Below are 115343 nucleotides of genomic sequence, written 5' to 3'. Positions count from 1 at the left end.
CCGTTCCCGCGGGAGATAACCGCTACAGGCTGGATGGTGATGTAATCATCGTTGCAGGCAGGCACGAACCGGATCTTCATTCCATAGGCATCCGTCCCGAGAAACTCAAAGTTCGTCTGGGTTCCCATGACATGCAAGAGTCCAACAGCTTTCGCGGAAAAGTGGTCCGCAGAAGCTATTCCGGCATGACGGTCAAGCTGGAAATTCAAGCAGTACCGGATTTGACGTTCACATCAGTCGTTCCAGCGGATTCGGAAGCGGCGAAAGCTGTGGAAGGCACTGCTGTAACGGTATATTGGCAACCGGAAGATACTTTGCTGCTTCGCCCGGAGAACGTACAATAAATTGAAGAATGGAGAATGGACATGGAAACGGTGGATACAGTAATCCAGGTTAACGACGATGAAATGATCAGTCTATTGAAAAGTATGATACAGCATAAAAGCTACAGCGGCGAAGAAGGGAAGCTGTCGCTTTTTATGGCGGATTATTTAAGTAATATGGGCCTTGAAGTGGAAATGCAGGAGGTCGTGCCGGGGAGATACAATATCATAGGGGTATTGAAAGGCACGGGCAGCGGTGAGAGTGTAATGTATAACGGCCACATCGATACGAATCCGATCGGATTGGGATGGACGGTGGACCCGCTTGCGGGATATGTCGATGACGAATGTATTTATGGAATCGGCGTGTCCAACATGAAAGCGTCGGATAGCGCATTCGTTGCCGCCGTCAAAGCGATCGTTGATTCGGGCGTTCGCCTGAAGGGTGATGTCATTGTAGGGCTTGTAATCGGAGAATTGCAGGGCGGAATCGGTACGATCCATATGCTGGAGTCTGGCATAAATGCAGACTGGTTTATTAACGGAGAGCCCACCGATTTGTCCTTGATGACCTTGCATGCAGGCGCTTGTGAAATCGCCATTCACGTGTATGGAGTAAGCCGGCATTTGTCCAAGGCGGAGCAGGGGGTCAATGCTATTGAGCAGGCGAAAAAAGTGATGGACGGTTTGGCGAGCCTGCAGTTCAGCGGAGCGACGAAACCGCAATATGCAGGTTTGAACCGTTACAATATTGGAGTGATCAGGGGTGGTCTCGGAGACGAGTATCATGAATGGAGAATTCCGCAGCTGCCGGACAAATGCACGTTGAAGGTAGCTCTCCGTTTTGCGCCAAGCCAGACTGCGGAGAGCATTGTGGCGGATGTCCAAAGCCTGCTGGATCGTCTTCATGTGGAGGACCCTGAATTTAAAGCCGAGATCGAGCTGCTGAACGGACCTGGCTATCCGGTTATGGGCTCTTTTGAAATCGACGAAAATGAAGCTGTTGTCCAGGTAATGCGGGCAGCGCATGAACGAATCACCGGGGAAAAACCGCGTGTAGGCGACGTTGCTCCATACAAGTTTTACGGCACAGACGCAGCGCATCTCCAGAAAGCAGGCATCAAAGGAGTGATCTACGGCTGTGGAGGAAAATACAACACCATGCCGGATGAGCGGGTTGAACTCAAAGATTTAAAGACATGCGCCAGAGTGTATGCCGCCTCTATCGTTGAAATTTGCAGCTGTGAAAAGACCAGGCCATAAGGGGTGGTACATCGTGAGCGATACATTATTTGCAAGGCTGGAGGAATTATTTCCTGAAATGGTTGCTTGCCGGCGGGATTTCCACATGTATCCGGAGCTATCTTTTATGGAAGAAGAAACACCGCGGAAAATCGCTGCATTTTTAAGTGAACTGGGTTTGGAGGTTAGAACCGGGGTCGGAGGCAAGGGAGTCGTTGCAACGTTAAAGGGCGGCAGGCCGGGAAAAACGGTCGCACTGCGGGCAGATTTCGATGCCTTGCCCATTCAGGATCAGAAACAAGTGGAATATAAATCACGCATTCCCGGCGTCATGCATGCCTGTGGTCACGATATCCATACGGCCGCCCTGATGGGCGTAGCCAAAGTGCTGAGTGAAGTGAAAAATGAGATCAATGGCAACGTCGTTTTCATTTATCAATTTGCCGAGGAGCAAATTCCTGGCGGTGCCAAGCCCATGATTGAAGATGGATGCCTGATGGATGTGGATGTCATTTACGGAGCGCACGTCAGCTCCGCCATACCTGCGGGCATATTCAGCACGCTGGAAGGTTATGTTCATGCCGCCGGGGATACATTTGAGATTGAAATCATCGGCAAGGGCGGACACGGAGCATCCCCCCACCTAACGATAGATCCGCTGATGGCAGGCGGCCAACTGGTCGTTGCTCTACAGCAAATTGTAGGCCAGAGGGTAGACCCTATTCAACCCGCTGTTATTTCGGTAGGTACTTTTCATGCGGGCCAGGCCGCCAACATTATCCCGGAGATAGCGACAATTACTGGAACAGTACGGACTTACGACGAGCAAGTGCGCGATTTTATTGAAAAGTCCATTGGCAAATTAGCATCATCCATCTGTGAAGCAGCGGATGCTAAAGTCAACTATACGTATAGCAGAGGGTATCCTGCGTTATGGAATCATCCAGCAGAGACGCAGCGAATAGAAAGGCTCGCCAAACGTATTTTCGGTGAAGAGCAGGTCAGGAAGTACACACCTTCCATGGGAATGGAGGACTTTGCTTATTACGTGAAAGAGATACCCGGCAATTATTTCTTCATCGGCGGCCGAAATGAAAGTATAAATGCCGTCTATCCTCATCATCATGCCCTATTTGATGCCGATGAGCGTTCCATGCTGGATATCGGAAAAGTCTTTATTGCCGCGGTTTTCGATTATTTGAAGCAGGGGTAGTGAGATTCAAAGAATTGTTCCTCTGATATTAGAATGTTAAAGAAGACGATGTTTATTTGATTTTGAATAAACATCGTCTTTTTTAGTCTTTTCTCCTCTTTATTAGGCTCAAAACCAAAATTAGCGGTTGAAAAATTCAGTTGCTTGTGAAAATGAGGGCAAAAATGGAAAAACATCTGTAAATCCTGTATTGTTGTAAGTCCTACCAAACAACAAAAGAATATGACAGATGCTACTCCAGTATAAAAATCACCTCCATAGATTCCCATGAAGTTCATCTGGAGGCACCACCTGTGGAAGATAAACAGCCTTGCCCGATCTGTTATTCTAAGCAAAATGTGAGGCGTGACAGTCGAAACAGCACGCGTAAAGTTCGGCATCTGAGTATCTTGGCAGAAAGTGCTTTTTGCATGTTCCTTCTCTTCGGCTGGCTTGCTCCCATTGCCACATCGGGTTTGTTTGGAACTATGAATTTGTAGGTCCCAAACAACGGTACGCAGGCTTTTTCGTCAGCGGACCGTAGATCAGGCGTTGGGTTCAACGTCGGCTCATAGCGCAAGAATGCAAGAAGCACCTTCCAGCACTGTACAACGAATGCATCAGGAAGTTCTCCCGGTAGAGTGCGAGCGGCTCGTCCGTCACGCTTGGGATCAAGCCCAAGCCTCGGAAGGACTGGTGCTGGGGATTGACGACTTTGCGATTAAAAAAGGACATGCCTACAATACAGGGATTCACAATCTTCGAGGTGAAACCATGCTGGACGTGCTGGATGGACGCAAACTGGAGGATTTACGTACGTATGCGCGGCAGCATCCCGACTTCCTGAAGCTAAAACCGAAGGCGGTCGTCATGGATTTGGCACAGGCGTATCACACCTGGATTAGCGAGTGTTTTCCAGAGGCGATCCGTATTGCTGATCGGTTTCACGTTCACGGCTACGTCATTGAAAGTGTCCAAGCGGTTCGGAAGTCACTGGTAGACTGTTCGCCAGATGCACGTGTGGCCTGTCTTGGTTTTGCTCGTTGGTGTCGGCAAGGAGAAGACATCGACCATGAAGCGGTTCGAAGCACCTTGAGAACCATGAAAAATTGGGAAACGGAAATCGTGAACTACCACTGTTGTCGTTGGACCAATACCACCGTAGAGGGAAGGCATGATCGGATCAAAGCGTACCAGCGTCGACACTATTTCACACGTAATCGTAAGTGTTACAAAGCAGGTATTTTAATCGAATGTAATCGACACCGTTTGTGGGGGCAAAAATCAACCGCTAATTTCTAGGTTGAGCCATTTTTTATCATATATTTGCGATGCGAAAATGTCGCTCCTTACGCAGGAGCGTAGGTAAGAAAGCCCTTTACCATTGCTAATATGGTAACCAGTGGCTTTTTTGCTTTATTTCCGAATTTTTTGTTAAATGAAATTCATAATCCCAATGTCCCATGGATGCCACATATCGAAGCCAGTGACCGTCAGTCTAAAAAAAGAAGACCGATGACGAATGAGCAGTGAGTGCCTCACGAACTTCCAAAGAAAAAAATGATCGTAAAACGAAAGCGGCGTAAGCCAAGTCGTAGTATTGATGATAACCGTGATTAAGTCTGTAGTTTCTAGTGGGGGTTGAGAGCTTTTAATTTAGTGCTATATTTTTAAAAAAATATTCCATTTTTAGTATGATTCCAATGTGCTTAGTGCGAACCCCAAGCTCACATGAATTTCCTAGGAGATTCGCACTTGCTTATGTAGCAACGAATTTTGGCTATTTACCGGAGAATGTCGTAAGAATATAATGGACAAATAAGTGATTCGCACTTTTTCATGCGAGATTCCTTATTCTACAAGGCCTCAACTGGCCGCTGTCGCTCCTTATGTAGGAGCGTGGATTGAAATAAATGACCCGAGCCATGATTCGAACGAAGCAAAGTCGCTCCTTATGTAGGAGCGTGGATTGAAATGTATAGCGACATGGTGGAGCAGGCTAAAGAAGAGTCGCTCCTTATGTAGGAGCGTGGATTACCCAGAACCATCTGTCAGCTATAACAAATTGTTCAATGACATGATTTTGCAGCAAAAGGAAGATTTTTATTTTCATTCTCGCTCCCGCAGACCGCCTTTGGACAACGTAAACGCCATGCTTTCTTTGGCCTATACTTTGCTGGGGCATGATACTGCATCCGCACTGGAAGCGGTGGGCTTGGATGCTTATGTTGGTTTCCTTCATCGTGACAGGCCTGGACGCGAGTCCTTGGCGCTTGATCTCATGGAAGAGCTCCGAGGCGTTTTTGCGGATAAGTTTGTGTTATCGTTAATTAACAAGAAACTCGTAAATAAAGATGATTTTCTGCAAAAAGAGAATGGCGCTGTCTTTATGACGCCTGAAGCCAGAAAAACATTTCTGACTGCTTGGCAAAACAAAAAGCAGGAAAAAATCACTCACCCATACCTGGGTGAAAAAATCTCTTGGGGATTGGTTCCACATGCACAAGCTTTGTTATTGGCGCGTCATTTGCGCAATGATTTGGACGAGTACCCTCCTTTTTTATGGAAGTAGGTGCAGGATGTGTTGATATTAATTACGTATGATGTAAGTACATTGAGCAGGCCAGGGCAGGCTGCGAAGAGTATCGAAAATATGCCAAAATTATGGACAGCGGGTGCAAAACTCAGTCTTTGAGTGTATCGTTGACGCGGCTCAATTTGCCGAGTTGAAAATCAAGCTGAACAGCGTTATTGACCCGACCGAAGATAGCTTACGATTCTATCAGTTAGGTAACAATTACAAGAACAAGGTTGAACATGTAGGTGTTAAAGAGTCTATTGATATGGAAGGTCCATTAATCTTGTAGTGCGAATGTGAAGCTCACATAAAAATCCCGGATCATTCGCACCAGTTTTATTACAAATATTGTAATATAGTTTGTTTGGATACTGTTCTTTTGCTTTTATTTTGAAAGATGTAGATTGATTTTTAGCCAACAGGAGGTATTCATTCCTTTTGTTGGCTAAAAATCGCTGTCGCTCCTTACGCAGGAGCGTGGATTGAAATTATCAATCATTGCCGGCCTATCATTCTTCGCCAGCGTCGCTCCTTACGCAGGAGTGTGGATTGAAATACTGAAAGGCAAGGCTTTGGAGAAATTATATATTTGTCGCTCCTTACGCAGGAGTGTGGATTGAAATATTTTGGGGAGCTGGAACGGCTGGCTGAACAGCGAGTCGCTCCTTACGCAGGAGTGTGGATTGAAATAAGATGCGGACGATGTACAAAGCAACCGCCTTGTTGTCGCTCCTTACGCAGGAGCGTGGATTGAAATTGGACATGTTGCTCAAAGTGGTTGGCATTATCGCTGGTCGCTCCTTACGCAGGAGCGTGGATTGAAATCTCCAAGGGAGCATCCTGTTCTACTGGAATTGTTTCTTGTCGCTCCTTACGTAGAAGCATAACTTGAAAAAGGACACCGGGGAGGGTTTTGTATCACTCTTAACGAGGATCGTGAATGGGGAACTCCCCCACCCGAGTAATAGTTCAAGGAGGTAACTTATAGGAAAACCCGCCAGTCCATAATTAGGGAACAGGCGGGTTTTTAGATTTTATATGGAATCACTTGGTCTTTTTCGTGCCAGTAATCTCTCGAATAATATTTCGGGCTAAGTGAATTTTCTCCGGGTTCGATTTTCTGAGGATAGATACAATTTCTATAATTTCTTCATCAGACTCGACTATCTTTGGATCTTCATCTACATAGGTGAATAACTGAATTAGATTAACATCCAATGCTGCTGCGATTTTGGCTAAGTTCAACAAAGATACATTTTTTTCGCCACGTTCGATCTGTCCTATGTATGAAAAATGAAACCCTCCTTTTTCCCCAAGAGTCTCTTGCGATAAACCTTTTTCTTTACGTAAAACACGAATTCTGGCACCTACCAGTTTCAATATTTCCTTATCCTTCATGTATCTACACCTCACTATTAAAAAGTGTAGACAAGTTTTTATAGAGCATACACTAGTCGATTGAAATCAATGATACTAATATGTATTAATTATATGTATAATAATCATATCCTTATTCTTAGGGGGATTAGAATATGAAAAGCAATGTTTCTTTTGAAAAGCAAATTCCTTTAAGACACCAAGGGCTACAACGAATGAGAGTATTACCTTTGGATCAACAAGATAATCTTGAATTAATAAGAAAGACACAATACCTTAATGATCTGTCTAATGATCTCCACAATCTTGCATATTATCACATTAAACTATCATTGATTTTTTGTGACCATAACCAATCTCTGTCCAGCCTAATCCTCTGCGATTGGGCACTTGACTCCATGCTCAAAGCTTTATACATCAAAGAGAACAACAAACTATTCCCGGAGAAATCTTTCTCCATGGAAGAACTTATACACCTGCTGCATACTGAATCTGCTCCTGCGTTGGATGCTGTCATTTTCATCGGCACCATTCAGTATCTTGCTTCTTACTTGGAGAGAGACCAAATCTCTAAAATGAAGAAGAAAAACGTCACCCGCTTGCTGAAAAGAACTGATGAGATTCTATATCTACTTTCAACAAGAATTATGAACAATCCCTCAGAGCGCTATCAATCTATTTTCTAATAAGCTTCATGTAATGAAGAAAAACCACATTAATGAATTGCTGGTGCGAACCCCAAGCTCACATGAATTTCCCGGGAGATTCGCACTTGCTAGTGCAATAAGGATTATGGCTATTTACGGGGGAATGATGGCAAGAATACAATAAAGAAATGAAGGGTTCGCACTTTTGCTTAGGCGATCCCTTGTTCTAAAAGGTCTTAACTGGCCGCTGTCGCTCCTTATACAGGAGCGTGGATTGAAATCGTACAGTGTCGCGAGCCATACGACCTTCATGTCGCTCCTTATACAGGAGCGTGGATTGAAATAACCCGCAAATTGCATACCGTCCTGGAGCCTACGTCGCTCCTTATACAGGAGCGTGGATTGAAATAGGAAAGTTCGACTGTTTATCTTATCTTCGGGTCGCTCCTTATACAGGAGCGTGGATTGAAATGGTGATGTTGCGGCCAATGTCAAACAGGTTGATTCCGGTCGCTCCTTAATACAGGAGCCTGAATTTTTAAATGCACAAAAGTGAAAGTAAATTGTCAGATGAAGCGAAAGTCTCTGGAAGATAGCACGAAGGTCATATCAAAGTTGGACCTAATGCCGCTGTGCCCTGAATTTCTATTTTAGTAGAATTTAATTCTATAAAGTGGAAATGGGAGTGTAGGCATGGCGAAAATACAGATACCTGCGGATCTCATGATGGAAGTTGCTCGAAGGCTTAGAGTTGGGAAAGATCAGTTAGAATACATACTGGAGCAAAACTTATCTAGAACGACTGCCTTGTTGAATGAGTTTGAGGGAGACACAGCGAGAAGGTTCCGTTCTCTGCATGAAGAGAATTCGAAGCTACTTGGCTTGGTCCCGGTAAATCTCCAAAAAGCAGCAGATGAATTAGTTTCCATTGTGAACAAGTTTGTTGACGCGGACTCGGGCATAGTCCAAATTCCTGATCTCGTTGGGACGATGAGCATTCATGATTATGCTGGAGATTTTTTCAAACCGGACTTTGGAACTATCGGGCCTGAGCATACCAGTTTTGCCCAACTGAATGAGCTGCCTGATAATAAATATGCTTCTACCGAAAGGCCACCAAGGGAAGAACCGGAGAAAGGGTTCGGCGACCATGTTAGTGTTTTTTTCGAAGGGGCATGGAAACCGCTCAGCACATTGGGCGATGATATAGTTAAACTGGGCGAACAAATGGAAGAAGACCCGGTAGGGACGATCGGTGGAATGGCACGAGATGCGATTGCTGCGCCGGTTGAGGGAGCTGTGAATGGTGCTACTTTTGGATGGAACTATCTTTGGGGCACAGGTGGTGCAAGGGAACAAGTAAAGGAATATGTTGAGACGGAAAAACAAAAATTCGAGGAGCAGGGTGCGGCCTTTTATGCTGGAACAGCAGCCTCGACATTCGCTATTCAGTTTGTTGGCAGAAGAACAGGTATCAAAGGAAAGTTAGGGGACGGAGTAAAATACAGTCTTAGAGAATCTGATCAAGCCAGGGTCAAAGATACAATTTCAGAGAGAGCGAATGAGAATAGTAGATTTGCAAAGAAGCCCTTAAATCCAGATGATTATACTGGGCAACTTGATGAAAATTTTGCAAATCTAAGCACTACTAAACAAATAAATGCTGCTTTTGATAAAATTGAATCAACTTTTGGTAAAAAATATGCTGAAGCGGTTAGAAAACAGTTTGATTCCACGTCCCGAGCTTTTAATACTTCTGAAATGGGGGAATTCAGATTTGATACAAAGGGAAATCCGATAATCGATTTAAATAAAAAGTTTGGAAACTCCAGCATAATGGCAAATACAATACTACATGAGGTCAGGCATTTACGTCACTTTAATAAACTAGGATTATCCATTAGGGAATGGAATGATCTCCCAGAAGAAATTGTAGAAAGATATGCAACCGGCACAAATATATGGCAAGGAAAGAAGTTAGGACTAGTACCGGATGATTTGAAAATTTTCGAGGACTATTATAAAAGATATAGGGGGTTGAAATAAATGAAGCTCGATGTATTTCTGTTAGATGGTTACACGTATCGTGCGAGTGTGAAATCTATTCCTATTGTGGTAAGGTTATCATCTACAGATAAAATTGAAATCGCGGATAAAATTGATTTAAGAGAAATACTGCTTATACAAGATGGCAAAGATGTCTTCGGAGGATATATTAGATCCCGATTGGGGATGGAAAAAGACACAATAACCATCTCTTCTGAAAAACCCCACCATATGTTATATGATATATGTAATTATGAAGATAGCGAATTGAATCCGGGCGAGTATGGAGTGAGTGTTAAACTGCAAGCTTACCGTTACGAGAATGGGGAGCGAAAAGAAACCGTGAGTTTAGAAGGAAAGAGAAAGCTAATTCTTTTATGAGTGCATATGTACTTTTGTTCAAGGAAAAAGAAGATGAAAACGTTGTTGTTTATCATTTTGGACCCAATAAAGAAAAGACTGGGAGAATTGAATTTAATAAAAAACAAACATGTTCAGGGAATTGGAAGCAGTTCCTGATCTCTCCGAATCTAGTTCAAATCATTATTTTACTTATGCGGCCAAACGTTTATCCAGTATAATTAGAAAAGGCGAATCCTTTCCAGATGAAACTTTTTTTGCATAAATTTGAGGACACGAAAAACCACAGGATACACAAATTAATCCTGTGGTTTTTCCTATAGGCTCGACCTATGAAAGCTACGAATGCGAGTATAGGAAATCAGGGCAATCCACAAGACATGCGCAATGTCTTATGGACTGCCCCTTTTTATTTTTCGGCAACCGATGGGTATAAGGACCGATCAATGAATCCCCATTTCTTTCAACAACTTTTCCTTACAGCTTAACCCATGCCACCAGCCCGTCGGGCTGATCCGGGTTGATGCCGTGGCGTTCGGCGTTGGCGAGGGCGGCGATTTGCGGGATGAAAATGAACGGGATGCCCCGCACCGCAGGGTCCAGCGGACTGTCCGTCGTGATCGCTAGATCAACGATGTCTTGCGGCGCCGCTTCTGCCCGATCGGCAAACGCGATGACGGTAGCTCCCCGGTCTTTGATATCGCGCATAAGGTTACGCTGGTGGTCGATGCCGCTGTCCGACAAGGCCGCGATCACCAGCGTATCCGGGCCTACGGTCACCATCGGGCCGTGGCGCACGTCGAGCAGATGGTAGGCGTGAGCTTGCGTTTTGGCGATTTCAGTCAAAGCAATGGCTCCTTCGGCAGCCAGTCCCTGCAGTTCGCCGTCCGCCAGCACGACGGCGTTCGTCCAGGCAAAGTCGGAGACACGACGGATATCGTTCTCTACGCGCGTCATGTAGGCTTCACCCTGGTGAATAGCCGTTTGCATGTCGGCAATCAGGTTCTCGTCGCCGGCAAGGAAAGCGGCAAGCAGAAGATTGGCCGCATACAGATTCGTAACCGTACGGGTCTGGCAGACGCTGTCGTCGAAGGCCCATGGCAGCTCCAGGGCAAAATCGGCCCTTGCGGACAGCGGGGAATTCTCTACACAGGAAATGGACAATACGGGAATGTGTTCTTCCGATTGGATCAGGCGCAGCGCTTCAACCACTTCGCTGGTACTGCCGGACCGTGACGGCGCGATAGCCAGGGTGCCCGCCAGCATAGGGCGGTAGCGGTCGGCATGGAGCATCAAATCGCCGGCGGCCATGGAAAGCGCAGGCAGGCCGGCGCGCAAGCGGAAGGAGAAAGCAGCCGCTTCACTCAAGCAATAGCTGGACCCGGAACCGACGAAGGTCACGGAGGTGACCGCCTGTTCACGGACAAAGGCAGTAAATTCAGCGCGCTTCGCCACCATATATTCGAAGGTCTGCTGCAAGGCCTTGTATTGGCCTTTGATTTCACGATACGTCAAACTCATAAAGATGTACCTCCCGGAAATGGATTGATTATGACGCTTTGTGTCAATTTTATAATTATTTCAATCAAAAAAGCAATAGAAACGATTTATTCAATCAATATTATGGGTCTATGTCCACGAAAATAGCAATATTTTTTATAAAATGATTGATTTAATCAAAATAAACGATTATTATGATCACAAGCACAAGATTTATCCAATCATCCGTTTATCAAAAGTCAGTTGTTGCAAACATTCGCACAAGTGGATGGATCCAAAAAGTAACGTAAACGTTGGTGACGGCAGCAGATCAGACCGTATCAAGCTAACGGACCTGAGCGACCTTATTTGCCTGGAAAGACGCCGTTTTCATTTCTAACGGACGGGAGAGCCGCTAATTGCTCAAAAAAGGCCGGAGACGAGCACATCAATAGCCAATAAGGTCTGTGGTGTCCGTTAAGGCATCGAAAACTGTTGATTTCGCAGAAATAACGGTACTGTGGTCCGTTAGGATTGTCTTCACGGTACGTTCAACAGTAGTGCTCCGCTAGGATTGGCTTTACGGTATGATCAACAGCAATGTTCCGCCAGGATTGACTTTACGGTACGATCGTCAGCTGTGGTCTGCAAGGATTGGCTTTTACGGTACGATCAACAGCTCTGTCACTCTGGCTTTACAATACGACCGCAATTGCAGCTACTGCTGCAGTCGCAGAAACAGCTGCTGTTGTAGTCACGCCCGCACCACTAAACGTTATTACCGGATTGTTCCACTAATGAAAGGAAGGTGTTAAGTTCGTTCAAAACCGCCGCTATACAGCCAAGTAAAAGGCAACCATGAACCTTTTGTACCCGGCACGCGGCCATACCTTATCAAGGGGGAAAAAGATATGCCACTTATCTCATCTACTGAAATGCTGCAAACAGCCCGCAGGGAGAAATTCGCCATCCCCGCTTTTAACGTGCACACCCTGGAAATGCTGCAGGCTGTCGTTGAAGCGGCAGTTGAATCGGATTCCCCGCTCATTATTCAATCGACGGTGGGTACCGTCAAACATTTGGGTCCGGATTACATCGCCCATGCGGCCAAAACCGCGGCGGACCGGACGGATCTGCCCATAGCACTTCATCTGGACCACTGCACTGATTTTCCCACAATTATCCAATGCATACGTGCCGGGTACACCTCGGTTATGATCGACGCTTCCATGTTTCCTTTCGAGGAGAATGTGAAACAAACCTGCAAAGTGATGGAAATTGCCCGGGCTTCCGGCGTGAATGTGGAGGCCGAGCTTGGCAAGGTTGGCGGCGTCGAGGATGACATCGTCGTGGATGAGCGGGATGCTTCGCTGGCTGATCCTGATGAATGCGCTTTATTTATTGAACGTACCGGCGTATCTACGCTTGCGCCCGCCATCGGAACCGCCCACGGCATTTACAAGGGCACGCCGAACATTGATTTCGAGCGGATTGCGCGTATCGCGAATCGTGTGGAGGTTCCTTTGGTACTGCACGGCGGGTCGGGCATTCCGGCTGAGCAAATTCATCAGGCGGTCGCGCTGGGTATGGCCAAGGTGAACATCGCCACCGAGCTGCGCATCGCGTTCTCCGACGCAATCAAAGGCGTATTTGCACAGCATCCTGAAGAAAACGATCCGCGTAAATACATGGTTCCTGCGAAAGAAGCGGTCAAACAGTTGGCTATGGAGAAAATGCGGCTTTGCGGATCTGTCGGCAAAGCAGGCGTGGCCCGATGATCACCACCGTTACTCTCAACGCCGCCATCGACCGGACGTATTATGTCGACAAGTTTAGCTTGGGTCAGGTGCACCGGGTGGCCCGTCAGATCGACGAGCCGGGAGGCAAAGGCAACAATGTTGCCAAGGTGATCCGGCAGCTCGGCGGCGAGGTCACAGCCACCGGCATCATTGGCGGCAGCAATGGCACGTTTATTGAGAGCAGCCTGACGGAACGGGGCATACAGACTGCTTTTGTCCGTGGACCTGGGGAATCGCGGGTCTGCCTCAACATCCTGGATGAGTCCGACGGAAGCTCCACCGAGCTGCTTGGGCAGGGAATGTCCATTACGGATACTGAAGTTGAAGCGATGAAGGAAACGTTACGCGGGCTGGCCCTGCAGTCCAGTGTGGTCGTGCTGTCCGGAAGCTTGCCAGCGGGTACGCCGGAAGGCTTGTACGCGGAGCTGATCGGCATCGTCCGGGCCGCTGGCGCGCAGGCCTTTCTGGATACGAGCGGAGCGGCCTTCAATGCCGGGCTGAGCGCATCGCCTCACTTCGTGAAGCCGAACGAAGAAGAACTGTCCGGATGGCTGGGACGTGAACCGCAGCAGCTTAGCGAGTGGACACGGGCCGCGCAGAGTCTTGCCAACCAGGGGATCACCGAGGTATGTGTAACGCTGGGCAGCCGGGGAGCTGTGGCGTTCCTGGATGGCGCAGGTTATCTGGTGACACCGCCGGCCATTCAGCCCGTGAATACCGTGGGCTGCGGCGACGCCTTCGTGGCCGGTATGGCGTATGCGCAGGAGCGCGGCCATTCGGCCGCAGAGAGGCTGCGTACCGCCGCTGCAGCTGCTGCAGCGAATGCGATGTCCGCGAAAGCGGGCGATATCGACTACGGCCTTTTCCGGGAATACGAGCAGCAGGTGCAGGTTACAGCTCTGTGAAGAGTCCGGCAAAAGCGTGCGGCGCACGTTTTTCCAACAGGATGCTGGTTTACTTTGACTTATTGCAATCCATCCTTTCATACTCCACAATAGAGCTAACACGGGCTGTAACGGCCCAGATATATCAAAGGAGAGACATATGCAATATTCAAAGGGTGAACTTCGCAGAGCGAAAACACTGGAACTGATAAAATCGCGCGGAAAAATATCGCTGCAGGAGATTATTGAGGTCATCGGCTGCTCCGAAGCAACCGCAAGACGCGATCTGGACGTGCTGGAGAAAGCGGGCGGGATCATCCGCACGACCGGTGGAGCCATTTACGAAGGGGCGCTGATGTCCGCATCCGCAGAGCTTCCATTTGCCGCCAAACATGATTTCCAACGGCAGGATAAGGAGCGAATTGCAGAAGCTGCTGCCGCTATCGTAAAGGAAGGGGACATTATCTGCCTCACCGGGGGAACAACGACCTTTTTTATTGCGAAAGCGCTGAAAAAACGCCGGAAGATTACAATCGTCACCAACGCAGTGAATATTGCTTTTGAATTGGCCGACGCGGAAGATATTCAGGTTGTGGTGATTGGCGGCGTGATGCGGGCCAAAAGCTACGAGCTGAGCGGTCCGCTGGCGGAGAACGTGATCGATAAAATCAACATTACCAAAATGTTCCTCGGAGTGGACGGAGTATCTCTGAATCACGGATTTACGATGCATTCCGAGCTTGAAGCCCGTATTGCCCAATTAATGATGGAACGTTCCAGCGAAGTGTATGCTGTATTCGATCAAAGCAAGCTGGAGAAGAGCGCTTTGTTTACCATTACCCCTCTGGATCAGGTGACGGGGGTAATTACGAATGAGCAACCGGAGGGATGGTTTGAGCAGGCATGCCGGGAACAGCAGATTGCCGTATATACACCTATAGGCCACACTGCTTCTATTTAACGGCACTGATCCTCAAGCAGCCTCCCCTTCATATGCTGGCTAATTTGCAGGATTAGGGGGATATGCGAATGCGGTTATCCAAGTTTTTACTGATCATCACGGTAGTTTGCGTTGTATTCGCTGCAGCGGGCTGTGGGGGCCCTTCCGGCAGCGGTACAACGGCAGACTCGCAAGGCAAGGTGAAACTGGTCTTTTGGAGTCATCAAGAAGACGCAATTGTAAACGCATACAAGAAGTTGATCTCCAAATATCAGGATTCACACCCTGATGTAACCATTGAGTATCAGACCTTCCCGTATGACGTGTACAACCAGAAGCTGAAAGCTTCATTCTCCGCGAAGCAACCGCCCGATGTCGCTGAATTTTTCGGCACCTGGGTTCCGGAATATACCAAAAACAATGCGCTCGTTGAAATCCCTGACAGCGAAAATGTAATAAAAGCGTACTATGACGCGCCGCTTGGCGGGTATATGCGGGATAACAAGCTGTACGGGCTGCCGATGGAGTACAACATTGAAAACGGCGGGATGCTGATTCATCCGCAAATGCTGAGAGACAAAGGCCTCAATCAGCCGCCGTCCACCTGGGCCGAGCTTGTGGATTATGCCAAAAAGCTGACTGTCCGCGAAGGAAATGTCATTAAAGTCAAAGGCTTCGATTTTGTATCTTCTGACAATATCACTTTTACGTTTTTATCGCTAATTCTGCAGCAAGGTGCAAGCTTCTGGGGGGATGACGGCCATGTTAATTTCAGTACCCCGGAGGCGCATAAGGCGATGTCGGCCTTGGTCTCGCTCGTGGCTGATGACAAAGTCACGGATTTGACCGCATTTGGCGGGGAGCTTGATACCTCCGATTATTTCTACCGTGGAAACTCGGCCATGACCTATCGCGGCCCTTGGACGATTTCTTCGGGAATCAACAACTATAAGGTTAGCGATTTTGAATACGTGCCTGTGCCGTCCTTTACGGAAAGCGAGCCTGTCTTTGCCGCCGAATCCGGCTGGGGCCTGGCGGTAGCGAAGCAAAGCAAGCAGCAGGAGGCTGCGCTTGATTTCATCCGCTTCGTCTCGGAGAAGGACAACCTTGAGGCATGGAATACGGACACCTTTACCGTTCCGGCCAAAAAAGAAATCGCCGAAGACCCGGCATTTCAAAGCAGCAATCCTTATATGAAAACCTCCCTGAAAATATTGCAGTTAGGCCAATGGATCGGCCCTGTGGCGGACCGTGACTACTTCTTCAAGCAGGTCAATGATAATTTTCAGTTGATGGCCAGCGGACAGCTGAGTGTGGATGACGGATTGGCAAACATCGAAAAGGCTATCAACAGTAGCCAGGATCAACATAAGTGATAGGGGTGCTTGGGTATGAGTGTTGCTGTACCGACCAACAAGGCGGAGGAGCTTAAAGCAGCGGGGAAGGCGGCGGGGTACAGATCCAAGCGGTGGTTCATCATCATATCGCTGGTGCCGATTCTGCTCCTGTTCGGGGTGTTCGCTTTCCTCCCTATCGCGTGGAGCCTGGGCTTGTCTGTGTTTAAGTATGACCCGCTCGGTTCGAATGCAGTGTTCGTGGGAGCGCAGAACTATATCCGCATGCTTCAGGATGCGGTTTTTCTCAAGTCGCTATGGGTCACATTCAAATTCGTAATCATTACCGTGATGGTCAATATCGTTATTACGCTGTTGATCGCTTCGGCCATCCAGCGGGTTAAAATCCCGTGGCTGAAAAATTTGTTCCGGACCCTGTTCTTTCTCCCAACGATCGCGCCGCTGGCGGGAACGGCCATCGTGTGGAGCACGATGTTCAATTACAATAACGGTTTGTTCAACATACTGCTGGCCAAGCTGCATATGGCTCCGATCCAGTGGCTGAGCGATCCGCATTATGCGCTTTATTCCGTCATTGTGATGACCCTGTGGGCCGATATTGGCTATAACATCGTTCTGTTCATCGCCGGACTTGATTCCATTCCCGACATGTATTATGAAGCGGCGATTCTGGAAGGCGCGAGCCCGTGGCACATCTTTTTCCACATCACATTGCCGCTGCTGCGCAGAACGCTGCTGTTCGTCTCCGTGACTACGGTCGTTTCTTATTTCCAGGCCTTCCCTCAATTCCAGATCATGACGAAGGGCGAGCCCTTCAACGAGACGCGGGTGCTGGCACTGCACATTTATGACCAGGCCTTCTCCAACTCGAACATGGGATATGCCTCGGCTATGGCGACCGTGTTCCTCGTGATCATTCTGCTCGTGACTTTGCTGCAGCTGAGATGGGGACGTACGCAGTGGGAACATTGAGAGGGGGAGTAGAAGCTCATGCCGCATAAACGCAGTGTTTGGGACGGAGTAATTATCGCTGTGCTGGCGGTAGCATCTTGTATTATGCTGCTGCCTTACGCCTGGATGGTGTTGTCTTCGCTGAAGAGCAATATGGAGATCGTGTCGGGCTCCGGCGGGCTGCTTCCCAGCCAGCCCAGCCTGGAGGGATACCAGACGGTTTTTCGCGATGCGCCATTTGTCACGTGGCTGTTGAACAGCCTGGTGACCTCCGTAATTATCACGGCTATCACCTTGCTAACCAGTTCTCTGGCCGGCTATATTTTTGCCAAACATCAATTTAAGGGAAAAAAACTGTTGTTCGTTCTGATCCTGGCGACCATGATGATTCCGTTCCAGGTCATTATGATTCCGACCTATCTGATCACAGCCGAGCTCGGATTGGTTAACAGTCTAATGGCGATTATTTTGCCTAATCTGGTCAGCTCCTACGGCGTGTTCCTGGCCAAGCAATTCATCGAGGAGATTCCGCAGGATTTGCTTGAAGCGGCAAGAATGGACGGCGCGGGGGAGTTCAGGCTGATGATCCGTATCATTTCACCGCTCATTATGCCGATGCTGTCGGCCCTGGGCATATTCACGTTCATGAACTCGTGGAACAACTACCTGTGGCCGCTGATCGTGCTGAATGATGAGAGCAAAATGACCGTTCCGCTCGCGCTTGTCTATTTTAACGGAACTCACCAGGTCAATTACAATGTCGTCATGTCTGCAGCGGTTTTGATTACAATACCGGTTATTATTGTGTTCCTGATCTTCCAGAAGCAATTCATTAAAGGCCTGACCATGACAGGCATGAAATAAGGGACGAGGAGAAGAGAGCTATGACTAAAATTTCAATTATAGGTGCAGGCAGTGCATTTACCCGTGAGATCGCCATGGATATTCTTTTGATCGATGGATTGGAGGGCGGTACTATCGCCCTGGTCGATATCGACGAGCGGCGGCTTGAGCTGGCGCGCAGACTGGTGCTCAAGATCGTGGAGATGACGGGGAAAAAGTGGGAAGTTATCGCCTCCACGGACCGCAGGGAAGTCATTGGCGGTTCCCAGTTCGTGATCAACCAGATTGAGGTTGGCGGGCTGGAGACAGTACGATACGAATATGAAATTCCGCTGAAATACGGAGTCAAGCAATGCATCGGCGATACGTTGGGACCGGGTGGCCTGTTCAAGACGCTGCGTACCCTTCCGAGCTGGATCGAGATCGTTCGGGATATTGAAGAGCTGTGTCCGGACAGCATGATTCTGAACTATACGAACCCGATGTCCGCAGTAACGCTGCTGACTTCCCGCATCACGGATATTCCGGTAGTGGGCCTTTGCCACTCCATTCAGAACACATCCGCTCAATTGGCAGAATATGCTGGCATCCCTTATGAAGAGATGCACTGGAGAGCTGGCGGCATCAACCACATGTCCTGGTTCGTGGAGCTGACCCATGCCGGGCAGGATCTGTATCCTGTTCTGCTGGAAAAAATAAAGAACCCCGAGCTGCTGCGTCAGGACCCGGTCCGCTTTGACGCCATGAAGTATTTGGGAGCCTTCGTCTCAGAATCAAGCGGCCATTTCTCGGAGTATATTCCGTATTACCGCAAACGCCAATCGCTCATCGATTTGCATTGCAGCACCGGTTATAACGGGGCCACGGGCTTCTATGCCGACAATTGGCCGATTTGGCGCAAGGAGAACGACGAGCAGATCGTTCAGCAGCTCGAAGGTACACTGCCGCTCGAAATGCAATCCAGTAACGAATATGCGGCTGTGATTATTGAAGCTGTATTGAAAAACGAGCCGAAGCTCATTTACGGCAACGTTCCCAACCGGGGACTGATCGAAAATCTGCCGGCGGACGGTGTGGTTGAGGTGGCCTCCTTGGTTGACCGGAAGGGCGTTCAGCCTACCCGCTTCGGGAAGCTGCCGGAGCACCTGGCTGCATTGTGCCGCTCTAACATGGCCTTTTTCGACCTGGCTGTGGAAGCCGTGCTGAATAAAGACAAGGAAATGGCCCGCCATGCGCTGATGGTGGACCCGCTGACCGCAGCCGTATGCTCCCTGGATGAAATCGGCAGCATGTTCGAGGAACTGTATGAGGCGGAACAAGGTTTTGTTCCGGTATTGAAATGATGCGATCCCAAGGGGACCGGGAGACAAGGCCTGTTGTTGTTGTCGCTGGCGAGCTAAACGTGGACATCATTGTGTCCGGGAATGATGTGATACCGGAATGGAACCGGGAAAAGATGGTCGACGGCTTCGAGGTCGTGCTCGGTTCCTCCTCCGCAATCACAGCCTGCGCGCTGGCCAGCCTTGGGGCGGATGTGCGGTTTGTCAGCGTGGTGGGGGACGATGATTTCGGCACCTTCTGTACGGGTGAGCTGCAGCGCATGGGCGTCAACACGGAGCATGTCACCCGGTTGCCGGGAATTAAGACGGGCGTGACCCTGTCCTTTTCCACGCCGGCTGACCGCGGATTGTTAACCTACGCCGGCAGCATCCCGCTGCTGACCCCGGATTATATCCCGGAGACGCTGTTGGAGCAGGCCGAACATTTGCACTTCGGTTCCTATTATTTGCAGGACGGCATGAGGCCTCACTGGAAGGAGCTTTTTAAAAGACTGCGTGCGGACGGGATCAGCACGTCCTTTGATACGGGCTGGGATGTAGCCAATCAGTGGGATCGCGAGGGAATCAGCACACTGCTGGCCGAAACGGATCTGTTTATTCCGAGCGAGGATGAACTGCTGCATATTTTTCCGGCCGACCGGGTCGCGAGTGTACTTGAATCCGTGCTCCCTCCCGTGGCGGGCATGGCTGCGGTCAAACAAGGCTCCAGAGGCGCTTCGCTGCGTGAGCCTGACGGAAGCGTAATATCCGCCGTGCCTTATACGGTGACCCCGGTGGATACGACGGGGGCAGGCGATTGCTTCAACGCGGGAATCATTTACGGTTATCTGATCGGCCGCCGTGGAGAGGATCTGCTTCGATTCGCCAATGCATGCGGGGCGTTGTCGACCCTTGGAATCGGAGGAACAGGCAGCCTGCCGACGGTGGAGTCCGTCCTCCGTTTGCAAGCTGGACATACTCAGTGAATACGGGTTATCATTTATGAATCCAATTTTAAACAATGGGAGTTGAGGAATCATGATGAAATTCGGGAAAATTTTGCTGGCTGGTTTGAGCATGGTTTTTGGAATTGGCCTTGTGTCTGTAAATGAGCGGCCCCCTGCCGCCTCCGCGGCCGGTGCCGAATACTATGTGGCGACGAGCGGCAGCGACTCCAATGCGGGAACGAGCGACGCGCCGTGGAAGACGCTGCAGCATGCGGCCGACGTGGCTCCCGCGGGCAGCACGGTCTATGTACGGGGCGGCGTATACAATGAGAAGCTGAAGATCACCCGTTCCGGCTCCGCTTCCGAGGGCCCTATTGTGTTTGCCAACTATGATAATGAGGCGCCAATCATTGACGGCAAAGGACTTGCGGTGAGCGGGTCCGAAGGTTTGGTTGAACTGGCTGACGTTAGTTATGTTACTGTGCAGGGATTTGAAATCCGCAATTTCACCACGGCTTCCAAAAATGCAGTACCTGTAGGTATTTATGTCCATGGTGCGGGCGGCTTCATTAATCTGTCCGATAACAAAATCCATGACATCAAAAATACAGCAACTCCGAGCGGCAGCGATCGTCTGGGCCGGGACGCCCACGGCATCGCTGTATACGGAACGAAAGCTCCCGATTCGATTCATGACCTCACGATTGACGGCAATGAGCTGTCCAATCTCGTACTGGGTTCCAGCGAATCGCTCGTTTTGAACGGCAACGTGGACGGCTTTGCGGTGACCAGTAACCTCGTTCACGATAACGACAACATTGGGATCGATCTGATCGGCTTTGAGGGAACCGCTCCGAATACCGCTTACGATCAGGCGCGGAACGGCTTGGTGAAGGGCAACCGGGTGTACAACAATTCTGTTAAAAATAACCCATCTTACGGGAAAGACGACAACTCGGCCGGCGGCATTTATGTGGATGGGGGCAAGGACAGCATTATTGAACAGAACTACAGCTATAATAACGACATCGGCATCGAGATTGCCTCCGAGCATGCCGGCAAATCCACCAGCAATATTACGGTGCGCAGCAACGTGATCTATAACAACCGTTTGACCGGTATCGCCATGGGAGGTTATGACACCAAGCGCGGCTCGACGGTAAACTGCAAGATCGTGAACAATACGGTGTATAATAACGATACTCTGAACGATTATAACGGCCAGCTTCTTGTGCAGTACGATACGCAAAATAACGTGATCAAGAACAATATTTTCGTGGCCAACTCCACGGATGTGCTGTTCTACAATGAATACACCAAAAACTCCGGCAACGTTGTGGATTATAATCTATATTTTGCTCCTGGCGGCAGTTCGGATGCTACCTGGACCTGGAAAAATAAAGAATATACTGGATTCTCCTCGTATCAAAAGGGAACAGGCAACGATGCGCATTCTCTGTTTACCGATCCTAAATTCGTGAATGCTGCGGGCGGCGACTTCCATCTGCAGTCTTCGTCTCCGGCGATTGATGCCGGGCAAACGGATACCGCCATTATCGGAACAGAGGATATTGACGGAGAGCCCCGCGTGAAGGGAAGCGCCGTGAATATTGGTGCGGATGAGTAAGCCTTATATTTCAATGAAAACAGTGCGTATCGATTATCGGTGCGCACTGTTTATGTTTTTTTGATGTTGTCCACTTATATAGTAATTCAAAAGCTCTTTCACATATACTCCTAGATGATTTTTTTTGTGCAGTTTTTGCGTGATAAAATCAGAAAATATGACTTTTATACGGTTCTTAATGCTATAATGATGGATGTACAACACACCTTGAGCGGGTCGGTTCCCTCCAGAAAGGAGGTGAGCCATATGAACTTCTCTTTTTCGGATATCCTTCTGTTCGCAAACTTTGTGATTGCGTTACTGAACTATCTGGAAACAAAGAAGAAGTGACCCACTCATAGGTGCCCACCTGTGAGGTCACTTCTTCCACGATAAGATTTTACTTGGAGGGGTGAACCCACTCAAGCTGTTGTACTGGGGACGGTTAGGTGGACCGTCCTTATTCCTATTCTTACTGTATCATACCCTTTTTCATACCTCAAGCTTGAATCACTATACGATTAACATTCCTGATACTTGCTGTAGCTGCCTCATTTGCCTCTTCATCCGATTATTTTCACAAAAGTTGCGTAAAACCCTTCCGATTTAATTCAAAGCCTTGCATAAAAATTCGAGTAACAGTGGGAAGATGGTACCTTGGATTTATGTAATAAAAGACATTGTCGGCCGATAATTGAATGGTAATCAAATTGTTAACTACTTCTAAGTCACAAGAATCATACCATTTTAAAAGAAAAGGAGAAATGTATGAAACAGAGAGGCACGAAGTATTTCCTGAACTGTATTCTGATCATGTCACTGGTGCTGGGCTTTTTTCCATGGCTAGCGGCTCCGCAGGTGCATGCTGAAGAGGCGGCGGCAGCCGAGGAGGATGTTCTGTTATCCCAGAACCGGCCAGCGTATGCTTCTTCCACGTTGGGCAACAGCACGCCAGACCTCGTAGTGGACGGGAATTCGGGGACACGCTGGGAAAGCGTGTGGCAGAAGGACCCGCAGTGGGTTTATGTGGATCTTGGCGCGGAGGCCAAGTTGTCCAGGGTGGAGATCGAATGGGAGAATGCCTATTCGAAGGAATTTGAGATTCAGGTTTCTGATGATGGTGAGAACTGGAATCCCGTATTCACTGAGACTGATGGCCAAGGCGGCTTATTCTCGAAACCGGTTTCTGGAGAGGGACGGTATGTCAGAGTATTCAGCACTAAGCGTGCGCAAGAGGCATACGGCCTTTCGATCTGGGAATTCAGAGTATATGGAACGGGTGGCATCAAACCAAAACCGGTAGCTCCGAATCTTGCGCTGAACAAGCCGGTTACGGTGTCTTCGCTTGAGAAAGAAGAAGAGGGCAAAGAAAATCTGCCAGAGAAGGATTATCTGGCAGCTAACGCAACAGACGGTGATGCGGGTACTCGCTGGTCTTCCGCACATAAAAACAATGAATGGATCTATGTCGATTTGGGTGAAACAAGCGAAATCGGCAGCATCGTTTTGAACTGGGAAGCCGCTTACGGCAAAGCCTATGATATCCAGGTCTCGGACGATGCCCGCAGCTGGACGACCCTATACCGGGAGCTGTGGAGCTCAGGCGGCAAAGAGAGCATACCGCTCTATGCCAAAGGGCGCTATGTAAAAATGCTCGGGATCGCCCGTGGAAGCGAGCATGGATACTCGCTGTTCGAATTCGAGGTTCACGCGTACCGTGAAGGAGATGAGAAGCCAGTCTATACCATCCCGGACATCCCGTCGCCGGAGTCCGTGGCTGTCGGAGCGGGCAGCTATGAAATCAATGATATTACACAGCTTGAACCGAAAAATCCGAAATACCGGACAGAGGATATGAAATCGCCCATTCCGTCCAATGACTGGTGGCAGTCGCTGCTGATCTCCAAGCTGGGGGACAGCAACGGACTGATTACTCTGCCATTCAAGAACAAATATACGAAGCTGGGGCTGGCCCTTCTGAATCCGGGTGAAGGCTATGCCTCGGCCGGCGGCGGTTCGATTGATGCGGACGGAGAACCCGATCTGTATATGCTGCCGAACACGATCAATCCGTCGGAGATGGAGACGAAAGTTTCCGGATACGGTGATTTCTCGGCGAACGTGATCCTGAGCGATGATGATACCGCCAAAATGAGCACCACCTTCGTCAAAGGTTCACCGTACATTTACAACACATTTGAAAATCCGGACGCCATTATTTTGCAGTCACCGGTCATTACCGGACTGTTTGACGATAACGGCAAGCCCGTGCTGGAGAATGACGGCGATACGCTGACCGCTGATCATATCGGCATCAAGGTAACCAATAAGGACCGGGCGCCGGTACCGCAAACCTTTGACCGTTATTACGGTGTTTTTGCGCCGCCGGGTACGGTTTTCACAAGACTGGGCAGCAACATCAAAATGAAATTGGGATCAGGCGGAGACTATTTATCCATTGCTGCCTTGCCGTCCGCTGCAGAGCTTCCGTATTTTTATCGGCATGCTTATGCGTTTGTGAAAGATACACAGGTGAATTACAGTTTCGATCAGGAGTCATCCACGGTCAGCACCCAGTTCAATTCAATAACGGAGCAGAAGAGAACAGGCTTCTCCTCCGATACGCTAATGGCGCTGCTACCGCACCAATGGAAAATCACTTCCTCTTCCCTGACGGAGCTGACTTATCCGTCCATTCGTGGAACGCTTAAGGTGCATGAGGGCAATACGTTCACGACAAGCGACCGCTTTTACGGAATTGTTCCGCAGTTCGTGGAGCCGGATGATCCGACGTATTCCAGAGCGGAGCTGAGCTCTTATCTGGATTTGCTGGATGCCGACCTAACGGGGAACAACATGATTGAAGATCCGTATTGGCAGGGGAAAAAGCTGCATCCGCTTGCGCTTGCAGTCATCATAAGCGATCAGATTGGGGACGAAGAAAGAAAAGAGCGCTATCTCGGAATTTTGCGGAATATTTTGACCGATTGGTATACGTATTCAGAGGATGAACCGCAGCATTCCTACTATTTCCACTATTCGCCGGAATGGGGAGCCATCTTCCCGTATCACAGCGGTTTTGGGGTTAACACGGGGCTGACGGATCATCATTTTACTTACGGATATTATGTCTTCGCTTCGGCGGTTCTGGCTTCCTATGACCAAAGCTTCCTGAACGATTACGGAGATATGGTGGAGGTGCTCATCCGGGACTATGCCAATCCGTCCAAAACGGATGACCAGTTCCCTTGGATGCGCAATTTTGATCCATATGAAGGCCATTCCTGGGCTGGCGGCTATGCCGACAATCCGAGCGGCAACAATCAGGAAGCGGCGGGAGAAGCGCTGTTTGGCTGGGTCGGTCAATACATGTGGGGCATGGTGACTGGCAACACTGCTTACCGCGATGCGGGCATATGGGGCTTTACGACAGAAGAAAAAGCAATTGAGCAATACTGGTTCAACTATGATCACGACAACTGGACCGAAGGCTATAAGCATGCTATAGCAGGCCAGGTTTATGGCAGTGCTTATCTGTTCGGAACCTTTTTCTCGGGTGATCCGCAGCACGTCTACGGCATCCACTGGCTGCCGCCTGCGGAATGGATGACGTATTACGGACGTGATCCGGAAAAGGCGAAAGTTTTGTACGAGGGTATGGTTCAGGATAACAACGGGCCGGAAAATACGTGGCAGCATCTGATCTGGCCGTTTGAATCGATCAGTGACGCGCAGTCCGTTCTTGCCAAGTGGGATACGACCAATATGCAGCAGAACGAGGTCTTTAACGCGTACTGGTTCGTGCACAGCATGGCGACGCTCGGCACACGCACGATGGATATTTGGGCCAATGACCCGGGGGTAACGGTATATAATTCGGTATATGAAAATGGTAAAAGCTACACCGCTCAAATCTGGAATCCGTCGGACAACGAGAAAACGTTCGTGTTCTATAATGCGCAAGGGGAAACAGGCTCTGCGACGGTCTATCCGGGTGCACTGGTCACTGTAGACCCGACCGAAGTGACAACAGTTGAACCGGATACAAATTCCGGAATCGTATATTTGGACCGCTCGAATTGGACAGTGACAGCCTTTTCCGGCACCTCTCCAGAGGCTGCGAAGCTAATGTTCGATAACGACCTCAGCACCCGCTGGACGTCGGAACAGGCGCAGAACGGCACGGAGTGGATTGAGCTTGACCTGGGTGAGCAGCAGTCCTTCGATACCCTGTTCATGAACGCCGGTACAAGCGGTGGCGATTATGCCCGTGCTTACGAAATTTACGTTTCCGACAACGGACAGGATTGGGGGGAACCTGTTGCAAGCGGAACAGGCAAATCAGCGAGCATTGCCATAACCTTTCCGCTGCAAAACGTAAGATACGTCAAAATCGCCCAAACCGGAACAGCCGACAGCTGGTGGTCCATTTCCGAGTTGAAGGCGGCCAAAGTGGGCAAAAACGGGGATAACACCGGTGGAGATATAACGAACCCGGCTATTGGAGAGCTGACTGACCGCTCGCTCTGGACGGTGACAGCTTCTACCTACGGCTATCAGGATATTCCTGAGAATATGCTGGATGGCGATATGGCCACCCGCTGGACCTCCGGACAGGATCAAACCAACGGGCAGTGGATTCAGCTGGATCTGGGCAAAACAGAAACCTTTGATACGATAAGCCTGAATACAGGCCATTATCCACAGGATTATCCCGACAGCTACAGAGTATATGTATCAGACGACGGCAAGATATGGAATGAACCTGTGGCCAGCGGTCAGGGAGCACAGGGCGATCTTACGATTACATTTCCTGTTCAACATGCCCGTTATCTGAAAATCGTGCAGACAGGCCACTATTCCAGCTGGTGGTCCATCGCGGAGCTTGCCATTTTCAATTACGGAACGGGAAAACAAACAGAATTGTCGCGGAGCGGCTGGAGTATGGCCGCTTCCTCCACGGCGGCCGACAGCAGTGAGGCGGGGATGCTGGACGAAAATGCTTCAACCCGCTGGTCCACAGGCAAGCCGCAGGAGGATGGACAGTGGATTGAGCTTGATCTGGGCAAGGTTCAATCCTTTAACCAGATTGTGATGGACAGCGGAGGCAGCCCTGAGGACTATGCCCGCGGATACCAGCTGCTGGTCTCTAGAGATGGTGAGACATGGGGAAGTCCGGTCGTGGAAGGGAAGGGCACTGCATCCAAAATGACCTTAACCTTCCCGGCGCAGACGGCCCGTTATATCAAGGTTATTCAGACTGGCAAGGACTCCCGCTGGTGGTCGATCAGCGAATTCCGCGTCCTGGCTCATGATGCGGGAAATCAGGATAAATCCCCTGATGGCGTGCTGGATCGTGAGCAATGGACAGTGACGGCTTCGGTGTATGGTACCGGGTCCGAAGCTGCCAATATGCTGGACAGTGATCTGAGCACTCGCTGGACTTCCGGTGAGGATCAGACCGAAGGGCAATGGATCCAGCTTGATCTGGGGGCTGTCCGCAGTTTCAGGCAGATCAGCATGGATTCTGGCAGCAGCAGGGATGATTACGCGCGGGGATACAAGATTCTGGTTTCTACCGATGCTGCTGAGTGGCAATTGGTTGCCGAGGGCGAAGGAACCTCACGCTATGTAACTCCAAAATTCGAGACTCAAAAAGCACGATTTATTAAAATCGTCCAAACCGGGGCAGTGGATAAATGGTGGTCGATTGCGGAATTAAATGTATATAACTGAATTAATTTTATAGAGAAATATAATGAGAGATCCCGTCAGGTGATATAGAATGTCGCTGGGCAACAAAGGGGAAATGATACAGCAGGTTGTTAAACTAGAGTATTAGAAACCACTGGGAAGGAGGGGCATTTGGCTGCTCCTCTTTTTCTTATAGAGGAGAAATTGAGGATGTAAAATTGTTTTGGCTTCTGTCTAAAATCATTTTTGGAATTAAGATTTGGCAGAAGCCAATGCGATTTGCAAATAAATATACATATTCTCGTAGTTCTCCAAGCTCGTAGGTTTTGAACAGACGACAGACCTGCGATCAGCTTAACGTAACAGCGAAGGGGCTGCAGTACAATTGCGAGTGACCCGGCAAAAGCTCCTCGCGAATAAACTGGCTGCTTCCCACAAAACGTCTTTTGGCTTGTGCATGGAATTTCCGGTTATATTCGTTGATAAGCTCGTCCAAAACCATTGATTGCCTGAGAACAGAGGCATGGGATAATCCGTATTTCTGCTCCAGCTCGTAAAGCTGCTGTCTGGATTCTTCGATTCTCTGACTCAAGCTCACCTGTTCCGGCACACCTATCCCTCCTTTCGCTCACATAATCCTTAGTTTAGGTGCTTATGCCTTTATTTAGGAGAAAAAGATTTAAGAATGAGATATTCAAGATCATAGAAAAGACCAGCCGCTTGAGCTGATCTCTGCCATACTACTTCAAATATTTAATAGGCAGGCTGCCCGGATATGCATCTGGAAAGAGCAAAGGCCAGAATATCCTGATTATAGAGCTTATATTTTTTGTTTTGGTCAAGCAGCCAGTTCGCAAAGCCGGCGGCGGTCCGATAATTTTCAAAAACTCCCGGATTTACCCTGAACTCTGCCAGTCTCATAAAAATTGCGTATTCCTCTTCAGATAACTGCAAGCCCATTTGCGCAAACTGTCTTTTTCTGATTTTGCGGGCGGAGTAGTCCTGGATTTGCCGGTGCTTGGTGGATACTTGTCCCCCATGAATACGATAATAATACAAATTAAGAGGAAGATTGGCAAATTGCGCATTCGGGGCAAGCCGGTTCCATAATTCATAATCCTCTGCATGGAGGTAGTTGGCATCATAGCTGAAACCAAGCCGGTCTATTGAACTGCGTCGCACCATAATGGTAGGATGTGCAATGCAGCAGTGAAACAATAACCAGACTTTGATCTCTTCATGGTGTGGCGGATGTATTTTGACAGGGCCGGGATACTGTGTAATAAACCCTGTTCCGCAAAGATCAATGTTCGGATTTTCATCCATAAACAAGGCTTGCACTTCCAGCCGGTTAAGCGCCGTGATGTCATCGCTGTCCATGCGGGCAATGTACTCACCCTGGGCAATAGCTAACCCCTCATTCAGAGAGGCGACAACACCCTTTTGTTCTGTATGAAAAATCTTCTTAACCCGAATATCCTTAATCTCCTGAATAATGCCTGCAGATCCATCAGTGGAACCATCGTCAATGATAATAAATTCTAGGTCGTCATAAGTTTGCCACAATATGCTGTTGATTGCACCCATTAAATAAGGAGCTGTATTATAGACCGGCATAAGTACAGATATTTTTGGCACTTTACATTCCTCCCCAATAACTTTTCTTTATAAGCCCGAATTTCGAAAGCCCTAAGCCCGTAAGTTCAAGACATTAAATGCTGAAAGTCATGGGATGTAAATAGTTTCGATATGTTGCAGAAATGCGGTGCTACTTGTGGAAGAAAGCGAGACGCTGTAAATGCATGCGGCATTGTCCTTCAAGATGCAAAATGATGGCTTTTGCAACCGGACTTGTGCGAATTGGGGATATGGGCAGCTCTTGCAGGGAAACGGGACTGTAGCACGTCGTTACGAATTTGCGGGATTTGAAGGTACGTGCGCAACCGAACCTTTGCTGGCGCTAGTATAGAGCAGGATGCGATACAATGTTAAAATGGGGTTATCATTATTCGGAGAGCTGTTTATTCAGCGGTACTTTCGAAATTCAAAATATGATATGTTCAAGTTTACTAGGGGGCGCGGGCTTTTAACAAAACAGGCTATTAAACCTGGTATACGGCATTTGGGGTATAAAAAAGTCCTATTAAATAAGCGGAATTTAGTAGGGAAAGGAGCATAGCTATGGAAAAAATACAGATGAGTGAGGAGCTGTTCCACCTGCTTGACGGCAGCAGGCTGGTGAGCAGGCAAGGGGATGCAATGATGCTGCTCACCGTTACGGAGGATCATTGGCCGCATGCCGCGATGATCAGCGCGGGTGAAATCCTGGCATTGGACAGGCAGCAGTTGCGGCTGGCGCTCTGGCCCGGCACCACGACGACAGGCAATATGATCAGGACAGGCAAAGCTACTCTGGTGGCGTTTATTGGTGGCAAGGCGCATTATGTACGGTTGCTGCTTGATCAGCTGCCCGAATTGCCGGATGCGGAATATCCGCGTGCCCGGTTTACGGCGACAGTTGCCGCTTCCAGAACGGATACAGCGAAGTATGCGGATATTTTGACAGGCGTTACCATCCGTTTGAAGAATCCGGCAGAGGTTCTGAAGCGATGGGAGAAAACGCATGAAGAGCTTAGGCGGTAAACAAAGAGCCGGCCCTGCACGATGGATGCATAAGGGCCGGCTTTTTCGTTGACTTGGCTGCGGGAAAACCACGGGCTCCTGATGTTAAATCACACTGCGCACCAATCCGCCATCCGCCCGCAGCGCCGCACCGTTGATAGCCGAGGACAGCGGGCTGCTGACAAAGGCCACCAGGTCGGCGATTTCCTCCGGACGGATCAGACGTTGAATAATGGAAGTGGGCCGATTCTCTTTCATGAATTTTTGCTCTGCTTCTTCAAGTGACAGGTTTTGATCAGGATACAAGCTGTTCAGCATCGTTTCTACGCCTTCAGTCAGGGTCGATCCCGGCATGATGGTGTTAACTGTCACCCGCGTGCCTTTGGTCAGCTCGGCCAGACTGCGGGACAGCGACAGCTCCATCGTCTTGGTTGCACTGTAATGCGGCATTTCCAGAGAAGGCATTACCGCCGCTTCACTGGCAATAAAGATGATCCTCCCTTCATTGTTCCGGATCATGTCATTCAGGTAATGGCGGGTAAGGCGGATGCCGCTCATCACGTTAACCTCGAAGAACTTGAACCATTCCTCATCTGGAATGTCAAAATAATCCGCAGGCTGGAAAATCCCGAGGTTGTTGACGAGAATGTCAAGCTCGGGATGAGCCTCTATCAGCTTCCGGCATCCTTCGGACGTTCCCAGATCTGCCGCGGCAGGCTCAAGCTGGGCATTCGGGTGCTTTTGCCTGATTTCCGCAATCGTCTGCTCGACCTTGTTCAGGTTGCGTCCGTTGATCAGCACGATGGCTCCTTCCGCCGCGAGTGATGCGGCGATGGCTTTGCCAATGCCGGATGTCGAACCGGTTACGAGTGCTTTTTTACCTTTTAACTGAAGATCCATTTCGATTACCTCCTGTTTACGCTGTTCATTTGAGTTAATAAACGTCTTGCTAGTTGTGCCAAACACAGCGGATATAATCCTATTTCTATTTTGCCGCAATCAGCGGAAAAGTGAAGTACGCACCTTCATGTAACATAGGCACTTGCAGGTGCCCTTTTTAATATGCTCAAACAAGCTTTTTAAGCTGCGAAAATTTTTCCTCAAATCAGGTGAAATTGGCTGAGTTTGCAATGTGAAACTTTTGCCATTCATGCTAAGATCGAGTTTGACTATGACTTGTCACGGATAAAGCCGGGAGGATGGGCTGACCACGTGAACATAAGAGGAGGACTAATCATGATTAGAAAATTTGGCAAACAGGCTCTTATGCTCGGTATCTTGGGGGTGGCACTGATTGGAGGCTCGACGGTGAGCCCAGGTCAGGCGGAAGCGTCCACCAATCCGTTTCTTGGCGAGATTCAGCTGTACCCGTATAACTTTGCTCCGATCGGTTGGATGAAGGCCGAGGGCCAGCTTTTGTTGATCTCCGAAAATTCGACTTTGTTTAGCCTGATTGGTACGAATTTCGGCGGCGATGGCCGTACGACATTTGCGCTGCCGGATCTGCGCGGGGCTTCGCCTGTGCCGGGGGTTTCTTACTTTATTTCAATGACCGGCACATACCCTTCGCGTCCCTGATTAATTCGATGTTAAAGATCATGAAAAATATGGGGTGAGGGTGTGTCGAAAGCAAATCGCAATGCACATAAGAAAAAGAAGCCCATCCGGCTGCTGATCCCGCTGCTGCCCGTGATCGGCGGGGCATTTCTGTTTTTGGGGACAGAGGCGGAGGCTGCAGCGCAAAATATAACCCTTGGCAAACCGGTAACCTCCAGCGGGTTTGTTGATCCATATGAACCTTCAAGGGCTGTTGACGGCTCCCAGCAGCCGACCAGCCGCTGGTATCAGGCCGGCACCGGCGAGAAGTGGATTCAGGTGGATTTAGGGGATTATTACAGGTTAAGCCAGTGGACAGTGACGGGCATGGGGGTGTACCCTGAGTGGTCAAACGGATTGGACCCGTACAATTTCCATCTGGAGACAAGCCCCGACGGAACAAAATGGCAGACGGTGGATACAGTGCAAGGAAACACGAACTCGACGGTTGACCGCTCGCTTCCGTCGGTCGAGGCCCGTTATGTAAGGCTGGTCATCGACCAAGGGAATGCGAGCAACAATCAATGGGCATCAGTGCTGGAGTTTGCGGCTTACGGCGAGACGATGACGGTGCCGGCGACACCCGTCAACTTTACAGGAAGCTATCGGGAGAGCGCTGTGCAGCTAGGCTGGGATGCTTCAGCGATGGCATCCTCTTATGAGCTGAGCAGAAACGGCACGGTAATCTATACCGGACCGCTTACCTCTTACAAAGATGCGGATGTTATGCCGGCAGGAGAAATTACATATAGCTTGCAGGCAGTGAATGCAAAAGGGAGAAGCACCGCGGCGGAAATCACGGTAAACATTCCTTCAGAAGCGGAAAGAGCGGCCGAAGCAGCAGCAGCGCTAGCGATTGGCTATGCATCAGGCGACAATGCTGCAGCAGTCACGCAGGATGTTACCCTGCCGCTTGCGGGGCTGGGCGGTGCAGCCGTCAGTTGGAGCTCCAATACGCCAGATACAGTCAGCAATGACGGCAAAGTAGCTCGTCCGCCTTATGATCAGGGAGATCGTTCGGTAGAACTGACGGCGAAGGTTGCGTTTGGAGCGGCGGAGGTGACGAGGACTTTTGACCTGACCGTATTGAAAGAGACGGCTGAAACAGCCCTGGCAAGGGCAGAGCGGGAGCTGACGCTGGGCGATTTGACGGCTGTTGCTGGAAGTCTTACTCTGCCAGCAGCTGCTTATGGCGGCACGCAGGTTGAGTGGTCTTCAAGCGAACCGGATATTATTGCGCCAGACGGAACGGTTCGCAGACCGGCTTATATGAAAGGGGACGCGGATGTAACCCTGACCGCCGTGCTCCGCCTGGACGGACTGGAACGGACCAAGACGTTCACCGCGCATGTCCTGAGTCTGCCGATCAGCGATGAAGAAGCGGTCCGGGTTGTGCACCAGTCGCTGACCCTGCCTGTGACGACGGTGACTTATGATCTTGAGCTGCCGGACAGCGGGGCTGACGGGGTCAGCATTACCTGGAGCTCGTCACGGCCTGACCTGCTGGATTCGAGCGGACGGGTCACCTTGCCCGGTTATCTGGAAGGGGATCAGATCGTAGCTTTGGAGGCGACCGTTTCCAGGGGGCAGTATTCACTTACAAAACAGTTCTCGCTGCTGCTGCCCGCTCAGCCGCTTCGTCCGGAGGAAGCGGTGCGGCTGGCGGCAGATATGATTGCTCTGGATTATACACAGGGGATTAAGGATTCCATTGCCCTGCCGCGCTCGGGCGCATTTGGTACCGGGATTGCTTGGGAGTCCGACCGGCCGGAAGTTCTGGATACCGATGGCCGGGTGAACAGGCCTGTATATTCGGATGGAGATGCCGCTGTTCAATTGACGGCAACCGTGTTCAAGGATGCGGCTTCCGTACAGCGGACATTCAAGCTGACTGTTCTGAAAGCTTTGCCTAATATGCCTTATGTTCGCCTGAACGGAACGAATCCCGTGCTGGTGGAGAGCGGGGACAGCTTCACGGACCCGGGAGCAAGCGTAGTGGAGAGCGTCTACGGAACGGTGCTGGCGGCAGGCATTCAGGGAACGGGGACGGTGGATACGGATACACCGGGGATTTATGCGTTGAGCTATAACTACAGCAGCGGTGAAGGATGGACGGCGGAGCCCGCCCGGCGCGAGGTGCAGGTTCGTCCCCGCCCGGTATCGGCTGCAAACGGCGGAGGCGCGGAAGGGTCCGTGACCATATCTGGTGCCGCCCCTGGTGCGCGGCTGGAGCTCTATAACAGCGGGCAGGAGTTGGTGGCCGAAGCGACTGCTTCGGCAGGCGGGGAGTATATCTTTACTCCGCTTGCTGAAGGAGCCGGGTATTATGCGGTACAGGTGGTAAACGGTATGACCAGCTCTCCGTCAGCTCTCGTATTCGTGAAAAGCTTAACCGTAGCGGACGTAGCTGCCTCCATCATATCCGTTCAGGATCCGGCCAGGGGAGAAAATGTGCTGCGGCTGCCTGCAGTGCCTTCCGGGTTCCGGATTGCTGTCAGCAGCAGCCATCCGTCGATCGTGCGGACAGATGGGGTGATTCTTCCGCCTGCATTCGATACACAGGTTTCGCTGGTACTTGAGGTGGCAAAGGATTCCGACGGATCTAGGGCCTTAACCCGTCCGATGGTCATCACGGTTCCTGGCACGCAGACGCCAGGGGGCGGAGGCTCATCCGATCACGACAAACGTCGAAGCAGCAGTACATCGCTGCAGCGGTCCATCCTGCTAGAACAAGGCCGTACGGTCATGGTATATACACTTACGGCTGCGTTTCTGGACGAACAGATCAGGCGGGCAAAGTCTTCTGGTTCGGATGTTGTCCTGATAGAGCTTGCCGATGAGAAGCAAATCAGCCGAGTCATAAGTTCTCCGGATTTATTGAGCAGACTCGGCAGCAATATGGGGGTGTTCATCCAATCCCAATATGCGGAAGTAAAGCTGCCGCCGAAGGAGCTCGTTAAGCTGGCGGCTTCGGGGCAGGAGCTGCGGGTGTCGCTTGATGGAAGCATCGGCTCCGAAGACGGCTCCTTCAGTTCGGGGGCCAGCGAAGGGCAGTTTCGGCTTGCCGGTCCTGCAGTACGGATAGAGAATACTGTGGCCGGGACATCGCAAGTTCAGCTGCCCGTGGAAGGAATGAAGGCAGCCTTGTCAGCCGCTGCAAAGGCTGGGAATCTATATGTGCTGGCCTATTACGCAGACGGATCGAAAGAGACCCTGCCGGCCGAAGTGCTGTATGATACATCCGGTCAAATCATCGGGGCTGCCTTTGTCATGAAATCGTCGGGGACTTTTGCTGCTGCTGTAACGGAGGACGCTTCTGTACCGCCCGATAATGGCTTGACGCCGCCCGTCTCCAGAGTCGGAGCCGATCCGGAGGGGATGATGGCAGCAGCTTGGACAGATGCGCAGGGACACTGGGCAGCCGATGCGCTGCAATCGCTGGCTGAACGAGGATGGATGCAGGGATATGAGGACGGCACGGTTCGGCCGGATCGTCCCGTGACACGCGCTGAGTTCGTTTCTATGCTGATCAAGGTGCTAGGTACAACTGAAGCGGGCACAAGCCCCGCGTTCTCCGATCTGGAAGGGCACTGGGCCGCATCGGCTATCCAGAGCGCATATGCCCAGGGATGGATCAGGGGAGTGTCATCCGGCGCTTTCGGACCGGATGACAGCCTGACCCGCGAGCAGGCCATGGTTATTCTGGCTAATGCAGCGGGAACTGGCGCGGCGTCTGCGGACAAAAGCCTTGCGGATTCATTTACGGACGGCAATCAGGTGTCCGGATGGGCTGTATCTGCATTGCAGCAAGCTGTGGCTGCAGGTTGGGTTCACGGATATCCGGATGGGACACTAAAGCCTGCCGCAACGATCAGCAGGGGCGAGACTGCGAAGCTGCTGATCCGGGCATTGGAATTGAAATGATGGATCGCAAGCACAAAAAAGCACGGTTTCACCGGATTTCCGGCAAACCGTGCTTTCCTTTTTCTAGACGGCAGCTTTCCTAGAGTAAATTACAGAGATTTCAGCGTCTTGTCCAGCTCGGCACCGTATTCGGTGGAAGCCGGATCAGTCGTTTCTTCAGCGTTATAGTAGTACAGAATCAGGGCATTTTTGTGTTCAAACGCCAGGTATTTTAAAGGCAGGCTCTCGGTCTGCTCTTTGAAATTGGCCAGCCCTGCCTGACGTGCTTCTTCGGAGTCGAAGGTGTAAATAGTAACGACTTCTTCTTCGCCGGACTTTGTTTTCACGGTGTTACGGTCAGGCTGTGTGTCGTTCAGCACCCAATCGTTTTCGGCCTTGCTGGATGTAAGGGTAATGCCTTCCTTTTGCATTGCGGTTTTAATGCTGTCCGCCGTCAGTTCTTCCGCTCCCGCAGATTCTGTTCCCGGATCAGTTTCACCGTTCTGACCGTTTTCTGCATTAGGTTCCGTGCCCGGCTGAGTTTGCGTGTTCTCGGTATTTTGTCCGCTGTTAGTCTCACCTGCCGGCGTCGCGCCATCATTGTTCGAGCAGGCGGCGAGGGTGAGCAGGGAAACGGCAAGCATAAGACTCGCTAAAAATTTCATAGTTGACCTCCTGTGTCTTTCACGTCCATACAGCCTTCATAAGGACGCAGATTTATAGATACCATGTGTTTTATTTAACCATATGTAAAGTAAGTTAAACAATATTAAAGGGAAAAATACCACAAGATGGAACTGGGGAATGGCTGCATTTACCTCCCCTCGACCCGATGGTATGATTGAGAGAACAAGCTTGTCATGTCATGCCAAAACGGAAATGAGTAAATGGAGGAATAGAGATGAGCAGCAAATTGGAGCAGGCGACTGTAGGTTTTATCGGAACAGGAGTAATGGGAAAGAGCATGGCCCGGCACATTATGAAAGCGGGGCATAAGGTCCATGTGTACACGCGGACGGCATCCAAAGCCGATGAGCTGGTGCAGGAGGGAGCAGTGTGGCAGGATACTCCTGTCAAGCTGGCGGCTGAATGTGATGTGATTATTACGATGGTCGGATATCCCCATGATGTGGAGCAGATCTATCTGGGAGAGGACGGTCTGATTGCGCACGCGCACAGCGGTGCTTATCTGATCGATATGACCACCTCCAGTCCGCTACTGGCAAAGCGGATTTATGAAACCGCAGCAGCGAAAGGACAACATGCGCTGGATGCTCCGGTATCCGGCGGGGATATAGGGGCAAGGGAAGCGAGACTGTCCATTATGGTCGGCGGCAATCAGGAGGATTACGAAGCGGTGCTGCCCATCCTCAAGCTGATGGGAACCAACATTGTGCTGCAGGGTACGGCCGGCGCAGGGCAGCATACGAAAATGTGCAACCAGATCGCCATTGCCACGAATATGATCGGTGTATGCGAGGCGCTTGCCTACGCCAAGTATGCGGGGCTGAATCCGGAACAGGTGTTGAAAAGCATCGAGAGCGGTGCGGCGGGAAGCTGGTCGCTGAGTAATCTGGGACCACGAATGATTGCCGGCAACTTCGAGCCTGGCTTTTATGTGAAGCATTTTATCAAGGATATGGGAATTGCGCTGGAATCGGCAAAGGAAATGGGTATGGATACCCCCGGGCTGGCATTGGCGGTGTCCTTGTACCGGCAGCTGTCTGAGCTCGGCTATGACGAAAAAGGAACACAGGTGCTGTACAAGCATTGGGTGAACGACTGACAAGATAGGAGCGTCTTACAACATGCGAAAGAGTGCCCCTGGTCCAATGACCTTCTGGGCACCCTCGTTTCGTTCCAGTCTTATTGAGCCTTGCGCACTTCTTCCGGAACTGTCACTTCCACTTTATTAAAGTTGCTCATTTTGCCCTGCATATCCATCTTGATTTGCATTTTCTGCCCTTCCATGTCCATTCCCATATCCATGGTTACGTTAAAGTCCACAGGGAAGTTGGTTTTTTTATCAATGTTGTAGGACATATTCATGTTGTTGATGTCCATCTGATCCAGCATGGCTGCCGTGGAAGCGTCGCCGCCGCTGGATTGCTCCATGTAGCTTTTCGCCAGGTCCTTCACCTTGTCGCCGGATACCTCCGCTGCCAGCTTATAGTGTTCTCCTTCATCTGTTACCTTAACATCGTCGATAATCGTTTCCAGCTGCTTGAGCTGCTCTTCCGGGCTGCCTTGGGCTTTCATCTGTTCCAGTATTGGCGCGGCCGTTTCATCAGGAATCTTTACCCACGAGCCGTCCACATTGGTGTATACCCCGTCGGAGGTTATGTATTGTTTGATGTCCTGCGGCTCGGAGTCAGGCATAGCCATCGTCATTTCCTGATACATGGCGAATGGCTCATTGACCATATCCACCTTCATGTCCATATTGACTTTCTGGGTTTGCTCCGTCCCGTTGGCGTTTATGGTGATATCCTGTTTAATGGTGCTGTCCATCGTCAAGCTTTTCATCTCCTGGCCGGCGGCCGTTACCTTTTCAATCAGCTCTTTTGCTGTAGGAATGGATTCAGCCGGGGCGGTTTGTTCCGTTGCCGGCTTAGTTGCAGTGTTTCCCGCAGGACTTTGTGCTTCCTCTTTTCCGCAAGCGGTAATACTGGCAATCAATACGGTTCCTAATAACACAGATGTCCATTTCTTCAAAGCAAGTTCCCCCTAATTGTAATCTATATGTAATGATATCCAATTGCTGGTGTGAAAACAGCGGACTAAATACCTTACTTGAACCTTTCATAGAAAAGGTAGATAATTACCAGATTTTAAGCAGCTTCTAGGTGGAAGGTCACAAATGTTCCGTCTGGAAAGTAATATTATGGAAAACTATTATTTAAATATCAAGAGATTAAAAATTTAAGTTTTCGCATTTGTATGAAATTGTAAATCTATCAGCGTATTAGAGTTCTTCTTTACAATAAAAGTAAGGTTTTTCATTCTTTTTACATAGGATTAACCCCTCTCTGATGCTTTGGAAGTATGATAGTTCATGTTTCGAAGCAATATCATTATCAATCCACTAAAAAGGGGTCTTTCGTAAGTGAAAAACAAATTCATGCTTCTTATCCTGTTTACTTTGGTCATCGGGCTGTTGGCCGGCTGCGGTTCCGGCGGTGCGTCCACTGGCACCAACGCCTCGGAAAACCAGGCTGCGAACGAATCGTCCGACGGCGCTGCTTCCGGAAACAAGGAAATTCAAGAGCTGAAAGTGAGCTTTGTGCCATCCAAGGATCCGGAACAAATCATCACAACAACGGAGCCGCTCAAGGAATTGTTGAAAAAGCAGCTGGAAACCGAAGGCTACACGGTAGGCAACGTTGACATTAATGTGGGGACGACTTATGAAGCGGTAGGAGAAGCGCTGGCAGCCGGTACTACAGACATCGGTTTTATCCCAGGCGGTACATACGCTTTGTATGATGATGGCGCAGATGTAATTTTGACGTCAACCCGTGCGGGGCTGTCCAATGATTCGGATGCTGCAAAAGACTGGAACGATAATAAACCTACCAAGCCAACTGATGAGCAGGTTACCTATTACCGCAGTCTGTTTATAACAGGTCCTTCTGAAAAAGGAAAGGCTTTGGCGGAAAAAGTGAATAAAGGTGAAGAACTGACCTGGGATGATCTGAACAGCGCGAACTGGGCTGTGATGTCTTCTTCCTCCTCGGCCGGTTATATTTATCCAACATTGTGGCTGCAGGATCATTACCAAAAGAGCATTACGGATCTTGCTCATGTAGTCCAATCTGACTCTTACGGCAGCTCCTTTGCACGGCTGGCAGCTGGGCAGGCGGACATTGTCGTGGCTTATGCCGATGCAAGAAGAGATTATGAGGGCCAATGGACGACCGACTTTGGCCGCAAGGGCATCATCTGGGATGAAACCAATGTGATTGGCGTAACACAGCCGATTTACAATGATACGATCAGCGTGAGCAAAAGCAGTACGGTGATGGACAATGATCTTAAAGCAGCGCTGCAGCGTGCCTTCATCGCCATTGCCCAGACGCCTGAAGGAAAAGAGGTCATCGCGGTTTATACTCATGAAGGCTACAAGGAAGCCCAGGCATCCGACTATGATGGAGAAAGAAAAGCACAGGAGCTGCTGAGAAGCATGAAGAAGTAACAGTCGGAGCTTTGCTGATAAAATCAAAGATATTTTGCCTTCGGTAAAAATCACTTTTCATTGAACATCGCGTTTACAAGCAAACGCTAAATAAAACCTAATGAGAACATCGGCGTTGGTTGATGTTCTCATTTTTTGATTGGAGTATTAGCATGATCGAATTTATGAATGTAGAAAAAACCTATTCCAACGGGACGACCGCACTGCGCAACATTAATCTGAAAATCGGGCAGGGTGAATTTGTGGCTGTGATCGGTTTATCCGGGGCAGGCAAGTCAACGCTCATCCGCTGCATCAACCGGATGCATGAGATCACCGGCGGCACATTGCTGGTGGACGATGTCGATGTAGCCAAGCTGAAGAGTGGGCAAATTCGCCGTTTCCGCCGCAGAATCGGCATGATTTTTCAATCCTTTAACCTGGTGACGAGAACTACCGTGATCAACAATGTGCTGGTTTCCTTTGTTCCCGAGCTTCCGTTGTGGCGCAAATGGACAGGTATTTTTACGAAGGAGCAGAAGATCAAAGCGCTGGAGGCTCTGGATAAAGTGGGGATTCTGGATAAAGCTTTTGTTCGTGTGGACCAGCTGTCCGGCGGCCAGCAGCAGCGGGTTGCCCTTGCGCGGACCCTTGCTCAGAATCCGGATATCATTCTTGCGGACGAGCCGATTGCATCACTCGATCCGGTGACTTCCCGAGTGGTGATGGACGATTTCAAAAACATTAACAAAGCCATGAACATTTCCGTCATTATGAATATTCACCATGTGGATATGGCTCTTGAGTATGCCGACCGGATCATTGGAATCAGGAGAGGTGAAGTCGTTTTTGACGGGGAGACACCCAAGGTGACGCCGGAAATTCTTGACCATATCTATGGCGGCAAATGGGCGGAGGAGAAGGCATCTTTGCAGGAGAATGTTGCGGAGCAGCTTCCGGCAGGAGGGAACTCGCTGTATGTTTGACAGAATCTTTTCCCCCCGGCAAATAAACCTGCCCAACGGAAAGGTCGTTTTGCAAAAGAGGTCGCGGACGCCGTTTGTTCTGCTGATACTGGTGATCTGTACAATTGCATCCATCCCATTCACCGACTTTAAAATGGATATCCTTGCTAAGCGCATCGGCCAGTTCTTCGTAATTATCGGCGACATGATTCCGCCAAATTGGGGCAGCTTCCCGGGAATTTTGGGACCGCTGCTTGATACGCTCAAGATGTCCCTGCTCGGCTCCATGATCGGAGCTTTATTGGCTCTTCCCGCTGCCGTGCTGTCTTCTTCGAATATTGTTCATAACAAGGTGATTGTGGTCATCAGCAAAACGGTGTTAAGCCTCCTGAGAACGCTGCCCACTCTCGTGACGGCGCTGATCGCAACTTTTATTTTCGGGCTCGGTCCCATGGCAGGGACGGTTGCGATTATGCTGTTTACCCTGTCCTATGTCGGAAAGCTGCTCTATGAGCAAATTGAAAATGTCGATATGGGCGCCTTTGAAGCGATGGAATCCCTCGGAATGACGAGAATTCAGGCCTTTCGTTATGCGACCCTCCCCCAGGTGCTTCCGGGCTACCTGTCGACCTCTCTGTTTTGCTTTGAGGGAAATGTTCGTTATGCAGCTATTCTGGGTTACGTCGGGGCCGGGGGAATTGGCCTGCTCATCAATGAAAACCTGGGCTGGCGGGATTATTCAGGCGTAGGCATGATTATTCTGGCGTTAATCGTAACCGTATACTTGATTGAGACAGTCAGCGAGCATTTCCGGAAAAAGCTAATATAAGAGGTAGTTCAAAAAGTCATCTTTTGATCACGAAGGAAGTCAGGAAGCGGACTCGACATCGAATCTTGAATTCAGCCGGGCCTTCCGGTGCTCACGTACCCTAAGTACGCTCCGCTCCTCAGTCCCTGCTTCATCCAACCTTCTCGGTGCTGAAAACCTGACTTTTTGAACATACATTATGAGGGAGAAGTTTGAGTTATGTCGACATTAGAAAAACAGCTGCTTGCTGCACCGCGCAAGGCCCGTTATTTCCTGACCGTCGCGGCGGTCGTGCTGGTGCTCTTTATCTGGTCGCTGACGTCTGTAAGCTTTCAGGATATGGATCAAAGCGGGGCCCGGATTGCGCTTAATATTTTTAAAGGTCTGCTGCAGCCGGACCTCGGCCTGCTGTTCAATTTCACCGCGCAGGGTGTTTTATATTTACTCGTTCAAACCATTGCCATTGCTTTTCTTGGTACGCTTGTAGGCTCAGTGCTGGCGGTTCCGCTTGCTTTTTTGGCAGCCTCCAATATCGTTCCAAGGCCCGTTTCCTGGCTGACAAGGCTTGTGCTCATTACGATCCGGACCATTCCGGCACTCGTCTATGGATTGATGTTTATCCGGGTCACGGGGCCGGGGCCTTTCGCGGGGGTTCTTACGCTTGGGCTTGTCTCCATCGGGATGCTGGCCAAGCTGTTCGTGGATGCCATTGAGGAACTGGATACCCGTGTGCTGGAATCGATGACCTCTGTCGGCTGTACGACATTTGAAAAGATCCGGTTTGGCATTGTGCCGCAGCTGTTATCCATGTTTTTATCGGTCATGATCTACCGGTTTGATATGAATATGCGTGAAGCGTCCATTCTGGGGCTTGTTGGGGCCGGGGGGGTCGGTGCACCGCTTATTTTTGCCATGAGAAGCTATAAGTGGAGCGAGGTCGGTTCCCTTTTGATCGGGCTTATTGTGCTTATTTTAATCATTGAATGGGTATCCAACCGGCTTCGGTCGAAATTAGTCCAGGGATAACATGTTGTGGCGGGGGCGAACTCTTTGGCTGTTGTGAGACGCTCCGGGAACGAAGCATTCCTACAATCGCTGTTGTCCCCAAATTTCCAATTAGTACTTTAGCGGAAGAAATTCGGGGACAAAGGCGAGCGCTCCGCTTTTCCGGAATTGCTTCGTTCTCTCCGCTGCTGCGTGCGTCTCCCTGCCAAAAACAACATAAAAGCAAAATTTTCTCCGGGATTCGTGCCATTATTCTTAAAAAAAGCGGGGAAGATACCCCACCCAAAATGTCACCATGTTGGACAGACCTGATATTTGTTGCTACCTCGCTTCATGTCTGCCTCTAATTTCCACCGATGACCTTCCAGTTGTGATTCACACTCGCCGTAATGATTCGCTTCGTGCGGATATAGTCGGCAAGCAGCTCCGCCATGTCCGTCTGCAACTCCCGTACGACGGGTTTGCCCTGGAACATGTCAAACCCGCCCCCGCCGCCGGCGCGGTAGTTGTTCATCACGACATCGTATTCCGCATCCGAAAACAGCGGCGAGCCATCCACTTCCAGCCGAACGACCCGCTCGCCAGATGGGCGGGAAACATCCAGGACATACTCTACGCCCTCCCACATGTCGTAGTTGTAGGGCTGGGGCTTGGGGAGCAGAAATGCGGGACTCACGCCGATCCGGTCGTCCTCCTCCAGCATAAAGTACTCGGCGGATTTTTCCAGCGCCTCGCGGATGTCCCGGCCTGCCACCCGCAGGACGCGCAGAGTGTTGGGAAATTTGTAATTGGCGAGGATATCCCGCATGGAGATGCGTTCCCCGAAGCCGGGGCTGCTTTCGTCAAACAGGGCGGTACAGGAGATTGGTGCTCCGCTCACTTCCATCTGCATATTGTTGATCCATTCGATGAACGGGTGTTCTTCAAGCCGCGCCTGCCGGACATCCGTGATGCGCATATTTCCTTCCGTTTCGCCAATAGGCTCATCCAGCCAGCGCTGCAGGCCTGCTTCAACCGGAGCTGTCAGCTCCAGAATTCGGTCCAGCGGCTCAGCCTCTCCGGCAGGAAGCAGCTCTGAGTGTTTGGATACCACTCTCCAGCCGTGTTTTGCACCGGACATAGGGCTTGCTGTCTGTGCTTCCTCGTCCAGCTCCAGTTCAAGGATAACTCTGCCGAGAAATTGACCCTGCGTCCCGGGCTGGATGACACATACGCCATTTAACATGGCGTTCTCGATTTGCCGGTGCTGATGACCTGTCAGCAGCACATCAATCCCTTCAACCTCCTGGCAAAGGGCATAGCCCTGGTTCTCTCCAGTCAGCGTTTCGGTGGATTCGCCTGTCTGCAAATCCCGCTCAAAGCCGCCATGATAAGCGACAACTACAACGTCGGCCCCTTCTTTGTTCCGCAGATAGGGAACCCAGCGCTTTGCACATTCCACGGGGTCCACAAAGTGAAGCCCTTCAATATGCTCGGGCAGCTCCCATACTGGAATATGCGCGGTTGTCAGACCCAGCACGGCAATCCGGATACCGTCCGGCATGTCATGAATAAGGTAAGGCGTGCCAAAAGCGGCTTCGTCGCTTGCAGCTGACAAAATATTGGCTGACAGCCAGGGAAAGGCCGATTGGCGCATTGCTTCGCGCAAATAGGCAAACCCGAAATTAAACTCATGATTGCCTACGACTGCGGCACTGCACCCGGCTGCGTTCAAGCTCGAAATCATCACATTTTCCCCGGAGTTGTCCACTTTAGCTTGATAATAGGCAAGCGGCGAGCCCTGAAGGTTGTCGCCATTGTCCACATAAAGCATATGATCGCCCCATATGCCGCGCTCGTTCTCGATCAGACTTGCAGTTCGGGCAAAGCCAAGGTCAGAAGGCCCGCCCTCTGTATACGAATAGGGCTGAATAAAGCCGTGAATATCACTTGTCGTCAAGACGGCGACCCGGCTGCGTGTTTTTGTTGGCATAACTTTGCTCCTCCTTCTGTTCACTTCTATAGATTAGCGCCTGGTCGTTTATCTTTTGTATGCGGCATGTAATAGGAATGTAAAAAAAGTTTGAATGAACCTACGGCTCTTGCCATTGCCCTGACTCCCGGCGCCTCAGACTCATGAACACCAAGGAAAGTGCAATGAACGTAAGGATGACCCCAAGCAATTTAAATCCCCCGGCGCTGAACTGGCCTCCCATCACGATGCCTGTCAGCAATGAAGATAAAATGGTTCCTATATATCTCGATGTATTAAATACTCCGGAGGCTACACCGATCATTTCTTTTGGAGAACTTTTGAACAAGGCCGCCTGTATGCCAACGCTGTTCAAGCCGTTGCTGATGCCGAATGCTGCTAACGCCAAACATACACTGATGACTGGTGAAGCTTGATTCAAAGTCACGAGCCACACTGACCCTATTGTCATTAGCATTCCGGATAACAGCAAGGCTGGTTGAGGGCCTGATTTATCTATCCATCGTCCTGCTATTGGAGAAGTGATGAGCGAGCACAAGCCCAGGGTCAGCATGAGAATTCCTGTATGAAATTCGCTGACATGACGTACCGTTTGCAAATAGGAGGGCAGCCCGAAAAAGAGCGAGTAATACAGCAAGTTAACGAGCATGAACTCGACATTGATCCAGGTCATTGCAGGATACTTGGCGAATGTTCGCAATGGAATAAAAGGCGACTTTGTTTTTAGCTCAAATCGTACGAAAGCTGTAAGCAGAGCGAGACCTGCCAAGCCGACAATGACATGGCTTAATGAGACGTGCCCGGATGATTTTGCTGACAGAAGTCCAATGAGCAAGGTAACCAGACCTGCTGTGAAGAGCAGGATTCCCGGCACATCAAGCAAATCATACCATTTACGAAAGGACATGCTATTTGCGGGGGAAGTCAGCGGTTCGTCTTTAGGAATTACCTTTCTGGCTAATAGAAAGCTCGCCGTCACAAACGGAATATTGACGAGAAAGATCGCAGGCCAATCCCACCAGTGAATGAGGACCCCGCCAATAAAAGGGCCGATGGCTGCAGCTCCAGATAAGAATATCGACAAAAAGGACAGCGCGGACGCTTGTTTTTCCGTAATATGAATTCGCACAATTGTCATTCCAACCCCACCCATCATGCTTGTTCCGATGGCTTGCACAATGCGGAACACGATGAGCCACCCAAAGCTCGGCGATAGCGGAGCGAGTAAGGATGGAATGAAGGCTGTAACAAGCCCGGCAAGAAATATCCTCCTGCGGCCGAATAAATCACTCGCCTTTCCCATGACAGGCTGGGCGACAGCACTGGCAATGTAAAAAGCAAAAATAATCCAGGAAACAACCGTAAAGTCAAGGTGATACGCTCTTTGAAGTCTTGGAATAGCAACAGAAATCATCGAGGAATTTAATGGATTCAAAAGCACCCCCAGTCCAACGGAAATCATCAACCACCTGCTGCGAACATTCATTTTTAATCCCCCAATCAAAGCGACTGATGTCATCGTACTTGAAATCAATTATTTATTCCAACGCATTTGATGTTATTATTTGATTGACTGAAAGGAATGAATGGGGGTATAAAATGGAACTTCTTCAACTGCAATATTTTCTCAAGGTCGCCAGAATGGAACATATGACCGAAGCTGCACGAAGTTTGCACGTTACCCAATCGTCACTAAGCAAAACGATCCAACGCCTGGAGGAGGATCTGGGTACACCTTTATTTGATCGGGCAGGGAGAAAGCTGCGATTGAATGAGTTTGGGAACAAATTTCTTCGACGTGTGGAAAGGGCCTTGTTTGAATTGGAACAGGGGAAGCAGGAGATCAGGGATTTATCCAGCCAGGGGCAGGGCACACTCGAATTGGCGGTGACCACCGCAAGTTCGCTGCCCAATATCCTGCGAGAGTTTCGGAAAAAGCGGCCTGATGTCCAATATCATGTACAGATGCTGAGCACGCAGGAGATGATTACGCTTCTTCATAGAGGGGAGGTCGACTATTGCTTATCCTCACCTCCCATAAAAGGGGATGACGTTGAATGTCAAATCGTATTCATCGAACCTATCCTTGTTGCTGTTCCAAATGGGCATCGGCTGGCAGACCAAAGCAGCGTATCCCTAACCGAACTAAGAGATGAATGCTTTGTTGGGGTAAAGAGAGGTTATGGCACACGTGATTTAGTCGACGCTGTATGCAAATCGGCCGGTTTTGCACCTAAATATGTGTACGAGGGGGATGAACCTGCAAGGCTTATCTCTCTTGTGAGAGCAGAAATTGGAATAGCTTTTATCCCAGGCACGGCAGTGATTTCACAAGATGATATTCAATTTCTCCAAGTAGAGGGACACGAACTGGTGCGGGAGATTGCTTTATTGTGGCACCGGAGTCGATACATTTCGCGGGCTGCTCTGGAATTCCGCGAAGTAGTAGTAGAATATTTCAAATCCATATCCATATCCAGTGATGTCGGGGATAAATGAAAAATAAAAGGTTTTAGCATAACTGATCTAAAAAAACTGCCCGCCGTCAGCAGACGGGGGCAGCAGGGTTGAGCTATAATCCTGATCAGCTTGCAAGCGCCGCTGGGGAAGAGAAAGTGATCCGGCTTTCCTGATGAAGCTTGCTGTTAAAATCTGTCACTGATGCGCTGGAGGCGGCGATGGTTATCGGCTGAGTCAGCACATTGCTGCTGCCTTTCTTCAAACGCAGATTGGCCGAGCCGGATATGCCGGACTTCAACTGAAAGGTGAGCGATTTGACTGCTTTGCCGTCACTATCGGCCGTCATCGTGAAGGCCGGGCTGTAGCCATACGACGACCAGCTCCCGTCCTCGTTCTTGAAGCGGGCGATCTGCTCGCCGCCAGGGAGATACATCCCGACACTCAGACCGGAAACCGTTTCTCCGGCCGAAAGGCCGTTCACCGTAAGCGTCATCGTATACGTGCCGCCTGCAGCCAGACCCTCCGGAACGGTAAAGCTGTAGCCGGCAGGTTGACCTGGGCTTTGTGTCGCCCCGTATGAGCCGGGCTTGAATGTGGTCGGGTCGTACCACAGATAACCGGGTGCCGGCTCATCCCATGGCTCGGCTTGCGGTTCAGTTGAAGCGGACGGGGTTTCCATGGGCAGCAGAGAGGTCGGTGTATCCAGTGTCAGACCTTCTACCTGATCAAGCGAGGTGTAGTCCTCCTGCATGGCGAGCCATTTGACTGTATTGACAAGGAATACACCGTCGTCTTCTTCCTTGAAGCCGTCGTAGGTCTTCTTGGTCGTGCCGGTTTCCTCACGCAGATACTTCGGAGTGGCGTCTTCCACCGGCGATGAATCGCCGATAAAGGCAGCTTTGCCAAGTCCTCGTTTGGCAATGGCTGCATAGGCGCCTTCTGCGCGTCCTCCTCCGTTGTAGACACCTTGATCCACCGCGTAGCTCCAGGCAGGAACGCCGCCCGCAGGAAGATACACGATACCCTTGGCCTGGGCGGGATCAAGAATAGCAATCGTCGAACCGGCGTGCATGGCGACAGCATCAACGCCGGACGTAATGCCGAAGGCCTGGGAAGGCTCGACAATGTCGGTGGCATTTACGTCGCCGATGGCGTTGTAGCGGAAGCGGAGTCCGAAGTTATCGGCCAGCCAGTCCGAGCTGACGACATCCTGCATGGCAGGTGAGGCAGCTTCAACGGTGGACATGCCCTTCGCCGGATTGGTGTAGGCCCCCCGGCGGTAACCGTTCATAACCTCAGAGGCGTCCCAACGGTTTTTGTTCCGGTCAGCGTTATAATGGTCGGCAATGAAGAACAGGCCGCCGCCTTCGTTGACGAACCGCAGAATAGCCTCCTGTTCCGATTGCTTGAACGGAACGTTGGCTTCGCCAACGATGAAGACGTCATAGTTCTTCAGCTTGTCATACGTGATGGCCTGCTCTCCGAACGTGTAGGGGATGGTCCGATCGAGCTGATCAACCTCAAACTGTTCGGCAGCCAGGGCGTCCGCAAAATCGGAGAATGCGCCGTCAATGACCCAGTCCGCTGCACCGGCCGTTTGGGCATGCGTGTTGTCAAACAGCACTTTTTTGCCTGCTCCGTTTTCCAATTCCGGATCGCTCCCAGGGTCGGTGCCAGGATTGGTGCCATCTCCACCGCCATCATCTCCACCTGGCTCACCGCCGTCACCCGGTTCTTCCGATGCCAGCATTATTTTGGAGGGACTTTTCATACCGGGAAAGTTATTGTAGGCAGACAGTGTACCGGTCACCCGGATTTTTGTGCCAATCAGATCGGGATTGGTTTGCAGGCCATATTCCGCCCGGTAATCGGAAGTAATTTGCACATCCATGAGCTTGCTCTTGTCCTGCTCCCCGGCAGCATCTGCGATCAGTACGTTATAATCATTGGAAAAAGGCGCTGTAAAATCCGCTGCATTTGAGCCGGAAGCATGTCCAACGATATAACCCTCCACCGTTGCCTGTTTACCGCTGCTTCCCTGTGCAATCGCTTGGCTGACGGTCAGCACATCCGCGGCGAATGCCCGCTGTACTCCAGCTCCAGCCCATCCCGTAAATACGACTGTGAGCATGAACATCAGGCTGGCTCCAAGCTTGAACCATCGATTCTTCAATATAATCCCTCCTGAGTGGAATTTTTTGTATCCCTTTAGAGAGTAACGGAGAAATGATGATTTTTGACCCTTATTTTGTAATAAAATTATAAAATTTCGAAAAAATAGTTCTTTTTTCTCAGACGCAGCATGAGGAGGTTAGGGCATTATGCAGCACAACAATTCATGATTTAATACCAATGGTTGGCCAGAAGACATCCACAAGGCTACAAATAGCAGAGGGGATTCTCCCAGTAATCCTGATTGGAAGAATCCCCTTCTTTGCCTTGCTCCGGATCAGCCTTTCACAGCCCCGGCGACAACGCCTTTCACGATGTATTTTTGCAGGAAGATGAAGACGATGATGGACGGCAGGACGGCCATCACCATCGCGGTCATCGCATACTGCCAATCCGAGGTGTACTGCCCGACGAAGGTGTAAGCCGCCAGCGTCAGCGTCTTCGTATCCGGCGAACCGTTGACCATAAGCAGCGGCAGCAGGAAGTCGTTCCAGATCCACATGACGTCGATGATGACAATCGTGGCCGTTACGGATTTCAGCAGCGGGAAGATGACGGAGAAGAACATGCGGAAGCCGGAGGCTCCGTCGATCTTGGCGCTTTCGTCAATCTCCATCGGGATACCCTTCACGAAACCGTGATAGATGAATACGGCCAGCGGAGCGCCGAAGCCCCAGTACAGCAGGCCGAGGCCCCAGGTGCTGTCGGACAGGTGCAGGTCTTTGGCTACGCGCAGTACGGTCAGCATGATGGACTGGAACGGAATGAGCATCGGCATGATGCACAGAATATAGATTACCCCGCTCCAGCGGGTTTTTGTCCGTGCCAGCTTGTAAGCGGCGATGGAGGAGATGAAGATGATGCCGACCAATCCCAGTACGGTAATAATCGTGTTATTGATGAAGAGCTTCGGATAGTTAATGAATTCCCACACATAAGCGTAATTCTCGAAGCTCAGCTTCTGCGGCAGTGCAATGACATCCGTCATGACCTCGCCGAAGCTCTTGAACGAGTTGTTCACCGCCAGGAACAGCGGATACAGGAACAGGAGCGACAAAATAATCATTACGATCTCGAGCAGGATGCGCCCGGCTTTATTTTTTTTCATCAGGCTTCAACCTCCCTGCGTTTGAAAATACCCAATTGGATTACGGTAATGATCAGTACCGCAACGAACAAAATAAGCGCTTTGGCCGTTCCGTAACCGTATAGGTTGTTCTGGAACGTATCCCGGTAAATATCATAAGCGATACTGTAGGTGGTGCCGCCTGGTCCGCCTCCGGTCAGAGACAGGATCACATCGAACACCTTGATGGAGTTCGTCAGTGCCATAAAGACGGATATCGTAATGGATGGAGCCAGCAGCGGCAGCACGATGCTGAAAAATCTGCGGACAGGACCCGCTCCGTCCACGATGGCCGCTTCCTTCAGATCCTCGGGCACGGACTGCAGTCCTGCAATGTAGATCACCATATAAAAACCGATGGACTGCCAGATCGAGACGGCCAATATGGAGATAAAGGCAAGCCCCTGCTCCCCGAGCCAGCTGAGCTGAAAGATGCCCCAGCCTGTGCTCTCGCCAAGCGATTCAAAGCCCTGCATGAAAATGAATTTCCAGATAAAGCCGACGATGACGAGGCTGAGAATATAAGGGACGAAGAAGGCCGCCCGCAGCCAGGCCGAGCTTTTCAGCTTCATGTCCAATACTACGGCCAGCAGAATCGCAAGCACGTTCACCAGAACAATGTAAAGGATCGCATACTTGACGGTAAACCAGGCCGCATGGGCGAAGTTGGCGTCTCCCATCAGGATTTGCTTGAAGTTATCCAATCCGACAAATTTCGGATGCTTGGAAATTCCGTTCCACTGGGTGAGAGAATATCGTATGGTCATTAGGAAAGGAACATAAAAGGCGATAATTACGCACAATAATACCGGCCATGTGAACAGCCCGAATTCGAGTCTGTCGGCCCACTTTCTCCCTTGTTTGAACATAGCGCACCTCTTTTAATATTAAAAATGTGTCAGTTATTGCCGATCTACAAATTAAACCCCCTTCGGCTATAATGAATTATAGAGCAGGGATAAAGTCACCAAAATGGATTTAAGAAAACAGTTAAGGGTAAAAATGCGTACGCTTTCAAAAGGGGATAGACAGAGATGCCTAAGCGGAGTGCGGGAGCTTTATCTAGAATAAAAGAACGGATCACACAGCGGCTGGTGAACAAGCTGGTGCTGCTGTTCACCTCCATCATCGTGCTGGTGGTCGGATCGCTGACCGTCATTTCCTATCATATCGTCGAGAATGAGTCGGTGGAGAACAGCATTGCCAGCACGACAAACAATTTGCTGCTGGTGAATCAGAACCTGGAGGATTATGTGCAGGGGATGGAGCAGCTTGCGCTGCCACAGCTGCGTTATAACGAAATTATGAGTGCGATTCTGGACGAGGATCAGGACTATTCCTCCCAAATGGTGATTGACACGTATTTGCGGAGTATGTTTTATTCAAGAAATGATTTGAAAGCGATTTATCTCTATATTGTTGACAAGCAAAAATATTATACGGTATCGAAGGAAGCAAACACGATATCGGTCCGGCAGGGGTTTAACGAGGACATTCCGAGTCAGGACTGGTATAAGTCCGCTGTGGACAGCACAAGGAATCAGTCCTTTCAGTCCCTGGCACTGCCGGACACGGAGGTAGGCTATCCCCTCGAAACGGAGGATTGCTTTCTGGCCTATCACCGGGTGCTGCGGTCTATCTCTTCCCGGGAACCGCTGGCGGTGCTGTCTTTTTATTATAAGGATGCGGGCAGACAGGAGATTATGAAGGATATTCCCGTTGCTGAGGGAGATCATTTGTTGCTGCTTGGTCCGGATGATGTCCCATTTTACATGGATGATCAGGCATTTTATGCGCGGATGCGGCAGGCGGGAATGCTGGATCAGATCAAGGACGGAGAAAACGGACAGTTTACGTGGCAGGACGGTGACGAGAAATACCTTGTGAATTATAATACCGGTGAGCATGAGGGCTGGAAGCTCGTGAAGCCGATACCGTACCGTTCCATTTATGAAACCGCCACCACGACGCGGAACTGGGGCTATGCCATCGGTGGCGTATTTCTGATCGTAGCCGTCATTCTTGTCACGCTGACCTCCAATGCGATCACGCGGCCGCTGGACAGGCTTTCCTTGCAGATGAAGCGATTCAGCAGCGGGGACTTCGAGGCAGAAGCGCCAGTGAAGGGGAATGACGAAATTGCGTATTTGTCCCGCCACTTCAATGAGATGGTGGAACGGACGAACGACCTGATCAATGAGCGCTACAAAATGAAGCTGGCCGAGAAAAATGCGATTTTGAAGGCGCTTGAAGCGGAGATCAACCCGCATTTTCTCTATAATGCTTTGCAGGCCATTTCCACACAGGCCTTGAAGAGGGAAATGTTCGATATGGCCGATATGGTGGATGCGCTCGCCCAGACCTTGCGTTACTCCATCAACGGCAGGGAGATGGTGTATGCCAGGGATGAGCTGAGTCATATCGAGCGTTATCTCGGTCTGCAGAAGGCCCGCTTCGGCAGCAGGCTACAGGTGGAGTATCAATGGGAAGCAGGCCTTCTGGATCTGCTGATTCCCAGATTGTCCATTCAAACTCTTGTCGAGAACTCCATCAAGCATGCGCTGGAAAACATGCCTGACGGCATCCGCGTCGTCATAACGGCCGAGCTGCAGGGAATGCAGGCGCTGATTTCGGTAAGCGACAATGGCCCGGGCATGTCTGTAGCGAGACTGGAGGAAGTACTGGCATCTTTTGATGAGGAATGGGAAGAACGGGAGAGCGGGAATATCGGACTGAAAAATCTGAACACCCGCCTGAAGCTTTTGTACGGGGAGGAAGCGGCCCTGGAGATCAGGACAGGCGCATCCGGAACTCATATAAAAATGATCATACCGCAAGGAGGCGGCAGCCGTGTATAGAGCATTGATTATTGATGATGAGGAACCGCTGCGTGAAGCGATCCGCATTCTGGGAGACTGGAAAGGGCTTAACATCGGGGAAATTTATGAAGCGGAGAACGGGAAGTCCGGCCTGGATTTGCTGAAGCAGCATGACATTGATCTGGTGATGGTGGATATGAAAATGCCGGGACTGAACGGGGTGGATCTGCTTCAGATTATTGAAAGGGATTATCCTGAACTGCTGACAATTGTCATCAGCGGTTACAACGACTTTGAGTTCACACGGCAGGCAATCCGTTCGAAGGTGATCGATTACCTGCTGAAGCCGGTGAACCGGACGGACCTGAATCAGGCCTTGCGCAAAGTGATTGATGTGCTCGATGCGAAGAGGAAGAGCGAAAGCGATATTATTACGCAAAATATCACCCTGAACATGTCTCTGCCCAAGCTGAAGGAGAAAATGTATCTGTCCATCCTGGACCGCAGCTTCCGGAGACAGGCTAATGAGGCGTTTCTGCCGCTGATCGGCGCGGACTATCCGGGCAACCGCTTTTTGCTGTCCGTGCAGCGCATGATGAATATGGACGAGGTGCGCCGCGCCCGTTTTGGCGACGACCCGGAGCTGCTGGACTTCGCGGTAACGAATGTGCTGGCTGAGTTGGGGGATGGTCGGCTGCAGTGCTTCAGCTTTGTCAATCCGCGGCGAGAGCGTGAGGTGATCGCCGTGTTTACGGTGACTGATGGGCGCGACGAAGATCTCGCGTTCCAGGCGGGTCATATTGTCCGGAAGGCTGCCTCCTCCCTTCATCAGCTGTTCGGGCTGAAGATGGCAGCCGGCATCGGCGGCCCGCAGCAGGAGGTAACGGCACTTGCCTCTTCGTATTCATCCGTGAAAGCCTGGTTTGCCTCTCTGGATGTGCTGAAGCTGAAGAACGAGCCTTTCACACAGACCGTGGATCAGGCTGCTGCCGCCGACACATACCCGGTGACCGGGCAGCTGACGATGATTCAGAAGGCGTTCGAGACAGGTGGACTAACGCATGCGAAAAACCTGCTGGGGGACTTTATTAACACTATTCGCGCACGGGAGACATTCAGCCTGGGGGATGCGGACCGGACGCTGCAGGAATTTGATATCATTCTGCGGGAAGCGTGCGCAAGGAAAGGCTTGAATGCGGGGGTGGCCGCGATGCCTGAGGAGGCGCGAAGAAGCGCGGCTGGCATCATTTCCATGGATTTCGCCTCATTTGAGCAGTTTGCCCAGGTGATGCACCGCATGCTGGAATTCTACAGCAGGCTTGCCGAGGAGGAAGGCACAAGCGGCAGGCCGTTCGACATTGCCGAAATTAAAACCTATATTGACCGGCATTATTTTGAGGATATTAAAATCTCCATGTTTACGGAGAAGTATTTTCTGAGCAGGGAATACCTGATGAAGCTGTTCAAGCAGCAGTTCGGGTACGGCATTCATGAGTATGTGCAGAAGGTGCGGATGAACAAGGCCAAGGAACTGTTGAACGACCCGGGCCTCAAAATCCAGGAGATTTCAGATATGCTGGGCTACAAGGATAAAAATTACTTCAGCAAGGCGTTCCGGAACTACTATCAGCTGTCTCCGTCCGAGTACCGGGCAAGCACGCAAACAAATTAGCAATTTAAATAATTGGAAATGATAGCGGAAACAAAATTACTTTTTTACCCTCAACTATTCACTTATCTACATTTTTAATGCCGGCTCCATTCACTACAATGAGCACATGGAAACAAATTAAACGATCAATTGGGGGAATATCGATGTTCAAAAAGTTTGCAGCATTGTCTGGCAGTCTCCTGTTGACAGTCGGCTTACTGAGCGGCTGCGGAGGCGGCGCTAAAGAGGCATCCTCTGACACAGGCGGCAGCGATGATTCGAAACCGGTTACAATAAACATGTTTACTGCTTCTCCTGAGTATACGGATGCCTTCAACGCGTACATTGCCGAGTATAAAAAGGTAAAGCCGAATGTCACGATAAATCTGGAAATTATGCAGTCTGACTACAATACGATCCTGAAATCGAAAATTGCTTCTGGCAGCACGCCGGATGTGTTCCAGACAACTGCCGGCGGCGACATTGATACGTATGCGGATTACAGCGCCGACCTGACGAATGAGCCTTTGGCTGCAGCGATGACGGATGCTGTGCGCGCGAACATGAGTTCTTCGGACGGCAAGGTGCTTGGCCTACCGGTGAAAGGCAACCTTTTCGCACTGATTTATAACAAGGATCTGCTTGAACAGGCCGGCATTACGGAGCCTCCAAAAACGGCAGCCGAAATGCAGGGTGCTGTTGAGAAGCTGAAAGCGAAAGGTATTACTCCATTCGCCAACGCTTATAAAGAATGGTGGGTATGGAAGCATATCTTCATGCACTATGTAGATGCGGCAGCACAAGACGCTGGTGTTGAGCCGAAGCAACTGGTGAGCGACTTTATCGCAGGCAAGGCGCATATTAAAGATTACCCGCTGCTGTACAACAACTTCTTCTCCTTCGTTGACTTGACGGTAGCCAACGGCACAGACAAGCCGCTGGAGCGCGACAGCAACGCGGAAGTCAGCGATTTTGCATCTGGCAAAGCTGCGTTCATGACAGGTAAAGGCGCATGGGATGAGGAAGCCCTGAAGAAAATCAATCCGGATCTGAAGATCGGCATCATGGGTTATCCGGTCAGCGACAAGGCTGAGCAATCGCAGATTGTGACGGGTGCGGACCAGGCCTTGCGTATTAATGTTGACTCACCGGTTAAGGATGAAACGATTGCCTTCTTCAACTGGCTGTACACATCGGAATACGGCAAGAACTGGTTCTCCGATGTAGCGAAGGTGATCCCGCCGATCAAGGACGCTCCGCTGCCTGACCTGGATATCCCGAAGCAAATGGAAGAAATTTTGAAAAACGGGCAGTCCGGCGACCTGTCCATCAACTACTCTCTGGATACGTTCCATCAGAAATTCGGTGAGCTGATGCAGGCATATATCGGCGGCAATGCGACCAAGGATCAGACGGTTACAGAGATTGAGAAAGCATGGGTTCAACTGGGCGGAGCCCAGTAATCCAAAGGGTAAAGTACTGATAAATTAAGAAAATGAAGTCGAATGTGAGCATAACTCGGCACGCTTGGTGCTGGGTTATGCTTTTCTTACACAAACCAGTGGCGGCAGGACAGGAAAGGATGATCAGGGAGTGAAAGCGGATCGTATTGAGATCGAGGAAAACGGGCTTTATCTTGTGCTGGAGGTTACGGAAGAGAAGGACGTGAGGCTGCTGCATTTTGCGGCCCAGCCTTACAGAGAAGGAACTGTCGAGGAGAAGCATAAGCCGGGATACCGGCTGCTGGAACTGCAGCTGTCCGGTGAAGACCGGGAGGAATACCACGGAAGAACACACCGGGCATCTTACCCCGGTCTGCGCATGATCTTTGCTGGTCATCGTGACGAACGAAATCTGCTGGGCCGCAAGCTTGAAATCATGCTTGCCGATCCTGTAACGGGAATCGGGGCCGTGCAGCATCTTCAGTTTTACGACGGCGTGCAGGTAGTCCGCAGCTGGGTGGTGCTCACCAATAACGGCAGTGACCCGGCTGATGTGGAGTATGTATCTTCATTTGCGCTGACAGGACTGGACAAGGAGGGGGAGCAGGACCGCGACGAGAAGATGCGGATCAACATTCCCCATCATGGCTGGCAGAGCGAGCTGCAGTGGAGAACTTATTCGTTGCCTGAGCTGGGCATGTCCCATATGAAGGACCGGGGCTCCAAGCGTGTCTCCTGTAGCAATACCGGCTCCTGGTCCGCTGCGGAGCATGTGCCGATGGCTGTACTGGAGAATACGGAAGCGGACAGCAGCCTGTTTTGGCAGATTGAGCATAACGGCTCTTGGCACTGGGAAATTATCGAGCAGGCCGATACGCTGACGGTGCTGATCAGCGGGCCGACGGAGCATGACAACCACTGGTTTGTCTGTCTGCAGCCGGGTCAGGAATTCACATCCGTGCCGGTGGCGGTGGGAGCGGTTCAGGGAGGCTTTGCAGAAGCCGCTGCCCATCTGACCGTATACCGCCGTATCATACGTCGGCCTAATACAGATAATCGGGAGCTGCGGATCATTTTCAATGATTATATGAACTGCCTGTGGGGCAGCCCGACGACAGCAAAGCTGCTGCCGTTGATTGATGCCGCAGCGGAGGTAGGCTGTGAATATTTCTGTATCGACGCAGGCTGGTATGCAGACGGAGAATGGTGGGACGGCGTAGGCGAATGGATGCCGTCAGCGGAACGCTTCCCGGGAGGCCTTAAGGTTGTGCTGGATTATATCCGCAGCAAAGATATGATTCCAGGCCTGTGGCTTGAGCTTGAAGTCATGGGCATTAACAGCCCCAAGCTGAAGGATACGGATGACAGCTGGTTCTTCATGCGGCATGGCAAAAGGGTGAAGGATCGCAGCAGATATCAGCTGGATTACCGCAATCCGCAGGTCAGAGCCCATGCCGACGAGGTGATCCGCCGTCTGGTTGAGGACTATGGGGTGGGCTACATCAAAATGGATTACAACATCAATGCCGGGATCGGCACCGAGACGGAGGCGGACAGCTTCGGTGACGGGCTGCTGCAGCATAACCGCGCATATTTGGCGTGGCTGGACAGCATCTTCGCACGTTATCCCGAGCTGGTCATCGAGAACTGCTCCTCCGGTGGTATGCGCATGGACTATGCGATGCTGAGCAGGCACAGCATCCAGTCCACCAGCGACCAGGAGGATTACATCAAATACGCTTCCATCGCCGCGGCCTCCCCGGCCGCTCTCACGCCGGAGCAGTCCGCCGTCTGGTCGTACCCGCTGCGCGAAGGTGATGATGAAGAGGTTATTTTCAATATGGTCAACGCGCTGCTGCTGCGGGTGCACCAAAGCGGGCATTTGGCCGAGCTGAACCCGCGCAGAAGAGAGCTGGTTAAGGAAGCGCTGGACGTATACAAGACGATCCGTCAGGATATCCGTGAATCGCTGCCTTTCTGGCCTCTGGGACTGCCAACGCCGCAGGATGACTGGATCAGCCTGGGGCTGCGCAGCGGGAACAAGCGGTATATCGCGGTGTGGCGGACCGGCGGGGAGCAGGGGACAGTTGATCTGCCGCTGCATGATTTGAAGGGAAAATCCGCCAATATCCGCTGCCTGTACCCGCAGGGCTATGAAGGCTCCTGGGTGTGGGCTGATGCGGAAGGAAGGCTGCAGGTGAGCTTGCCAGGACCAGCGACAGCCAGGCTGTTGGAAATCCAAATAGGCGAGTAGTTCAAAACTCAATAGATACTTTCCAGGAGTGTCCATAGGTCGGTTGACCTTGGGCACTCCTTTTTCGCTTTGTTCCTACCTTTTTAATTCAGACTTTTTCAAAAAAAGGAAAATGGGAAACCCGGTCATTCCTTTCACACAGAGCTCAGCTTGGAATTGAAAATTTATAGATTATTTTATTTATATCTATAAATTTATAGACAAACTAATAAAATGTTTGTATTATAAATTTGTGATTCGATTTTGCGCAAAGGATGAGTAGGCATGTTAAACAACCGTTATGTCCGGACGATTATCCTGTCCCGGGTATTCCTGCAGCTTGGCATCTGGATCCGAAATTTTGCCGTTTTGCTGTATGTCACGGACTTGACCCGCAATGATCCGTATTATGTATCCCTGATTTCCGTGGTGGAGTTTGCGCCGATTTTTTTGTTCGCGATGATTGGCGGAACGCTGGCCGACCGCTGGCGGCCGAAACGAACGATGGTATGGTGCGACCTGCTGTCCGCCGCTTCCGTGCTGGGTGTGCTGCTCGCGCTCTTGTACGGGACCTGGCTGGCGCTGCTGCTGGGAACGCTTGTATCCGCAAGTTTGTCGCAATTTTCCCAGCCTTCGGCCATGAAGCTTTACAAGAGACATGTTCCGGCTGAACAGCTGCAGGGCGTGATGGCGATGTCGCAAACACTGGTATCGGTGTTTATGATATTGGGCCCGATGATTGGCACGTTTATTTTTCTGCAGTATGGCATTGAGATTTCGCTTACTTTAACAGTGATCATGTTTTCCGGCTCGGCTTTGATCCTGTCCACTCTGCCCAAGGATTCCAAGGAGGACAGTTCTGCACAAACCGGGGATTTCATGAAGGAGCTGAAGGAAGGTATTCGTTATTTATGGGCCAACCGCTCGCTTAGAGTGCTTAGCGTCACCTTTGCCGTGACCGGTCTGGCCGCAGGGTTAACCCAGCCGCTGCTTTTGTTCGTTACTATTGATCAATTGGGGCTCGAAAAGTCCTTCCTCCAGTGGCTGTTTCTGACCAACGGGGCTGCTATGCTTATCGGAGGAATCATCATTATGGGGGCGGCGAAACGGGTAAAGCCGCATGTGCTGCTTCTAGCGGGGTTGGTTGGCAGTGCGTTGGTTACTGTTGTAACCGGCGCTTCAACCGTGGCGTGGTTGACCATTGCTGTCCAGGTCGTTGGAGGTTTGGCCTACTCGGGCGTACAAGCGGGTATTCAGACGATGATCATGCAGAATACCGGAGCTGCCCTGATCGGAAGGGTGAGCGGAGCGATTACGCCCATGTTTATGGGCATGATGGTGATTGGGATGTCGGTATCCGGCTATTTTAAGGAGATGCTCTCGCTCTTCACGGTCTATGCCATCAGCGGTGTGCTGCTTGTGATCGGGGCCTTGCTGCTGACTCCTCTGCTAGTGCAGCGGAAGGTACGGAAGCAAGCATGAATTTAGTAGATTCGGGAGCATATCCCCCTCGTTCAACTTCGCAATTATAGTTGTTTAGGGGGGCATTTTTTGACGGGGTACAGAAAAAATACAAGCCTGGGATTATCTTGGGCTTGTATTTTGATATAATTGGGTTGGACAACGGGTGGGAGTCACGGCGCAGCCTTCTGTGAAGGAGGTGATTGACGCCATGACAGCCCTTGGTGCGTTTTACATGGTCTTGAAAGTAATCGCGACATTGCTAAGCCTATGGTTTAGTTCTCGTAAGCTTTACCGATGGATCAAAAGAAGACGTAACAAGCGCAAAACCCACCGCTAAAGGTTGGTAGCCTCGGTGGGTTTTGCTGCACTAAGCAACAAATGCGCGCCGTGAGGCACACCTCGTTGTCCTGGGGGAGGGTAGCGACCTCCCTTATTTCTATTATTATGTTACCATATTGAAATTATTCAGGCAATGCGATTGCGAGTATTAGGAGGATTCCCCGTTCAAATAGCGATAGAATGGCGCATCGACCCAGAAATTATAGGTTTGTACTTCTGCAGCAGGCGCAAGCTTTTTCAGGCCTTCGGCGATGGAAGCTGTATCTTCTTTCAAGGAGAAGGACTGTGCATAGTAGTTGCCGGAATCAATTCGATTGTTGGATATCTCCATATAATTATTCATGGCAGGTAGCGAATAGTAAAGCGGCTGCCACCAGGAGGCAGCGATCAGGCCGGCTTCATCCTCGCTGTCTTTTTTGGCATATTGGTTCACAAGGCTATCAAATTGATCCTTGTCGGCAGCAGATTCAAACTCCAGGGCCAGATCATATTCTTTGGCGTAAGCGATATAATTGCCGTTTTCAATCTGCACCACCTTGTAGTCGTCGCTTTGCTGCGGAGTGCCCCACTCCTGCAAATAAACGAAGGCTGACGTTTTCGGCTCAAGCTGTACCTTGGCCTGTATGCCTTCACTGCGCAGCAGGCCGATCAGCTGAATGGCATGCTTCAGATCGCTATGTCCATAGGTGAGGGACAGTGCGGGATCGAAGTGGGCCTCGTAGCGTTTGTCTTTAATGTTGTAGCCGGTGAACAGCCCCTGCTTCAGGCCTTCATCGAAAATTTTTTGCAGCTCCGGCGCCAGCACAAGCTCCTGGGTGTCGTAAGCATCGTTGAGTTTTGCAAAAATATCGTTATCCAGCACATTGCCTATGTAAGATTTATAATCCCCGTGAAAGGACAACACGCCAGCCAGCAAATCGGTCGCAAACATGTTGTCTGCCTGGCTGTCTGCCTTAAAGGATTTGGCGGCAAACGCCGGAAGCAAACCGGTGTCCACAGCAGCGGCCAGCTCACGGGTTGCGTCGGCACTCAATTTATTAACTTCTTGTATTCTCGACTTCTTCAGGGATGCGGCGGCTTTCTCCGGTGAGTAGGTATTCGCCAACTCCTCCAGTCCCGCTGCTTTGATGGCGAGGCTGACGGCATTCGCCTGAGTCAAGGGAGCGGAATCCCCGGTTGTTAAGGACGGAGTCTGCTCAAGCAGTTTGCCCAGAGCACCGATATACTCGTCCACTGTAGGGGCGGCTGATAAATGAAGCCCGAAACGATTTTCGAGGTAGGATATGTTGTCTGCAGTGGAGCTTTGCTGAGAAGGAGCAGAAACAACGGTCAACGTCGCCGGAACGGCCGCATAGGATGGAGTGCCGGTTACGGCAAAGGCGGAAATCAGCAATGCGGTAGAGATAGAGAGCACCTTACGCGATACAGTATTTGATTTGAATAAAGATAACAAACTAAACATCCCCCTTTTATATGATTTAAAAAAATAAATTGTTAGAATCATATCCTCTCAGGTAAGGTCTGTCAATATATTTTGAAGGCTCCGAATGAAAAAAAAGAAAGAGCGGTTGTTAGTCGCCCTTTCTCCAATTCATATTAACTTGTAAAGCTATCTCTGTTATTTAAATACCGGTTTCAGGTTGAGACGGAGTCTGCGGGGGTTGTCCATTAGTGCTGTAGCCGTTTACCTCAAAAGTAATAATTTTGTCGTAAATCATATAATCCTTACGATTCGTAAAAGGTCCTTTATTGTTATTGTGCTTATTGATTGCAAATGTGACAGGTCCTGAACCTGAAGCCCGCTGCTCATACCAGCTTATAAAGGCGTTCACTTCACTCATGGAAAGATCATACTCTTTAACTTCACCGGTATTTAGCATAATCGCAAGTAAAGCTCGATCTCCACTATTGTCTTCCGGAGGTTCGGAAGGATTTCCCGGATTTGCTGTAATAGGAGTAGCAGAGGCTTCATTAGACACGGCTACCTCGACGCTGCCGTTAATAGCACGAACGATATAATAATAAGGGGTGTTATTAACCACATTTGTATCCTCAAATATGGCAGCAGTTCCATCTACAGTGCCAATAACACTGTAAGGACCACCGGCTGTGGTTCCGCGCTGGATTTCATAATTTGCGGCATTGGGGATTGAACTCCAATTCAATGTGACTTTCCCATTGCCTGCGGCAGCGGTCAAATCAAATTTCTCCGGTGATGGCCCCTCCATGCTTTTTCCGAACAAGTTCCATTCATATTGGTAAACTGACGCTTTGGCTTTAAGGACCACAGTTGCTGCGTTCTTGACAGGGAGCGGCAAGTCTTCAGTTGTATCATTGGCTTTAGGCGAATAGGAGTACAGCAAAGTATTATTGCTATCATAAAATTCAATGGTTGAGTTGGCGATACTGCTGCTGTTTAGAATTACCGAAGAAATCTCCATCGGCGAAGGGAATGTATACCACACCAAATTGCCGCTCGTTTGATAGTAACGAGTTGTACTGTTGTTGTCAGTCACCTCGCGGATCGTTGTGGTTGAAGCCGAGGTTGAAGCACCGACGTTAAGAGCAACCCGGTCAAGCAGGCCACCCGTATATTTGGTGGCATTCGGGGTGATCATTTTCTCAGCTGAATCAGCGCTTTCACCCGCCTCATTGATAGACGATACAACATAATAATAGGTTGTTCCGTTGACGACGGATGTATCGGTGTAAGAAGTTCCGCTTACCGAAGCCAGAAGCGCATAGGGGCCGCCTTTACTCGTGGAACGCTTAATTTTATAGGATTTGGCAGCTGTAGAACCCCAATATAGATCAACAGTTTTATCCCCGCCCTGAATCCAGTTGATTACAGGCACTGCTGGAGCCGCAGTTGGGGTGGAGAAAACATTCCATTCATAAAAATAAGTGCTGCTGGCGGCTTTAAGGACAACTGTCGATACATTGGTAACCGCGACCGGCAGGGATTGAACTGTATCATTAGCTATAGGTGTATAGGATAAAAGCAAATTATTGTTAACGTCATAAAACTCAATAGCTGCCGTCGAGCTGCTGTTTAAGACTACTGCAGAAATCGTTTGTGGTGATGAAAAAGTATGCCAAATTAAATTGCCGTTTGGCAGATAGTAACGGGTAGTAGCGCTATTATCGGTTAATTCTCGTACGGTTCCGGTTTTATTCGATGTAGAGGTACCTACATTCAATGTAACCCGGTCAAGCAGACCTCCTGTATATTTGGTTGCGCTAGGAGTTGCACTTTTTTCCACGGAATTTGCGCTTTCCCCGGCTTCATTAACGGATGAAACGACATAATAGTATGTTGTTCCATTGTTAACAGAAGAGTCTGTGTAGGAATTTCCGTAAACCGATGCGAGAACGGAATATGGACCGCCAGTAGATGCTGAACGCTTGATGGTATAGGACTTGGCCGCAGTGTTATTCCAGCTCAGATCGACGGTCTTGTCCCCGCCTTGAATCCAGCTGATGGTTGGAGCTGCGGGGGGCGCCGACGGAGTTGAAAATACATTCCACTCATAATGATAAACAGTGGCAGTTGATTTCAGTACAACAGTTGTGACATTCGTTGCCGGTGTCGGCAAAGATTGAACTGTATCATTAGCTACAGGTGTGAACGATGTGATCATTTTATTACTTGAATCATAAAATTCTATTGTTGAATTCAGAGAGCTGCTCTTTAAAATAATAGCCGAGATATTTTGTGGAGAGGAGAAGCTGTGCCAGATTAAATTTCCGCTAGTCAGATAGTATCTTGTATTTGAATCTCCATCAGTCATTTGAGTGACAGTCCCCGTGCTATTGTTAACCGAAGTGCCAACCTTCAACTCAACATTGTCTAATAGACCTCCAGTATATTGGCTGGCTGCCTTCATAGACGTGTTAGGTAAAATAACCCACATTAATACCAGCAACAAAAAGGTGAAACCTATCTTTCTACTCTTCAAATTCCCTTCCTCCTTCTTTAATCTCCAAATTTTACAATGGAAATTATAATACCAAAAAACTACTAAAGAACTCCGTCTAAAGAACTATTTTTAGTGATAAATATGAAAGTTAATGAAAAATTATAGGTTTATATATCTAAAAAGAAGGGAAAAAACTTGCACGATAATCTATTACTTATGATTAAAGAACTAAAAAAATAGAAACAATTTGTTACCTCTGTTTGGCTTCTTGTATCAGCACGTTAGCTTATTTTATGTGATATTTTATAACATTTAAGTTGACTATTTAGATTTTTTATTCATATAATCACAATAAATTAGATTAATTTGTTAGATAAATTAACATAAAAGGAGGTGGGAATAGAACACATAATGATGAAAACTGATGCATAATAACTACAACGATAAATTGGGGAAGGGGAATTAACAATGAAAATGAAAAAACTGTTCTATATTCCAGTACTGACTGCGGGTCTGCTCGCCAGTACTTTGCTTCCGGCATACGGGCTTACCGGGACGGCCGTGGCTATGGAGGCAAGCGCGGTACCCGCTCAATCCGAGATCAATCCGGCCCTCCCGAATGTGGTTATTTTGGCAACAGGCGGAACGATCGCCGGTTCCTCAGATTCCAATACAGATACAACCGGCTACAAAGCAGGTGCGCTTGGGGTAGAGACGCTAATCAACGCTGTTCCGGAGATGAAGGGGCTTGCCAATATCAGCGGCGAGCAAGTGGCTAACGTTGGCAGTCCGGATGTTGACAACACCATTCTGCTGCAATTGGCCAAACGGATTAATGAACTGCTGGCCAGAGACGATGTGAATGGAATCGTAATTACCCATGGTACGGATACGCTCGAGGAAACGGCTTATTTCCTCAACCTCGTTGTGAAAAGCGACAAACCGGTCGTCGTCGTTGGCGCGATGCGACCGGCAACAGCAATCAGCGCGGACGGACCATTCAACCTGTATAATGCGGTCAAGGTGGCCAGCACGCCTGAAGCCAAGGGCAAAGGGGTTATGATCATGCTGAATGACCGTATTGGCTCCGCAAGATATATTACCAAAACCAATACGACGGCTGTGGACACCTTTAAGTCTGTTGAGCAAGGGTATCTTGGCGCGGTGGTCGGAGACAAGGTGCTGTTCTATAATGAACCGACGCGCAAGCACACCACCGGGTCCGTATTCGATGTATCCGGCCTGACAGAGCTGCCGCAGGTAGATATTTTATATGAATACCAAAACAACGGGCGTTATCTGTATGATGCGGCGGTTACGGCAGGCGCCAAAGGCATTGTAGTTGCGGGCTCCGGCAACGGCTCGCTGTCCAGCGCCTCGTCTGAAGGAGCGGAGGATGCCGGCAAAAAAGGCGTTATTATCGCCCGCTCCACCCGTGTCGGCAGCGGAACGGTGTCCTCCTCAAGCTCGGATCTTGCCGATCATTTTGTGTCAACGGATTCCCTGAATCCGCAAAAAGCCCGCATCCTGTTGATGCTTGCGCTGACTAAGACAAAAGATGCGGCGCAAATACAGTCCTATTTTAACGAGTATTAATTCAAAAATAGCGTTGATCCCTGGTTTCCGCTGCGGAGCCGGGGATTTTCTGTTTTTCTACGGATTAGTAGCGAAAAACCTCTGAAATTTAAACGTGCGGCCTACCAGCACAAAACTATAATAGAGAGGAATTATTTTGAAAGCGCAATCATTTCAACTTGAACAACAGGAAGGGGAGATGAGAATGGGCAAACGTACAAGCAGGAACGCCAGAAAGTGGGCAATCACGGTGTTGGGGGCGGCACTGCTGACCGCAGGAATGCCCGGCGGAGGACCAACCGCATATGCGGAAGGGGAAGTACCGAAGGATCATATGAACGGGGTGCAGCTGGAGTATCTGGACAGAGGTCTGGTGGCGGCCTCCGTGGAAGGCGGGCAATTTCTGAGCTGGCGTCTGCTGGCTGATGAAGTGACCGGTTATTCGCCATCCGGCTTGACCGGGGCTAATTTCAACGTGTACCGGGATGGAGTCCAAATTGCGACCGTAACGGACAGCACCAATTACCTGGACACGGAAGGAACTTCCCAGTCCTTGTACTCGGTTGCGGCGGTTGTATATGGAGATGAGCATGAGCGGAGCGCTGCAGAGAGCGTCTATGGCATGGAACTGGAAAGAAGTGCCGAGGTTCGCCCCTGGAACGGCGCATTTTACGATCTGCCATTGCAAAAGCCAGCCGACGGGGTTACTCCTGCCGGGGAAGCCTACACATACTCTGCCAACGACATGAGTGTGGGCGATACCGACGGGGATGGACAATATGAGTTTTTCGTAAAATGGGACCCCTCCAATTCCAAGGATGTGTCGCAAAAAGGCTACACCGGCAATACTTACATTGATGCCTATGAGCTGGATGGAACCTTAAAATATAGGATCGACCTGGGAGTTAACATCCGTGCCGGCGCGCACTATACGCAGATGCTGGTTTATGATTTTGACGGGGACGGACGGGCAGAGCTTATGTTCAAAACGGCGCCCGGCACCAAAGTCATCAGCTACTATAAAAAAGGGAGACCTGGCAAGGAGCAGTACATTACCATGCCGCGTGAGGACATCCGGGCAGGCTACAGCCATAAGGATGATTACCGGATGAGCAGCGACGATTATTATGAACACGTTGTGGATATGTTCATGAATTGGGACCAGCATGAGGAGGTCCGAAACGGGCATTGGCCGGCGACGCTGGAGGAATGCTTCGGCATCGAACAGCGGTACGAATATCCGCTGTCCCGCGCGGATGCGGAGAAGCTTGCGGACTATTTTATGGATGAATACGCGCCCGCCCGCAGCAGCCGCAACGATCTGCGCACCTTTGAAGGCTTTATTGTTGACGGACCCGAGTATTTAACGGTCTTTGACGGGGATAGCGGGAAAGAGCTGGATACCGTGCGATATGAGCCGGAACGGCATGATGACGGGCTGATGTGGGGAGATTACGCCATGGCCCGGATTGAACCCGGCAACCGGGTGGACCGTTTTCTCGCAGGAGTCGCCTATCTGGACGGGGTTCAGCCATCTGCTATATTGGCACGCGGCTACTACACTCGCTCAACGGTTGCAGCCTACCAGTGGGAGGGCGAGCATCTGCGGAAGCAGTGGCTGGCAGACAGCGGCTGGACGGTCATGAGCAATCCGTTCAATGATGGCCCGCATGGCAGGGATGGCACCGATCCGCAGCTTGGCACGCTAACGACCCAGGGGGCGCACTCCTTGAGCGTGGCGGATGTTGATCAGGACGGCAGGGATGAAATCGTCTATGGCTCGGCCACCCTGGATGATGACGGCAGCCTGCTGTACAGCTCCATGGATGAGATGCCCGAGCAGAGCGCCGCGCCGGGTACGATCGCCCGTCTGGGGCACGGGGACGCGCTGCATGTCACGGATATTGACCCGGACCGGCCGGGACAGGAGATTTTCATGGTCCATGAAGGCGGCACCTACGCTCCTTACGGCTATTCCCTGCGGGATGCGGCCACCGGTGAGGTCATTTATGGCGGATACACCGGCAAGGATACGGGACGCGGTATGGTGGGAGATATTGAGCCGAGGCACAGGGGACTGGAGACCTGGGCGGTCGGCCTGTGGACGGCCGCCGGCGAGCAGCTTAGCAGCAGCATGCCCGGCACCAATATGAACATCAAATGGGCCGCGGATATGACAACGCAAATTGTGAACGGGGCGATTGACGTCACGCCGGTGATCGAAGACTGGAAGCGCGGCGTCCTGCTGACAGCGGATGGAACCTTGACCAACAACTATACCAAAGGCACACCTTCGCTTGTGGCGGATATTTTCGGGGATTGGAGAGAAGAAATGCTTGTCCGCAAGGCGGACAGCTCGGCGATCCGGATTTATTTGAGCACGGAAGTAACGGACCGCAAGCTGTACACGCTTATGCATGATCCGCAGTACCGGACCGGTGTGGCACGGCAAAATACGGCCTACAACCAGCCGTCATATACCAGCTTCTATTTTGCTTCAGACACGGATTGGGCGGAGGTGCCGGTTCCCGTCTTCCATGCGCCCGCCGCGCTGAATGGTCTGCAGACCGCGCTCGATCAGTACCGTGCGGCCAAAGAAGTGAAGGGCGATCTCGCTTCCCGTCTGAACAGCACCCTGAAGCAGGCGCAAAAACAATTGGAGCAAGGGAATACGGGCAAGGCTGCAAGTTTGATGGAGAAGTTCATTTCCCAGATCGGCGGAAACAAAAAGGAGGAGCAGATTTCGCAGCGGGCTGCATGGAGTCTCACCCGGTATGCAAAGTTGTTTATTGGACAAAATGAAAAGTGATGTGAAGCAATAATTTTACGAAACTTTTCGGTCAAAAGATAAACCGCCCAGTAAAGGGCGGTTTAATACAGTCAAGGCTTCAGTTCATGCAGCATAATATTCATAATTGCAATCAGATAAGTTATTCAAAACTATACTTTGCAAGTATTTCCCCCCAAGGAGCTGGTCCCACTTCTCTAAAGCCTGATTTTGTGTATAGCAGTCTGGCTTCTTCATTATCTGGATTGTAGCCAAGCATTATAACCTCAGTTCTGTTATTGCTTTTTCTTATCTCATCAATAACCAGCAACATAGCTTTATAACCATGGCCTTGTCCTTGGAATCTTTCGTCAATCATAAAACGGTAAATCCAGTTGTTCCCATCCTCAGGATCTGGTCCATACATTGTAAATCCAATCATTACATCATCTTTGTAAATCGCCTTTGTTACAAATCCTTCTAAAAATTGCGCCTCTGCAATCGAGTAAAGATTTGCAGCCATAAACCTTTCTTGTTCCGGTTTTGGTTTTAGATAGGCACATTCTTCCCAATTACTCTTGGATATGGTTTGTAATGTAATCAATACTGGACTCCTCCTTGTATTCAGGGGAACCCTGTACGTGCTCCCCTACTTGGAAGACTTTTTCGGCACAGCATCAATTTGACATCGGTAATTTCTCATACCACATCACTCCTTTAAGAAGATGGATCAATTTCATTCGTCATCTTTTTTCGAACTTTGAACTGAGAAGTTCTCGTTAATATTAAACTACTTGCACCTACGATGGTAGTAAAATTCAGTTAGAATACTGAAGCCGTCCAACCGTATTTTCCGATGGTTATAGTGGCTATTAACACTTTTGGTATAGTGGCGCCTTAACAGGCTGCTTTGACAGCCTTTGATTAAAGCAAATTTTTGAAAGAATCGGGAATAACAAGTCTTTACACTATAAGCCGGGCGGGTGTATGATTCAAATCGTAATTTGATTTTTTTTATATGATAATTTTGCTTTTACCGCTGAATTTTCGCACAGAGCGGAAAATGGGGGAACCAAAGCGGCCGACTGATTCCGGCAGGAAAGGCGGAACAGATATGGCTTGCAGGGGTGAATCGCGGAGGAGATTCCAAGGTCTCGGACGCGTAGGGCGACTCTCTCGCCCGAATCCGACAGCTAACCTCATAAGCGTACAGGGAGAGGCAGCAAACCGACTAATATCCAGTCCATGCTTTATTGGCATATGGACCTTGGGAGAAGCCGCGGGAAGCTACTTGGACGCCCTGGCTTCTTTTTTTGTATCTTTGCTGCCCGAATATCGAGGAGGATCTGAATGCAAACCGAGACCATTCTCGTTGTTGCTCCTAACAACGACGGCCGAAAATTTGTGAAGCTGCTGCAGCATCACCATTTGCCCTTTGCGGTTCTGACGAACAGCACCGCAGAAGAGAAGCATTTTGAGAAGCAGGGGGTGGAGCAAATTCTTCGGATCGATACGTCCATGACGGAGAAGTGGGTCATTCCCAAAATGACGGTGGGCTGTATTTTCATATTTGAGAGCAGTCTCAATCTTACCTGCCGCTATCTGCAAATCTGCAGGTCATGGACAGAACGGGAGATTCATGTCATTACCCGGCAGCTGATGCATCCGAGGGGTGTTTACCAGCGGATGGGCGCGGACCATGTGATTTATACCAAGACAGGAGAAGTCGGTTTTATCTTGAACGGACTTAGAGATGGATGCCGGTAATATGTTTGTTACAATGTACGTATTAACGGTGCGGACTAAGCGGCGGGGTCGCTAAAGCTCAGGCTGGACGGCGGACCGTGCTAATCGGAGGGGGATATGGCATACATATTTGCATTTCTGAAAAAGTACCGCCTCGCCTCAATTGTTGCTATTTTCATGATGCTGGTGGAGCTGTCGGTTGAGCTGCTTCAGCCGTGGATCATTTCCAGAATTATCGATGACGGTATTCGGACGGGCAATCTGCAGGCCGTCTGGCTGTGGGGCGGCTTTCTTTTGGCAGGGGCAGCCGTCGCATTTGCCGCCGGCATCATTGGCACATTTTATGCGTCACATGCCAGCCAGGGATTTGCTTATGATTTGCGGAGCAGACTTTACGTGATGGTGCAGTCTTTTTCCTATGCGCTGTTCAGCCGGTTCGCGGTCTCATCGCTGATCACCCGCCTTACTGGCGATGTATCGCAGCTCCAGGATACCATTTTCATGAGCCTTCGCTTTATGTCCCGTGTGCCGCTGCTTGTTTTGGGCAGTGTCATCATGTCGCTCGTGGTCAACGTCAAGCTTGGGCTGCTTCTGACGGTTACTGTTCCTGTACTGCTGGTGTTTCTATACCTTGTAATGAAGAAAGCATCGGCTTTGTTCCGCGGCGTGCAGCGCCGGCTGGACAGCGTCAACGGCTCTATTCAGGAAAATCTGACCGCGATCCGGCTGATTCGGGTATTTGTGCGCATGGGGCATGAAATCGGGCGTTTCTCCCGTCTTAGCGGAGAATTGATGAAGGGCACCGTTCGTGCGCTGCGGCTGACAGAAACGACAATGCCGTTCATTTTGCTGCTGATGAACCTGGCCATTATAGCGGTGCTGTGGAACGGAAGGGTGGATATTGCCGCAGGTGAGGCTTCAGTCGGCGAAGTTGTTGCAGTTGTCAACTATGCGCTAAGGACGATCGGCGCGTTGTCGGCACTGTCCTGGATTGTGGTTACCTATTCCCGTGCCGGAGCATCGGCACAGCGGATTGGTGAGGTGCTGGCAGCGGAAGACAGCGCTTCAGGATATGCGAACAACACGCGAGAAGTGAGGCCCGTTCAGGGACAGGTGGAGTTCCACAACGTTGGGTTCCGTTACTCGGAAGGCAGCGCCCCTGTTCTGGAGGATATTTCATTCCAGGTGCGGCCGGGCGAGCGGGTGGCGATCATGGGGGCGACCGGTTCGGGCAAGTCTTCGCTTGTTCAACTGATTCCCAGGCTGTATGAGGAGACGGAAGGCGTCGTATTGATCGACGGCATGGACGCGAAGCAGCTTGATGTGAGGCAACTGCGGGATGCCATCGGTTATGTGCCGCAGGAGGTGTTGTTGTTCTCGGGAACGATCCGCGAGAATATCGCCTGGGGGGATGAGCGCGCCACACTGGGCGATATCCGCGAAGCGGCACGGCAGGCCCAGCTTCATGAGACGATCGAAGGCCTGCCGAGTGGTTACGATACTGTTCTGGGCCAGCGTGGGATCAATCTGTCCGGAGGACAGAAGCAGCGGCTCTCCATTGCCCGCGCACTCGTACGCAAGCCGTCCATTCTGATACTGGACGACAGCACCAGTGCGCTTGACGTGAAGACCGAAGCGGCTTTGCTGGCCGAATTGGAGGCTCTCTCATGCACGACGTTTCTGATTACACAGAAAATCAGCTCAACGATGTCCGCGGACCTGATTCTGCTGCTGGATGAAGGCTGCCTCATTGCCAAGGGAACACATGAGGAATTGCTTTCCGGTTCAGAATTATACCAACGTATTTATCAGTCACAGTTCGGAGAGGAGGCACTTCAGCATGCTCAAGGCATTCACTGAACCATTCCGGTATCCAAGGCCTGCATCGGCTCGGCGGACAGCCCCCGGTGGCGGCCGGAAGCCTGCGGCCAAAGCGAAGAACTGGTCCGGCACGTTACAGCGGATATGGCATTACCTGGCCCGCCGAAAATTCAAATTGGCGCTTGTTCTGCTGATGGTCTTACTCAGCTCCGGGCTCGCTCTGCTGGGGCCTTATCTCGTGGGCGTGGCCATAGATCATTATCTGGAAGGAGGGCCAAACCGGACATGGATCTGGTTCCTGGCCGGATTGGCTGTTGTGTATGCCCTGTACTCGCTGACCGTCTGGCTGCAAAATGTCTGGATGATTGAGGTGGCGCAAGAGACGGTGTACCGGATGCGCCTCGATTTGTTTTCACACCTGCACAGGCTGCCGATTCCGTTCTTCGGCAAACGCCAGCAAGGAGAAATTATGAGCCGCCTGACCAACGACATTGAGAATGTCAGCTCCACGCTGAACAGCTCGGCCATCCAAATTTTCTCCAGCGTGCTCACGCTGGTGGGGACGGTGGCTGTGATGCTGACGCTGAGTCCTGTGCTGACACTGCTGACTTTTACGGTTGTGCCGCTGATGGCTCTCGGCATGCGCTGGATTACGCGCAGGACAGGCCCGCTCTTTAAGGAAAGGCAGCGAAGATTTGGGGAGTTGAACGGCTTTATCGAGGAGACGCTGTCCGGGCAGCGCATCATTAAAGCATTTTCCCAGGAGCAGCGGGTAATAGGGGAATTCGGTGTTCGTAATGACAGCATCCGGCTGGCAGGCTTCTGGGCGCAGACCATATCCGGCTTTATTCCGAAGCTGATGAACGGGCTGAACAACCTGAGCTTCGCCATAGTTGCAGGCTTTGGCGGTATTCTGGCCATCCGCGGCTCCATTACCGTGGGTGTCATTATTATATTTGTGGAATATGCACGCCAGTTTACCCGTCCCCTAAACGATTTGGCCAACCAATGGAACACGCTGCTGTCTGCTATTGCCGGAGCCGAGCGGGTCTTTGAGGTATTGGATGAGGATGAGGAGGCCAGGGATGAGAGCGCATCCGTATCGCTGGACCATCTTGAGGGTGAGGTTTGCTTCCGTAACGTCTCGTTCTCGTATGAGGAAGACGGGAATACGCTGAAAGAGATCAGCTTCGCGGCCCGTCCCGGAGAAACGATCGCTCTGGTTGGCCCGACCGGTGCAGGCAAAACGACGCTGATTCAGCTGTTGTCCAGATTTTACGATCCCTCCTCCGGAACCATAACGATGGACGGAAGGGACATCACAACCATGCGGCGTGAGAATCTCAGATCCCATATGGCCTTTGTGCTGCAGGATACTTTTCTGTTTGCGGGAACAATTCGCGATAATATCCGCTACGGCAGGCTGGATGCCACGGATGAGGAGGTGGAAGCTGCAGCCAGACTGGCCAATGCTCACTCCTTTATCATGCGTTTGCCGGACGGTTATGATAAGAAACTCGAAACGGGCGGCAGCGGCATCAGCCAGGGACAGAAGCAACTGCTCGCGATTGCCCGCGCCATGCTTGCAGACCCGGTGATCCTGATCCTCGACGAAGCGACCAGCAGCATTGATACCGTCACCGAGGTTAAAATTCAGGAGGGGCTGAACAGGTTGATGAAAGGGCGCACAAGCTTTGTCATTGCCCACCGACTGAACACCATCCGCCGGGCGGATCGAATTCTGGTGCTCAAGGATGGCAGGCTGCTTGAACAGGGCTCTCACGAAGAGCTGCTGTCCAAGGATGGCTTCTACGCCAGTCTGGTTAAATAGGTTATTCAAAAAGTCATCTTTTGATCACGAAGGAAGTCAGGAAGCGGACTCGACATCGAATCTTGAATTTAGCCGGGTGTATGAATTTTCAGGCCGTCAAATTTTTGCACGGCCTTGTTTGCTGCGCTTATTCGCTTAACAAAGAATTGCTGCTGTCCTCTGTTTTTGAGTATTTCAGTTTCTAACGATTTGTTCAGAATCCGTTCAGAACTTCATGTTACTTTGGGATGTAAAAAAGACATTATTACATCCAAAGGAATGATTGAGATGAGTGAACGGAGGCAGCAGACAGCCGAAAGTCATCCGGATTCCATAGATCATCACCTGATCCAGATCACTTCATTGCATCGGCAGCTCAGATTTGTAAAAGACGGTGAATTGAAAAAACAAATGAATTTCGCCGGACGAAGCATAGGGGCAGGGCCAGGCAGCCATCAGCAAAAATACAGGGTATTTGCGGCAGCGAAGGAAGCGGTCAAACGGGTAACGGGACTTGAACTGCATGAGCTTCAGATGACGGCAGGCTGGTGGATGTCCGAGGGGAAAGTTATTCAAATGGCATCCAGCGAAGAAAGACTGCTCGCCTCGGTCCTGACATGTGCATGGCGTGCCCTGCAGGGACGCGGGGTGCATATGATGTCAACGGACAATCAGTCCTCCTGGAGGGATTATAATGTATTATATCCGGTATACACCTTGCTTGGCCTCACTGCGGGCTGCAATCTTGTAGGCGCCTCGACTGAACAGAAGCAGCAGGCTTATCTCACGGATATTACCTTCGGTGATTTCAGGGAGTTTGCAGCGGACTATTTGCACGATCATCTGACCATGAATGCGGGTGAGCGTATGCAGACGTTCAATGCCTGCACGGTCATCGACAACGCCGAGCAAGTGCTGATTCATCATCTTTTAACCCCGATCACTCTTTCGGAACAGGGCGTAGCAGCAGGGCAGACAGCTGCAGGCGCAAATGCGGAAATATCGGTGCACCATTACATGCAGCAGTACGAGAGCATCGCAGGGATGACAGACCGGGCTGCTGGGGAAGATGTCCTTTTACGGCAAGCGTATGGTCTGGACACGGTTATTTTGCCTGCTTCAGATTTGAGAAAAAGGTCTGTGGCGGAGGAAGTCATCAGATATCGCCGGGAGAAGGCTTCCTTCAAAGCCAGTGGAACGGATGGGCAGCCGGCGTCCGGTTCTGCGGAAAGCCTGAGAACGGCGGGTTTGAAATGTTTGGTGAAAAGGGATTCCCGCGGAGAAGAAGTGTTCAGCCGGGAAATAGTCAGACAGCCGAGGACAGCCGAAGAACGCCGCATGCTGATATTGCAGCCTGATGGAGCACGCCTGGAAGAAGAATGGCTATATGTTATGGAAATGGAACGGATTGTGCATACCCACCGGCAGCTCGTGTATGAGCGGCGTGACCAAATGTGGGAGAAGGCCAATATCAAGCATGTAATGAATACCCACGTGTCTGCAACGATCACGGAAACGGATACTGCATATCGGGAGAAAATGCGGGGTTGGCTGTTCACCATCGGGCAGGGCACGCTGGAAGAAGGCCATCCGCTGCTGCAGGGGAATACTTTGGTCGATGAGGAGCTTCAGCAGGCATGGGCGGATATATGGCAAAGTCTGCTGAAGCGTCCGGCGATGAGCAAACATCTCCTGAGCTGGAGCCATAAATATATAAGTTTGCTGGATAAGCAGTGGGCCCGATATATGGAAGGTGTGAAGGAGCTGCGGCTGCAGGCCGGGAATGGTGAAAGCCTCAAGGAAACGATGATTCAAGCATATCATGAGGCATGCTCCGATCTGTTCCTGCAAATTAAAGCCGGGTGGAGAACGGAGTTCACGGACTGGTTTTTGGGCGAAGCGCTGCTTGCCTTTGCGTCCGGAAAACAGGAACAGCCATTGTTCGGCTCAGGAGCTACCTGAACGTGGACAATGACCCGGGTCATAAAATAGTCTGAATTCCCTGGAAAAAGGAGTTCAGACTATTTTATTTTTATTCCTCTCGTCATGGATGGCTACATTCGCAAGGAGCGTACTGAATGGTAACAGCGATTACTCTCCATGGTAATAAGAAAATTGCGTTAGATATTGACTTATTCATTTATGTTTTTGAGCAACATCCTGAATTTGGTGAGAAAGCTAAAGCGATTTTGGAGCAGATAGAAGATGGATTTGTTGCCGCAGTGGCTTCCTCTGTCTCTCTCACCGAGATTTTAGTTAAACCAATACGTGAAGGAAATCTGACTCTGGAAAAGCAATACAAATTGCTTTTTTTCCACTTCCCCAACCTCACCATCTTACCGATCGATAACATGGTCGCCGAGCGAGCTGCCTATCTTCGAGGAAAATACAATATTAAAACACCAGATGCATTGATCGTCGCCACGGGGCTTGTAGCCAATGCGGATTTGTTTATAACGAATGATCAACGACTCGAAATTATCAAAGAAATAAAATGCATATCATTGAGCCAGCTGTAATATAAGTGGAATGACGAGTTCAAATAAGAAAGCTCCCAATCGGCAAATGAGGATTTCCATTCAAGCCGATTGGGAGCTTATTGTTTGTTAACCAGAGGCTTCCCCTCGACGAATCTATCCTATCATGTTAATATAATAGTCTGATAACGTGGTAGCGGACTAAAGCGACTGCCTGCATCAACGGGTGCTTTTGCACTCCGGGGATAAATACGGAGGGGATTATACATGAGAAAAACAGCACTTCTAGTCATTATAGGGGCGGTTCTGCTGGTCCTGGCCGGGTGCTCGGGCACAGGCGGTAAGGATGGGAATACCCTGGTGGTGGGGATTGATGACAAATTCGCCCCCATGGGCTTCAGAGATGAAAACAATGACATCGTTGGCTTTGATATCGATTACGCCAGAGCGGCCGCTGAAAAAATGGGCAAAGAGGTTCAGTTTCAGCCAATCGACTGGTCTTCCAAGGAATCGGAGCTGAACAGCGGACGGATTGATTTGATCTGGAACGGTTACACCATTACAGATGAGCGCAAGGAGAAGGTGCTTTTCACGAAGCCGTACCTTTCCAACAGCCAGGTGGTTGTCGTTCTTGCCGATTCGCCGCTGGCCAAGCTGGAGGATTTGAACGGCAAAGCCGTCGGTCTTCAATCCCTGTCCTCTGCTGCGGACGCGCTGAATGCCAGCCCGCTCAAGGATCAGGTCAAATCTGTAGCGGAATTCAAGGATAACGTGCTTGCACTGACGGATCTCAAGACAGGCCGTTTGGATGCCGTCATTATTGATGAGGTTGTGGCCAAATATTATATGGCAAAGGAACAGGGCGTCTTCAAAATTCTGGACGGCACGCTGGCACCTGAAGAATATGGGGTCGGGGTCAAGAAAGGAAATGAAGAGCTGCTCAAGCAGATGCAGACGGCCATGGACGAGCTGAATGCGGACGGAACGGCCGCGAAGCTGTCCGAGAAATGGTTTGGAGAAGATAAGGTGTTGAAGTAAGAAGGATAACTTTTGTACAGCTGCTTGTTAGAAAAATTCGCTGGAAAACCGGAGAAGTACATTCCGGTTTTCTTTACTTGGAGCCCTGAAATACAGGGTGCCGGTCGCTAAGGGAGTCGAATAGATACAATGGAAACCGATTATATTTTGAGAATTATACAACCGCTGCTGGAGGGCGCCTGGACGACGGTATACACCTTCCTGATCGTTGTCGTGTTGTCCATACCGCTGGGCTTTCTTGTCACTTTAATGGCTAACAGCCGTCTCAAACTGCTGTCGGGGGCGGCGCATTCTTTTATCTATGTCATGAGAGGGACGCCGCTGCTGCTGCAGGTGCTGTTCTTCTGCTTCGGGCTGCCGCAGCTTCCCGTGGTTGGCGAATATCTTGTGCTGGACCGCTTTGTGGCCGCATGCCTCGCCTTTGTGCTGAACTACGCTGCTTATTATGCGGAAATTTTCAGAGGTGGACTGCTCTCTATCGATAAGGGCCAATATGAAGCTGCGCAAGTGCTTGGATTAAGCCGGCTGCAAACGATGACCAAAGTGCTTATCCCCCAGATGATCAGGGTTACACTGCCGGCGCTGGCCAATGAATCGATCACGCTGGTTAAGGATACGGCGCTGCTCTATGCTGTGGCCGTTCCTGAACTGCTGTATTATGCACAAGCCGCGGTGAACCGTGATTTTACCATTACTCCGTTTTTTGCGGCAGGTGTGATTTATTTATTGATGACGCTGCTGCTTACGCTCTTGTTCAGGGCGCTGGAAAGAAGATTCAAATTCGAATAAAAGGACTGTCGTGACATGAATTCGATGATAGAAGTAACCCATTTGCAAAAATCCTTCGGCACGCTGCAGGTATTGAAGGATGTAAGCTTTACTGTTAGGCAGGGGGAGACCATTGCCGTCATCGGCCCTTCCGGCTCGGGCAAGAGCACCATGCTGCGCAGCTTGATTCATCTGGAGGATATCACAGGGGGCAGCATCAGCATCAACGGTGAAGCGCTCGTTTCCGAAGGAAGGTATGCCGGCGCAGCCCGGATCAAGGCCATTACCTCCCGGATGGGGATGGTCTTTCAGCAGTTCAATCTGTTCCCCCATCTGACGGTTCGCGACAATCTGGAGCTTGCTCCACGTGCGCAAAAGCTGGAGGCTGTACAGGAAATCCGCCGCCGAAGCGATATGCTGCTTGCCAAGGTCGGGCTTGCCGATAAGGCGGATGCCTTCCCCTCCAGACTGTCGGGCGGGCAAAAGCAGCGTGTGGCCATCGCCAGAGCGCTCATGCTGAAGCCGGATATTCTACTATTCGACGAGCCGACCTCCGCGCTTGATCCGGAGCTGACAGGCGAGGTGCTGCAGGTGATCAGGCAGCTGGCGGAAGAACGGATGACGATGATCGTTGTCACACATGAAATGAGCTTTGCCAGAGACGTGTCCGACAGGGTATTCTTCATGGATCAGGGGGAGATTGCCGAGGCGGGCACTCCTGCACAATTATTCGGGAATCCGCAGTTGGATCGTACGCGCGCATTTCTGGGCCGGTTTACCGGAACGACGGATGCCGGCAGGTAGCTTCGATGGAATACCGTTGTCCACGGTCCGAATTGGTGTATAATCAGTTGGACAACTGCTGATGGAGGACTAGAATGACGAAACGAATCATACTGGATGTGGACACAGGCATTGATGACGCTCTGGCCATTGGTTATGCGGTGCATTCGCCCGAGCTGGAACTGCTTGGAATCACGACAACGTTCGGGAATATTTCGGTGCCGGAGGCGACCCGCAATTCGCTGGTGCTGCTGGAAAAGCTGAATAAAGAGGTGCCGGTGTACCAGGGAGCGGACAAGCCTTACGCCAGAGAGCTGTTCAAACCCTACTCGAGACATATTCATGGCGAGGACGGCATTGGAGGCTGTCTCGGCGAAAGTCCGCTGCGCTCGGCTGCTGAAGGGCATGCGGCTGATTTTATCATTCAGCAGGCGCGCAAGCATCCACGGGAGCTGACAATGATTGCTGTGGGACCGCTGACGAACCTTGCGCTTGCGCTGGATCGCTGCCCCGAGCTGCCTGAGCTGCTTGACCGTTTGATCATTATGGGCGGTGCGGTCACCGTGCCGGGCAATGTGAAGCCGATGGCCGAAGCGAATATATATGCCGATCCTGAAGCGGCGGAAAAAGTCCTAACCGCGGGCTTTAATCTGACGCTTGTCGGCCTTGATGTGACGATGCAGACGCTGCTTCCGCAGTCCGATGTTGACGCTTGGCGCGGTCAGGGTGAGCTTGCGGAATTTATGGCTAACATGACCGATTTTTATATGCAGGCTTATAAAAATTTCAAGCCAGGCATCGCAGGCTGTGCGCTGCATGATCCGCTCGCTGTAGGTGTGGCGATCGATCCGGGTTTTGTCACAACAAAACCGATGCATATCGCTGTAGATACAGGGGATTCACCTACTGTCGGCCGGACCTATGAAGTGCCCGCTGCCGAGGTTGCCGCCGGGGCCGCCCGTGCGGGCAAGACCATTGATGTGTGTCTTGAAGTTGATGCGGAACGTTTTCTGCAGCATTTTCTGGGCCGCATCCTGTAAATGATATAGAATCCGGTAGGATCATAGTGGAGCCGTCGCTATTTGTTGATTTGCAGCAGAGAGCGGCGGCTTTTTTCTGTTGACAAAGGTGTATCAACTGTATTATTAATAGTAATACAGTTGATACACCTTTTTAGCATGAGTAACCGCAGGCCAAGTACATAAGTGCGTGAAGAGAAGGGAGGAGAAGTATGTTCGAATTGGATGTGCGGAGCCGCAAGCCTATTTACGAACAGCTGCAGGATAAGATCCGGGATATGATCGTGTTCGGCGCCCTGCAGGCGGATGAACAGCTGCCATCCGTGCGGACATTATCATCCCAGCTTACGGTGAATCCCAACACAATACAGAAAGCCTACCGGGAGCTGGAGCGCCAGGGTTATATCTATTCCGTTCAGGGAAAGGGCAGCTTTGTGGCACCGCCCGAGCATCACCCCAAGGAAGCAAGCAGGGAGAAGCTGCGGACGGAGCTGCTGCGGTTAATGACGGAAGCGGTATTTCTGGGATGGACGAAGCAGGAAATCGACGATTTGTATCATGATGCTGTGAAGCAGCAGGAAAGGGGGATATCCCGTGATTGAACTGGGAGAGGTAACGAAACGTTTTCAAGGGGAAGCGGCGGTTGACAGGCTTACGCTGCTGGTGCGTAAAGGCTCCATCTTTGGTTTGCTTGGCTCCAACGGGGCAGGCAAAACCACTTTGCTGAAAATGATTGCCGGGATCTACAGGCCAGATGAGGGCGGGGTTGCTGTCGAGGGAGAGGTAGTCTTTGAAAATCCCAAAGTCAAGCAGCGCATTTTCTTTTTACCGGATAGCCCCTACTTTTTTCCGCAATCCTCCATTGAACAGATGGCTCGTTTTTACAGGTCGGTGTATCCGAGGTGGAGCGAGGAGCGCTATGCCATGCTTGGTAAGGTGTTCAATCTGGATACGAAGCGCAAGCTGAGCCGTTTTTCGAAGGGGATGCGCAGACAGGCAGCCTTCTGGCTGGCATTGAGCTGCATGCCGGATCTGCTGGTGCTGGATGAGCCGATCGACGGTCTTGATCCGGTCATGCGCAGGCATATAAAAAATCTGCTGTTCCAGGATACGGCTGAACGCGGGATGACAGTGATTATTTCATCCCATAACCTGCGTGAAATTGAGGACTTATGTGACCATGTTGCCATTATGCACAAGGGACGGCTGGTGCTGGAGAAGGAAGTGGATGATCTGAAGGAGGACACCCATAAAATTCAGATCGCCTTCCGTGAGCAGGCCCATGAACAGGCCCTGGAGGAACAGGTGGATTTTTTACATAAGGAAACGAGGGGCAGCGTTGTTCTGTATATTGTACGGGGAGAGCGCGAAGGGATCAGCCGTATGGTGGAAGCCTTTGCCCCTTATGTGTTTGACGTGCTTCCGCTCACCTTGGAAGAAATCTTTATTTATGAAATGGGGGACGCCGGATATGACATCAAGCCGATTCTTCTTTAACGGCGGTGTGATCCGTCAAAATTTACGGCAGCACGGATGGATCGGCATCCTGTATCTGGCCGGGCTGATGTTCACACTTCCGCTGAAGCTGATATTGGGAACGCCGTACATGGAGGCAATCCGTTTAAGGGACCTGTTTGAGTATCATGGCGATGAACAGATGATATTTGTCCTAAGCCTTCCGGTCATTGCCGGCGTCTTCATTACAAGATACATACAGAGCAGGCCCGCGGCCGATTTGTACCACAGTCTTCCGCTGCGCAGGGAGCATCTGTTGACCGCTCATATAACAAGCGGCCTGCTGCTGCTGATCGTTCCGGTCTGGCTTACGGCGGCTATCACTGCTTTGCTGTCCGGCAGGCATGACCTGGACTATGTGTTCACACTGTCCGATGTTTTGTCCTGGGCAGTTACGGTTACAGTCATCACATTATTCCTGTACAGCTTTAGCCTGCTTGTCGGCATGTGTACGGGGCAGTCCATCTTTCAGGCGGTGGCGGTTTACGCACTCCTTTTCCTGCCCATGGTGCTGAGAGGGCTCCTTGCTGCTCATTTTGAGCGTTATCTGTACGGATATCCGGAACCGGGGCGCATAGGCCATACTTTTGAAGTCTTTTCACCGCTGTACCGTATGATCGCTATTTCGGAACTGACCTTTAGCGGCCTGGAATTGTTCGTTTATACGGCACTTGCTGTGCTGTTCCTTGTGCTGTCTTATCCGCTGTACAAGAAACGTCATATTGAATCCGCAGGCCAGGCCGTGGCTTATGTCTTTTTTCAGCCATTGTTCAAAGCGGTCGTTATTCTCTGTCTGATACTGTTGGGGGGCATCTATTTTCACAGTCAGTCCGACGGGAAAACAGGCTGGACGATGGCAGGCTATGTGCTCGGAGCGGTGGTGGGTTTTATGATCAGCGAAATGATCATCCGGAAAGGCTGGCAGATATGGTCAAAAAAGGCGGCATTTGAGCTGGTCGCCTATGGGGCGGGAATCGGTCTGCTGCTGTATGGATCGGTATCCGACGTCACGGGTTACGAAACCCGGATTCCGGCGGCATATTCTGTGGAAGCCGTCTACATGGGAGACTATTTTGACTGGTCCAATACGGAGAAGGAGAACTCCTACTCCCGCAATCCGGATTATATCTCCGCGGTGCTCAGCCTCCAGCGTGAGGTTGTGAATGTGCGGCCACCCGAAATCTCGGACGCGGACCGTCCCCAAACCTATCGGAATGTATCCATCGCTTACCGGTTGAAAGAAGGGGGCACGATATACCGTGGGTATCAGATTCCTGATGAACAGTTCAGAGATGAGCTGAAGAACGTGATGGAATTTGACGATTACAAAAGAAGCAGCTACTGGCTGTATAAATTGAACGGTACGGCCTCGTACGCCGAGATTTCCAGCGGAATCTCTGCGAGTCGGAGAGTTACAATTCACGATCCGGCAGAAATGAGGGAGCTTGAGCAGGCTTTGCTGCAGGATATGGATCGGCTGAGCTATGAGGAAATGACCGCAAATCGTATACCGGAGGCGGAAATCAGGATATATTGGAAGGTTCCGGGCTCCCTCCATAATGAGTATCGATTCAAGTCCTACCCAGCCAACCCCACATTTACGCATGTGCAGGCGTGGATGAATCGAACAGGTTATGCCAAACGCATTAAGGTAGATCCCGGGAATGTCGGCATGGAGATGGTTAATACGAAAGACTACAGTCTGCTTGATGCTTTGAACGGATTTAGCAGTTTGGGGGAGGTATTCACGCATCTGGAGGAAACGAACGGAGGGTATAAAGTTAAGGATGCCAAGCTTAAAAAACAGGTGCTTGAGCATCACAGCAACTTTGACTATAGTAAAGAAGATACGACTTACCTGATCCGGACCACGGTGGGAGTCGATGAGATGTACAGCGTTCTTTACAGCAAAGATATAACGCCTGAGCTGGAGGAACTGCTGAGTGCAGATCTGGAAACTAGATAGAGAAAAATAGGTTCTGGTATAATATGGACATCCCCTGTATTTTTGGGATTCATAACCGAGCATGGACACACTCGACTTTAGCCGTGTGAGGAATTGCGCTCGGCATAAGGGCTACCCTTGGTAGCTCGAAAGCCGAAAGGTCCATGCTTCCTCCTTTCGTCATGAGAATTTAACATATTGTGCTATATTGAATACAGTGAAAAGAGGTGAATCCGATACCCACCATTACAGCAAAAATCCAAATCGATGTCCCGCATGAGCATACAGAAATGCTCACCAAGACCATCCATGCCTACCATGAAGCATGTAACTATCTTTCTGCAATGGTCTTTCAAACCAAAGAATTACGTCAGCGTGCACTCCATGACTTGTATTATCGAGAGCTGCGAAGTCGTTTTGGTTTGAAAAGCCAAATGGCGCAATCGGTGATCAGAACCGTTATCGCTCGCTATACCTCTGCCCGATCCAACGGACACGATTGGAGCCTGGTCCAATTCAAACGACCTGAATATGATCTGGTATGGAATCGGGATTATTCTTTGAACCATGATCGGTTTAGCGTAAACACACTGGACGGGCGAGTGAAGCTCCGCTACAAAAGAAAAGGAATGCAGCACTTCTTTGATGGCACTTGGAAGTGGGGTACGGCCAAACTCGTGTATAAACACAGGAAATGGTTCTTGCATATTCCCACGACCAAAGAGTCCTCTGAATTGGATCTTACAAAGGTCAATCACATGTTAGGAATTGACCTGGGAATCAACTTTCTTGCCACTACATACGACAGTCAAAGCCAGACAACGTTTTATCCTGGTCGAACGATGAAACACAAACGGGGCCAGTATAAAGCCTTACGCAAACAACTTCAGATGAGACAAACCCCATCGGCTCGTAAACGACTCAAGCAGATCGGTTCAAGAGAAAACCGTTATGTTACGGATGTTAACCATCAAGTAACGAAGGCACTCATTGAAACGTATCCGAAAGGCACGCTGTTTGTGATCGAAAATTTAAAGCATGTTCGTTCCGCCACTGAAAAAGTACGTGTTCGCGATCGGTATGTGTCGGTATCCTGGGCATTTCACCAGTTCCGTGAAATGTTGGAGTACAAGGCTCAACTGAATGGACAGGGTGTCATCGCAGCAGATCCCAAGTATACGTCCCAGACCTGCCCGAAATGCGGACATGTTGAACGAGCCAATCGAAACAAAAAAACGCATAGCTTTGAATGCCGAGCCTGTCACTATCGCTCGAACGATGACCGAATTGGCGCTATGAATCTGTACCGCAAAGGAATCGAGTACATCGGTACAGGTACAACAGGAGTATAGCTCTTGTTGTAGGGGCGAGGTCAACCGTCCTGATGTTCCAACACGCTAAGGTAGGAGCACGATAAGGTGCGTTCGCACTACCGGTTAGGAATAAGTCTAAAAGGCTTGTGCGAAGCGCAAGCACTGTTCTACGAAGTAGGCAGAGACAAGCTCGTGACTTGAGTCATGAATTGTTGACACAGATACACAGGAGGTCTGAATGCAGTTGAACTACGATGCGGAATTTTTATTTTATCTGGAGCATATGAACAGACAATTCAGCGGATGGGACTTCTCCTATGTTGAAAAAGCAGGCAGAATGCAGGAGGAACCGCTGGATTGGTCCTACGGAAGCCTTGCGCTTTCGTACATGAACAAGGCGGGTGCCGTGCTGGATATGGGGACGGGGGGCGGAGAGCTGCTGTCCATGCTGGGGCCTTTCCCGCAGGATACGTGCGCAACGGAGGCTTATGCACCGAACGTTCCGATTGCCAGAGCGCGTCTTGAGGCGCTGGGCATTCAGGTGGAGCAGGTATTTACAGATGATGAGCTGCCTTTTGAGGATGGACGGTTCGATCTTGTCATCAACAGGCATGAATCTTATTCCGTACGTGAGGTGCGGCGGATTTTGCGGGACTCGGGCATTTTCCTGACACAGCAGGTTGGCGGGACTGACTGCCGGGAAATTAATGAAAGGCTTGGAGTTCCTTTGAACGATGAGTTCCAGCATTGGAATTTGGACTATGCCGTCAAGGAGCTGGAGGAGAACGGCTTTAAGATAATTGAGAAGCGAGAACAAGCGCCGATGCAGCGTTTTTATGATATCGGTGCGCTGGTATATTACTTGAAGGCCATAGAGTGGCAGGCTACAGGATTCAGGATTGAGGAACATATGGAGGCGCTGTATGGCATACATGAAGACATCAAAACCTGCGGCTTCTGGGAAACGACACAGCAGCGCTTTCTGATTGTGGCGGCACCGCAGTAGGTGCTGCTGGCAAGGCTCCGGATATGTTCCGGGGCCTTTTACTGTAACGTTGGTTATCTGGCGGGTAATATGTAAGAGGACGGAGAGCAGGCCTCATCCTCCTGTTTTTTTGCCATAATAAATGTAGAAGCATGAAGAAGAAATTATCCAAGGAGGGGACATAATGAGCGGTCAACAACATAAAAGTGTGAAGCTGCCTGATGGCACAGATGTGCCCGTTATCGGCCAGGGAACCTGGAACATGGGGGAGAACGCCTTGGCACGGGATGCTGAGATCAAGGCGCTGCAGACAGGCATTGATCTCGGCATGACCTTAATCGACACAGCGGAAATGTATGCGAACGGAGATGCTGAGAAAATCGTCGGGGAAGCGATAAAAGGGAAGCGGGATCGCGTATTTATCGTGACCAAGGCTTATCCGCATCATGCGGACGGTAAAGGGCTGGCGGCTGCCTGTGAGTCCAGTCTGAAGCGCCTCGGCACGGACTATGCCGATCTGTATCTGCTGCACTGGCGCGGCAGCATTCCACTTGAAGAAACCGTTCGGGGCATGGAGAAGCTGCGCAGGGAAGGGAAAATCAGGCGCTGGGGCGTTTCCAATCTGGATACGGCCGACATGGAGGAGCTGTGGCGGCTTCCGGGAGGTACGGAATGCGCAGTCAATCAGGTGCTGTACCATGCGGCATCCCGCGGCATCGAGTATGATCTGCTGCCCTGGTGCAGGGAGCGCCATGTTCCTATTATGGCTTACTGCCCCATCGCCCAAGGCGGGAGGCTGCGAAAGGAACTGCTGCATCATCCGGTCATCCGCCAGATTGCCGAACATCATGACGCGAGTCCTGCGCAAATTGCCCTGGCCTGGGTTATTCGCGGCGGGCATGTGATCGCTATCCCCAAGGCTGTTCAAGAGACGCATATCCGGGAGAATGCCGAAGCTGCACGGATTGTGCTGACAGAGGAGGAACTGCGGCAGATCGATGATGTGTTCCCTGCGCCGAAGCGCAAAATGCCGCTTGATATCGTATGAACGGAATTCCTGATCATTTGGAGCATGGCCTGTCGGTCGTTTTTATCGGCTTCAATCCGAGTCTGCGCTCGGGGGAAACGGGACATCATTATGCCAACCCGCGCAACAACTTCTGGCGCATTCTGCATCAGTCGGCCCTGACACCGCGGCTGTATCAGGCTTCAGAGGACGGGGAGCTGCTGCAGTTGGGCTACGGGTTCACGAATATTGTGGCCAGGCCGACAAGAGGCATAGAGGATATTGCCCGCGAAGAGTATGCGGAAGGCAGGCGTATTTTGCGTGAGAAACTGGAGATATACCGCCCGCGGGTGGCGTGTTTTGTAGGCAAGGGAGTATATACGGAGTACAGCCGAAAAAAACAGGCGGATTGGGGCTTTCAGCCTGACCCGCAGCTTCCGTTCACACATGAATTTGTGGCTCCCTCCTCCAGCGGACTTGTCCGCATGCCAATGGGGGAAATTGTAGGAATTTATCGGAAGTTAAATGAGTATTTGACAGATATGAAGTAACATGATTTGATATGAAAAATGTTCAATAACACAATTCCGGAAACCATCCGGGATTGTGTTATTTTTGCGTTATTTTTTATAACAATAAAATTTTAATTCCTTTGCTGTTTTTCATGAATGATTTGCATTTTTGCGAAGGAGGAAGCGAGGGTTTGTGGTCTATTATGTGAAAAAAATTAATAAAATAACAGATTAAACATTAAAAATGAAGTTAAATATAAACCATAACCGATTTTTATGAAGAAAAAATCCGAAAAAAGGAATTGCCCAATTATATGTTTGTGTGTATACTGAGTGTATTATTTATACCTTTTTATGTTAAATAAGGTTACATTAAATCGATTGGGGGAATGTTTGTGAAGGTGAAGGGACAAGGATGGTTGGCATTAACACTCATAGCCGGACTGCTGGCCGGCTGCGGAGGCGGAAGCGGAGGAGGCACGGCAGGCACCACACCGGAAGGCTCGGGAACCACGGCTTCAGGTGGCGGCGGGGGAGGAAAAGTCATCAAAATTGCAACCCAGTCCCCGTTATCCGGAGGAAGCGCCATTCAGGGCGAAGCGATCAAGCTTGGAGCTCAAATGTCATTGGAAGATCATACGGAAGAGTTTAAAGCTCTTGGATATGACCTGGAGCTGGTTCCTTATGACGATCAGGGCGATCCAAAGAAGGGTGTTGCCAACTCCGAGCTTATCGGTGCTGATCAGGCGGTGCTGGGTGTGATCGGACATCTGAATTCCGGGGTTTCCATTCCGTCCTCGGTTGTTTATGAGAAATACAACATTCCTATGATCTCTCCAGCCAGTACAGCTACAGACTTCACAGACCGAAAATTGAAAGTGGCGAACCGCGTCGTTGCCCGCGACGATTTCCAAGGGCCGGCAGCAGCAGAATATGCAGTTAACACCGTGAAAGCGAAAAATATTTTCGTTATTCAAGACAAAACGGCATATGGACAAGGTCTTGCGGAAGCGTTCCGTGATGCTGCAGAAGAGCTCGGAGCCACGATTTCCGGATACGAGGGTATTACAGTTGGCGAGAAGGACTTTAACGGTGTGCTCAACATTGCTGCCAGCAAAAAGCCGGACTTTATCTTTTTTGGCGGTCTATACGCTGAAGGCGGGCTTTTGATCAAGCAGGCCCGTGGCAAAGGAATTACGGCTCCGATTATGGGCGGCGATGCCCTTGACTCCTCAGGTCTGGTGGATATTGCCGGGAAAGATGCCGATGGCTCGCTCTACAGCTCCGTCGCCGGTGATATCACGAAGATGGAAGAGGGCAAGCAATGGGCTGAGCAGTATGAACAGAAGTTCAGCAAGAAGCCTGAGGGTTATTCTGTTTACTCCTATGATTCGATGAGCGTAATGCTGGAAGCGATCAAGAAGGCCATTGAAGAGAACGGCGGTGAGCTGCCAGCCCGGGAAAAAGTGCGGGACGCGGTAAGGGCTACGAAGGATTTTCAAGGTGTTGCGACCAAGGTTTCTTTTGACGAGATCGGCGATAATGCGTATGCCAAAGTATTCATATATAAGTTTGATGGAGCGGCCTACCCGGGAGCGATGGTTTCGGAAATCGAAAATAAGTAATCTGGGATCCACGCAGCCAGGAGGTATGTTCCGGATTGGACATACAGCCTGGCTGTAGTTTTGATACTGGCATCTTGGTGAACACATCGATAACGTTCTTTTTCAGATGGAAGGGGTTAACCAATCATGTTTGCGACGATATTGCAAAGCTTGCCGCAGGTGCTGATTGACGGGCTGGCATTAGGCGCCATCTATGCCGTAGTCGCACTGGGCTACACCATGGTTTACGGAATTCTGGAGCTGATCAATTTTGCGCACGGGGAGATTTTTATGACCGGTGCGTTTGTAGGGACTGCTGTACTGTTTCTGTTTCAGGGCCTTGGCCTGCTGGGCGGTCTGCCAGCATGGCTGTCCTATGTACTGATTATATTCGTAGCCATGATGGTGACCGGAGCGCTCGGGGTCGGGATCGAACGGGTCGCCTACAGGCCGCTGCGCAAGGCGCCAAAGCTGATCTCTCTGATCTCCGCATTCGGGGTTTCCTTTGTGCTGCAGGATCTGATCCGTTTTATCGCAGAACTGAAAACCGGCAACTTCATTGTAAGCACGCCTTCGTTGTTTGAAGGAAGAATCGATCTGCCTCTTTCCTCCGTATCCGGTTTCGCGGATACCTCGATCAAAACAAACACTATTTTTATTCTGATCATTGCAGTGCTGCTGATGGTGGGCCTGGATCTGTTTGTCAATCGCTCGAAATGGGGAGTGGCCATGCGGGCGGTTGCCCAGGACCGTGAGACGGCGTCCCTGATGTCGATCAACGTAAATAAAGTCATTGTGCTTACCTTTTTCATCGGCTCGGCACTCGGAGGCTCCACGGGTGTATTGTTTGCACAGCAATACGGAACCATAGACCCTTATATCGGCTTTATTTTGGGTATGAAAGCCTTCACGGCGGCGGTCTTGGGCGGAATCGGCAACATCCGCGGAGCCATGTTTGGCGGCATCGTCATCGGCGTGCTGGAAATGTTCGCGTCCGCCAATTTGGGGCTGCTTACGGACGGCAACTTTGGGGCTGAGTACAAGGATGTTTTTGCATTCATGATTCTGATCATCGTGCTGATATTCAAACCTGAGGGCTTGTTCGGAAAAGCCGTCAAAGAGAAAGTGTAGGTGAATCCGGTGGAATTCATGAAGAAGACTTTGATCGCAAATAAGCCGGCGCAGGCTGCGCTGCTGCTGCTGTTTGTGGCTGTGACCGCCTCCGGCGTCTATTTTATGGATAAATCGGTTATTTCCTTTTTGCTTCTGCTTGGATCGCTGCTGCTGCTGTATTATACAACCTTCAGCAACGGGATGAAGTGGGTTATTGCCGGTGTGCTGCTCGTGCTGATCATTCCGTTTGCGAGCTCTGGCGGTCCAGCGTATGAGTCGTATATGGAAGTGGCGACCCAGTGCGGCATTTATATTGCCATGGCATTGGGGCTGAATATTGTGGTCGGCTTTGCCGGATTGCTGGATATGGGCTTTGTCGCTTTTTTTGCTGTGGGCGCATACACGTATGGCATATTTGCTACAGGACAGGCCAACAATTTCATTTCTGGCGATCTGTTTCCGCTGTCGGGCACGTCATTTTGGATCTTCATCCTTCTGGGCGGATTCATGGCAGGGATTTTCGGTATTCTGCTGGGACTGCCGGTGCTCAGGGTGAAAGGTGACTATCTGGCGATCGTAACCCTCGGCTTCGGTGAAATCATCCGCATTATATTCAACAACCTGGAGAAGCCGGTGAATATTACAAACGGGGCGCTAGGCCTGTCTTCCATCCAGCCCCCTAATCTGTTTGGCTTCCAGTTTACATTTCCGCACCAATTTTATTTCATCGTAATTGGCATTCTGGCGGTTGTTATTTTTGCGGTCCGCAGATTCGAGCATTCCAGACTTGGTCGCTCCTGGAAGGCTGTACGAGAGAATGAAATCGCCGCCCAGTCCATGGGCATTCCATTGATCCGGACGAAGCTGACGGCCTTTGCGATCGGCGCATCCTTCTCGGGCATGATGGGCGTCGTGTTCGCTGCCAAGCAGACGTTTATTGATCCGACGAGCTTCACACTGATCGAGTCAACAACGATTCTGGTCATGGTTGTACTCGGCGGGATGGGAAGCGTTCCGGGGGTCATTTTGGGGGCCAGTCTTGTAACGATATTGAATCTCCAGGTGCTCACCGAGTTCACCAACTGGCTGAATCAGCTGTCCATGCAGGGAATTGTGCAGGTCCCGAATGCGCTGTCCCCCGCCAAAATGCAGCGGTTTATATTCGGTGCCATTCTAATCCTCGTCGCCATCTTCCGGCCGAATGGACTGATTCGTGCAAAGAATCGGCCTGTGAAGCTGGAGCAGGTAAAGGAGCAGCCTGCTGCTGTCAAGGGTACGGCGCTATCGGAATGACAAGTTTATACGAAGGGAGGAATCTGTATGGCGGTGTTAACAGTGACGAATCTGGTGAAGCGCTTTGGCGGGCTTACAGCCGTGAACGGCGTGAACTTTGAATTTCCGGAAGGGAAAATATCGGCAGTGATCGGACCGAATGGTGCCGGGAAAACGACATTTTTTAATATGATCACCGGGATCTACGTTCCGGATGAAGGGCAAATTGAGCTGAAAGGCCAGTCCATCGTGAATGTGAAGCCTGATCGCATTACCGGCCGGGGCATTGCGCGGACATTCCAGAATATTCGCCTGTTCGGCAGTATGACCGTACTGGAGAATGTCATGGTCGGCATGCACATTCACCTGCGATCAGGTGTGATTGGCACGCTGCTGAATTTGCCGCGGGTGAGGCATGAAGAGCAGCAGGCCAAGATCGAGGCGTACAGGCTGCTGGAATATGTCGGAATGGAGACATTGTACAACGAGGAAGCCGCAAGCCTGTCCTACGGAGCGCAGCGGCGGCTGGAGATTGCGCGCGCGCTAGCGGCCAGGCCGTCGGTGCTGCTGCTGGATGAACCCGCCGCCGGCATGAATCCGCGCGAGACGGCGGAGCTGACGGCGCTGATCCGCCGCATCCAGCAGGAGCTCGGCACCTCGATCATCCTGATCGAGCATGACATGAAGCTGGTTATGGAGCTGTCCGATCATATTCTTGTATTGGATCACGGGGAGAAGATCGCGGAAGGCGGCCCCCAGGAGATCCGCTCGAATCCGAAGGTCATTGAGGCTTATCTCGGCAAGAGTGCTGTGGAAGAGGAGGTGACGTTATGAGCTTGCTGGTTATGGAAAATGTAGAGGCTTATTATGGCGGAATTCAGGCGTTAAAAGGGATTTCCCTCCAGGTAAATGAGGGAGAGATCGTAACGCTCATCGGTTCGAACGGCGCGGGAAAGTCCACTACGTTGAAATCCATCTGCGGCCAGGTCAGAACCAAGGGCAGAGTCCTATTCGGCGGAAAAAATATTGCCTCCGAGCAGCCGCACCTGATCGCCTTGAGCGGGATCGCGCATGTACCCGAAGGACGGCGCATTTTTCCCAAGCTGACGGTCAAGGAAAATTTGGAGATGGGAGCCTTCTCCGTAAAGGACAAGAAGCTGGTTAAGCAGCGGATCGAGCAGGCATTCACATATTTTCCGCGGCTGAAGGAACGTTATCATCAGGCAGGAGGCACGATGAGCGGCGGGGAGCAGCAGATGCTCGCCATTGCCAGAGGGCTGATGATGAACCCGAAAATTTTACTGCTGGATGAGCCGTCCATGGGACTTGCGCCGGTGCTGGTAGATCAAATTTTTGAAATCATTCAGGAGCTGAATGAAGCGGGGATGACGATTTTGCTGGTGGAGCAGAATGCGTACCATGCGCTGCAGATCGCCCACCGTGGTTATGTCATTCAGACCGGTGAAATCATCATGCATGATGATGCCGTCAAGCTGCTGTCCAACAGCCAGGTGAAGGAAGCTTATCTTGCATAATTTGCGATATTTGCGCTGAATTTCGAGAAACGAAATCAGGATGCATAGTGAAGACATGAGAGAAGACCCTGGGAGCAGCACAAACAGGCTGAAAATCTGTCCTGTTTGTGTTGTTGTGCCAGGTTTTTTTGTGTTTTTGTATTTTTGTGAATTAGTAATAAAGAACTATGTTTAATATACTTTTCACGAAAATTTTACAATTAACTATTAATTTTTTAGTTAATAAGACCGATATTATTAGATAGTCTATGTAGAAATTTGGCAGCAAAGCGATTGTTTAATAGGTATGGTCAGATGATATGGAGTTCTAAATACAACAAAGGGGGGCATTAAGCCGTATTTGATAATGCAGCCAAATCTACGACAATAAAATCATAATAGGAGCGTTAAACAGATGTTGTTGATCAGACGTATGTCTTTCTTCACCAAAAATTTGTTGCTGGCCTTTATTAACATTATTTTGATTGGTACGATTTTAATTACATCCTGTTACATAACACAAAAATCTATCCTGACTGAACAGCTGCGGGAGCAAATTACGGCGATTACCCAGGAATGGGCCAAGGAAATCGACCCGGCCCTCGTAGCTCAAGCAATTACCCAGAAGAGTTACCAAGGATCGGCGCAAGCTGAACTGCAAGCCAAATTGGACGAAATCCATAAATACAACCCGAATATTGCGCAAGCGTACCTGTTTGGCACGGAGCTTGCGGATGGAAACAAAACTTCGCTGATTGCCATGCCTACAAATCTCGTTGAAGCTTTCTCGGCGGAGAACATGAACATTGGCGATATGTACCCACAGCCGGAGGCTATGGCTGATGGCATTGCCGAGATGCTTAAAACGAAGCAACCGACATTTACGAGTTTTTATACCGACGACTTCGGAATCTGGACGACGATCCTTTACCCGCTGACGAACCAGCAGGGAGAGCTCATCGGCTTTTTCGGCGCGGACGCGGATGCCAGTGCCGTCCCACAAGGACTTCATAAGCTGCTTGTGAACGGCATAACCATCATGGTTATTTTCATGCTGCTCATTTTCCTGATCCAGTTCTATTTTTCCCGCTTGACTTTGAAACCCATTAACGAATTGGTGCGCGGTATTGAAGCGGTCAGCAGCGGCAATTTGAATGTCGAGTTGAAAACAGGCCTGGACGATCTCGGCATCGTGAACAGCAAGTTTAACAGCATGGTGAACCAAATGAACGACATGATGCTCCAGGTTCAGCATACCTCTCATGCGGTAACGAATTCCGCCAAGAGCCTTCGTGAAATCTCGGAGCAGAACAGCAAAAATTCGAACCTGATTACAGCAAGCGTTCAGGAAATCTCACAGGGTATCGTGGAGCAGGAACAAGCTTCCGTAAGTACGGCAAGAGCCATGTCTGAAATTGCCACCGTCATTCAGAACATCGCTGAAAATTCTTCGAAGGTTGCGCAAGAAGCTTTCGACATGGAAACGAAATCCACTGAAGGCAATACGGCTGTTAAGCAGGTAATGACACAAATGGAGCAAATCCAAACGTTCGTCGGCAAATCGACGAGTGCTATTAAGTCGCTGGACAGCCGTTCCCAGGAGATCGGGAACATCGTTTCCATTATCATGAACATTTCCAGCCAAACCAACCTGCTGGCACTGAACGCTGCCATCGAAGCTGCAAGAGTCGGGGAGCATGGCAAAGGCTTTGCCGTTGTCGCCGGCGAGGTAAGGAAGCTGGCTGAGCAGTCGGATCAATCTGCAAACCAAATTTCGGAGCTTGTCAAAGAAATTCAAGAGTTGATCCGGATAGCCGTTGAGGCGTTGGAGCAAGGTACCCGTGAAGTCGGCGGCGGTCTGCAAATTACTGATACGACGGGCCAGATTTTAAGCGAGATTCTGCAAGCCACGCAAAACGTTACGATGCAGATCCAAGAGGTGTCCAGTTCGACGGAAGAACTGGCAGCAGGAACGCAGGAGCTTACGGCAACCTCCGAAAGCTTGTCGGCTTCGGTTGGCGTAACGGCTGTAAATAGCGCCAAAATTTCCGACTCTGTCAAGGAGCAAAAAGAGGATATTGAGGCTATCGTTGATTCCTCGACCGAACTTACGGCTCTGTCGGAAAAGCTTCAGGAGCTTATTAACCAATTTCAAGTACGCGGTTAAGTCTGCCCATTTTATATCCTAGCATCGAATCCGATGCGGAGACATTTTACTGCTCAGGAGGAATTAAGAGAAATGACGGAGATTAATCATCACACCACTGCTTTGGTAACCGAAAGTCCACTGCTATACATCCCGCTCGATTCGTCACGTCACGGCCGAACGTATTCCTACTTAACAGCAGATGTTCTCATGGAGGAAAGCCTGAGCGCCAAGCTCGGGCAATTGGAACACGGTGAAGAGCAAGCCGCTATATTGGCAACTGCTTATTTTGCGCTGCTTTACCGTTTATCAGGTGAAACCGACATTGTAGCGGAATGGATCGCTGATGAAGGAAGATCCGTTCCACTGCGGATGAGCTTCGAACAAAAACAGACCTTCGTCAGCCTTAAAAACAGTATAATCGCCCAAATGGCCGCAGGTGCGGCAGCTGCCCCGGAGCTTCAGTTTGACACCCGGTTTTCCATTGGGCATGCGATCGGGACAGAGCAGGAGCTGCTAAACTGGCAGCTGCTTGATGGTAGTGGCAGCTGGACCATACGTGTGACTTACGACAGCTCCGTCCTTAAGGAAGGTACGGTCCACAGGTATGTTCAATATTTCTATGCTTTGCTCGAAGCGGCGCTTACGGATGCAGAGCGCTTGATTGATGCCATCAATATTTTGACCGGGCAGGATAAGGCCATCTACGAGCAAATGAACGATACGACATGGCCCTACGACAAATTGATGACCATTCATGGCATGTTCGAACAGGCAGCCGCTTTATATCCCGAACGGACTGCGGTGTCGTCGATTCATGGACAGCTTACTTACCGGGAACTCAACGAAAAAGCGAACCGTATGGCCCGGCTGCTGCTGGAGGGGGGATTAAGCAAAGGTGAATTCGTGACGATTTTTATGGAGCGGAGCCTTGAACTTATCGTCAGCCTGCTTGGTATCCTTAAGGCGGGAGGCGTATATGTTCCGGTTGATCCCGAACATCCGGAAGACCGCAACCGCTATATTTTGTCGGATACGGGATCTTCCTTTATCCTGACCAAAAACGAATATAAAGAGCAGGCATCGCTGCTGTGCGCGGAAGTGGAGACGGTCAAGGAGATCATTCCCATGGATTCCGGCATGACGGATGCTTACGAAGGAGCCGGAAATGTCGATATCGAGGTGAGACCCGACGATCTTGCTTATATCATTTACACGTCCGGCTCAACGGGAAGGCCGAAGGGTGCGCTGATCGCACATGAAGGGGTAGTCAACTTGGGCGAAACGGTCCGAACGGATTGCCGGATTGGACCCGAGGATGTGCTCACACAGTTCGCTACCTATAGCTTTGACGCCTCGGTATGGGATACGGTCGGTGCGTTATTTTACGGTGCGCATTTGTATCTGCTGTCACCGGAGGAACGAGTATCGGTCGAGGAGTTTGCCGCTGCCATCGAAAGAACGGGAACAACCATCATTACGATTCTTCCGACCGTGTTCTTCAACCAGCTGTCTGCCTATTTATCGGATGAAGGCTACCGCAAGCTGTCCGGCGTAAAGCTGATTACAGTGGCGGGCGAAGCGCTTTACGGTGAGCAGGTTCGTGCTTTCCAGCGCAAATTCAGAGATGCGATCGAAATTGTCAATGTCTATGGGCCAACGGAATGCACCGTATGCACGACCACACACACGATCAGAGGCCTTATTCCGGATGACTTGACGAATATTCCAATCGGCAGGCCCATTCATAATTACAAGGTTTATATTGTTAACGAAGAAAATCAGCTTTGCCCGGTTAATGTGCCTGGAGAAGTATATATTTCGACCGTGGGTTTGGCCAAAGGTTACCTGAACCAGCCGGAAAAAACGGCGGAAGCCTTTATCGCCAATCCGTTTGGCGAAGGACAAATCTATAAATCCGGCGATATTGCGAAGCTGCTTCCGAACGGAACCATCGAATACGTCGGCCGCCGCGACTCCCAAATTAAAATCCGGGGCCACCGTATTGAAATCGGGGAAATCGAGGACAGCTTCGCCAAAATTCCTAACGTTCAAAATGTTGCGGTTATTCACAAGAAGGATACGGAAGACCAAAACATGCTGGTCGGCTACTTTACAACGAAAGACGGAAGCCTGCTGCCAGCCCCTGACGTTAAACGCTTGCTGGGAACCAAGCTGCCTTCCTATTTCATTCCGAAATGGATTGTCCAGCTTGAAACCATGCCGACTTCGCCAACAGGGAAGATCGACCGGAAAAGCCTGAAAAACTACGATCATCGTGTGGTGACCCAGTCGGATGCCGGATTCAAGCCGCCGGCTACGGATATCGAGCGGCGTGTTGCAGAGTCATGGCAGGAAGTGTTGAAGGTGGAACAAGTGGGCAGGTATGACGACTTTTTCTCAATTGGCGGCGACTCTTTGGCGATCATCCATGTCCTGGTCCTGTTAAAGCCACATTATCCGGATCTGAAAATAAACGATTTCTTCCAGCATCGGACAGTTGAAGCGCTATCTTCACATATTGGGCAGCTGATGGAAAAACCGCAGACCGCTGAGCGTGCTGTTGTGTTGACCGGACCTGCTATTTCTCTGGAGGAGCACCCGCCTATTACGCAACAAGAGGGAAAGGCCGAAATCGGCTTTCAAGATCCTAATGCCGTGTTGTTGACGGGAGCCACCGGATATCTTGGCGCTTATTTGCTGCATGAGCTGCTTGTCCAAAGCAAAGCTATCGTGTACTGCCTGGTCCGTCCGGGCATTATCCCGGGCTTGACACGGATTCAGAGCCATATGGAGTATTTCTTTGGCCCGTCCGTTCATGAGCTTATTAAGGACCGCGTGATTGCAGTAGATGGAGATTTGGAGCACGAGAACCTGGGTATAACACACGAAATGAGGTTTAAGCTGGCGGGTGTACTGGATATGATTGTGCATAGCGCGGCGGACGTAAGGCATTTCGGAGATGAAGGCCAATTTGCGAAAACGAATATAGCCGGTACACTTTCCTTAATCGAGTTTGCACGAGGTTGTGTAAATCCTGTCCGGTTCCATCATATTTCGACAATGGGCATACCGGAAGATCTGGCATTAAGCGGTCAATGGGAGAAAGTTGTAAGCGAACAGACGCTGGCTCCAGGTCTTAAGGTAGAGAACCTTTACACGAACAGCAAGCTTGAGGCGGAGAAAGCGTTGATGGCTGCGGCGCAGCAGGGGCTGCATGTCAGCATATATCGTGCAGGTAATTTGTCCAGCCATTCGGAAAGCGGGCTTTTTCAGAAAAATATCGACAGCAATTCATTCTATCGCATGTTAAAGGCGATGCTTCTGCTCGGCAAAGCTCCAAAGGTACAATGGGAGGTTGATTTCACCCCGATCGATTACGCAGGAAAATCGATCGTTGCCCTTGCGCTGCGGCCTGGCTCTTTGGGAAAAGTATTTCACATTTGTAATCCGCAAACGATTTCCTATAACTCGTGGATTCATCTCATTCGTGAATATGGATATGAGATTGAATTGATGGAGCAGGAGGCGTACAGGGCATGGCTATTTGATCCTGCCGCTCCGAAAAATACGGAAGGTGTCAAGCTGGCGATTGCCCAGCTTGAAGGAGACGGGGCGAAGGATTCCCGCTACCGCTACGGATGCAAGTTGACCTACGAGGCTCTGCAGGGAACTGGCATTACATGTGCTCCTCCCGACAGCCTCTTCATGAAAAGAATGATAGAACATGCCATCAAAGTAGGTTATTTGCCGAGAACGACTGCACTGGCAAAGATTTAATGACTCTCCCCCTTATCCGTATTTGTCGGATAAGGGGGATTTTTCATGGAAAATGGAATTGACTGCATGCGTCTATTGAAAATATAATTATATTATCCAAATTATGGTGTTTTCCATGAAGGATGATCATTTTCGTAGCTGGGGGTGGATGACATGAAACACACAACTACGATACGCGATTTGTTAAGGGAGCATTTGGAGCATAACCGGCTCACGCTGGAGCGGTTCTCACGGATTACGGGAATCAATCGGGGGACGCTAAGCTCCATTCTGAATGTGCGCAGCCCCAAACCGTTGTCAATTGGACAGTTGGACCGGATTACAGGGGGGATGGGCTACGACGAAGGAACCTTGTATGAATTATTTGTTGACGAATGTTTTCACCAGGCTGCCCCTCATTGGCGCCGGCTGCGTCCCTTCCTGATGCGCTGCGCTTCCCTGGGGAAGACGGAATGCATCCGTATGGTGGTTGGACAGCTTCTGGATGATCTTGTCCACGTCCCCGCTATCTATGACACTGCAGGATTGATGTATGATGAAGGCTATCTGGCGGGAGCGTCCATACTGTACGAATGTGTTACCGAGAGCGAGAAATACAGCCATTCGGAAAGGCTTGCCATGAGCGAGTACCGGATCTTCCTGATCGCCTGCAGGCTTCAGGCCAGGCCGACGGATGCTGCGATTCGCTTTATCCCTTATCGTTTCAGGCTGCCTGAAGACTGTGTTATGGATGGATTGTGGAATCTGGCCGAGCAATTTGCGGCGGCAGGCAGGTGGGATGATGCTTACCGGTATGCGGTTGAACTGGAGGAACTGGCTCTGGCCATGCCCCCTACCCGTGATGGAAGCATGGAAGGGAGAATACGTTCCGAAACCACCGGGGAAGAAAGGATTCCGGCAGTCTATTACGCCCGGAGCCAGCTGCTTAAAGGTTCTGTACTTGTGGAGCTGGGGGACCTTGAGGGAGCGCGCAGATGTATGGCCGTCTGCAGAGATATGGGCGGGGTCAAGGATTCCGGTGGTGGAGCAAGTTCTGCCGTCCGCATGCTCAAAACGATCGCCGCAGGGAAGCTGCTTGAGCTTGACCTGCTGGAAGGCTGCAGGGAAGCTTTTGTGTTCTATGTCGAATTCCTGCTGCGCCACCCGCAGGAAGCGGAAGAAGGGGTTTCCAATATACTGCGGGCAGCAGTAGAGCATCATTATAATGTGGATGAAGAGCTTTCCGAATTTACGCAGCTTATTCATGGAGAATGGATGACAGAGAGCGGTGGAGCTTTACCGGAAAAAGGCAGGATGCGAAGCCGTGCCAGACTGTACTATTATTATGCGGCTTATCTGATTACAGGGAAGAAATGCAAGGAAGGGTTTGAATTTCTTTTGCACAGCGTGCGGTTTGCGCGCAAAAGCGGCATGCAGGATATCATGCTGCGGTGCATGTTTCTTTATGAAGAGCATCGGGACAAGGCGGGCACCATGCAGACACAGTTTAAAAGTACATACGCCTTATACAGAAAAGAAACGGAGAATATTTGCGGCATTGGGTGCAAGGAGAAGCTTACGGTCCTGCAGAACGGGTGATTCCGGCAGGAGCTTCGAATTCCGAAAATCATCATGCTACTCTGGGTAGAGGAAAAAAAGGTCGAGAACAGAGAGGATTTTCTCCTGTTCTCGACTACTTTTTTACCAACCCGGAATAGTAGAGGTTCCCATGGAGTGGCGAGTTGCTTCTGATGTTTTTTAGTATGGGTATGCACGCAGCAGCGGAGAGAACAAAGCAATTCCGGAAAAGCGCAGCGTTCGCCTTTGGCCCGAAGGGTCAACAGCGATTGTAGGAATGCTTCGTTCTCGGAGCGCCTCACAACATGCGAAGGATTGCCCCGGGTTCAATTCGGCTGCTTGAACGTCGCTTCCTGCATGGCCTGAAGAACGGGCACATAGTCATAACCGAGATCATGCGCCACCGCTTCGTACGTTATTTTCCCGTTCATTACATTGGTGCCGCTCCGGATCGCCTCGCTGCTGCGGATCGCTTCCAGAACGCCCTTGTCCGCAATTTGTGCGGCAAAAGGCATGGTGGCGTTTGTTAACGCGATGGTGGAGGTTTGGGGAACGGCCCCCGGCATGTTGGCTACAGCGTAGTGCACAACTCCGTGTTTTACATACGTTGGCTGATCATGGGTTGTAATCCGGTCGATCGTCTCGACGATGCCGCCTTGGTCGATGGCCACGTCGACAATGACGGAGCCGGGCTTCATGGCTTTGACCATTTCTTCTGTAACGAGCTTCGGAGCCTTGGCGCCAGGGATCAGAACGGCTCCGATCAGCAGGTCGGCTGCTGCTGCGGCTTGAGCGATGTTGGAAGGGGTGGATACAAGCGTGTTGATCTGGTTGCCGAAAATATCATCCAACTGCCGCAGTCTGTGCAGGCTCAGGTCAATGACGGTCACATCCGCTCCGAGCCCGACGGCCAGCTTGGCGGCATTGGTTCCGACGACACCGCCACCGATAATGACGACTTTACCTCGCTTGACACCTGGCACGCCGGAGAGCAGGATGCCCTTTCCGCCTTTCGGCCGTTCGAGCAGCTGGGCTCCAATCTGCACGGACATCCGTCCGGCTACCTCGCTCATCGGCGTCAGCAGCGGCAGGGTTCCGCCAACGGTAATCGTCTCATAAGCGATCGCTGTAACCCCGCTCGCGGTCAGGGCCTTCGCAAGCGGCGGCTCGGCAGCAAGATGAAGGTAGGTGAACAGAATGAGGCCGGGACGGAAGTGCCCGTATTCGCCTTCCAGCGGTTCTTTTACCTTCATAATCATCTCGGACCGCGCCCATACGTCAGCCGCCTTTTCAATCAGGGAAGCCCCTGCCTTCTCATAATCCGCATCCTGAAATCCGCTTTCCGCACCGGCCTGCTGCTCGATCAATACGGTGTGACCCCGGCGAACCAGCTCTGAAGCTCCTGCAGGGGTCAGAGCAACCCGATTTTCATTATTCTTGATTTCCTTGGGAACCCCGATGATCATGGCCATGCACCTCGAATGTTAGATTTAATTCCAGTTTACAAAGGGTCTCAATGGATGGCATCATACAAAGTGTCAATGTTTTTCAGATTTAGGCTGGACTTATTGTTGATGCTTCAAATATAGTTTGGTAATAAACGGATAACTATGTTATCTATCGTGACATTAAGGGGGAGACGAATGAAGGGTGAAGCTCTGTTTACCATTGCGGATGTGCTAAAGCGTCCGGTATTTCACCGGGCCAGGCTGGCTGCTGGAGAGCGGGGGATAAACCGCCCGGTCGGCTGGGTGCATGTGCTGGAAATTACACATGTCTCCCCATTTGTGAGCAGGAATGATCTTATTTTAACGACCGGACTGTGGCTGAAGCGTTACGAGGAAGAACGGATTGAGTATATGAAGCAATTGTTCAGCCAGGGAGCCGCAGGCTTATGTGTGGAGTTCGGCACGACGATTGATGCGGTTCCTGACGAAATTTTGGAGTGGGCTGAGGAGCATGATTTTCCGGTGATCGTATTTGAGCAGCCGGTTCGTTTTGTCGAAATTACACAGGACATCCATTCGCTGCTCATTAACCGTCATCATCTGCTGCTGCAGAGTCTGGAAAGCTTCTCCCGCAAGCTTCAGCAGGAGACGCTGCGCAGCTCGGACATGTCCGCCATATTACGGCTGCTGCATGATTATGTATCAAGGCCGGTAGTGTACATTTCTTCGATCGATGCTAACCGGTTTGTGCCTTCTGTTGACACGGAGCTTGCGGAGAGGCTGGGGGACATATACGAACGCGAAGTAGAGGGGCGGATGAATGCGGACCGGGAGGATCATCTTCTTTTTCAACTAAATGGCCATGCTTCTATCTTATTTCAGCCGGTCGTGTGCTTCGGACAGGTGTTCTCCGCCGTCGGTATTGTACTGCATGGAGAGCAGCCGGGAGAAGCCGCGCCCTTGCTGCTGGACTACACGGCTAAAGCGGCCGCGACGCTTGTTCTGCGCACCCAATTTTTGGAGGAACGTCTGCTGCGTAATCAGAATGAGCTCATTCAGGAGCTCATGAACGGGCTAATCAGAAGCGAGGAACAGGCTCAGACCCGGATGGGACTGCGCCTGCTTACCAAAGGTGAATATCTTTTCATGGCAGGTATTATTGAAGTGGAGTCACTCGATAAGGAGTCCGGGCAGGTGCGCCGCGAAGCAATTCACCAGGATATCCTCGTTCTGCTGCGCTCCTTGCTCAAAAAAAATCATCTGCACAGCCTGCTTATGATGAAAGGCAATCAGTGTTATCTGCTGTGTGCCAAAGAATCGATTACCCCGCGTACCTTGTCGAATCTGAGGACCGTCCTGTCCAATATTGTGCAGCACTTGAACCGGTATGCGGAGGAGGAACTGGGCGGAGTGCTCATTCATGCAGGCTTTGGAAAGAGCAGGACTAGAATGCTGGAGACAGACCGGAGTTTCCATGAGGCCTATCAGGTCATTGAAACCGCGCGTTGTGTCGCTCGTATGAAAGATAGACTGTTTTATAACGACCTGGGCATCTACCAGTTGCTGAAGGCCGTGCCTGGCACTCCTTTTCTTGCCGCCTTTGTTGAAGACCACCTTGGCGCTCTCATAACATATGATCAGGAGCACCAAATGCAGCTGCTGAACACGTTGGATATGTATTTTCAATGCCATGGCTCCAAGAAGGATACGGCCGACAAGTTGTACATCCATCGGCAGACGCTGTACAACCGGCTCGCTAAAATTACCGAAATCATCGGGACAGATCTTCTTGAACCTGATAAAAGGCGCTGTCTGGAGATGGCCTTGCTTGCCCACCGCATGCTGCAGTCGGAAGGATGCTGAGTCCTGCATACCGGGTCTTAAGAACTTGCCGCAGGAATATAACGAAAAGGGGCTGATTTACAAATCAGGGCAAGCTTGCGATAATGGAAAAGGGAACCAGGCCGTATCATTTTTTAAAATAAATTTGGGGGAGGAGATTTTACATGAAGCTAAAAACATGGCTTGCAGCTCCGCTTGTCCTGCTGCTCGTAATCTTAACGGGATGTCAGGCGGTAGGAGGCTTTGATGTCAACCAGGGACTGCTCGGCACACTTAAAGTCAAACCGCAGGAGTCCAGCTCCACAGTGTCCTTTCATGTTGAGCCGGCTGGCAGCGCTTCGGCAGAAGACCGGGAAATCATTGATTTTATTAACTCTGTATCGATTTCAGTATATGAAGCAAAATTTCAATCGGAGGATGTTATATCCGCCAAGGGCGCTTTCCATTATCAGGATGTAAGCCTGCCGTTTGCCGTGTCCATGGATCGGTCGGGGCTGGCATTTGAGCTCGAAGGCTCCAAGAAGCCCTACTACATAGACTTGAACCAGGCGGAAGCACTTGAAGGGCTGCCTGAAGGGTTCGATCCGTATGCATACAGGGACAAGATCAATGATCTGGTACTGGAAGCAGCCGGGCTGTTTATCGAGCATTCGCCGAATCCGAAGGACATCTCGGTTGATAAGGTAACCGAGGAAGTGAACGGAGAGAAGGTTGAGCTGACGAAGCTGTCCGTGCAGCTGACAGGAGAAGAGCTGGTACAGCTGGTTAAGCCGATGCTTCAGAGCTTGGCCCAGGATGAAGAAGGACTGAAGCGGCTTATTGGACAGGGGCTGGATCTTGCAGCCGAGGTTGCAGCCGCTATTGGTGAAGAAGCAAGCATGGAGGAAGGTTTGTCCGAATTTGGCGCTAACAGGGAAGAAATTATAAATTCCTTGTACACAAATGTCAAAGACGCGCTGGACCAGGCCGTAAGCCAATATGATGCCGGCGTAAGCCTGATGTATACGCAGGCGCCGGAGATGCGAACCGTACTGGGACCGAATACCGTGCTGAAAACCGACATGTACTTTGATGGGAATAAAGATGTGCGCAAAGACCGTACGGAGCTGACCGTCGCTCTTCCTGCAATGGATGATCTGCCGATTACCTCTTTCACGCTCCGCTCCGAGAGCGAGGTGTGGAATGTGAACGGTGCCGTGACTGCCGATAAGGTAGACACCTCCGGCGGTGTCATTAATGTAGAAGAAGATGGATTGACACCGGGAGACACCCTGCGCAATTTTGACAGCAACTCGAAGATTTATGATATTTTGAAGAACGACCTGAAGGTGACGCATAAGGAAATTGTCATTAATCCGGAAGACACCTACTATGACCTGGTGACTAAAAAAGGTACGACCATGATTGCCTTGCGGGATATCGCCGGCGAGCTGGATGCCAAGCTGGACTGGGATGCGTCTGCAAAGCAAATCACAGTGACCGATGATATTACGGAAGCGAAGTTTGTGATTAAAAAAGGAATGAAGCAAATCGAGGTGGGTGATCGGACGATTGACCTGCCGCAGCCGGTATTTGCCGATGAAGACGGCACATTGTATGTTCCGCTTCGCCAGGCTGCCACCGCTCTTGGGGCGGAGGTTACTGTCCGGGACGGTGAGCTGGTCATCGAAAGAGATTAAATATTGGAATTAGGAAAAATAGCAGATCTTCCGCTGTGGCGGGTCTGCTATTTTTTTGTGCTCAAAAAGAACGCTTGTTCTTCTTCTGTGCTCCATTCCCGGCCCATTTGAGGTATAATCATCCGGTAGAACTTTTCAATCAAGGAGGGGACGGCCAAGTTGGCTATGTATCCGCCCTGGTCCTACTCTCAGTCAAGGGCCAATACGTTTGATGAATGCCTGCGTAAATATTATTTTCACTATTATGGTTCCCACAACGGCTGGAACCGGGAGTTGGCCACGGAGGAGCAGTCCGCGCTGTTCCGGCTGAAGCAGCTAAGCAATTTATATTTGCTGTTCGGTGATCTGGCCCACCGCATGTGCGAGTCGGCCGTTCGTGCGCTGGACGTGCGCCGTGAGCCGCCGAGACAGGAATTTTTGGACAAAGCCATGAGGGACATGCTGAACCGGGGCTACAAGGAATCTTTGGACCGTGAAGCCTGGCTCAGCCAGCCCAAGCAGCGGATGATGCTGTCTGAGATTTATTATGGAGAGGACACGCTGCATGACCGGATTTCCATCATTAACGACCGCCGCCAGGCCATTGTCCGCAACCTGTACACATCTGCAACATGGAAGGAGCTGAGCGCTGGAGGCTCTCAGATCGTCGAAGTCGAAAAATGGGATACGATGCTTCTCCATGAGACGAAGGTGTATATCAAAATGGACCTGCTGTACCGCCGGCACAATGGCGAGATGGTGATCGTGGACTGGAAGACGGGCAAGGAAGGAGATTTCTCAGATCAGCTGTACTTATATGCGGCCTATGTGCGGGAGAAATATAATATTCCGCTGGAGCAGCTTGAGCTGCGGGTGGAGTATCTGGTTACCAGTGAAAGTGAAGTTTATAAGCCGGAGCAGGAAGAAATCGCTAAAGTTGAAGAGAATGTGGGCCGATATATTGAAGAGATGAAATCCTGCCTGGATGATGAGTATTATAACAAGCCGAAGCCCATGTCCTTCTTTACCCCCATGCCGTCCCGGCGTGCTTGCGGCAGCTGCAATTTCAGAGAAGTGTGCGAGCACAGGCATGTTTAGGGAGAAAAGGCCTAAAGAACAGGTGACTTTATTCTTAAAATTTGGTATATCAATGATATTTATCACACTTATGGCTAGGATTTACTGGTAAATTAGACTTAAAAAGCGATATCAGAGGTGTAAGCCATGAAATTATCCTTGGGAACGAAACTGGTTGCAGGCTTTATAGCAATATCCGCCATTACATACGGGACGAGCTCATTTTTCATCTTTGTGCTGAAGGATTGGCTTGCTCCCCGGATGGCGGACTGGCTCTACGTATCGATTATTTTACTGCTCGGCGTGATATGGACGGGAATTCTCGGCTGGCTGACCTCCAAGTGGCTGACACGGCCCATTGTCCGCCTTGCCAAGGCTGCGGAGGAAGCCACAGACGGTAACTGGCATGTCGTGATTCCCGAGCGGCGCTCCGGGGATGAGATTACAGTTCTGTACGATGCATTTCGCAATATGCTGGCTCATATCGGAGGCATGCTTGACGAAATCGCCTACAGCACAAAGACGACCTCACATAATGCCGAAACCTTGAGCACGGCCATCGCTCATGCGACTACGCAAATTGAGTCCATGTCCACTGTGGTGGACGGCATTGTCTCCGGGGTGGAGGAGCAGCAGAAGGCTTCCGAGCTGTCCTTGCAGACAGCCGACCGGATGCTTGGGGACTTCCGGCTGATGCATTCGAAATCCAACCGGATGATGGAGCTTTCGGGCAATATGGAGGGCTCTGTCCGTTCGACCCAGTCGCTGTTCTCCTCGCTGATGGGCGGAATGGACGCCCTGTCGGGATCCCACCAGCGGTCTCATGAAGTGATCCTGAGGCTTGAACGGGAAGCAGAACGGATCGAGAACATTACGAATACGGTGAAGGAAATCGCCGAGCAGACCCATTTGCTCGCCTTGAATGCTTCCATTGAAGCCGCCAGAGCAGGGGAGGAAGGAAGTGGGTTCGCCGTAGTGGCCCAGCATATCCGGACGCTTGCGTCCCAAAGCTCCGCTTCTGTGGAAGAAATCAACCAGATGATCAGCCGCATTCAGGAGCAGATTACGGAAGCGGTCTCTCTCATGCAGCAGCAAAATGCGTTGGTGAGAGAAGAAGCGGACCGTACCCGTTCGGTGGAAGCGACACTGAATGAGCTTAACCGGATTATTGTTGAATTTGTTGACGGAGTGCGCATGCTGGAAAATTCCGTCTCCGAGCAGACCGGCCGTGTCGAGCAGACGTACAATTACATGAACCGGATTCAGGAGATGTCAGCTTCGTTCGCAGAGGGAGCGCAGCAAATCAATCGCGCAGCCCATGAGGAGACGGCTATTATGCAGGAAATATCGTCCGCGTCGGATGATTTAAGAATGCTTACCGGCAAGCTTATGCTGAAGACACAGACACTTCAGGGTTGAAGTGAAGAGCCGTATCGTGTACGGTACAGATAGCAGTACAAGTATGCGGGAGGCTTGGTAAGATTGATCAGCAATAATCAGGCAATCAACGGCTGGGAGGAGGTTTTGCCTCGCGGCACAAAATTGCGCGGCACCTATCAAATCAGGTCCGTTCTGTCCAGCAGCGCCTTATCCGTCGTTTATGCCGCCAGAGAAATCAACACCCGTGAGAAAGTGATCGTGAAAGAGCTGTTTCCGACGGTCCTGGCGGCACGGGGACAGGACAGAAGAGAGGTGATCTGTCCCCAGCGGACGCTGCGGCCCAAGTTCGAGGAATTTCGGGACGCCTTTTTGCAGGAAAGCGCTATTTTGCAGGAACTGATGCATCCCGGCATCGTCCGTTACATCGATCATTTCGAGGAGCGGGGAACGGTTTATCTTGTCATGGAGTACTGTGAGGGGACAACGCTTGCACAGCTATTGGACAAGCGGGAGGGGGATCTTCAACTGATGCACGATACGCTGCTGCCGTTGATGGATGCGCTGGATTATATCCACACGCAGGGCATTATCCACAGGGATATCAAACCCTCCAATATTATGATTGGCCCGCAGGGCGAAGTGAAGCTGCTTGACTTCGGGTCTGCTGTACGTTACGCGGAACAGGATCACCCGATCTTTACCACGTCGGGTTATTCTCCTTTGGAGTTTTATTCGAAAAAGTCGCGGCAGGGACCGGTATCGGATATTTACAGCGTGGCAGCTATCATGTACCGCTGCTGCACCGGTGCGCCTCCCCCTGACGTGAAACAAAGGCTGTTCGAAGACACGCTTGTGTCTGCTGCAGGGAAAGGCATATCTCCGCTGCTGGACCGCATCATCCGGCGCGGCCTGGCGCTGCACCCTCATAAACGTTGCAAATCGCTTGGCTGGTTCAAGCGTGCGCTGCGGGCGGAGTATTTGATGAAAAAAAGGAAGCTTCAGCGAATATCGGCACATTAGCCGTATTCGCAGGGCTTCCTTTTCTGTGCTCCCGCTTTTTTGTACCTGGCTCACCGCTCAGGAGGTGATTTTAACCGTCAGATGATCGGTATAAATATTGGTATTTGGCTTGATCGCCTTGTAGCGCAGCTCAATTTCGGTTACGCCGTCCTCAAAGGTGATATACAGCTTCTCGTTATAACCGAGCGCTGTTTTTTTGCCCGGAGGGACGGGCTGCTTGCCATGCTGCACCGCGCATCGGGTATCATGCTTGACCAAGAGTCTGCCCTGCTTGCCTGCGCTGAACACGATTCGTTCCGCTTCAGGAAGCGGCTCGTACACAGGAAGTGTATGAAACAGCTCTGCAAGGGTTACTCTTCGGCCTGAAAACGAAGTAAGAGGCCATGACTTGACAGGAATATCCTCCCCGCTGGCCGTGGCCAGAAAAAGGCCCTCCAGCCTTCCGCTGAACTGCGGCTTTGGCCGGAGCAGCAAATACAGAACCGCAGCGAGCACTCCAACTGCAGCTATTACAACAACCGCCCACAAGAGGACGGTATAGCCGGACCGCACGCTAATATGAAGCGTCGCGGTGGCGGTCGCCCCATCAGGATCGGTGGCGGTAAGCGTTAGATCAGCCTTCCCCGCCCTTGGTTCGGACAGGATCAGTGCTCCCTCGTCCGATATATGAGGCTCGCCAAGCGGGAAAGTCTTCTTTTTATCCGCCAGGGTGTAAACCAGCCGATCGTTGTTCGGGTCCTTGAAGTAGCTGCCCAGTTCAAGCTTGATCTCCCCGTCCTCAGGCACTGCCGATACATTCAGGTCCCCGACAGGGGCAGGCGCCCCGTTTATGGCATTTACTGGCTGTGCAGTGCTGTGACGGTAAAACTCCGGCCCATCCAGTTGAATCTGCCAGGTGTATTTGCCGGTCTCGGGAAATAGGTATTCCGTCCGGAACAGGCCGTCCGCATAAGTCATAGGGACACGTTCTGTTTTGCCCGAAGCGGCCGGTGTTATGACCAGCTCCGCTTTAAGCGGCCCGTACAAGGCAGTGTCTTTGATTTCCCCGCCATCCTTGCCTTCGAGATAGGCCTCGAACCGATTCTTTTGCCCCTTCAGCACCTCGGATGTTTTGCCGTTCCCTTCCTGCCCGCTTGGCCCTGCACCCTCCGCCCTGACTGGAGTCATAGAGGAGCGCATTTCAAAGTCGTAGCTGCCCAGCAGATTGATTTTGATCAAATCTCCGGGCTGGCCCCGCAGCTTCAGCTTGACCTCACCGGCTTCTGGCTGTCCGATTTTGAGGATGGTGTATTTGTCGGATTCATATCTGCGTATGTTTTGCGAGTTATAGTACAGCTGGGTCTCTCTGAGCTTGTGCTCGGACAGCAGGATGAGGCTGGCCTCTTCCATACTGGAATCCGGAATGGTTACAGTTACTTGCTGCAGAGCGCCGGTGGCGCTAATGGCCGCCGAAGGCACCAGCTTGGATCGGATCTGGGCGGCGAAAATTTGGTTGAATATTTCGGGCAGGTCATCCGCGCTGCTAGTAATATAGGAGCTTCCTCCTGTTTGGGCTGCGATCCGTTCCAGCTCTTCACGGTTTACAGTTCCGTCATGGTTAAGCCCGATCGTGTAGACGGGATATCCGTCCTTCTGAGCCGTCTTGATGACGGCTGACACATCCCTTGCGGAGTCTGCTTTGGTCCGTGCCCCGGAGGAGCTTCCGAAGTCGGTTTCCCCGTCAGACAGAAGAATCAGGAACGGCTTTCTTCCTTCCTGTGTCCCGTTGGACAGGAGCTTGGCGCCCTGCCGCAAGCCCATGCCAAGATCCGTGTATCCAGAAGGAGTGAGCCGCTGAATTTCCTGCCGGATTTGTGCTTTATGCGCGGTTACCGACACGGAGGTCAACGGCTGGGACGCTACTATTCTATGGTTGTAGGCGACAAATCCGACACGGGTCTGGGACGCCTCGCTCATATCCATGAACATATTGATCACTTCGGCAGCAGTGCCTTCAGGGTCGGATTCTGTCATGGAATAGCTCGTATCCACCACGAAAACGGCGTCATAGCCGGCCTCATTGCCCGCTGCGGACGCATATTCCGGAGCTCCTGAAAAAAAAGTTGCCGAAAATGCGAAAAACAGGAAAAAAGGCCTAAGTAAAATAGTCTTGGTATGTATCCTGCGTTTCATGGTTTACCTCCTTGATTTTAATGATTTGACCCATCCTGGCTGATAAAGAGTGCTTGTATTTCAAGGAAACTAGGAAATAAGGGATATATTCGACATATTCTTAAATGAGTCCTTATCCTCCAGAAATATCCTAAAATTCACTTAATAAATAACTATCGACAAGACGGAAGAGAAAATCAATAGTAAATAATAGAAATAGAACCAAGGAATCAAAATTATTCATATTGATGTTTCGTTTAGGCGCATTTGTATTCCTGTAAATAAGAATTTGTACCCAGTAATATGAAAGAGTTGCGAAAATACGAGTAAATTGACAAAAAATGAGGTGCTAAAGTATGATCCTCTCAGATATCGTCAGATTTTGGAATTGACTGCGATTGTTGCAGTTAACATGGTATTCGTACATACACCAGGAGGAAACGGATGAAGTGACGGGACGGGGGTCCCTAGCTTGCGGCCGATCCGATATAAATCAGAGGGAGGAGGAGGCAAACGGATAGGCTGGAAATCTGAAGTTTCGACAAACAACGGTCTATCCCTTGCCGACCGCAATGGAGATTATCAATCAAACCAACCGTACGATGCTTTTTGAAGAGATTAACCCCGAGAAGCTCGACTTGATTACTATCGTAGGGGATGTCAAAGGAATCGACAGCCTGAGCGATGAGAAGATCAAGGAAATCAATGAGCACCTGCTGGTGCGCAGCTTCGACGAGTTCCTCGACAAATTTTCGCCGACGGTCTACTCCTTTTTCAATGCTGCCAATCAGAAGGTGATGTACACGCTCAAGAAGCCTGAGGGCATCCCCGATGATATGATCTCCGAGATCATGGTGAACCAGCATAATGACTTTCTGAAAATGCTGTTTACCCTGATCGACACGAAGCGCAGCCAGGGCATCACAAATGTGGATTTCAAGTTCGAGAATCTGCTCGATATGATCTCCCCGAAAAAAGTGATGGATGATATCCGCCAGGTGCGGAAGGAGATTCACTACTTGTACGGGCAGTACGAGAAGCTGGACGACGGTGATCCGAAAAAGCTGGATATGGGCGACAAGCTTAACGGGATGTTCGAGGAAGCCAGCCAGAACTACAACAACGTTATGGCCATGCTTCCGCTTGCGATCGAGGATATCAAGACACGCCTTCTGCTGGGTGGAACCCAGGAGGAGAACGGCGGCGAAGCGGTTCAGATCGGGATGCTGACCATCGGCGAGAGCGGCGAACTCAAAATTATTGAGGCTCCGAAGAGCGACAGCCAGGAGCTGATGCTGCTGGACGAGAACAGCTCGAACGGTCTGACCGAGGTATTCGAGGAGGATTACAGCTCCATTACCGAGACTCCTTCCAACTACGTGAAGGATCTGGTGGTCCGCACGTTTGTGCCGCTGCCGGCGATACAGACGGAAGTGAACGTGGAGCAGGAAATCCAGAACTACAACACATACCTGGAATTTTACAAGAACGCCAAGGATGACTTTGTCAAAACCGTTAAGCCCCTGGTGGAGAAAATTCTCGGGGTGAAAATGTTTTTCGACCAATATGCCACCAAAAACAAAGGTATGCTGCCGACCATGCTGGTCGCCAACGCCAAGCTGGATATGCTCGTCAAGAGCAGCAATATTCCGCGCCTGGAGACCTTCCTGAACACGGTCAACTCGAAGAATGATTTCAGCGATACGATCTGGTTCGGCATCGTGCCTTCGATCGAGCTGGAGACGGCCGGCAAGGTAAAGGTGACACGCCAGCGCTTCCAAGGCAACGAGAAGGTCGTGAAGCAGGAAGGCTACTCCATGGAGTCGCTCTCCATGCTGCTGCAAGTGGTCAAGGATTACAAGATCCAGATGTTCTTCAACTTTGAGTCTGGCGAAGACACGACCTTCAACAGCATGGCCACGTCGGGCATCGACAAGTATATCGACAAATGCGCGCCGCTGGTGCGCAGGGAATACAGTGAGTTTGCCGTACCGTGTGTGCCGAACTTTACGATTATTCCGAAGGAGAAATCAGGTGTCATTATCGATAGCAAAATGCTGAAAACCGAGAACGGGGCAGCGCTGTCGAAGGAGAAGGAAGATATCCTGAAGCTCTGGATCGAAGGCGTATATGTCGGTGCCGCTTATGTTGCCGCCGGGCTTGTGGCTGCCTATCAATGTCCGGAATATCTGCGTGAAGCGTTCAAAACCGTCAACAAGGATTACCCGGGCGTCCGCTTCGATATCGAAGCAGGGGACAACGGCCTGCGCACAGTGACGACGATGGCCAAGGAAATTACAGGCTTTACGAACAAGATCAAGGATTCGATCAACCGTAAAAACTTCGGGTTCATATTCTCGTCGGAGAACGCCCAACTGCAGGATAAAGACATCCGCCGCATTACGGTGTACAAGGCGAGAAGCATGGCGCTGTCGGAGGACGGATTTGATTCCATCTATAAAACGCTGGTCAGCACTTATATCGAGCGCATTCTCCGCTATCAGACGGGGGATTTCAAACACGAAAATATCGTGCGCTTCTTCAGCAACAATCCGAGCAGCCAGAAGAGCAGATGGCTTGGCAGCCGCGGTTTCGTCAACTCGATCATTCACGACGGGGACGACATGAGCTATGTGATCGATGAGAAGAGCAATATGTGCCATATCGATCTGGTCTTTAACGGCAATGTCAAGAACCTTGAGGTCATGATCACGAAGGGCACCAGCCCGGTTAAAGCTTGATGGGATTTTTCAATAAGGTGTTAAAGGCGCTATCCTCAAGATTCGCCTTTATACATAAATTCCGGGGCAGCGCAAGCGCTCCGGAGGCCAACATATTTTATTTCAAGGAGGCAACACAAATGGGATTCAGATTGCTGGTAGAAGGACAAGAAACAATTGAACTCGGGTTGGACAACATCCAAAAGGTCGTTTATGACACGGATACTCCGGACGACTCCAACGCCCGTTCCACTGATGTCGGCTCCACGCTGCGCATCAGCGGCAAAATCATCACAGCTACCGACGGAGACAGCGCAGACGACACCATGAAGCTGGCGCTCTGGTCGCTCGTTCCTGCCGAGAAGGCGGACTGCTACCGGAAGCTTACTTTGGAAGTGATCGCGGCTGACCAAGTCGTGCGCAAAATCCACTTCCCGAACGCTTTTGTAGTCGACTATCACGAAAACTTCGGCGACACCGAAGGCGTAGGCACGTTTACCCTCTTCGTCAAACAGAAAAAGGATAAAACCGAGCTGGCGACGATCGAGGGCGGATACGCGGTATAATCCGGGTTCCGGTTTTCGCACCTTGCCTGTAAGGCGAGAAATTTTAAGAGGCATCCATATGCCTCTTAAAATTTATTTTCAGCCCACGAAATGCAAGCGGAAAGGAAGAGAAGAGGCAATGGCCGATTACTACGAACTGCTCGATGTCAGCCGGGACGCTTCGGCGGCGGAAATCAAACAGGCTTACCGCAAGCTCGCCAAAAAGCATCATCCTGATACCAATCAGGGAAGTGAGGAAGCCGTGCAAAGGTTCAAGCAGATTCATGAGGCTTATGAAACTTTGAGCAGCGAAGCCTCGCGGCAGGCATACGATGACAGGCTCAGACAGAAAGAAAGCTCTGGCGGCCGAACTGAGGAGAGAGGGAACCCGCGCAGTGCCGGCAGGGCCCAGGGAACGGCAAAGACTGGAGTCTATACACCGCCGGATGCGGCGAACATGGCGGCGGAGTTTGAGAAATTTTTCGGCTTTAACCCGAAAACGAAACAAGGAACGCCCGGAAAGAGCGGCAAAAAGCAGGAAGGCCCTCTGGATGCGGACGATATGTTCGGCAGATTTTTCGGCTTCCGTAAATAAACGGATAAACAAGCGGCAAAGGGGAGATTGGTTTGACAAAACCGGTCAAAGGCATCTGGCTTCCTATCGTGGATATCGCCATCTGGACGATCATCATCGTTACCGTCCTGTATGTGATGGCACAGCCGGGAGCTACGTATTTGAAGGCCGCAACGGCGTCAGGAGTGGCGGTCTGTGCCCTGATCTATCTAGTTATAGCAGGCCGCGGTCCTGCTCCTGCAGCATGGCTGAAAATACGCAAGCGCACCAGGAGCGACGTAAAATCGAAGGAGATTGCAAAGCTGGTCCAGCTCGACGATGACGGCGAGCCGGTGAAGGAGTGGTACATCAGGGGCGAAACCTCGCTGCTGATCGGGAAAAGCAATGCCCGGCAGGAGGCTGAGATCGATCTCTCGGACAGCGAATACGCATCACTTATCAGTGCCGAGCACGCGGTCTTGAACCGGGTGGGCGGCGATTGGTTTGTGGAGGATATCGATTCGACGAGCGGAACGGGTCTGCGTCCTGCAAGAAAAAGCTTGGTCGAGCGCCTGCAGAGCGGCGAGTTGTACAAGCTCGGTCCGGGGGATCTGCTGTACATTGCCAATA

General features: G+C 50.7%; 82 protein-coding genes, 3 pseudogenes, 1 CRISPR repeat array and 1 riboswitch (2 of these 87 cut by a window edge). Of the genes and pseudogenes, 68 read left to right on the top strand and 17 right to left on the bottom strand.

The features are described from left to right. The 6 genes and pseudogenes from ACI1P2_RS01260 to cas2 form a co-directional block, all read left to right on the top strand. On the top strand, positions 1-344 hold the final stretch of the coding sequence (locus tag ACI1P2_RS01260) for an ABC transporter ATP-binding protein (RefSeq protein ID WP_355316093.1). It extends 736 nt beyond the left edge of the window; the window shows 344 of its 1080 coding nt (coding positions 737-1080); the start codon falls outside the window, past its left edge; it ends in the stop codon at positions 342-344. 21 nt (positions 345-365) lie between these two features. Next, on the top strand, positions 366-1586 hold the full coding sequence (locus ACI1P2_RS01255; protein ID WP_355316091.1) for a M20 family metallopeptidase: 1221 nt from the start codon (positions 366-368) through the stop codon (positions 1584-1586). A 13-nt stretch (positions 1587-1599) separates the two neighbouring features. Then, positions 1600-2778, top strand: a complete 1179-nt coding sequence (locus tag ACI1P2_RS01250; protein ID WP_355316089.1) for a M20 metallopeptidase family protein — start codon at positions 1600-1602, stop codon at positions 2776-2778. A 242-nt stretch (positions 2779-3020) separates the two neighbouring features. Next, positions 3021-4059 (top strand): annotated as a pseudogene (locus ACI1P2_RS01245) (transposase). Positions 4060-4798: 739 nt separating this feature from the next. After that, positions 4799-5329: pseudogene (gene cas1, locus ACI1P2_RS01240) on the top strand (CRISPR-associated endonuclease Cas1); the annotation flags it as partial. A gap of 9 nt (positions 5330-5338) precedes the next feature. Continuing rightward, positions 5339-5624 (top strand): annotated as a pseudogene (cas2, locus tag ACI1P2_RS01235) (CRISPR-associated endonuclease Cas2). 167 nt (positions 5625-5791) lie between these two features. After that, positions 5792-6161: direct repeats of the CRISPR family, unit length 33 nt; unit sequence GTCGCTCCTTACGCAGGAGTGTGGATTGAAATA. A 218-nt stretch (positions 6162-6379) separates the two neighbouring features. On the opposite strand, the gene ACI1P2_RS01230 reads toward cas2, so the two are convergent. Then, a complete protein-coding gene (locus ACI1P2_RS01230) occupies positions 6380-6733 on the bottom strand; it encodes a helix-turn-helix domain-containing protein (RefSeq protein ID WP_355316085.1) in 354 nt (117 codons plus the stop codon). Positions 6734-6867: 134 nt separating this feature from the next. Here ACI1P2_RS01230 and ACI1P2_RS01225 point away from each other — a divergent pair, with 134 nt between their 5' ends. From ACI1P2_RS01225 to ACI1P2_RS01215, 3 genes are all read left to right on the top strand, one after another. Continuing rightward, a complete protein-coding gene (locus ACI1P2_RS01225; RefSeq protein WP_355316084.1) occupies positions 6868-7398 on the top strand; it encodes a hypothetical protein in 531 nt (176 codons plus the stop codon). 654 nt (positions 7399-8052) lie between these two features. Beyond that, entirely contained in the window at positions 8053-9405 is a 1353-nt protein-coding gene (locus tag ACI1P2_RS01220; RefSeq protein WP_355316082.1) for a WXG100 family type VII secretion target, read from the top strand. Then, a complete protein-coding gene (locus ACI1P2_RS01215; RefSeq protein WP_355316080.1) occupies positions 9406-9786 on the top strand; it encodes a hypothetical protein in 381 nt (126 codons plus the stop codon). It abuts the gene before it with no gap. 456 nt (positions 9787-10242) lie between these two features. Here ACI1P2_RS01215 and ACI1P2_RS01210 read toward each other — a convergent pair whose 3' ends face one another. After that, positions 10243-11286 carry an SIS domain-containing protein gene (locus ACI1P2_RS01210; protein ID WP_355316078.1) on the bottom strand — a complete coding sequence of 348 codons (1044 nt, stop codon included), beginning with the start codon at positions 11284-11286 and terminating at the stop codon, positions 10243-10245. An 869-nt stretch (positions 11287-12155) separates the two neighbouring features. Between ACI1P2_RS01210 and fba the strand changes: the two genes are divergently transcribed. From fba to ACI1P2_RS01160, 10 genes are all read left to right on the top strand, one after another. Then, positions 12156-13022 carry a class II fructose-1,6-bisphosphate aldolase gene (fba, locus tag ACI1P2_RS01205; protein WP_355316076.1) on the top strand — a complete coding sequence of 289 codons (867 nt, stop codon included), beginning with the start codon at positions 12156-12158 and terminating at the stop codon, positions 13020-13022. Beyond that, entirely contained in the window at positions 13019-13948 is a 930-nt protein-coding gene (gene pfkB / locus ACI1P2_RS01200; protein ID WP_355316074.1) for a 1-phosphofructokinase, read from the top strand. The genes fba and pfkB overlap by 4 nt, the downstream gene beginning before the upstream one ends. 139 nt (positions 13949-14087) lie before the next feature. Next, on the top strand, positions 14088-14888 hold the full coding sequence (locus ACI1P2_RS01195; protein WP_355316073.1) for a DeoR/GlpR family DNA-binding transcription regulator: 801 nt from the start codon (positions 14088-14090) through the stop codon (positions 14886-14888). Between the two features lie 68 nt (positions 14889-14956). Then, positions 14957-16243, top strand: coding sequence for an ABC transporter substrate-binding protein (locus tag ACI1P2_RS01190; protein ID WP_355316071.1), 1287 nt, complete (start codon positions 14957-14959; stop codon positions 16241-16243). Positions 16244-16258: 15 nt separating this feature from the next. Next, positions 16259-17194, top strand: a complete 936-nt coding sequence (locus ACI1P2_RS01185; RefSeq protein ID WP_355316069.1) for a carbohydrate ABC transporter permease — start codon at positions 16259-16261, stop codon at positions 17192-17194. An 18-nt stretch (positions 17195-17212) separates the two neighbouring features. Beyond that, the gene (locus ACI1P2_RS01180; protein ID WP_355316067.1) at positions 17213-18037 is read left to right on the top strand and encodes a carbohydrate ABC transporter permease; all 825 of its coding nucleotides are present in this window, start codon (positions 17213-17215) and stop codon (positions 18035-18037) included. A 20-nt stretch (positions 18038-18057) separates the two neighbouring features. After that, positions 18058-19359 carry an alpha-galactosidase gene (melA, locus tag ACI1P2_RS01175; protein WP_355316065.1) on the top strand — a complete coding sequence of 434 codons (1302 nt, stop codon included), beginning with the start codon at positions 18058-18060 and terminating at the stop codon, positions 19357-19359. After that, positions 19356-20321, top strand: coding sequence for a carbohydrate kinase family protein (locus ACI1P2_RS01170; protein ID WP_355316063.1), 966 nt, complete (start codon positions 19356-19358; stop codon positions 20319-20321). The genes melA and ACI1P2_RS01170 overlap by 4 nt, the downstream gene beginning before the upstream one ends. 52 nt (positions 20322-20373) lie before the next feature. After that, positions 20374-21909 carry a right-handed parallel beta-helix repeat-containing protein gene (locus ACI1P2_RS01165; RefSeq protein ID WP_355316061.1) on the top strand — a complete coding sequence of 512 codons (1536 nt, stop codon included), beginning with the start codon at positions 20374-20376 and terminating at the stop codon, positions 21907-21909. A 747-nt stretch (positions 21910-22656) separates the two neighbouring features. After that, positions 22657-27624, top strand: coding sequence for a discoidin domain-containing protein (locus ACI1P2_RS01160; RefSeq protein WP_355316059.1), 4968 nt, complete (start codon positions 22657-22659; stop codon positions 27622-27624). Positions 27625-27931: 307 nt separating this feature from the next. Here ACI1P2_RS01160 and ACI1P2_RS01155 read toward each other — a convergent pair whose 3' ends face one another. Then, positions 27932-28192, bottom strand: coding sequence for an aspartyl-phosphate phosphatase Spo0E family protein (locus ACI1P2_RS01155; protein ID WP_355316057.1), 261 nt, complete (start codon positions 28190-28192; stop codon positions 27932-27934). Between the two features lie 143 nt (positions 28193-28335). Continuing rightward, positions 28336-29220: a glycosyltransferase family 2 protein gene (locus ACI1P2_RS01150; protein ID WP_355316055.1), complete on the bottom strand. Its 885-nt coding sequence runs from the start codon at positions 29218-29220 to the stop codon at positions 28336-28338. A 543-nt stretch (positions 29221-29763) separates the two neighbouring features. On the opposite strand from ACI1P2_RS01150, the gene ACI1P2_RS01145 reads away from it, so the two are divergent. Beyond that, positions 29764-30225 carry a pyridoxamine 5'-phosphate oxidase family protein gene (locus ACI1P2_RS01145; protein ID WP_355316053.1) on the top strand — a complete coding sequence of 154 codons (462 nt, stop codon included), beginning with the start codon at positions 29764-29766 and terminating at the stop codon, positions 30223-30225. Positions 30226-30309: 84 nt separating this feature from the next. On the opposite strand, the gene ACI1P2_RS01140 is transcribed toward ACI1P2_RS01145, so the two are convergent. Then, positions 30310-31104, bottom strand: a complete 795-nt coding sequence (locus ACI1P2_RS01140) for an SDR family NAD(P)-dependent oxidoreductase (protein ID WP_355316051.1) — start codon at positions 31102-31104, stop codon at positions 30310-30312. Between the two features lie 336 nt (positions 31105-31440). Here ACI1P2_RS01140 and ACI1P2_RS01135 point away from each other — a divergent pair, with 336 nt between their 5' ends. After that, complete coding sequence (locus tag ACI1P2_RS01135) at positions 31441-31782, top strand: phage tail protein (protein ID WP_355316049.1); 342 nt, start codon at positions 31441-31443, stop codon at positions 31780-31782. A gap of 42 nt (positions 31783-31824) precedes the next feature. Beyond that, the gene (locus tag ACI1P2_RS01130; protein ID WP_355316047.1) at positions 31825-35724 is read left to right on the top strand and encodes an immunoglobulin-like domain-containing protein; all 3900 of its coding nucleotides are present in this window, start codon (positions 31825-31827) and stop codon (positions 35722-35724) included. Positions 35725-35813: 89 nt separating this feature from the next. Here the strand turns inward: ACI1P2_RS01130 and ACI1P2_RS01125 are convergent, their stop codons facing one another. Beyond that, the gene (locus ACI1P2_RS01125; protein WP_355316045.1) at positions 35814-36368 is read right to left on the bottom strand and encodes a hypothetical protein; all 555 of its coding nucleotides are present in this window, start codon (positions 36366-36368) and stop codon (positions 35814-35816) included. A 236-nt stretch (positions 36369-36604) separates the two neighbouring features. On the opposite strand from ACI1P2_RS01125, the gene ACI1P2_RS01120 reads away from it, so the two are divergent. After that, positions 36605-37489 carry an NAD(P)-dependent oxidoreductase gene (locus tag ACI1P2_RS01120; protein ID WP_355316044.1) on the top strand — a complete coding sequence of 295 codons (885 nt, stop codon included), beginning with the start codon at positions 36605-36607 and terminating at the stop codon, positions 37487-37489. A gap of 80 nt (positions 37490-37569) precedes the next feature. On the opposite strand, the gene ACI1P2_RS01115 is transcribed toward ACI1P2_RS01120, so the two are convergent. Further along, positions 37570-38418: a DUF6612 family protein gene (locus tag ACI1P2_RS01115; RefSeq protein ID WP_355316043.1), complete on the bottom strand. Its 849-nt coding sequence runs from the start codon at positions 38416-38418 to the stop codon at positions 37570-37572. Between the two features lie 391 nt (positions 38419-38809). Here ACI1P2_RS01115 and ACI1P2_RS01110 point away from each other — a divergent pair, with 391 nt between their 5' ends. From ACI1P2_RS01110 to phnE (ACI1P2_RS01095), 4 genes are all read left to right on the top strand, one after another. After that, positions 38810-39898, top strand: a complete 1089-nt coding sequence (locus tag ACI1P2_RS01110) for a phosphate/phosphite/phosphonate ABC transporter substrate-binding protein (protein ID WP_408976097.1) — start codon at positions 38810-38812, stop codon at positions 39896-39898. 152 nt (positions 39899-40050) lie between these two features. Further along, on the top strand, positions 40051-40863 hold the full coding sequence (phnC, locus tag ACI1P2_RS01105; protein WP_355316041.1) for a phosphonate ABC transporter ATP-binding protein: 813 nt from the start codon (positions 40051-40053) through the stop codon (positions 40861-40863). Further along, positions 40856-41671 carry a phosphonate ABC transporter, permease protein PhnE gene (gene phnE / locus ACI1P2_RS01100; protein ID WP_355316039.1) on the top strand — a complete coding sequence of 272 codons (816 nt, stop codon included), beginning with the start codon at positions 40856-40858 and terminating at the stop codon, positions 41669-41671. The genes phnC and phnE (ACI1P2_RS01100) overlap by 8 nt, the downstream gene beginning before the upstream one ends. Positions 41672-41869: 198 nt before the next feature. After that, positions 41870-42676, top strand: a complete 807-nt coding sequence (gene phnE / locus ACI1P2_RS01095) for a phosphonate ABC transporter, permease protein PhnE (protein WP_355316037.1) — start codon at positions 41870-41872, stop codon at positions 42674-42676. 322 nt (positions 42677-42998) lie between these two features. Here the strand turns inward: phnE (ACI1P2_RS01095) and ACI1P2_RS01090 are convergent, their stop codons facing one another. Together ACI1P2_RS01090 and ACI1P2_RS01085 are read right to left on the bottom strand one after the other, a co-directional pair. Next, positions 42999-44627, bottom strand: a complete 1629-nt coding sequence (locus tag ACI1P2_RS01090) for a bifunctional metallophosphatase/5'-nucleotidase (RefSeq protein WP_355316035.1) — start codon at positions 44625-44627, stop codon at positions 42999-43001. A 100-nt stretch (positions 44628-44727) separates the two neighbouring features. After that, positions 44728-46113 carry an MFS transporter gene (locus ACI1P2_RS01085; protein WP_355316033.1) on the bottom strand — a complete coding sequence of 462 codons (1386 nt, stop codon included), beginning with the start codon at positions 46111-46113 and terminating at the stop codon, positions 44728-44730. A 113-nt stretch (positions 46114-46226) separates the two neighbouring features. Between ACI1P2_RS01085 and ACI1P2_RS01080 the strand changes: the two genes are divergently transcribed. Next, positions 46227-47126 (top strand): LysR family transcriptional regulator, encoded by a 900-nt coding sequence (locus ACI1P2_RS01080; RefSeq protein ID WP_355316031.1) that lies wholly within the window; start codon positions 46227-46229, stop codon positions 47124-47126. Between the two features lie 85 nt (positions 47127-47211). On the opposite strand, the gene ACI1P2_RS01075 is transcribed toward ACI1P2_RS01080, so the two are convergent. The 3 genes from ACI1P2_RS01075 to ACI1P2_RS01065 form a co-directional block, all read right to left on the bottom strand. Next, positions 47212-49218 (bottom strand): DUF6359 domain-containing protein, encoded by a 2007-nt coding sequence (locus ACI1P2_RS01075; RefSeq protein WP_355316296.1) that lies wholly within the window; start codon positions 49216-49218, stop codon positions 47212-47214. 318 nt (positions 49219-49536) lie between these two features. Beyond that, on the bottom strand, positions 49537-50367 hold the full coding sequence (locus ACI1P2_RS01070; RefSeq protein ID WP_355316029.1) for a carbohydrate ABC transporter permease: 831 nt from the start codon (positions 50365-50367) through the stop codon (positions 49537-49539). Continuing rightward, complete coding sequence (locus ACI1P2_RS01065; protein WP_355316027.1) at positions 50367-51254, bottom strand: carbohydrate ABC transporter permease; 888 nt, start codon at positions 51252-51254, stop codon at positions 50367-50369. Before ACI1P2_RS01065 ends, ACI1P2_RS01070 begins: the two co-directional genes overlap by 1 nt. A 165-nt stretch (positions 51255-51419) precedes the next feature. Here ACI1P2_RS01065 and ACI1P2_RS01060 point away from each other — a divergent pair, with 165 nt between their 5' ends. From ACI1P2_RS01060 to ACI1P2_RS01040, 5 genes are all read left to right on the top strand, one after another. Beyond that, the gene (locus tag ACI1P2_RS01060; protein WP_355316025.1) at positions 51420-53243 is read left to right on the top strand and encodes a sensor histidine kinase; all 1824 of its coding nucleotides are present in this window, start codon (positions 51420-51422) and stop codon (positions 53241-53243) included. Next, on the top strand, positions 53236-54876 hold the full coding sequence (locus ACI1P2_RS01055; protein ID WP_355316024.1) for a response regulator transcription factor: 1641 nt from the start codon (positions 53236-53238) through the stop codon (positions 54874-54876). The genes ACI1P2_RS01060 and ACI1P2_RS01055 overlap by 8 nt, the downstream gene beginning before the upstream one ends. 143 nt (positions 54877-55019) lie before the next feature. Further along, entirely contained in the window at positions 55020-56318 is a 1299-nt protein-coding gene (locus tag ACI1P2_RS01050; RefSeq protein ID WP_355316022.1) for an ABC transporter substrate-binding protein, read from the top strand. Positions 56319-56448: 130 nt separating this feature from the next. After that, the gene (locus tag ACI1P2_RS01045) at positions 56449-58551 is read left to right on the top strand and encodes an alpha-galactosidase (protein ID WP_355316020.1); all 2103 of its coding nucleotides are present in this window, start codon (positions 56449-56451) and stop codon (positions 58549-58551) included. A gap of 264 nt (positions 58552-58815) precedes the next feature. After that, positions 58816-60012, top strand: coding sequence for an MFS transporter (locus tag ACI1P2_RS01040; protein ID WP_355316019.1), 1197 nt, complete (start codon positions 58816-58818; stop codon positions 60010-60012). 469 nt (positions 60013-60481) lie between these two features. On the opposite strand, the gene ACI1P2_RS01035 is transcribed toward ACI1P2_RS01040, so the two are convergent. Beyond that, positions 60482-61786, bottom strand: a complete 1305-nt coding sequence (locus tag ACI1P2_RS01035) for a hypothetical protein (RefSeq protein WP_355316017.1) — start codon at positions 61784-61786, stop codon at positions 60482-60484. Between the two features lie 169 nt (positions 61787-61955). Next, positions 61956-64292 (bottom strand): fibronectin type III domain-containing protein, encoded by a 2337-nt coding sequence (locus tag ACI1P2_RS01030; RefSeq protein ID WP_355316015.1) that lies wholly within the window; start codon positions 64290-64292, stop codon positions 61956-61958. Positions 64293-64727: 435 nt separating this feature from the next. On the opposite strand from ACI1P2_RS01030, the gene ACI1P2_RS01025 reads away from it, so the two are divergent. Both ACI1P2_RS01025 and ACI1P2_RS01020 read left to right on the top strand, forming a co-directional pair. Continuing rightward, a complete protein-coding gene (locus ACI1P2_RS01025) occupies positions 64728-65849 on the top strand; it encodes a type II asparaginase (RefSeq protein WP_355316294.1) in 1122 nt (373 codons plus the stop codon). Between the two features lie 184 nt (positions 65850-66033). Next, complete coding sequence (locus ACI1P2_RS01020) at positions 66034-68637, top strand: rhamnogalacturonan lyase (protein ID WP_355316013.1); 2604 nt, start codon at positions 66034-66036, stop codon at positions 68635-68637. Between the two features lie 121 nt (positions 68638-68758). Here the strand turns inward: ACI1P2_RS01020 and ACI1P2_RS01015 are convergent, their stop codons facing one another. Further along, positions 68759-69199 (bottom strand): GNAT family N-acetyltransferase, encoded by a 441-nt coding sequence (locus ACI1P2_RS01015; protein WP_355316012.1) that lies wholly within the window; start codon positions 69197-69199, stop codon positions 68759-68761. A gap of 423 nt (positions 69200-69622) precedes the next feature. After that, positions 69623-69817, top strand: a riboswitch (cyclic di-AMP (ydaO/yuaA leader). Between the two features lie 128 nt (positions 69818-69945). On the opposite strand from ACI1P2_RS01015, the gene ACI1P2_RS01010 reads away from it, so the two are divergent. The 24 genes from ACI1P2_RS01010 to ACI1P2_RS00895 all read left to right on the top strand — a co-directional run bounded on the left by ACI1P2_RS01010 (position 69946) and on the right by ACI1P2_RS00895 (position 100340). Continuing rightward, complete coding sequence (locus ACI1P2_RS01010) at positions 69946-70362, top strand: hypothetical protein (protein WP_355316010.1); 417 nt, start codon at positions 69946-69948, stop codon at positions 70360-70362. Between the two features lie 96 nt (positions 70363-70458). Next, complete coding sequence (locus tag ACI1P2_RS01005; protein WP_355316009.1) at positions 70459-72201, top strand: ABC transporter ATP-binding protein; 1743 nt, start codon at positions 70459-70461, stop codon at positions 72199-72201. Beyond that, entirely contained in the window at positions 72182-73993 is a 1812-nt protein-coding gene (locus tag ACI1P2_RS01000; RefSeq protein WP_355316007.1) for an ABC transporter ATP-binding protein, read from the top strand. The genes ACI1P2_RS01005 and ACI1P2_RS01000 overlap by 20 nt, the downstream gene beginning before the upstream one ends. Positions 73994-74260: 267 nt before the next feature. Next, positions 74261-75934 (top strand): DEAD/DEAH box helicase family protein, encoded by a 1674-nt coding sequence (locus ACI1P2_RS00995; RefSeq protein WP_355316005.1) that lies wholly within the window; start codon positions 74261-74263, stop codon positions 75932-75934. 116 nt (positions 75935-76050) lie between these two features. Beyond that, complete coding sequence (locus ACI1P2_RS00990) at positions 76051-76491, top strand: type II toxin-antitoxin system VapC family toxin (protein WP_355316003.1); 441 nt, start codon at positions 76051-76053, stop codon at positions 76489-76491. 225 nt (positions 76492-76716) lie between these two features. After that, entirely contained in the window at positions 76717-77487 is a 771-nt protein-coding gene (locus ACI1P2_RS00985; RefSeq protein WP_355316001.1) for an amino acid ABC transporter substrate-binding protein, read from the top strand. 129 nt (positions 77488-77616) lie between these two features. Continuing rightward, positions 77617-78276, top strand: coding sequence for an amino acid ABC transporter permease (locus ACI1P2_RS00980; RefSeq protein WP_355315999.1), 660 nt, complete (start codon positions 77617-77619; stop codon positions 78274-78276). 15 nt (positions 78277-78291) lie between these two features. Then, the gene (locus ACI1P2_RS00975; RefSeq protein ID WP_355315997.1) at positions 78292-79059 is read left to right on the top strand and encodes an amino acid ABC transporter ATP-binding protein; all 768 of its coding nucleotides are present in this window, start codon (positions 78292-78294) and stop codon (positions 79057-79059) included. A gap of 74 nt (positions 79060-79133) precedes the next feature. After that, the gene (locus tag ACI1P2_RS00970) at positions 79134-80078 is read left to right on the top strand and encodes a nucleoside hydrolase (RefSeq protein WP_355315996.1); all 945 of its coding nucleotides are present in this window, start codon (positions 79134-79136) and stop codon (positions 80076-80078) included. Between the two features lie 191 nt (positions 80079-80269). Further along, the gene (locus ACI1P2_RS00965; RefSeq protein WP_355315994.1) at positions 80270-80659 is read left to right on the top strand and encodes a GntR family transcriptional regulator; all 390 of its coding nucleotides are present in this window, start codon (positions 80270-80272) and stop codon (positions 80657-80659) included. Further along, complete coding sequence (locus tag ACI1P2_RS00960; protein WP_355315992.1) at positions 80652-81554, top strand: ABC transporter ATP-binding protein; 903 nt, start codon at positions 80652-80654, stop codon at positions 81552-81554. Before ACI1P2_RS00965 ends, ACI1P2_RS00960 begins: the two co-directional genes overlap by 8 nt. Next, a complete protein-coding gene (locus ACI1P2_RS00955) occupies positions 81529-83538 on the top strand; it encodes an ABC-2 transporter permease (protein WP_355315990.1) in 2010 nt (669 codons plus the stop codon). Before ACI1P2_RS00960 ends, ACI1P2_RS00955 begins: the two co-directional genes overlap by 26 nt. A 215-nt stretch (positions 83539-83753) precedes the next feature. Next, positions 83754-84869, top strand: a complete 1116-nt coding sequence (locus ACI1P2_RS00950; RefSeq protein ID WP_355316293.1) for an RNA-guided endonuclease InsQ/TnpB family protein — start codon at positions 83754-83756, stop codon at positions 84867-84869. Between the two features lie 199 nt (positions 84870-85068). Further along, positions 85069-85836 (top strand): class I SAM-dependent methyltransferase, encoded by a 768-nt coding sequence (locus tag ACI1P2_RS00945; RefSeq protein WP_355315989.1) that lies wholly within the window; start codon positions 85069-85071, stop codon positions 85834-85836. A gap of 163 nt (positions 85837-85999) precedes the next feature. Further along, the gene (locus tag ACI1P2_RS00940) at positions 86000-86863 is read left to right on the top strand and encodes an aldo/keto reductase (protein ID WP_355315987.1); all 864 of its coding nucleotides are present in this window, start codon (positions 86000-86002) and stop codon (positions 86861-86863) included. Further along, positions 86860-87372 (top strand): mismatch-specific DNA-glycosylase, encoded by a 513-nt coding sequence (locus tag ACI1P2_RS00935; protein ID WP_355315985.1) that lies wholly within the window; start codon positions 86860-86862, stop codon positions 87370-87372. Before ACI1P2_RS00940 ends, ACI1P2_RS00935 begins: the two co-directional genes overlap by 4 nt. 356 nt (positions 87373-87728) lie before the next feature. Continuing rightward, positions 87729-88958, top strand: coding sequence for a branched-chain amino acid ABC transporter substrate-binding protein (locus ACI1P2_RS00930; RefSeq protein WP_408976096.1), 1230 nt, complete (start codon positions 87729-87731; stop codon positions 88956-88958). 126 nt (positions 88959-89084) lie between these two features. Then, the gene (locus ACI1P2_RS00925) at positions 89085-90068 is read left to right on the top strand and encodes a branched-chain amino acid ABC transporter permease (protein ID WP_355315981.1); all 984 of its coding nucleotides are present in this window, start codon (positions 89085-89087) and stop codon (positions 90066-90068) included. Between the two features lie 18 nt (positions 90069-90086). Beyond that, positions 90087-91343: a branched-chain amino acid ABC transporter permease gene (locus ACI1P2_RS00920; protein ID WP_355315980.1), complete on the top strand. Its 1257-nt coding sequence runs from the start codon at positions 90087-90089 to the stop codon at positions 91341-91343. 27 nt (positions 91344-91370) lie between these two features. Beyond that, a complete protein-coding gene (locus ACI1P2_RS00915) occupies positions 91371-92156 on the top strand; it encodes an ABC transporter ATP-binding protein (protein WP_355315978.1) in 786 nt (261 codons plus the stop codon). Next, positions 92153-92857, top strand: a complete 705-nt coding sequence (locus ACI1P2_RS00910; protein WP_355315976.1) for an ABC transporter ATP-binding protein — start codon at positions 92153-92155, stop codon at positions 92855-92857. Before ACI1P2_RS00915 ends, ACI1P2_RS00910 begins: the two co-directional genes overlap by 4 nt. Positions 92858-93251: 394 nt before the next feature. Next, positions 93252-95003, top strand: a complete 1752-nt coding sequence (locus ACI1P2_RS00905; protein WP_355315975.1) for a methyl-accepting chemotaxis protein — start codon at positions 93252-93254, stop codon at positions 95001-95003. Between the two features lie 72 nt (positions 95004-95075). Continuing rightward, a complete protein-coding gene (locus ACI1P2_RS00900; RefSeq protein ID WP_355315973.1) occupies positions 95076-98762 on the top strand; it encodes a non-ribosomal peptide synthetase family protein in 3687 nt (1228 codons plus the stop codon). Between the two features lie 153 nt (positions 98763-98915). Further along, complete coding sequence (locus ACI1P2_RS00895) at positions 98916-100340, top strand: helix-turn-helix domain-containing protein (RefSeq protein WP_355315971.1); 1425 nt, start codon at positions 98916-98918, stop codon at positions 100338-100340. Between the two features lie 305 nt (positions 100341-100645). On the opposite strand, the gene ald is transcribed toward ACI1P2_RS00895, so the two are convergent. Next, complete coding sequence (gene ald / locus ACI1P2_RS00890; protein ID WP_355316291.1) at positions 100646-101785, bottom strand: alanine dehydrogenase; 1140 nt, start codon at positions 101783-101785, stop codon at positions 100646-100648. A gap of 177 nt (positions 101786-101962) precedes the next feature. Here ald and ACI1P2_RS00885 point away from each other — a divergent pair, with 177 nt between their 5' ends. From ACI1P2_RS00885 to ACI1P2_RS00865, 5 genes are all read left to right on the top strand, one after another. Further along, a complete protein-coding gene (locus tag ACI1P2_RS00885; RefSeq protein WP_355315969.1) occupies positions 101963-103630 on the top strand; it encodes a PucR family transcriptional regulator in 1668 nt (555 codons plus the stop codon). A gap of 143 nt (positions 103631-103773) precedes the next feature. After that, a complete protein-coding gene (locus tag ACI1P2_RS00880) occupies positions 103774-105288 on the top strand; it encodes a copper amine oxidase N-terminal domain-containing protein (protein ID WP_355315968.1) in 1515 nt (504 codons plus the stop codon). A 159-nt stretch (positions 105289-105447) separates the two neighbouring features. Then, positions 105448-106365, top strand: a complete 918-nt coding sequence (locus ACI1P2_RS00875; protein ID WP_355315967.1) for a RecB family exonuclease — start codon at positions 105448-105450, stop codon at positions 106363-106365. 126 nt (positions 106366-106491) lie between these two features. Then, the gene (locus ACI1P2_RS00870) at positions 106492-107763 is read left to right on the top strand and encodes a methyl-accepting chemotaxis protein (RefSeq protein ID WP_355315965.1); all 1272 of its coding nucleotides are present in this window, start codon (positions 106492-106494) and stop codon (positions 107761-107763) included. Positions 107764-107826: 63 nt separating this feature from the next. Beyond that, the gene (locus tag ACI1P2_RS00865) at positions 107827-108744 is read left to right on the top strand and encodes a serine/threonine protein kinase (protein ID WP_355315963.1); all 918 of its coding nucleotides are present in this window, start codon (positions 107827-107829) and stop codon (positions 108742-108744) included. Positions 108745-108801: 57 nt separating this feature from the next. Here the strand turns inward: ACI1P2_RS00865 and ACI1P2_RS00860 are convergent, their stop codons facing one another. Continuing rightward, positions 108802-110916: a vWA domain-containing protein gene (locus tag ACI1P2_RS00860; RefSeq protein ID WP_355315961.1), complete on the bottom strand. Its 2115-nt coding sequence runs from the start codon at positions 110914-110916 to the stop codon at positions 108802-108804. A 551-nt stretch (positions 110917-111467) separates the two neighbouring features. Between ACI1P2_RS00860 and ACI1P2_RS00855 the strand changes: the two genes are divergently transcribed. From ACI1P2_RS00855 to ACI1P2_RS00840, 4 genes are all read left to right on the top strand, one after another. Further along, the gene (locus tag ACI1P2_RS00855) at positions 111468-113636 is read left to right on the top strand and encodes a transcriptional regulator (RefSeq protein ID WP_355316290.1); all 2169 of its coding nucleotides are present in this window, start codon (positions 111468-111470) and stop codon (positions 113634-113636) included. A gap of 119 nt (positions 113637-113755) precedes the next feature. Next, positions 113756-114181: a membrane-associated protease 1 gene (locus tag ACI1P2_RS00850; protein ID WP_355315959.1), complete on the top strand. Its 426-nt coding sequence runs from the start codon at positions 113756-113758 to the stop codon at positions 114179-114181. A 118-nt stretch (positions 114182-114299) separates the two neighbouring features. Further along, entirely contained in the window at positions 114300-114755 is a 456-nt protein-coding gene (locus ACI1P2_RS00845; RefSeq protein ID WP_355316288.1) for a DnaJ domain-containing protein, read from the top strand. Between the two features lie 32 nt (positions 114756-114787). Beyond that, on the top strand, positions 114788-115343 hold the 5' portion of the coding sequence (locus ACI1P2_RS00840) for an FHA domain-containing protein (protein ID WP_355315957.1). Its footprint extends 20 nt past the window's final position; 556 of the gene's 576 nt are visible here — the first part of the coding sequence; its start codon is at positions 114788-114790; the stop codon falls past the right edge of the window.

The organism is Paenibacillus jiangxiensis (genome assembly GCF_046098255.1).
In the GTDB taxonomy this organism is placed as follows: Bacteria; Bacillota; Bacilli; order Paenibacillales; family Paenibacillaceae; genus Paenibacillus; species Paenibacillus jiagnxiensis.
The sequence above is the reverse complement of the archived record's forward strand: the minus strand, read 5'-3'. Positions and strand labels throughout refer to the sequence as shown.

Coding starts and splice junctions, on each gene's coding strand:
- ACI1P2_RS00895 (WP_355315971.1), top strand. CDS start 98,916: ATGAAACACACAACTACGATACGCGATTTGTTAAGGGAGCATTTGGAG.
- pfkB (WP_355316074.1), top strand. CDS start 13,019: ATGATCACCACCGTTACTCTCAACGCCGCCATCGACCGGACGTATTAT.
- ACI1P2_RS00845 (WP_355316288.1), top strand. CDS start 114,300: ATGGCCGATTACTACGAACTGCTCGATGTCAGCCGGGACGCTTCGGCG.
- ACI1P2_RS00885 (WP_355315969.1), top strand. CDS start 101,963: ATGAAGGGTGAAGCTCTGTTTACCATTGCGGATGTGCTAAAGCGTCCG.
- ACI1P2_RS00955 (WP_355315990.1), top strand. CDS start 81,529: ATGACATCAAGCCGATTCTTCTTTAACGGCGGTGTGATCCGTCAAAAT.
- ACI1P2_RS00860 (WP_355315961.1), bottom strand. CDS start 110,916: ATGAAACGCAGGATACATACCAAGACTATTTTACTTAGGCCTTTTTTC.
- ACI1P2_RS01190 (WP_355316071.1), top strand. CDS start 14,957: ATGCGGTTATCCAAGTTTTTACTGATCATCACGGTAGTTTGCGTTGTA.
- ACI1P2_RS01220 (WP_355316082.1), top strand. CDS start 8,053: ATGGCGAAAATACAGATACCTGCGGATCTCATGATGGAAGTTGCTCGA.
- ACI1P2_RS00855 (WP_355316290.1), top strand. CDS start 111,468: ATGGAGATTATCAATCAAACCAACCGTACGATGCTTTTTGAAGAGATT.
- melA (WP_355316065.1), top strand. CDS start 18,058: ATGACTAAAATTTCAATTATAGGTGCAGGCAGTGCATTTACCCGTGAG.
- ald (WP_355316291.1), bottom strand. CDS start 101,785: ATGATCATCGGGGTTCCCAAGGAAATCAAGAATAATGAAAATCGGGTT.
- ACI1P2_RS01135 (WP_355316049.1), top strand. CDS start 31,441: ATGATTAGAAAATTTGGCAAACAGGCTCTTATGCTCGGTATCTTGGGG.
- ACI1P2_RS01050 (WP_355316022.1), top strand. CDS start 55,020: ATGTTCAAAAAGTTTGCAGCATTGTCTGGCAGTCTCCTGTTGACAGTC.
- ACI1P2_RS01075 (WP_355316296.1), bottom strand. CDS start 49,218: ATGCTCACAGTCGTATTTACGGGATGGGCTGGAGCTGGAGTACAGCGG.
- ACI1P2_RS01010 (WP_355316010.1), top strand. CDS start 69,946: ATGCAAACCGAGACCATTCTCGTTGTTGCTCCTAACAACGACGGCCGA.
- ACI1P2_RS01125 (WP_355316045.1), bottom strand. CDS start 36,368: ATGAAATTTTTAGCGAGTCTTATGCTTGCCGTTTCCCTGCTCACCCTC.
- ACI1P2_RS00965 (WP_355315994.1), top strand. CDS start 80,270: ATGTTCGAATTGGATGTGCGGAGCCGCAAGCCTATTTACGAACAGCTG.
- ACI1P2_RS01215 (WP_355316080.1), top strand. CDS start 9,406: ATGAAGCTCGATGTATTTCTGTTAGATGGTTACACGTATCGTGCGAGT.
- ACI1P2_RS01070 (WP_355316029.1), bottom strand. CDS start 50,367: ATGAAAAAAAATAAAGCCGGGCGCATCCTGCTCGAGATCGTAATGATT.
- ACI1P2_RS00940 (WP_355315987.1), top strand. CDS start 86,000: ATGAGCGGTCAACAACATAAAAGTGTGAAGCTGCCTGATGGCACAGAT.
- ACI1P2_RS01255 (WP_355316091.1), top strand. CDS start 366: ATGGAAACGGTGGATACAGTAATCCAGGTTAACGACGATGAAATGATC.
- ACI1P2_RS01020 (WP_355316013.1), top strand. CDS start 66,034: ATGGGCAAACGTACAAGCAGGAACGCCAGAAAGTGGGCAATCACGGTG.
- ACI1P2_RS01185 (WP_355316069.1), top strand. CDS start 16,259: ATGAGTGTTGCTGTACCGACCAACAAGGCGGAGGAGCTTAAAGCAGCG.
- ACI1P2_RS01065 (WP_355316027.1), bottom strand. CDS start 51,254: ATGTTCAAACAAGGGAGAAAGTGGGCCGACAGACTCGAATTCGGGCTG.
- ACI1P2_RS00925 (WP_355315981.1), top strand. CDS start 89,085: ATGTTTGCGACGATATTGCAAAGCTTGCCGCAGGTGCTGATTGACGGG.
- ACI1P2_RS00915 (WP_355315978.1), top strand. CDS start 91,371: ATGGCGGTGTTAACAGTGACGAATCTGGTGAAGCGCTTTGGCGGGCTT.
- ACI1P2_RS00945 (WP_355315989.1), top strand. CDS start 85,069: ATGCAGTTGAACTACGATGCGGAATTTTTATTTTATCTGGAGCATATG.
- ACI1P2_RS00995 (WP_355316005.1), top strand. CDS start 74,261: ATGAGTGAACGGAGGCAGCAGACAGCCGAAAGTCATCCGGATTCCATA.
- ACI1P2_RS00870 (WP_355315965.1), top strand. CDS start 106,492: ATGAAATTATCCTTGGGAACGAAACTGGTTGCAGGCTTTATAGCAATA.
- ACI1P2_RS01195 (WP_355316073.1), top strand. CDS start 14,088: ATGCAATATTCAAAGGGTGAACTTCGCAGAGCGAAAACACTGGAACTG.
- ACI1P2_RS00920 (WP_355315980.1), top strand. CDS start 90,087: ATGAAGAAGACTTTGATCGCAAATAAGCCGGCGCAGGCTGCGCTGCTG.
- ACI1P2_RS00970 (WP_355315996.1), top strand. CDS start 79,134: ATGACGAAACGAATCATACTGGATGTGGACACAGGCATTGATGACGCT.
- ACI1P2_RS00975 (WP_355315997.1), top strand. CDS start 78,292: ATGAATTCGATGATAGAAGTAACCCATTTGCAAAAATCCTTCGGCACG.
- ACI1P2_RS00880 (WP_355315968.1), top strand. CDS start 103,774: ATGAAGCTAAAAACATGGCTTGCAGCTCCGCTTGTCCTGCTGCTCGTA.
- ACI1P2_RS01000 (WP_355316007.1), top strand. CDS start 72,182: ATGCTCAAGGCATTCACTGAACCATTCCGGTATCCAAGGCCTGCATCG.
- ACI1P2_RS01210 (WP_355316078.1), bottom strand. CDS start 11,286: ATGAGTTTGACGTATCGTGAAATCAAAGGCCAATACAAGGCCTTGCAG.
- ACI1P2_RS01145 (WP_355316053.1), top strand. CDS start 29,764: ATGGAAAAAATACAGATGAGTGAGGAGCTGTTCCACCTGCTTGACGGC.
- ACI1P2_RS01165 (WP_355316061.1), top strand. CDS start 20,374: ATGATGAAATTCGGGAAAATTTTGCTGGCTGGTTTGAGCATGGTTTTT.
- ACI1P2_RS01170 (WP_355316063.1), top strand. CDS start 19,356: ATGATGCGATCCCAAGGGGACCGGGAGACAAGGCCTGTTGTTGTTGTC.
- phnE (WP_355316037.1), top strand. CDS start 41,870: ATGTCGACATTAGAAAAACAGCTGCTTGCTGCACCGCGCAAGGCCCGT.
- ACI1P2_RS01060 (WP_355316025.1), top strand. CDS start 51,420: ATGCCTAAGCGGAGTGCGGGAGCTTTATCTAGAATAAAAGAACGGATC.
- fba (WP_355316076.1), top strand. CDS start 12,156: ATGCCACTTATCTCATCTACTGAAATGCTGCAAACAGCCCGCAGGGAG.
- ACI1P2_RS01180 (WP_355316067.1), top strand. CDS start 17,213: ATGCCGCATAAACGCAGTGTTTGGGACGGAGTAATTATCGCTGTGCTG.
- ACI1P2_RS00990 (WP_355316003.1), top strand. CDS start 76,051: ATGGTAACAGCGATTACTCTCCATGGTAATAAGAAAATTGCGTTAGAT.
- ACI1P2_RS00980 (WP_355315999.1), top strand. CDS start 77,617: ATGGAAACCGATTATATTTTGAGAATTATACAACCGCTGCTGGAGGGC.
- ACI1P2_RS01040 (WP_355316019.1), top strand. CDS start 58,816: ATGTTAAACAACCGTTATGTCCGGACGATTATCCTGTCCCGGGTATTC.
- ACI1P2_RS00910 (WP_355315976.1), top strand. CDS start 92,153: ATGAGCTTGCTGGTTATGGAAAATGTAGAGGCTTATTATGGCGGAATT.
- ACI1P2_RS00900 (WP_355315973.1), top strand. CDS start 95,076: ATGACGGAGATTAATCATCACACCACTGCTTTGGTAACCGAAAGTCCA.
- ACI1P2_RS01025 (WP_355316294.1), top strand. CDS start 64,728: ATGAAAAAACTGTTCTATATTCCAGTACTGACTGCGGGTCTGCTCGCC.
- ACI1P2_RS01225 (WP_355316084.1), top strand. CDS start 6,868: ATGAAAAGCAATGTTTCTTTTGAAAAGCAAATTCCTTTAAGACACCAA.
- ACI1P2_RS01080 (WP_355316031.1), top strand. CDS start 46,227: ATGGAACTTCTTCAACTGCAATATTTTCTCAAGGTCGCCAGAATGGAA.
- ACI1P2_RS00985 (WP_355316001.1), top strand. CDS start 76,717: ATGAGAAAAACAGCACTTCTAGTCATTATAGGGGCGGTTCTGCTGGTC.
- phnC (WP_355316041.1), top strand. CDS start 40,051: ATGATCGAATTTATGAATGTAGAAAAAACCTATTCCAACGGGACGACC.
- phnE (WP_355316039.1), top strand. CDS start 40,856: ATGTTTGACAGAATCTTTTCCCCCCGGCAAATAAACCTGCCCAACGGA.
- ACI1P2_RS00905 (WP_355315975.1), top strand. CDS start 93,252: ATGTTGTTGATCAGACGTATGTCTTTCTTCACCAAAAATTTGTTGCTG.
- ACI1P2_RS00850 (WP_355315959.1), top strand. CDS start 113,756: ATGGGATTCAGATTGCTGGTAGAAGGACAAGAAACAATTGAACTCGGG.
- ACI1P2_RS01085 (WP_355316033.1), bottom strand. CDS start 46,113: ATGAATGTTCGCAGCAGGTGGTTGATGATTTCCGTTGGACTGGGGGTG.
- ACI1P2_RS00935 (WP_355315985.1), top strand. CDS start 86,860: ATGAACGGAATTCCTGATCATTTGGAGCATGGCCTGTCGGTCGTTTTT.
- ACI1P2_RS01120 (WP_355316044.1), top strand. CDS start 36,605: ATGAGCAGCAAATTGGAGCAGGCGACTGTAGGTTTTATCGGAACAGGA.
- ACI1P2_RS01230 (WP_355316085.1), bottom strand. CDS start 6,733: ATGAAGGATAAGGAAATATTGAAACTGGTAGGTGCCAGAATTCGTGTT.
- ACI1P2_RS01090 (WP_355316035.1), bottom strand. CDS start 44,627: ATGCCAACAAAAACACGCAGCCGGGTCGCCGTCTTGACGACAAGTGAT.
- ACI1P2_RS01140 (WP_355316051.1), bottom strand. CDS start 31,104: ATGGATCTTCAGTTAAAAGGTAAAAAAGCACTCGTAACCGGTTCGACA.
- ACI1P2_RS01160 (WP_355316059.1), top strand. CDS start 22,657: ATGAAACAGAGAGGCACGAAGTATTTCCTGAACTGTATTCTGATCATG.
- ACI1P2_RS01005 (WP_355316009.1), top strand. CDS start 70,459: ATGGCATACATATTTGCATTTCTGAAAAAGTACCGCCTCGCCTCAATT.